The sequence below is a fragment of the Pseudarthrobacter adonitolis genome (assembly GCF_055412845.1).
Map to the genome: position 1 here is coordinate 115344 of NZ_JBVAYW010000004.1, position 110033 is coordinate 225376.

The 110033-nt window shown below is 66.1% G+C and carries 109 protein-coding genes and 11 pseudogenes (2 of these 120 cut by a window edge); 66 read left to right on the forward strand and 54 right to left on the reverse strand.

Annotation, left to right across the window (positions count from 1 at the left end):
- The 4 genes from rpsR to ACZYZ4_RS06605 all read left to right on the forward strand — a co-directional run.
- Nucleotides 1-21 carry the 3' portion of a 30S ribosomal protein S18 gene (gene rpsR, locus ACZYZ4_RS06590; protein ID WP_003800144.1) on the forward strand. Its footprint begins 219 nt before the window's first position, so only the last 21 of its 240 coding nucleotides appear in the window; its start codon lies beyond the left edge, outside the window; the stop codon is at nt 19-21.
- Nucleotides 22-38: 17 nt separating this feature from the next.
- Nucleotides 39-491, forward strand: a complete 453-nt coding sequence (gene rplI / locus ACZYZ4_RS06595) for a 50S ribosomal protein L9 (RefSeq protein WP_111908353.1) — start codon at nt 39-41, stop codon at nt 489-491.
- Between the two features lie 361 nt (nt 492-852).
- Complete coding sequence (locus ACZYZ4_RS06600; RefSeq protein ID WP_463859271.1) at nt 853-1479, forward strand: CE1759 family FMN reductase; 627 nt, start codon at nt 853-855, stop codon at nt 1477-1479.
- Nucleotides 1480-1545: 66 nt separating this feature from the next.
- A complete protein-coding gene (locus tag ACZYZ4_RS06605; RefSeq protein ID WP_463859273.1) occupies nt 1546-1911 on the forward strand; it encodes a TFIIB-type zinc ribbon-containing protein in 366 nt (121 codons plus the stop codon).
- A gap of 160 nt (nt 1912-2071) precedes the next feature.
- Here ACZYZ4_RS06605 and ACZYZ4_RS06610 read toward each other — a convergent pair.
- Nucleotides 2072-2764 (reverse strand): annotated as a pseudogene (locus ACZYZ4_RS06610) (YqjF family protein); the annotation flags it as partial.
- Nucleotides 2765-3084: 320 nt separating this feature from the next.
- Here ACZYZ4_RS06610 and ACZYZ4_RS06615 point away from each other — a divergent pair.
- The 9 genes from ACZYZ4_RS06615 (at nt 3085) to ACZYZ4_RS06655 (ending at nt 11029) form a co-directional block, all read left to right on the forward strand.
- A complete protein-coding gene (locus tag ACZYZ4_RS06615; RefSeq protein ID WP_463859481.1) occupies nt 3085-3945 on the forward strand; it encodes a glycosyltransferase family 2 protein in 861 nt (286 codons plus the stop codon).
- A 1-nt stretch (nt 3946) separates the two neighbouring features.
- Nucleotides 3947-4444 carry a glycosyltransferase family 2 protein gene (locus ACZYZ4_RS06620; RefSeq protein ID WP_463859275.1) on the forward strand — a complete coding sequence of 166 codons (498 nt, stop codon included), beginning with the start codon at nt 3947-3949 and terminating at the stop codon, nt 4442-4444.
- Nucleotides 4445-4467: 23 nt separating this feature from the next.
- The gene (locus tag ACZYZ4_RS06625) at nt 4468-5559 is read left to right on the forward strand and encodes a hypothetical protein (protein WP_463859277.1); all 1092 of its coding nucleotides are present in this window, start codon (nt 4468-4470) and stop codon (nt 5557-5559) included.
- A 12-nt stretch (nt 5560-5571) separates the two neighbouring features.
- Nucleotides 5572-6384, forward strand: coding sequence for a glycosyltransferase family 2 protein (locus ACZYZ4_RS06630; protein ID WP_463859279.1), 813 nt, complete (start codon nt 5572-5574; stop codon nt 6382-6384).
- Nucleotides 6381-7664, forward strand: a complete 1284-nt coding sequence (locus tag ACZYZ4_RS06635; protein ID WP_463859281.1) for a lipopolysaccharide biosynthesis protein — start codon at nt 6381-6383, stop codon at nt 7662-7664. Before ACZYZ4_RS06630 ends, ACZYZ4_RS06635 begins: the two co-directional genes overlap by 4 nt.
- The gene (locus ACZYZ4_RS06640) at nt 7661-9442 is read left to right on the forward strand and encodes a glycosyltransferase (RefSeq protein ID WP_463859283.1); all 1782 of its coding nucleotides are present in this window, start codon (nt 7661-7663) and stop codon (nt 9440-9442) included. Before ACZYZ4_RS06635 ends, ACZYZ4_RS06640 begins: the two co-directional genes overlap by 4 nt.
- Nucleotides 9439-9780, forward strand: coding sequence for a hypothetical protein (locus ACZYZ4_RS06645; protein ID WP_463859285.1), 342 nt, complete (start codon nt 9439-9441; stop codon nt 9778-9780). Before ACZYZ4_RS06640 ends, ACZYZ4_RS06645 begins: the two co-directional genes overlap by 4 nt.
- Complete coding sequence (locus tag ACZYZ4_RS06650) at nt 9744-9980, forward strand: hypothetical protein (RefSeq protein WP_463859287.1); 237 nt, start codon at nt 9744-9746, stop codon at nt 9978-9980. The genes ACZYZ4_RS06645 and ACZYZ4_RS06650 overlap by 37 nt, the downstream gene beginning before the upstream one ends.
- Nucleotides 9981-10243: 263 nt before the next feature.
- Complete coding sequence (locus tag ACZYZ4_RS06655) at nt 10244-11029, forward strand: hypothetical protein (protein ID WP_463859289.1); 786 nt, start codon at nt 10244-10246, stop codon at nt 11027-11029.
- Between the two features lie 65 nt (nt 11030-11094).
- Here ACZYZ4_RS06655 and ACZYZ4_RS06660 read toward each other — a convergent pair whose 3' ends face one another.
- Genes ACZYZ4_RS06660 through ACZYZ4_RS06670 form a run of 3 tightly spaced genes read right to left on the reverse strand, consistent with a single transcriptional unit; the run spans nt 11095 to nt 12237 of the window.
- Nucleotides 11095-11199 (reverse strand): hypothetical protein, encoded by a 105-nt coding sequence (locus ACZYZ4_RS06660; RefSeq protein ID WP_463859291.1) that lies wholly within the window; start codon nt 11197-11199, stop codon nt 11095-11097.
- A gap of 11 nt (nt 11200-11210) precedes the next feature.
- Entirely contained in the window at nt 11211-11780 is a 570-nt protein-coding gene (locus ACZYZ4_RS06665) for a hypothetical protein (protein ID WP_463859292.1), read from the reverse strand.
- Nucleotide 11781: 1 nt separating this feature from the next.
- A complete protein-coding gene (locus ACZYZ4_RS06670; RefSeq protein ID WP_463859294.1) occupies nt 11782-12237 on the reverse strand; it encodes a hypothetical protein in 456 nt (151 codons plus the stop codon).
- Nucleotides 12238-12927: 690 nt separating this feature from the next.
- On the opposite strand from ACZYZ4_RS06670, the gene dnaB reads away from it, so the two are divergent.
- Nucleotides 12928-14310 (forward strand): replicative DNA helicase, encoded by a 1383-nt coding sequence (dnaB, locus tag ACZYZ4_RS06675; RefSeq protein ID WP_463859296.1) that lies wholly within the window; start codon nt 12928-12930, stop codon nt 14308-14310.
- A gap of 26 nt (nt 14311-14336) precedes the next feature.
- On the opposite strand, the gene ACZYZ4_RS06680 is transcribed toward dnaB, so the two are convergent.
- Complete coding sequence (locus tag ACZYZ4_RS06680; RefSeq protein ID WP_463859298.1) at nt 14337-15305, reverse strand: acyl-CoA thioesterase; 969 nt, start codon at nt 15303-15305, stop codon at nt 14337-14339.
- A 72-nt stretch (nt 15306-15377) separates the two neighbouring features.
- On the opposite strand from ACZYZ4_RS06680, the gene aztD reads away from it, so the two are divergent.
- The gene (gene aztD / locus ACZYZ4_RS06685) at nt 15378-16700 is read left to right on the forward strand and encodes a zinc metallochaperone AztD (RefSeq protein ID WP_463859300.1); all 1323 of its coding nucleotides are present in this window, start codon (nt 15378-15380) and stop codon (nt 16698-16700) included.
- A 93-nt stretch (nt 16701-16793) separates the two neighbouring features.
- On the opposite strand, the gene ACZYZ4_RS06690 is transcribed toward aztD, so the two are convergent.
- Nucleotides 16794-17228, reverse strand: a complete 435-nt coding sequence (locus ACZYZ4_RS06690; RefSeq protein WP_426989048.1) for a DoxX family protein — start codon at nt 17226-17228, stop codon at nt 16794-16796.
- 128 nt (nt 17229-17356) lie between these two features.
- Here ACZYZ4_RS06690 and ACZYZ4_RS06695 point away from each other — a divergent pair, with 128 nt between their 5' ends.
- From ACZYZ4_RS06695 to ACZYZ4_RS06705, 3 genes are all read left to right on the forward strand, one after another.
- Nucleotides 17357-18709 carry an MATE family efflux transporter gene (locus tag ACZYZ4_RS06695; protein ID WP_463859302.1) on the forward strand — a complete coding sequence of 451 codons (1353 nt, stop codon included), beginning with the start codon at nt 17357-17359 and terminating at the stop codon, nt 18707-18709.
- A 25-nt stretch (nt 18710-18734) separates the two neighbouring features.
- Nucleotides 18735-19325, forward strand: a complete 591-nt coding sequence (locus tag ACZYZ4_RS06700; protein ID WP_463859304.1) for a hypothetical protein — start codon at nt 18735-18737, stop codon at nt 19323-19325.
- Between the two features lie 106 nt (nt 19326-19431).
- Complete coding sequence (locus ACZYZ4_RS06705) at nt 19432-19803, forward strand: hypothetical protein (RefSeq protein ID WP_463859306.1); 372 nt, start codon at nt 19432-19434, stop codon at nt 19801-19803.
- Between the two features lie 41 nt (nt 19804-19844).
- Here the strand turns inward: ACZYZ4_RS06705 and ACZYZ4_RS06710 are convergent, their stop codons facing one another.
- On the reverse strand, nt 19845-20390 hold the full coding sequence (locus ACZYZ4_RS06710; protein WP_463859308.1) for a CGNR zinc finger domain-containing protein: 546 nt from the start codon (nt 20388-20390) through the stop codon (nt 19845-19847).
- 71 nt (nt 20391-20461) lie between these two features.
- Between ACZYZ4_RS06710 and ACZYZ4_RS06715 the strand changes: the two genes are divergently transcribed.
- A complete protein-coding gene (locus ACZYZ4_RS06715; protein WP_463859310.1) occupies nt 20462-21466 on the forward strand; it encodes an EamA family transporter in 1005 nt (334 codons plus the stop codon).
- Nucleotides 21467-21577: 111 nt separating this feature from the next.
- On the opposite strand, the gene ACZYZ4_RS06720 is transcribed toward ACZYZ4_RS06715, so the two are convergent.
- Nucleotides 21578-21841, reverse strand: coding sequence for a WXG100 family type VII secretion target (locus tag ACZYZ4_RS06720; RefSeq protein WP_111908407.1), 264 nt, complete (start codon nt 21839-21841; stop codon nt 21578-21580).
- A gap of 213 nt (nt 21842-22054) precedes the next feature.
- Between ACZYZ4_RS06720 and ACZYZ4_RS06725 the strand changes: the two genes are divergently transcribed.
- Nucleotides 22055-22327, forward strand: coding sequence for a DUF2277 domain-containing protein (locus ACZYZ4_RS06725; RefSeq protein WP_463859313.1), 273 nt, complete (start codon nt 22055-22057; stop codon nt 22325-22327).
- A gap of 4 nt (nt 22328-22331) precedes the next feature.
- Here the strand turns inward: ACZYZ4_RS06725 and ACZYZ4_RS06730 are convergent, their stop codons facing one another.
- The 6 genes from ACZYZ4_RS06730 to ACZYZ4_RS06755 form a co-directional block, all read right to left on the reverse strand.
- Nucleotides 22332-24767 (reverse strand): heavy metal translocating P-type ATPase, encoded by a 2436-nt coding sequence (locus ACZYZ4_RS06730; protein WP_463859315.1) that lies wholly within the window; start codon nt 24765-24767, stop codon nt 22332-22334.
- A gap of 24 nt (nt 24768-24791) precedes the next feature.
- Nucleotides 24792-25022 carry a heavy-metal-associated domain-containing protein gene (locus ACZYZ4_RS06735; RefSeq protein ID WP_463859317.1) on the reverse strand — a complete coding sequence of 77 codons (231 nt, stop codon included), beginning with the start codon at nt 25020-25022 and terminating at the stop codon, nt 24792-24794.
- A 63-nt stretch (nt 25023-25085) separates the two neighbouring features.
- Complete coding sequence (locus tag ACZYZ4_RS06740) at nt 25086-25433, reverse strand: metal-sensitive transcriptional regulator (protein ID WP_463859319.1); 348 nt, start codon at nt 25431-25433, stop codon at nt 25086-25088.
- Nucleotides 25434-25768: 335 nt separating this feature from the next.
- Nucleotides 25769-26287, reverse strand: a complete 519-nt coding sequence (locus tag ACZYZ4_RS06745; protein WP_463859321.1) for a universal stress protein — start codon at nt 26285-26287, stop codon at nt 25769-25771.
- Nucleotides 26288-26358: 71 nt separating this feature from the next.
- Complete coding sequence (locus ACZYZ4_RS06750; RefSeq protein WP_463859323.1) at nt 26359-27132, reverse strand: class F sortase; 774 nt, start codon at nt 27130-27132, stop codon at nt 26359-26361.
- A 132-nt stretch (nt 27133-27264) separates the two neighbouring features.
- On the reverse strand, nt 27265-27918 hold the full coding sequence (locus ACZYZ4_RS06755) for a hypothetical protein (RefSeq protein ID WP_463859324.1): 654 nt from the start codon (nt 27916-27918) through the stop codon (nt 27265-27267).
- A gap of 283 nt (nt 27919-28201) precedes the next feature.
- On the opposite strand from ACZYZ4_RS06755, the gene ACZYZ4_RS06760 reads away from it, so the two are divergent.
- The 3 genes from ACZYZ4_RS06760 (at nt 28202) to ACZYZ4_RS06770 (ending at nt 29937) form a co-directional block, all read left to right on the forward strand.
- Complete coding sequence (locus ACZYZ4_RS06760; RefSeq protein ID WP_463859326.1) at nt 28202-28402, forward strand: hypothetical protein; 201 nt, start codon at nt 28202-28204, stop codon at nt 28400-28402.
- Nucleotides 28403-28511: 109 nt separating this feature from the next.
- Complete coding sequence (locus ACZYZ4_RS06765) at nt 28512-29657, forward strand: WD40/YVTN/BNR-like repeat-containing protein (RefSeq protein WP_463859327.1); 1146 nt, start codon at nt 28512-28514, stop codon at nt 29655-29657.
- Nucleotides 29650-29937, forward strand: a complete 288-nt coding sequence (locus ACZYZ4_RS06770) for a MoaD/ThiS family protein (protein ID WP_463859329.1) — start codon at nt 29650-29652, stop codon at nt 29935-29937. Before ACZYZ4_RS06765 ends, ACZYZ4_RS06770 begins: the two co-directional genes overlap by 8 nt.
- Before the next feature lie 121 nt (nt 29938-30058).
- On the opposite strand, the gene ACZYZ4_RS06775 is transcribed toward ACZYZ4_RS06770, so the two are convergent.
- Nucleotides 30059-30295, reverse strand: coding sequence for a hypothetical protein (locus ACZYZ4_RS06775; RefSeq protein ID WP_463859331.1), 237 nt, complete (start codon nt 30293-30295; stop codon nt 30059-30061).
- A 238-nt stretch (nt 30296-30533) separates the two neighbouring features.
- Between ACZYZ4_RS06775 and ACZYZ4_RS06780 the strand changes: the two genes are divergently transcribed.
- Complete coding sequence (locus ACZYZ4_RS06780; protein ID WP_463859333.1) at nt 30534-31610, forward strand: ATP-dependent DNA ligase; 1077 nt, start codon at nt 30534-30536, stop codon at nt 31608-31610.
- Nucleotides 31611-31754: 144 nt separating this feature from the next.
- On the opposite strand, the pseudogene ACZYZ4_RS06785 reads toward ACZYZ4_RS06780, so the two are convergent.
- Nucleotides 31755-32017: pseudogene (locus ACZYZ4_RS06785) on the reverse strand (MFS transporter); the annotation flags it as partial.
- On the opposite strand from ACZYZ4_RS06785, the pseudogene ACZYZ4_RS06790 reads away from it, so the two are divergent.
- Together ACZYZ4_RS06790 and ACZYZ4_RS06795 are read left to right on the forward strand one after the other, a co-directional pair.
- Nucleotides 32013-32576: pseudogene (locus ACZYZ4_RS06790) on the forward strand (CoA-transferase); the annotation flags it as partial. The pseudogenes ACZYZ4_RS06785 and ACZYZ4_RS06790 sit on opposite strands and share 5 nt — an antisense overlap.
- 62 nt (nt 32577-32638) lie before the next feature.
- A pseudogene (locus ACZYZ4_RS06795) lies at nt 32639-32932 on the forward strand (IclR family transcriptional regulator domain-containing protein); the annotation flags it as partial.
- A gap of 12 nt (nt 32933-32944) precedes the next feature.
- Here ACZYZ4_RS06795 and ACZYZ4_RS06800 read toward each other — a convergent pair.
- Complete coding sequence (locus ACZYZ4_RS06800) at nt 32945-33514, reverse strand: hypothetical protein (protein ID WP_463859334.1); 570 nt, start codon at nt 33512-33514, stop codon at nt 32945-32947.
- 290 nt (nt 33515-33804) lie between these two features.
- Here ACZYZ4_RS06800 and ACZYZ4_RS06805 point away from each other — a divergent pair, with 290 nt between their 5' ends.
- Genes ACZYZ4_RS06805 through ACZYZ4_RS06820 form a run of 4 tightly spaced genes read left to right on the forward strand, consistent with a single transcriptional unit; the run spans nt 33805 to nt 37685 of the window.
- On the forward strand, nt 33805-35028 hold the full coding sequence (locus tag ACZYZ4_RS06805) for a Re/Si-specific NAD(P)(+) transhydrogenase subunit alpha (RefSeq protein WP_463859335.1): 1224 nt from the start codon (nt 33805-33807) through the stop codon (nt 35026-35028).
- Nucleotides 35028-35348 carry an NAD(P) transhydrogenase subunit alpha part 2 gene (locus tag ACZYZ4_RS06810; RefSeq protein ID WP_463859337.1) on the forward strand — a complete coding sequence of 107 codons (321 nt, stop codon included), beginning with the start codon at nt 35028-35030 and terminating at the stop codon, nt 35346-35348. The genes ACZYZ4_RS06805 and ACZYZ4_RS06810 overlap by 1 nt, the downstream gene beginning before the upstream one ends.
- Complete coding sequence (locus ACZYZ4_RS06815; protein ID WP_463859339.1) at nt 35345-36718, forward strand: NAD(P)(+) transhydrogenase (Re/Si-specific) subunit beta; 1374 nt, start codon at nt 35345-35347, stop codon at nt 36716-36718. The genes ACZYZ4_RS06810 and ACZYZ4_RS06815 overlap by 4 nt, the downstream gene beginning before the upstream one ends.
- A gap of 49 nt (nt 36719-36767) precedes the next feature.
- Nucleotides 36768-37685 carry a diacylglycerol/lipid kinase family protein gene (locus ACZYZ4_RS06820; RefSeq protein WP_463859340.1) on the forward strand — a complete coding sequence of 306 codons (918 nt, stop codon included), beginning with the start codon at nt 36768-36770 and terminating at the stop codon, nt 37683-37685.
- Here ACZYZ4_RS06820 and ACZYZ4_RS06825 read toward each other — a convergent pair.
- From ACZYZ4_RS06825 to purB, 6 genes and pseudogenes are all read right to left on the reverse strand, one after another.
- Nucleotides 37601-37987: pseudogene (locus tag ACZYZ4_RS06825) on the reverse strand (hypothetical protein); the annotation flags it as partial. The gene ACZYZ4_RS06820 and the pseudogene ACZYZ4_RS06825 sit on opposite strands and share 85 nt — an antisense overlap.
- Nucleotides 37988-38116: 129 nt before the next feature.
- A complete protein-coding gene (locus tag ACZYZ4_RS06830) occupies nt 38117-38743 on the reverse strand; it encodes a thymidine kinase (protein WP_463859342.1) in 627 nt (208 codons plus the stop codon).
- A gap of 125 nt (nt 38744-38868) precedes the next feature.
- Nucleotides 38869-39237, reverse strand: a pseudogene (locus ACZYZ4_RS06835) (acyl-CoA thioesterase).
- Between the two features lie 75 nt (nt 39238-39312).
- Nucleotides 39313-39816, reverse strand: a pseudogene (locus ACZYZ4_RS06840) (GNAT family N-acetyltransferase).
- 97 nt (nt 39817-39913) lie between these two features.
- Nucleotides 39914-40585, reverse strand: coding sequence for a histidine phosphatase family protein (locus tag ACZYZ4_RS06845; protein WP_463859344.1), 672 nt, complete (start codon nt 40583-40585; stop codon nt 39914-39916).
- A 267-nt stretch (nt 40586-40852) separates the two neighbouring features.
- Nucleotides 40853-42295 carry an adenylosuccinate lyase gene (gene purB / locus ACZYZ4_RS06850; RefSeq protein ID WP_463859346.1) on the reverse strand — a complete coding sequence of 481 codons (1443 nt, stop codon included), beginning with the start codon at nt 42293-42295 and terminating at the stop codon, nt 40853-40855.
- Between the two features lie 475 nt (nt 42296-42770).
- Here purB and ACZYZ4_RS06855 point away from each other — a divergent pair, with 475 nt between their 5' ends.
- Nucleotides 42771-44120: an alpha/beta hydrolase family protein gene (locus ACZYZ4_RS06855; protein ID WP_463859348.1), complete on the forward strand. Its 1350-nt coding sequence runs from the start codon at nt 42771-42773 to the stop codon at nt 44118-44120.
- A gap of 10 nt (nt 44121-44130) precedes the next feature.
- Here ACZYZ4_RS06855 and ACZYZ4_RS06860 read toward each other — a convergent pair whose 3' ends face one another.
- On the reverse strand, nt 44131-44559 hold the full coding sequence (locus ACZYZ4_RS06860) for a phage holin family protein (RefSeq protein WP_463859350.1): 429 nt from the start codon (nt 44557-44559) through the stop codon (nt 44131-44133).
- Between the two features lie 82 nt (nt 44560-44641).
- On the opposite strand from ACZYZ4_RS06860, the gene ACZYZ4_RS06865 reads away from it, so the two are divergent.
- The 5 genes from ACZYZ4_RS06865 (at nt 44642) to ACZYZ4_RS06885 (ending at nt 50364) form a co-directional block, all read left to right on the forward strand.
- A complete protein-coding gene (locus ACZYZ4_RS06865) occupies nt 44642-45760 on the forward strand; it encodes a histidinol-phosphate transaminase (RefSeq protein ID WP_463859352.1) in 1119 nt (372 codons plus the stop codon).
- Between the two features lie 149 nt (nt 45761-45909).
- Complete coding sequence (locus tag ACZYZ4_RS06870) at nt 45910-47178, forward strand: thiamine pyrophosphate-dependent dehydrogenase E1 component subunit alpha (RefSeq protein ID WP_463859354.1); 1269 nt, start codon at nt 45910-45912, stop codon at nt 47176-47178.
- Nucleotides 47178-48158, forward strand: coding sequence for an alpha-ketoacid dehydrogenase subunit beta (locus tag ACZYZ4_RS06875; protein WP_463859356.1), 981 nt, complete (start codon nt 47178-47180; stop codon nt 48156-48158). Before ACZYZ4_RS06870 ends, ACZYZ4_RS06875 begins: the two co-directional genes overlap by 1 nt.
- 57 nt (nt 48159-48215) lie before the next feature.
- Nucleotides 48216-49727 (forward strand): dihydrolipoamide acetyltransferase family protein, encoded by a 1512-nt coding sequence (locus tag ACZYZ4_RS06880; protein ID WP_463859358.1) that lies wholly within the window; start codon nt 48216-48218, stop codon nt 49725-49727.
- A gap of 28 nt (nt 49728-49755) precedes the next feature.
- The gene (locus tag ACZYZ4_RS06885) at nt 49756-50364 is read left to right on the forward strand and encodes a phosphatase PAP2 family protein (protein ID WP_463859360.1); all 609 of its coding nucleotides are present in this window, start codon (nt 49756-49758) and stop codon (nt 50362-50364) included.
- 317 nt (nt 50365-50681) lie between these two features.
- Here the strand turns inward: ACZYZ4_RS06885 and ACZYZ4_RS06890 are convergent, their stop codons facing one another.
- The 4 genes from ACZYZ4_RS06890 to ACZYZ4_RS06905 form a co-directional block, all read right to left on the reverse strand.
- Nucleotides 50682-51110 (reverse strand): universal stress protein, encoded by a 429-nt coding sequence (locus ACZYZ4_RS06890; protein WP_463859362.1) that lies wholly within the window; start codon nt 51108-51110, stop codon nt 50682-50684.
- A gap of 52 nt (nt 51111-51162) precedes the next feature.
- Complete coding sequence (locus tag ACZYZ4_RS06895; protein ID WP_463859364.1) at nt 51163-52467, reverse strand: aminotransferase-like domain-containing protein; 1305 nt, start codon at nt 52465-52467, stop codon at nt 51163-51165.
- A 57-nt stretch (nt 52468-52524) separates the two neighbouring features.
- A complete protein-coding gene (locus tag ACZYZ4_RS06900; protein WP_463859366.1) occupies nt 52525-53385 on the reverse strand; it encodes a GerMN domain-containing protein in 861 nt (286 codons plus the stop codon).
- A 215-nt stretch (nt 53386-53600) separates the two neighbouring features.
- A complete protein-coding gene (locus ACZYZ4_RS06905; RefSeq protein WP_463859368.1) occupies nt 53601-54158 on the reverse strand; it encodes an NAD(P)H-dependent oxidoreductase in 558 nt (185 codons plus the stop codon).
- A gap of 122 nt (nt 54159-54280) precedes the next feature.
- On the opposite strand from ACZYZ4_RS06905, the gene ACZYZ4_RS06910 reads away from it, so the two are divergent.
- The 6 genes from ACZYZ4_RS06910 (at nt 54281) to ACZYZ4_RS06935 (ending at nt 62425) form a co-directional block, all read left to right on the forward strand.
- On the forward strand, nt 54281-54889 hold the full coding sequence (locus tag ACZYZ4_RS06910; protein WP_463859370.1) for a TetR/AcrR family transcriptional regulator: 609 nt from the start codon (nt 54281-54283) through the stop codon (nt 54887-54889).
- A 360-nt stretch (nt 54890-55249) separates the two neighbouring features.
- Nucleotides 55250-56233, forward strand: coding sequence for an ABC transporter permease (locus ACZYZ4_RS06915; RefSeq protein ID WP_463859371.1), 984 nt, complete (start codon nt 55250-55252; stop codon nt 56231-56233).
- Between the two features lie 2 nt (nt 56234-56235).
- Entirely contained in the window at nt 56236-57210 is a 975-nt protein-coding gene (locus tag ACZYZ4_RS06920) for an ABC transporter permease (RefSeq protein WP_463859373.1), read from the forward strand.
- Nucleotides 57207-59438: an ABC transporter ATP-binding protein gene (locus ACZYZ4_RS06925; protein WP_463859375.1), complete on the forward strand. Its 2232-nt coding sequence runs from the start codon at nt 57207-57209 to the stop codon at nt 59436-59438. Before ACZYZ4_RS06920 ends, ACZYZ4_RS06925 begins: the two co-directional genes overlap by 4 nt.
- A 48-nt stretch (nt 59439-59486) precedes the next feature.
- Entirely contained in the window at nt 59487-61205 is a 1719-nt protein-coding gene (locus ACZYZ4_RS06930) for an ABC transporter family substrate-binding protein (RefSeq protein WP_463859377.1), read from the forward strand.
- 149 nt (nt 61206-61354) lie between these two features.
- Entirely contained in the window at nt 61355-62425 is a 1071-nt protein-coding gene (locus tag ACZYZ4_RS06935) for a Gfo/Idh/MocA family protein (protein WP_463859379.1), read from the forward strand.
- A 103-nt stretch (nt 62426-62528) separates the two neighbouring features.
- Here the strand turns inward: ACZYZ4_RS06935 and ald are convergent, their stop codons facing one another.
- Complete coding sequence (ald, locus tag ACZYZ4_RS06940; RefSeq protein ID WP_463859381.1) at nt 62529-63647, reverse strand: alanine dehydrogenase; 1119 nt, start codon at nt 63645-63647, stop codon at nt 62529-62531.
- A 232-nt stretch (nt 63648-63879) separates the two neighbouring features.
- Here ald and ACZYZ4_RS06945 point away from each other — a divergent pair, with 232 nt between their 5' ends.
- Entirely contained in the window at nt 63880-65097 is a 1218-nt protein-coding gene (locus tag ACZYZ4_RS06945; protein ID WP_463859383.1) for a PucR family transcriptional regulator, read from the forward strand.
- 39 nt (nt 65098-65136) lie between these two features.
- On the opposite strand, the gene ACZYZ4_RS06950 is transcribed toward ACZYZ4_RS06945, so the two are convergent.
- Entirely contained in the window at nt 65137-65532 is a 396-nt protein-coding gene (locus ACZYZ4_RS06950) for a helix-turn-helix domain-containing protein (protein WP_463859385.1), read from the reverse strand.
- Nucleotides 65533-65581: 49 nt separating this feature from the next.
- Here ACZYZ4_RS06950 and ACZYZ4_RS06955 point away from each other — a divergent pair, with 49 nt between their 5' ends.
- On the forward strand, nt 65582-66364 hold the full coding sequence (locus ACZYZ4_RS06955; protein ID WP_463859386.1) for an alpha/beta fold hydrolase: 783 nt from the start codon (nt 65582-65584) through the stop codon (nt 66362-66364).
- A 36-nt stretch (nt 66365-66400) separates the two neighbouring features.
- Here the strand turns inward: ACZYZ4_RS06955 and ACZYZ4_RS06960 are convergent, their stop codons facing one another.
- Complete coding sequence (locus ACZYZ4_RS06960; protein WP_463859388.1) at nt 66401-66679, reverse strand: HPr family phosphocarrier protein; 279 nt, start codon at nt 66677-66679, stop codon at nt 66401-66403.
- A 49-nt stretch (nt 66680-66728) separates the two neighbouring features.
- The gene (ptsP, locus tag ACZYZ4_RS06965) at nt 66729-68414 is read right to left on the reverse strand and encodes a phosphoenolpyruvate--protein phosphotransferase (protein ID WP_463859390.1); all 1686 of its coding nucleotides are present in this window, start codon (nt 68412-68414) and stop codon (nt 66729-66731) included.
- Nucleotides 68415-68574: 160 nt separating this feature from the next.
- Here ptsP and ACZYZ4_RS06970 point away from each other — a divergent pair, with 160 nt between their 5' ends.
- The 3 genes and pseudogenes from ACZYZ4_RS06970 (at nt 68575) to ACZYZ4_RS06980 (ending at nt 71112) form a co-directional block, all read left to right on the forward strand.
- Nucleotides 68575-69303: a TetR/AcrR family transcriptional regulator gene (locus tag ACZYZ4_RS06970; protein WP_463859391.1), complete on the forward strand. Its 729-nt coding sequence runs from the start codon at nt 68575-68577 to the stop codon at nt 69301-69303.
- Between the two features lie 136 nt (nt 69304-69439).
- Nucleotides 69440-69952 (forward strand): annotated as a pseudogene (locus ACZYZ4_RS06975) (PTS mannitol transporter subunit IIA); the annotation flags it as partial.
- Complete coding sequence (locus ACZYZ4_RS06980) at nt 69949-71112, forward strand: mannitol-1-phosphate 5-dehydrogenase (RefSeq protein WP_463859393.1); 1164 nt, start codon at nt 69949-69951, stop codon at nt 71110-71112. The pseudogene ACZYZ4_RS06975 and the gene ACZYZ4_RS06980, both read left to right, overlap by 4 nt.
- Before the next feature lie 7 nt (nt 71113-71119).
- On the opposite strand, the gene ACZYZ4_RS06985 is transcribed toward ACZYZ4_RS06980, so the two are convergent.
- A complete protein-coding gene (locus ACZYZ4_RS06985; RefSeq protein ID WP_463859394.1) occupies nt 71120-71278 on the reverse strand; it encodes a hypothetical protein in 159 nt (52 codons plus the stop codon).
- Here ACZYZ4_RS06985 and ACZYZ4_RS06990 point away from each other — a divergent pair.
- Nucleotides 71271-71792 carry a GNAT family N-acetyltransferase gene (locus ACZYZ4_RS06990; protein ID WP_463859396.1) on the forward strand — a complete coding sequence of 174 codons (522 nt, stop codon included), beginning with the start codon at nt 71271-71273 and terminating at the stop codon, nt 71790-71792. The two genes, ACZYZ4_RS06985 and ACZYZ4_RS06990, sit on opposite strands and share 8 nt — an antisense overlap.
- Before the next feature lie 215 nt (nt 71793-72007).
- Here the strand turns inward: ACZYZ4_RS06990 and ACZYZ4_RS06995 are convergent, their stop codons facing one another.
- Together ACZYZ4_RS06995 and rraA are read right to left on the reverse strand one after the other, a co-directional pair.
- Complete coding sequence (locus ACZYZ4_RS06995; protein ID WP_463859398.1) at nt 72008-73672, reverse strand: MDR family MFS transporter; 1665 nt, start codon at nt 73670-73672, stop codon at nt 72008-72010.
- Between the two features lie 140 nt (nt 73673-73812).
- The gene (rraA, locus tag ACZYZ4_RS07000) at nt 73813-74310 is read right to left on the reverse strand and encodes a ribonuclease E activity regulator RraA (RefSeq protein ID WP_463859400.1); all 498 of its coding nucleotides are present in this window, start codon (nt 74308-74310) and stop codon (nt 73813-73815) included.
- A gap of 129 nt (nt 74311-74439) precedes the next feature.
- Here rraA and ACZYZ4_RS07005 point away from each other — a divergent pair, with 129 nt between their 5' ends.
- From ACZYZ4_RS07005 to ACZYZ4_RS07030, 6 genes are all read left to right on the forward strand, one after another.
- Complete coding sequence (locus ACZYZ4_RS07005) at nt 74440-75762, forward strand: MFS transporter (protein WP_463859402.1); 1323 nt, start codon at nt 74440-74442, stop codon at nt 75760-75762.
- A gap of 102 nt (nt 75763-75864) precedes the next feature.
- Nucleotides 75865-76500, forward strand: a complete 636-nt coding sequence (locus ACZYZ4_RS07010; protein ID WP_463859404.1) for a TetR/AcrR family transcriptional regulator — start codon at nt 75865-75867, stop codon at nt 76498-76500.
- Between the two features lie 262 nt (nt 76501-76762).
- Complete coding sequence (locus tag ACZYZ4_RS07015; RefSeq protein WP_463859405.1) at nt 76763-77959, forward strand: NAD(P)-dependent malic enzyme; 1197 nt, start codon at nt 76763-76765, stop codon at nt 77957-77959.
- Between the two features lie 117 nt (nt 77960-78076).
- Nucleotides 78077-78577, forward strand: a complete 501-nt coding sequence (locus tag ACZYZ4_RS07020) for a DUF456 domain-containing protein (RefSeq protein WP_463859407.1) — start codon at nt 78077-78079, stop codon at nt 78575-78577.
- Nucleotides 78578-78599: 22 nt separating this feature from the next.
- Nucleotides 78600-79565, forward strand: coding sequence for a hypothetical protein (locus ACZYZ4_RS07025; RefSeq protein ID WP_463859409.1), 966 nt, complete (start codon nt 78600-78602; stop codon nt 79563-79565).
- Between the two features lie 66 nt (nt 79566-79631).
- The gene (locus ACZYZ4_RS07030; protein WP_463859410.1) at nt 79632-79991 is read left to right on the forward strand and encodes a nuclear transport factor 2 family protein; all 360 of its coding nucleotides are present in this window, start codon (nt 79632-79634) and stop codon (nt 79989-79991) included.
- Between the two features lie 35 nt (nt 79992-80026).
- On the opposite strand, the gene ACZYZ4_RS07035 is transcribed toward ACZYZ4_RS07030, so the two are convergent.
- Entirely contained in the window at nt 80027-80680 is a 654-nt protein-coding gene (locus ACZYZ4_RS07035; RefSeq protein ID WP_463859412.1) for a LysE family translocator, read from the reverse strand.
- A gap of 104 nt (nt 80681-80784) precedes the next feature.
- Here ACZYZ4_RS07035 and ACZYZ4_RS07040 point away from each other — a divergent pair, with 104 nt between their 5' ends.
- Nucleotides 80785-81240 (forward strand): Lrp/AsnC family transcriptional regulator, encoded by a 456-nt coding sequence (locus ACZYZ4_RS07040; RefSeq protein ID WP_111908273.1) that lies wholly within the window; start codon nt 80785-80787, stop codon nt 81238-81240.
- Nucleotides 81241-81280: 40 nt separating this feature from the next.
- On the opposite strand, the gene ACZYZ4_RS07045 is transcribed toward ACZYZ4_RS07040, so the two are convergent.
- The 3 genes from ACZYZ4_RS07045 to ACZYZ4_RS07055 form a co-directional block, all read right to left on the reverse strand.
- The gene (locus ACZYZ4_RS07045) at nt 81281-81793 is read right to left on the reverse strand and encodes a hypothetical protein (RefSeq protein ID WP_463859414.1); all 513 of its coding nucleotides are present in this window, start codon (nt 81791-81793) and stop codon (nt 81281-81283) included.
- Between the two features lie 137 nt (nt 81794-81930).
- On the reverse strand, nt 81931-83415 hold the full coding sequence (locus ACZYZ4_RS07050) for a WXG100 family type VII secretion target (protein ID WP_463859416.1): 1485 nt from the start codon (nt 83413-83415) through the stop codon (nt 81931-81933).
- A gap of 97 nt (nt 83416-83512) precedes the next feature.
- A complete protein-coding gene (locus ACZYZ4_RS07055; RefSeq protein ID WP_463859418.1) occupies nt 83513-83971 on the reverse strand; it encodes an Lrp/AsnC family transcriptional regulator in 459 nt (152 codons plus the stop codon).
- Between the two features lie 325 nt (nt 83972-84296).
- Between ACZYZ4_RS07055 and gluQRS the strand changes: the two genes are divergently transcribed.
- Together gluQRS and ACZYZ4_RS07065 are read left to right on the forward strand one after the other, a co-directional pair.
- On the forward strand, nt 84297-85178 hold the full coding sequence (gluQRS, locus tag ACZYZ4_RS07060) for a tRNA glutamyl-Q(34) synthetase GluQRS (protein ID WP_463859420.1): 882 nt from the start codon (nt 84297-84299) through the stop codon (nt 85176-85178).
- A gap of 46 nt (nt 85179-85224) precedes the next feature.
- Nucleotides 85225-85869, forward strand: a complete 645-nt coding sequence (locus ACZYZ4_RS07065) for an HD domain-containing protein (RefSeq protein ID WP_463859422.1) — start codon at nt 85225-85227, stop codon at nt 85867-85869.
- 83 nt (nt 85870-85952) lie between these two features.
- Here ACZYZ4_RS07065 and ACZYZ4_RS07070 read toward each other — a convergent pair whose 3' ends face one another.
- The 7 genes and pseudogenes from ACZYZ4_RS07070 to ACZYZ4_RS07100 all read right to left on the reverse strand — a co-directional run bounded on the left by ACZYZ4_RS07070 (nt 85953) and on the right by ACZYZ4_RS07100 (nt 93086).
- Nucleotides 85953-87269, reverse strand: coding sequence for an ATP-binding protein (locus ACZYZ4_RS07070; RefSeq protein ID WP_463859424.1), 1317 nt, complete (start codon nt 87267-87269; stop codon nt 85953-85955).
- Nucleotides 87270-87418: 149 nt separating this feature from the next.
- Nucleotides 87419-87616 (reverse strand): annotated as a pseudogene (locus ACZYZ4_RS07075) (universal stress protein); the annotation flags it as partial.
- A complete protein-coding gene (locus ACZYZ4_RS07080) occupies nt 87577-88008 on the reverse strand; it encodes a nickel-binding protein (RefSeq protein WP_463859483.1) in 432 nt (143 codons plus the stop codon). The gene ACZYZ4_RS07080 and the pseudogene ACZYZ4_RS07075, both read right to left, overlap by 40 nt.
- Before the next feature lie 177 nt (nt 88009-88185).
- Nucleotides 88186-89721: an amino acid permease gene (locus tag ACZYZ4_RS07085; RefSeq protein WP_463859426.1), complete on the reverse strand. Its 1536-nt coding sequence runs from the start codon at nt 89719-89721 to the stop codon at nt 88186-88188.
- A 39-nt stretch (nt 89722-89760) separates the two neighbouring features.
- On the reverse strand, nt 89761-91194 hold the full coding sequence (locus ACZYZ4_RS07090) for an aspartate ammonia-lyase (protein WP_463859428.1): 1434 nt from the start codon (nt 91192-91194) through the stop codon (nt 89761-89763).
- Between the two features lie 8 nt (nt 91195-91202).
- A complete protein-coding gene (locus tag ACZYZ4_RS07095; protein WP_463859430.1) occupies nt 91203-92309 on the reverse strand; it encodes an asparaginase in 1107 nt (368 codons plus the stop codon).
- Nucleotides 92310-92321: 12 nt separating this feature from the next.
- A complete protein-coding gene (locus ACZYZ4_RS07100) occupies nt 92322-93086 on the reverse strand; it encodes a FadR/GntR family transcriptional regulator (protein WP_463859432.1) in 765 nt (254 codons plus the stop codon).
- A gap of 107 nt (nt 93087-93193) precedes the next feature.
- On the opposite strand from ACZYZ4_RS07100, the gene ACZYZ4_RS07105 reads away from it, so the two are divergent.
- From ACZYZ4_RS07105 to ACZYZ4_RS07115, 3 genes are read left to right on the forward strand one after another with little or no spacing between them, the layout of a single operon-like run.
- Nucleotides 93194-94075, forward strand: a complete 882-nt coding sequence (locus ACZYZ4_RS07105) for a protein NO VEIN domain-containing protein (RefSeq protein WP_463859434.1) — start codon at nt 93194-93196, stop codon at nt 94073-94075.
- Nucleotides 94072-94350, forward strand: a complete 279-nt coding sequence (locus tag ACZYZ4_RS07110; RefSeq protein WP_463859436.1) for a helix-turn-helix transcriptional regulator — start codon at nt 94072-94074, stop codon at nt 94348-94350. The genes ACZYZ4_RS07105 and ACZYZ4_RS07110 overlap by 4 nt, the downstream gene beginning before the upstream one ends.
- Nucleotides 94347-95591, forward strand: a complete 1245-nt coding sequence (locus tag ACZYZ4_RS07115) for a type II toxin-antitoxin system HipA family toxin (protein WP_463859438.1) — start codon at nt 94347-94349, stop codon at nt 95589-95591. Before ACZYZ4_RS07110 ends, ACZYZ4_RS07115 begins: the two co-directional genes overlap by 4 nt.
- Nucleotides 95592-95624: 33 nt before the next feature.
- On the opposite strand, the gene ACZYZ4_RS07120 is transcribed toward ACZYZ4_RS07115, so the two are convergent.
- Nucleotides 95625-96242: a uracil-DNA glycosylase family protein gene (locus tag ACZYZ4_RS07120; protein ID WP_463859439.1), complete on the reverse strand. Its 618-nt coding sequence runs from the start codon at nt 96240-96242 to the stop codon at nt 95625-95627.
- A gap of 122 nt (nt 96243-96364) precedes the next feature.
- On the opposite strand from ACZYZ4_RS07120, the gene ACZYZ4_RS07125 reads away from it, so the two are divergent.
- The gene (locus ACZYZ4_RS07125; protein ID WP_463859440.1) at nt 96365-96868 is read left to right on the forward strand and encodes a hypothetical protein; all 504 of its coding nucleotides are present in this window, start codon (nt 96365-96367) and stop codon (nt 96866-96868) included.
- Here the strand turns inward: ACZYZ4_RS07125 and ACZYZ4_RS07130 are convergent.
- Nucleotides 96865-97245, reverse strand: coding sequence for an RNA-binding S4 domain-containing protein (locus ACZYZ4_RS07130; protein WP_058930777.1), 381 nt, complete (start codon nt 97243-97245; stop codon nt 96865-96867). The two genes, ACZYZ4_RS07125 and ACZYZ4_RS07130, sit on opposite strands and share 4 nt — an antisense overlap.
- 108 nt (nt 97246-97353) lie before the next feature.
- Here ACZYZ4_RS07130 and ACZYZ4_RS07135 point away from each other — a divergent pair, with 108 nt between their 5' ends.
- Complete coding sequence (locus ACZYZ4_RS07135) at nt 97354-98133, forward strand: SDR family NAD(P)-dependent oxidoreductase (RefSeq protein ID WP_463859442.1); 780 nt, start codon at nt 97354-97356, stop codon at nt 98131-98133.
- A gap of 43 nt (nt 98134-98176) precedes the next feature.
- On the opposite strand, the pseudogene ACZYZ4_RS07140 reads toward ACZYZ4_RS07135, so the two are convergent.
- Nucleotides 98177-98359: pseudogene (locus tag ACZYZ4_RS07140) on the reverse strand (aldo/keto reductase); the annotation flags it as partial.
- Between the two features lie 316 nt (nt 98360-98675).
- Nucleotides 98676-99443, reverse strand: coding sequence for a hypothetical protein (locus tag ACZYZ4_RS07145; RefSeq protein ID WP_463859444.1), 768 nt, complete (start codon nt 99441-99443; stop codon nt 98676-98678).
- A 231-nt stretch (nt 99444-99674) separates the two neighbouring features.
- Here ACZYZ4_RS07145 and ACZYZ4_RS07150 point away from each other — a divergent pair, with 231 nt between their 5' ends.
- Complete coding sequence (locus ACZYZ4_RS07150; RefSeq protein ID WP_463859446.1) at nt 99675-100076, forward strand: YchJ family protein; 402 nt, start codon at nt 99675-99677, stop codon at nt 100074-100076.
- On the opposite strand, the gene ACZYZ4_RS07155 is transcribed toward ACZYZ4_RS07150, so the two are convergent.
- From ACZYZ4_RS07155 to ACZYZ4_RS07170, 4 genes are all read right to left on the reverse strand, one after another.
- The gene (locus tag ACZYZ4_RS07155) at nt 100073-100909 is read right to left on the reverse strand and encodes a TIGR04086 family membrane protein (RefSeq protein ID WP_463859448.1); all 837 of its coding nucleotides are present in this window, start codon (nt 100907-100909) and stop codon (nt 100073-100075) included. The two genes, ACZYZ4_RS07150 and ACZYZ4_RS07155, sit on opposite strands and share 4 nt — an antisense overlap.
- Nucleotides 100910-100960: 51 nt before the next feature.
- Nucleotides 100961-102976 carry an acyl-CoA dehydrogenase family protein gene (locus tag ACZYZ4_RS07160; RefSeq protein ID WP_463859450.1) on the reverse strand — a complete coding sequence of 672 codons (2016 nt, stop codon included), beginning with the start codon at nt 102974-102976 and terminating at the stop codon, nt 100961-100963.
- A 63-nt stretch (nt 102977-103039) separates the two neighbouring features.
- Nucleotides 103040-103342 carry a hypothetical protein gene (locus ACZYZ4_RS07165; protein ID WP_463859485.1) on the reverse strand — a complete coding sequence of 101 codons (303 nt, stop codon included), beginning with the start codon at nt 103340-103342 and terminating at the stop codon, nt 103040-103042.
- Between the two features lie 172 nt (nt 103343-103514).
- Nucleotides 103515-103919 (reverse strand): PepSY domain-containing protein, encoded by a 405-nt coding sequence (locus ACZYZ4_RS07170; protein ID WP_463859451.1) that lies wholly within the window; start codon nt 103917-103919, stop codon nt 103515-103517.
- A gap of 154 nt (nt 103920-104073) precedes the next feature.
- Here ACZYZ4_RS07170 and ACZYZ4_RS07175 point away from each other — a divergent pair, with 154 nt between their 5' ends.
- The 3 genes and pseudogenes from ACZYZ4_RS07175 to ACZYZ4_RS07185 all read left to right on the forward strand — a co-directional run.
- Complete coding sequence (locus ACZYZ4_RS07175; RefSeq protein WP_463859453.1) at nt 104074-105534, forward strand: DUF3375 family protein; 1461 nt, start codon at nt 104074-104076, stop codon at nt 105532-105534.
- A gap of 2 nt (nt 105535-105536) precedes the next feature.
- A pseudogene (locus tag ACZYZ4_RS07180) lies at nt 105537-106433 on the forward strand (DUF4194 domain-containing protein); the annotation flags it as partial.
- Nucleotides 106434-106627: 194 nt separating this feature from the next.
- Nucleotides 106628-110033: the 5' portion of an ATP-binding protein gene (locus tag ACZYZ4_RS07185; protein WP_463859455.1), read on the forward strand. The gene runs 62 nt beyond the window's last position; only the first 3406 of its 3468 coding nucleotides appear in the window; its start codon is at nt 106628-106630; its stop codon lies off the right edge, out of view.

Consider the following 110033-nt stretch of genomic DNA (forward strand, 5'->3'; position numbering starts at 1 on the left):
TCCGGCGCTGGCCGCGGTTAGGGAAGGGATTAACTAACATGGCAAAGCTCATTCTGACCCACGAAGTAACCGGTCTCGGTGCTGCTGGCGACGTTGTCGAGGTCAAGGACGGTTACGCACGTAACTACCTGCTGCCCCGCAACTTCGCCCTGACCTGGTCCAAGGGTGGCGAGAAGCAGGTTGAGTCCATCAAGGCTGCCCGCGCCGCCCGCGAGCACGCTTCCCTGGAAGATGCTCAGAAGCAGGCCGCTGCACTCTCCGCCAAGCCGGTCAAGCTCGTCGTCAAGGCTGGCGAGACGGGACGCCTGTTCGGCACCGTCAAGCAGGCCGACGTCGCCGACGCTGTTGAGGCCGCTGGCCTTGGCCGCATCGACAAGCGCAAGGTTGAACTGCCGACTCACATCAAGTCAGTTGGTTCCTACCAGGCCAACGTCCGTCTTCACGCTGACGTTGCCGCTGTGATCGAACTCAACGTAGTCGCAGGCAAGTAGCCTTTCCGGCTACGCAGTCCTGAACTGCACGAAAACCCCCGTTGCCGTAACCGGCAGCGGGGGTTTTCTGTGCCTTCGCTGCCCCGAGATGGTTAGGGCCGGTCTAGCTCTGCCATGACGTGGCGGTAGCCCGTGCGTACCATTTCGGCGAGGATCTCGCGGTCTACGTCGTCGAGCTTGTGATGGGTCTTGTTCCGTCATGCCGGTAGTCCCCCACCCTGTGGCAGGCATGTCAGCCCGGCGGTGCCTGCCATGCTGCATCCGGGGAATCGTGAATTTGGACGCCCGGAATAAACGCGGACAGCCACCGGTTACGTGAGTACATGCAAACACATGCAATATAGAGCCTCAGGAGTCCACAGTGGAAACCCGCCGCATCACCGTACTGTCCGCCGGCCTGGGCGTGCCGTCTTCGAGCAGGCTGCTCGCCGACCAGCTCGCAGCAGCAGCAGGGCACCGCCTCGCCGATGTCGGTTTCGAGGTGATGGTTGACGTCGTGGAGCTCCGGGCCCTTGCGGTGGACATCGCCAACAACTTTGTCACCGGCTATGCGGCTCCGCGCCTGGCTGATGTCATTGCCGGCGTGGAGGCCTCCGATGGCATCATCGCCGTCAGCCCGGTGTTCAGCGCCTCCTACAGCGGCCTGTTCAAGTCCTTCATTGACGTCCTGGACCCCAAGTCCTTGGACGGCAAGGCGGTCCTGCTGGGCGCCACCGGCGGCACGGACCGCCACCAGATGGTTCTCGAGTACGCGATGCGCCCACTGTTCAGCTACCTGCGCACCAGGATGGCCGCTACAACGGTTTTCGCCGGCCCCCAGGACTGGGGAAACACGGACGACGGCGGCTCGCCCCTTTCGTCCCGGATCGACCGTGCGGCGGCAGAGTTTGCCGCCCTCCTGGCGGGGGAGCAGCCAGGCCGTAAGCCGGCGGCCTTGGACTCCGTGCCGTTCGAGCAGCTCCTGGCGGGCATTTCCGGCGGACACTAAGGCGGGCCGTCCGCCCCGGGCTCCTCGCTGCCGAACTATTCGGTCTTCCCAGTCGTTGACCGGAACATGAAATGTCCTGTGGATTCAATTGACCTGATCATGAGCGAACGCAGCGGCGTCGAAATCGACTACTGCCCGCAGTGCCGGGGCGTCTGGCTTGACCGCGGTGAGCTGGACAAGATCATCGACCGCGCCAACGACGCCATGGGTGGAAGCGCACCGACGCCTGCGCGCCCGGCGGCCGCGGCGCATGTCCCTGCTCCGGTTCCGCCCCCGCTGTATCCGGACTTTGAACCCCGCCGCGAGCAGCCCCGTTACGACCAGCCGCGCTACGACGACCCGAAATACAGCAAGCCGGGCTATGACCGCGACTACGACCGCCGTCGTCCCAAAAAGAAGGAAGGCTGGCTGGGAGACCTCTTCGACTTCTAGCCGCCGGACGGAGCGCTGTGCCCTGGTGGGCTGCGTGCCCTAGGTCACCGGCGGTTGGCCGAGGCTGCTCAACAGCCTTGGCCGTCCGAAACTTGGTCCGCACTCCGGGGGAGTACAGGACCGATTCAGGCGGTCCGCTCGCGATGATACCGGCAGACGCAATCAGTTCATCCTTCAGATGGTGCAGCGTGGCAGAGCACAGCGGCCACGGTTTATGGGTGTTTGGAATGTAGATGCTCCGTCCCCGGAACGTGCCGCGCACTCCAAACGTCGCCGTGAGAAAGACCGATAACGGGTCGTCGACGGTGGCATCTGATTGGGGTACGACGGCGAAGCTGCTCCGTGCTCCGTGCTCCGTGCTCCGTGCTCCGTGCTCCGTGCTCCTTGCTCCTTGCCTGGACGCTTGACCGAGTAGCCGATGGCTTCAACGTCTGGCGATTCCGGCCGGCGTTGGAAATAGCGGATTCGCGACCACACGTAGGGAATCCGCTGCTCGCGCTGCCAGGACGACGGGCAACCGGTTCGCGTCCAAGCTCAGGAAGACCACGCCTCTGGTTCCATCTGGTTCCGCCGAGTAGAGGCGCACGTTGACCTCATTGAAGCTGCCCAGGTACGGAATCCCGGGGCCGCGTCCGATTCCGGCGTTCTTCACGCGGAAACCGATAAGCCCTACCCACAAACTGCTGTCGAAGAGTTCCGGTTGCACTCCGGGCGGCATGAAACGAGCGGCTACGTTTTCCGGGATGCGCCAATGCAGGAATATGGCGTCGGTCCAGCGCTGGTCCATGATGGCGGGCGGTGGCAGTTCAGGCGCATCGAGCCAGAGGGACTCGGCGTTCGAGCGTTGATCCATAGCCAAGTGCCCTTCACGCGGCCTGGTTTTAACGTCTGTTTGGAAACCCTCACCAGCCCTGCTGCGCCGACTGCTAGAGTCGGAGCACCCTGTGTTCTCACAGCGGGAGGGGTATCCCCTCTACCTAACGCATTTACGGGATAAGTCCCCCAACGTACCTAACAGATCAATTGGCGTTGCCACCTCCACCCCTAGCTCTGGCGGAGCGCGAAATTCCCTACGTGGGACGCGATATAAAAGCGAGTACTCACTACTGGTGTGTACCTAGCCGGGCAGGCCATACGCTTTTGGCCAAAGCTTTCTACACACGCCATGAGGTGGTGAGGCATTTGTCTGTTTCCACCCAGCCCCCAAGTTCGTTCTCCAAGCCGGCGGCAGCGCCGGAGAGAGCGTCCATAAGCGTCGTAATCCCAACTTTGAACGAGGCCAAAAACGTCCCTTGGGTCCTACGGCGTATGCCTTTATACGTGGACGAGGTCGTGATTGTTGACGGTCGTTCCACGGACAATACCGTTGGGGTGGCGCGGGCACTTCGCAGGGATATCGTGGTGGTGGAGGAGCAGCGTAAGGGCAAAGGTGTCGCGCTACGGTCAGGATTTGCTGCAGCAACGGGCGACATCATCGTCATGCTGGACGCTGATGGAAGCATGGATCCCCAGGAAATTGGATGGTTCATTCCTCCACTCCAGCATGACTATGACTTAGTCAAAGGTTCCCGATACGTCACGGGAGGGGGGTCGGAGGACCTGACTTGGCTGCGGCGTACAGGAAACCGAGCACTGACCGGGCTGGCCAACGCAGTTCTGCACAGCAACTACTCGGACCTTTGCTACGGCTACATCGCTTTCCGGCGGGAGTGTCTGGAAGTTCTGCAGCTGGAATCCGACGGATTTGAAATCGAGACGGAGCTGATCGTCAAGGCTGCGAAGGCGGGCCTCCGGATTGCCGAGGTCCCCAGCTTGGAACTGGACCGCATCTCCGGGGCATCAAATCTCCAGACTTTCCGGGACGGCTGGCGGGTGCTGGGGTCAATGGCCCATGAGTGCCTCCTATGGGAGGCCCCCACTGCCGGCGCACGCCCCGAGGCGCTGCGCCGCGTGAAGTACGCCTACGCCAACGTGAGCTTCCCGCGAACGCCCACCGATCCGAAAAGCGTTCTTCCCGTAATAAGCGTGGCCTGACATGACGTACGCTCCTTCCCCAAGTGTCACCGTGATCGTGTCCGCCTACACCGCTGAACGCTGGGGCTGGCTGCTGGACGTAATCGGGTCCCTCCGCGCGCAAACCTGCGCACCTAAGGAAGTCTTGGTGGTCATTGACCACAACGAGGAACTTCACGAGCGGTTGACCGAGACTGTAGATGACGTCACCGTCGTTAAAAACACCGGCCCGCGCGGACTCTCTGGGGCCCGCAACACTGGCGTGGGCCTGGTGGACTCAGACGTCGTCGCCTTTCTCGATGACGACGCCGAGGCCGCGCCGGACGGGCTTGAACGCCTAATGGCGCTCTATGACGATCCTGAGGTGCTCGCAGTGGGCGGTCGCATGGAACCTGTCTGGGAGGCGGGGCGTCCCGGTTACTTCGGTGAAGAGCACGACTGGATCGTTGGCTGCAGCCATCGGGGCTTGCCACGGGTTGCATCCGAAGCACGGTCGACACCAGCAACACCATCCGACTGACACCACCCAGACAGGGGACGACCATGCACACCCGGCAGACCAAGGCACTGCACTTCGACATCCACGGCCGCGTCACGATCCGCGTCGACGCAAAGGCGCCGGCAGCGACCCAGCTCCAGAGCATGTTGGCGTGTTTCGCCACCGACACCGAACGGCCGGCCGACATCGTCGTCGATGACCGGCCGGAGCCGATGCCGGATGCGGGTCTGCTCGAGCACGAGCTCGCGTATACGGGGAACAGCGTGCGTTTCCAAGCCGATCGGGTCCAGGTCGTCAGGGACGCAGAGCAGTGGCGCATTCACGGGGCGGGGGAGCTGTTGACGTCCGTGGTCCCTGTTCTCGATGCCGCCATGGTCGGTCGAGGAGCCGCCATGATCCACGCGGCAACGATGGCGTACCGGGGTCACGCGATCGCGCTTCCCGCCGCCGGAGGGACCGGTAAGACGAGCACCGCCGCCAAGCTGATGCGGCGCGAGGGGTGGTCGTTCATGGGCGACGACTGGGCCTTCCTCGCCGAGGACGCCACGCTGCTCGGCTACGCGAAGCCGATGTTCATCAAGCCGCACCACCGGGCCATCTACCCGCACCTGTTCGAAGGTGTCCGGAAGCCCCTCGTCCCGTCACGGCTCTCGGAGAGCGTCGGCCGTCTCACCACGGTGGCGCACCCGTACGTCATCCGTTATCCGCGCCTCGCGGACTTCTCCCGCCGATGGTCGCCGGAGCACCGCATGGTCGAGGCGGGGACCGCGTTCCCGGGGCGAGAAGTGACGACCTCGGCCCCGCTCGCGGCCGCCGTCTACGTCGAGCGCTTCGAGGGCACCCGGTCTCGGATCGTCGAGCGGACGAGCGAGTGGATGGTCGACCGCATGATCGGCAACTTCCACATCGAGATGGCGGGCTTCTCGCAGCGGGTCGTGACCGGCCTGGCGGCCACGTCCGTCGTCCCGTGGCGCGAGCACTTCGCGGCGAAGGGGGTTGTGCTGAGCAAAGCGCTCGACGGACGTCCCTGCCACCTACTGCAGGTGCCCTCCGTGTACTCGGCGGACGAGGCGTCGGACGACATCGTCCGCTATCTCGAGCAGCTGCTGCCGTCGGTCCTCGACGAGCAGGCCTGAGGGGCGGACACAGTGGGTCACAGCCCTGGCGAGGTCACCGCGGTCGTTCCGGCCCGCAATGCGGAGCACCTGCTCCCGCGCTGCCTGGAGGCCCTGCGTCAGTCCGGTGTCGCCGAGATCATCGTGGTGGACGGATGCTCCACCGACCGCACCGTCGACCTCGCCCTCGCGGCCGGTGCCCGGGTCCTGAGTGACGAGGGGCGCGGCCTGCCATGGGCTCGAACGCACGGTGTGCAGAGCAGCAGCACCCCTTGGGTCCTGCTCGTCGACGCCGACGTCGTGTTCGGGCCCACGGGGGTCGCCGACCTGCTCGCGGAGCTGGTGGAGGGCGGCTACGACGCCCTCCAGGCCGGTCTGGAGAGTGTCGGTGGACCCGGCTACTGGGGGCAGGCGCTGGCACGTCACCATCGCACCGGCCGCAGCCGCTACTGGTTCGGGCTCGTGGCGACGCTCATCGACCGAGACCTGATGCTGCGTGTGGGTTTCGACGATTCGTTCAAGTCGGGGGAGGACATCGAGCTGCGTTGGCGGATGCGGGAGTCAGGGCTGCGAACGGCGGTGTCACGCCGGGTCGTCGTCGAACATCGTTTCGCCGCAGACGACTTCGACTTCGCGCTCGACCAGTTCCTCATGGACGGAACGGGACTGGGACGGATGATCCGCAAGCGCGGCTGGCGCGGTGCGAGGTTGGCGCTGCTGCCCGCCGCCGCGGCAGTCCGGGGAAGCGCCTTGAGCCTCGCCGCGGGCCAGCCTCGGTGGCTGCGCTACTACGCCGCCTTCTGCTGGTACAACTACGTGGGCCTGGCGAGGGGTCTCGCGCCATGAGGGCTGAGCGGGGGACCGCTGGAACGGACGGATCGCGCGTCCGGCACTCCGCCCTGCGCAGCTCGCTAGGCCTCGTCGTGGGCAAGGCCGCCCAGACGGGCTGGGGTTTCGCTTTCTGGGTCGTGGCCGCGCGCGCGACGTCCGACCGTGAGGTCGGGCTCACCATGGCCGCTGTCTCCGCGGTGATGATCTGCACGCAGCTCGCGGTGCTGGGCGCCGGGTCGGCCGTGATCGTCGCGGTTGGGCGAGGGGAGCCGCCCGCGCGGGTGCTGGACGCGGCGTTCGCCATCGTGGGGGTAGCCGGCACCGTGCTGGCCCTCGGCTACCTCATGTTGCAGTCGGCCGTGACGCCGGACACGGCCTCGGTCTCGGTTCTCTTCTGGCTCACGTTCCTCGTGGCTGCCGTCACTGGCACCCTGGTCATTGTGCTGGACCAGGCGCTCGTGGCGTTGGGACGCGGTGCCAGCGCGACCTCGAGGTACGCGTTGGGCGGTGGGGTCTCACTCGGGGCTGCAGCGCTCGTGGCCTGGCGGGCGCACGGCGCCTCTGCCGACGTGCTGATGGCCTGCTGGACCCTCGGGACGACCGTGGCGTGCGTCGTCGGTGCGGTCCAGCTGCGAAGGCTGGTCGGCTACCGGCCGCGACCGTCCTTGCGCCCGGCGCGCGGCGGTCCACTGCTGGCGCTGGGCATTCCGCTCCAGCTCCTCACCCTCACCGAGCGCGCCCCCGGGCTGGTGCTGCCGCTCCTGCTCGCGCACATGGTGTCGCCGGAGGCCGCTGCCTACTGGTATCCCGCATGGATGATGGCCTGGGCCGCCTACACCGCTCCGACGCTGATGGGCATCGTCCAGTTCTCCGAGGGTGTCCGCGACCCGGACCGCCTGGTGTCGACCACCTGGGCGAGTCTCCGTTGGTCGCTCGCAGTAGGAGGTCTGGCTGCCGCCGTCCTCGTCCTCCTCGCTCACCCGCTGCTCAGTCTGCTGGGGGAACGGTACGCCGACTCGTCCGCCGACGCTCTGCGGTGGTTGGCGGCCGGACTGGTGCCGTACGCGGTGCTGCAGGCCTACAACGCCGTGTGCCGGGCTCGCGGTCGCTACGCGGAGGCGATCGTGGTCGGCGTGACGCTCGGAGTCGCCCTATGCACTTCAGCGCTGTCGGCCGCCGACAGGGGCGCCAGCGCCATGGCCCTTGCGTGGCTGGTGGTGCTCTCCATCGGGGCCGCGGCGGCCGGCCTCCGGCTGGTCTTCGTCCTCCGGCGCGTCACGCAGGACGCGCGATGACCAGCACGCTCGGTGCGACCAGCCGCACCGAGGGACGCTGGAAGCCCCGTGACGTGTGGTGCGCACTGGCGGGCGTCGTGTCGCTGGCGCTTGCCGCGGGGGCCGCCTCCACGGTGGCCGTGCCCGTGAACAACGACCTGGGGCTCGTCGCCGTGCTGCCCTACCCGTTCTGGGCGGGGGTCCTGCTTCTGAACGTCGCCTTCGTCGTGGCGCTGCGGGGGGATGCCGCAGGCCCGGCGCGCCGCCCGGTCATGATGTGGCTCGTCGTGGTGCTCGTGCTCGTGCTCTTCGGGACCGCAGCCTTCGTGACGGACGTACCGCGGGGTGAGGTCGCGTTCCGTCATCTCGGCATCGCCGACGCCCTCTCGCGCACCCAGGGGATCGACCCGGACATCGACGCGTACTTCAACTGGCCGGGTTTCTTCGCCCTCCTGGCAACGGTGCTCCGGGCGACCGGTCTCGACCCGGTGGCCGTTGCCCTGTGGGCACCGGTGCTCAACATGAGTCTGTGGCTCGTTGCCCTGGGCGTGCTGACGGGCTACCTGACGCGGGATCCGCGACGGCGCTGGCTCGTGCTCTGGGTCTTCTGCCTCGGCAACTGGCAGGACCAGGACTACCTGTCTCCCCAGGCCTTCGGCTTCTTCCTGTACCTCGTCGTGGTCGCGCTGGTCCTCGGCCCGTTGGCCGCGCGGCCCCCCGAGTTCCGCAGCTTCCGACGCGCCGACCTGGCGGCGTGGTGGCGAGGGCGGTCGCCCGCCGAGCCCCGGCCGAGGCACCGGGTGAGCGCCCTCGCGGTGACCCTCTTGCTCATCACGGTCATCTGCGCGAGCCATCAGCTGACGCCGTTCATTGTGCTGATCGCCATCACCGCTCTCACCCTGAGCGGACGTGTCTGGCCCAGCCGGCTGCCCCTGATCACCGCGGTCGTGCTGGCGCTCTGGCTCGTCTACCCCGCGAGTGCATACCTCGTCGGGCACCCACCCCTGGCGGACGCAGGGCTGCAGGCCGCGACCGAGGCGAACGTCGTAGACCGCTTGAGCGGGACCGCTGGGCACGTGCTCGTGGTGCAGGTCCGGGTCGTTCTCACCCTCGTGCTGTGGGCGCTCGCCGCGGCGGGGGCGGTGCGCGACTGGCGAAGAGGGCGTCTCGACATCCGCGTGGTCCTCCTCGCCGTTACCCCACTGCTGCTCTTCCCCGCGCAGTCGTACGGCGGGGAGATGCTCATCCGCGTCTCGCTGTTCGCGCTGCCCTTCATCGCCGTGCAGGCGTGCTCGGTCCTGCTTCCCACGGACGGCAGCACACGCCCCTCCTTCCGCGCCGCGGGGGCCCTTGCGCTCACCTGCTTCCTGCTGGCCGTGCTGACCGTGACGGGCCGGTTCGGGAACGCCCAGTATGACGTCTTCACCGACGATGAGATCGCCGCCGTCGCCGCCGTGCAGCGTCTCGCGCCCCCCGGTTCGGCGATCATCTCGGCTGCCCACCCGACGCCGTGGCGCAGCGAGGCCTACCTCGAACACCGGTACCGGACGATCGAGGACGACCTGTGCCGGTCCGACTTGTCGACGGCGACGTGCGGCCCACTCGTCTACGGCTACGCCCGGCACAACCCTGCCGGTGCCGTCGTGCTGCTCACACGCTCGTCGGAGGCGAATCTCGTACTCACGGGCGCCAGCAGCGCGCGCGGCTTCGCCGAGCTGGAGGCGTGGCTGAGCGTGCAGGACGGCGTGGAGCTCGCCTTCAGCAACGTCGACGCACGCGCGTACCGGGTGACGCCATGAGCGGCGGCGGCGTCAGCCGGCCCACCGTGGCGCTCGGTCTCGCGACCGTCGCGCTGTCGCTGGTGACGCTCGTCGGGCTGCCGACACCGCTACAGACGGTCGCCGCGACAGCCGTGCTCGTCCTGCTCCCGGGGCAGGCACTGGCCCGACTCACGCCGGTGACCGACCTCGCGCTCGGCGCGCTGCTCGTCCTGGCGCTCGGCCTCGCCGCGCTCACGGCCGTGTCCACGGCGATGTTCTACCTCGCTGTGTGGTCGTGGCAGGCGTGCGTCGTCACGATGGGCGTCATTACCATCCTCGCGTGCATGGCACGCGCACGGCAGGAGGCCGCGTCATGATCGACCTGGCGGGACTGCTCGCGACTGCCATCCTGCTCGTCACTCTCGTCGCGCTCGAGGTCCGACGCGCCGGACCAGACGCCGGGCAGCCCACCCGCCCTAGGCTCCTCGGCCGAACGGTGAGCCGCAGGGTCGTCGCCGTCATGTGGACGATGTACCTGCTCCTCTTCCTTCCACGGGTGCTGGGACTGCTCGCGTGAGCCGCGCGGCGCGGTGGTGGCTCCTCAGCGACCTCCACCTAGGCGTGTCGGACGACGACCCCCGGTGCCCCGGCAGAGTGCTGCCCGAGTTCCTGCGCCGCGAGGTGCTCGCCGCCTCCGCTCCGCAGCAGCACGTCGCCTTCGTCGGTGACACGTTCGAGCTGGTCGGGTTAGCCGAGGACGAGAGCCTGGCCCGGCTCGAGTCCATCCTCGCCCGCCACCTCGACACGTTCTGGGCGCTGGAGGCGTGTGCGGCGCGCGGCGTGCAGCTGCACTTCGTGTGCGGTAACCACGACGTGGAGCTGGCCCGGCCCTCGGTTGCCGCCCGCCTGTCGGCGCTGCTGTCACCCGTCGAGCCCACGCGGGTCCGGGTGCACCCGTGGTTCTTGCACGTGCCCCACGTGCTCGTGGCCGAGCATGGGCACCAGCACCACGCGCTGCACCGGATACCCGAGGTGCTCCGCGCGGCGGTCAACGGCACCGACGAGCTGGACCTACCACCGCTCGCCGCCTGGAACGCCCATCCGTCGAGGTCGCGCCTGAGCCGTGCCGGGGCCGTTGCCCGGGCCTGCCTGGCGTCCGAGCGGGCGGAACGCCGCGTCCGGGAGCTCGCGTACGACGAGCTGTTGCAGACCGAGTCACTGCGGCTCGCGCTCGACGGTGTGGCCGTTCGGGACCTGGCGCGCCTGTCCCGGTTCCGGACGGTGTCGGCGCTCCCGGTCGCCGCGACTCGCATGGTGCTCGCGGCCGCCGGGCGCAGGGTCGCCGGCGAGGAGGCTCCTGCTGCAGCGGGCCGGTTCGCACGTACCCTCGAGGCGTACGGTTCCGGGGTGGCCTGGTACGTCTCGGGCCACACCCACCGGGCCCTCGAGTCGGCGCTCGAGGCGTGCTCCACCCGGTACGTCAACACCGGCACGTGGTGTTCGGACGTCCGCGGTCGCGGACCTGACCAGTCGGACCGTCGGGCGTTCCCGTACGCCGTGGTCGACGTCGCCCGCGACGGCGCCACCAGCGGCGGGCTGCGGTACTGGCGTCCGGACGGTGGCTGAGCCGTACCGGTGTCAGCGCACCGGCCGGGCGGGTTGCACGCTCGCGTGCAAGGAATGGCCGCCGGTCACACGGGGAACCCGACGTGCGCCAGAGCCTGGCGCACGAGCACTCCGTGCGAGCCGGGCATCTCGCCGCGGGCGGCGAGCGAGGCAGCCTCCTCGGGCGTCACCCAGGACAGGTCTAGTCGTCCAGGAGGGCGATGAACTCGCGCGCCTGCTTCAGGGAGATGTCCGAGTGCCTGGTCAGGGCAGTGGCGGCGCCTTCGGTGTCGCCACTGCGCGCCAGCGTGCGGATGCGGCCGTAGATCTCGTCGTTGAGCATGTTGCTGCTGACCTCACGCGTCACGTCGCCCTTGCTGGCAATGGCGCGGTAACGGTAGGGGAACCGCTGGGGCGTGTCGTCGTCGGGCTCTGCCTCCGTCGCTTCAGCGGCAGGGCTGCGGTAGGCCTGCGGATGGGCGGCCAGCGCCCCCACCGCGTCCCGGGATGCCCGCAGGCCGTCGCCTGTGGCCTCGTAGTACAGCTTGATGGCCGCCATCGCCTGTCCTTGGGCAATCAGCGCGTACAACCTGCGGTGCTGGTCCTCAGAGAGCTTGGCGGCGGCCAGACGGGCCACCTCAACCGGATCCGGCGCCGGGGCGGTCCGGGCCTGCTTGACGGCCGCCTGCCGCCTGCTGACCGCCCGGGCTGCCAGTGCGACTCCGGCGGCCACGACCGCAAGGATAATAACGGGGATCACGAGCGATTCCATTCTAAAGCCGATCTACATACTTTTTGGCTGTCGCCAGGTCCGTTTGGGTTGCCTGGCGGAGGAGTTTGATGGCCTGGATTTTGTGGCCGTCGTGCGCCATCGTCTGCAACTGCATGGCCAGCTGAGGGTCCAGATGCCCGCCGGGCAGCGCCGCATAACCGTAGTGGCCGGCACCCGCTCCGGACTGCCCGCGCCGTGCTGTCCGGGCATGGTCTTCCTGCTGCGACTGCTGCTGTTCGTTCTGGCTGGGCCGGGTGTTGGCTTCGAGGCGGGCACGCACGGCTGTTGCCACGCGCACCTGCTCGGCATAGTGCGCCGCAGAGCGCCTGGCCAGGTCCTGCTGGTACTTCTCGGCGTCGGAGGTTCCGGAATCACGCGGCCTGAGGGCTGTGGTGAGTGCCCAGATTATTGCCGCCAACACGCCGGCCGGCAAAAACACCATCAGTACGTCGCCCATAGTCAGAGCTTATGCCAGATGCCCGTTATCCACAGCACATTCCTGCCGTCGCATACAGCCGATTTGCTGTGGCGTCAAAAAATGCCGGGCGGTGTGGGTCGCATCACCTTGGGGGCATGAATCGGGCGGTTGAGACGCTTTGAAGGGCAGATCTTTCAACAGCGCCGCGCCGCAAGCTGTGGATGAAGGTTAGGGAAAAAAGAATCTAGTCCACATCCTCGACGAACGTTTTCGCAGGTCAGATGCTTGTATGCGGCCAAAGTTTTTTTGTTTCCACAGGTTCGCCCACAGGCTGTGCACAAGCTATGCCCGTTAGTGCACAGGTTATCCACAGCCCTCCGGGCTTGTGGGCTTGGCCGCTGCGGCGGTGGCGGCTACCGTTGCGGGATACCTGCTTTAGGGGCGCGATGACGCCGTCGCGGACATGTGCTGTCGCCGCAGTGGAGGCCTTCGGCCCGGCCGCTGCGGCGCATTCTGTGGATAACTTGCGGAATATGGGGATAACTCCCACGCGCGTTGCGCAGACTCCAAGTTGCGCAGACTTCAATCGGGCCCGCCGGGCTTCATTGTCGGTGGCCGCTGATAGACCTGAACGTATGCCGTCCCGTGGAGGTCCCTCGGGATGGCACCCGGCAGGTAAATGACTTACTCGTCGCATCATGACGCGGCACACTACGGAGGACGGCAGCTTTGTCAGTAACGCACCTGGACTCGATCGAGGGTACCCGCGGATCAGAAGGCAGCCGTAAGCCACCACAGGACATTCCCGCCGAGCAGTCCGTCCTCGGCGGCATGATGCTGTCCAAGGACGCCATCGCGGACGTTGTGGAAATTCTCCGCGGCCAGGACTTCTACCGGCCTGCGCACGAGACCATCTACGAGGCGATCATCGACCTCTACGGCCGCGGCGAGCCGGCAGATGCCGTCACCGTCTCGGACGAACTGACCAAGCGCGCAGAGATCAACAGAATCGGCGGCCCCGCCTACCTGCACGAGCTCATCCAGACTGTTCCTACGGCCGCCAACGCCGGCTACTACGCCGAGATCGTGGCAGAGCGCGCCGTTCTGCGCCGGCTCGTCAATGCCGGCACCAAGATCGTCCAGCTGGGATATGGCTCCGACGGCGAGGTGGAGGACCTGGTCAACCAGGCGCAGGCCGAGATTTACGCCGTGGCGGAGCGGCGCACAGCAGAGGACTATGTGGTCCTCAAGGACGTTATGGAAGCCACGGTGGACGAGATCGAGGCTTCCGGACACCGCGGGGAAGGCATGACCGGGGTCCCCACCGGGTTCTATGAACTCGATGAACTCACCCATGGACTGCACCCGGGACAGATGATTGTTATCGCCGCCCGTCCGGCAGTTGGCAAGTCCACGTTCGCCCTGGACTTCGCCCGCTCGGCGGCCATCAAGAACAACCTGGCCACGGTCATGTTCTCGCTCGAAATGGGCCGGAACGAAATCGCCATGCGCCTGTTGTCCGCCGAAGCAACCATCGGCCTGCAGGACCTTCGCAAGGGCACCATCAAGGACGAGCAGTGGTCCAAGATCGCCACCACCATGGGCCGGATGAATGATGCCCCGCTCTTCATCGATGACAGCCCTAACATGTCGTTGATGGAAATCAGGGCCAAGTGCCGCCGCCTCAAGCAGCAGCATGACCTGAAGCTCGTGATCCTGGACTACCTGCAGCTCATGAGCTCCGGCAAGAAAGTGGAGTCACGCCAGCAGGAAGTCTCCGAGTTCTCCCGTGCGCTCAAGCTGCTGGCCAAAGAACTCCAAGTCCCTGTCATCGCCCTGTCGCAGCTCAACCGTGGCTCCGAGCAGCGCCAGGACAAGAGGCCCATGGTCTCTGACCTCCGTGAATCCGGCTCCATCGAGCAGGACGCGGACATGGTCATCCTGCTGCACCGTGAGGACGTCTATGACAAGGAATCCCCGCGTGCAGGCGAGGCGGACATCCTGATCGCCAAGCACCGTAACGGCCCCACCAAGGACATTGTGGTGGCATTCCAGGGCCACTACTCGCGCTTTGCCAACATGGCGGCCGACGCCGGAGGCAGCGGCTTCTAGGCCCGTTCCCGACGCGGCTGGCGGGCTTAGCCCTGCCCCAGCAGGTGGTTGGGCAGCCGGTTCCCCGGAGCGGTCCCGCGGATCTCGAGCAGTTCGCGGGCGTGGGCATGCAGCCGATTGTCCTCCGCCGAGAGCGGCACCCAGCCGGGGACGGGCACCGAGTTGCCGTCGGCGTCGCGCGCCACCATGACGGTGAGGCAATACGTGGTGAGGTTCAGTTCCTTGCCCTTCGGATCACCGGAGCGCACGTGTACGGCGATGTGCATGCCTTTGGTCCCGGTGTAGACCAGCCTCGCCTCGACCTCCACCACATGGCCGATCAGCAGGGGCTGGTAGAAGCGCACGCCCCCGGAGAATACCGCCACGGTGTCCATTCCGCAGTACCGGGACGCGCAGACATAGGCGGCTTCGTCGATCCACTTCATCACGATGCCGCCGTGCACTTTCCCGCCCCAGTTCACATCCGTGGGGGCGGCCATGAAGCGCAGCGTCACGCGTTCGGCTGTCCCGGCGTCGGTATATTCCTGGGCGTTCATGGCTTCGACGATCCGTTCGCGGATCCCGATCCGCGCCAGCGCATGATCGCGCTGTTCGATCTCCGCCGCGGTGACCGGCTCGAACTGCTTCACGGCGGTGGGCTTCCCGTCTTCCCCGACCGCCACAAAGATCACCATGCACTGGCTGCGCATCGTGGCGGGGCCGCCCTTGGGATCGCCTGAGGAGACGACGGTCCGGATGTGCATGGAGGAGCGTCCCGTGTAGACGATGGTGGCCTCCACCTCCACCATGTCGCCGCTGTTCACCGGGTCCGCGAAGTGGATGTTGCCCACGTAGGCGGTGACGCAGTAGGACTTGGCCCAGCCCACGGCGGCAGCGTACGCGGCCTTGTCCACCCACTCCAGGACGGTCCCCGCGTCCACCGAGCCGCTGTGGCCCACATCCGTGGGGGCAGCCAGGAAGCGGAGGGTTACGGAAGTGGCCGCGGTCTCAGTCATGCTGCGATCTTACTGAGACGGAGGGGCGGGGCTGACATACATCTGTAAATAAGAATGAGTATCATTAACAACATGATGACACCTCAACCCAGTTTCCCCTTCCCCCGACGCCGCTCCCGGATGTTCCCGGCGGCGCTCGTGGCCTCCGCACTTCTCCTCTCGGCGTGCGGGGGCGCGCCCGGCACGGCCGCTGGACCCTCACCCACGACAAACACCAATGCGGCTGGCAGTGCCACCGCCGAAGGCGGCGAGGCAAAAGAGTCCCAGGCGCCAGCCCCGCGGCTGATCTTGACCCACGATGCAGGTATTACGGTCCTCGACGCCAAAACACTGCGGATAGTGGGGGAAACGCCCTTGGAGGGATTCAACCGCCTCAGTCCGGCAGGGGACGGCCGGCACGTCCTGGTGTCCACCGGAGATTCCTTCCGCGTCTTTGACGCCGGCGTGTGGACTGAGGCGCACGGCGACCACGGACACTCCTATGTCGCCGCACCGCGGCTGACGGACAGGGCCTTCAGCGCCACCAAGGCCGGCCATGTGGTCAACCACGCCGAGAAGACAGTGCTGTTCAATGACGGGTCGGGCAAGGTGGAAGTTTTTGATCCGGCCACGCTGACTGACGCACTCAAGACCGGCCTGCCCGCGACCAGCACCTACACCACGCCCGAAGCCCATCATGGCGTGGCAGTGCAGCTGGCGGATGGGAAGCTGCTGGTCACCCTTGGCAACGAGGAGGGCCGCAATGGCCTGGCGCTGCTGAGTGCGCCGGCGGGCGACGGCGGGCAGGGACGCAGTGAACTGCTCCGCAACGAGTATTGCCCCGGCGTGCATGGCGAGGCCGTGGCAGGCAGTGAAACCGTCGTGGTGGGCTGTGAGGACGGCATGCTGGTCTACCGGGACGGCGCCTTCACCAAGGTTGCAAGCCCCGACCCGTACGGCCGCATGGGCAACCAGGCCGGAAGCCCCGACTCTCCAGTGATCCTCGGAGATTACAAGGTGGACAGGGACGCCGAGCTTGAGCGGCCCACCCGGATCTCACTGGTCAACACTGACACCGGGGCACTGCAGCTGGTGGACCTGGGCACCAGCTATTCCTTCCGTTCCCTGGGCCGCGGTCCGGCCGGGGAGGCCCTGGTGCTGGGCACGGACGGGGCGCTCCATGTCATTGATCCGACGACGGGCGAGGTCACCGCTGCCATTTCCGTGGTTGGCGCCTGGACGGAGCCGGATGCCTGGCAGGATCCCCGCCCCACCCTGTTTGTCCAGGGCTCAACGGCCTACGTCACGGAACCGGCCGCCTCCACCATCCACGCCGTTGACCTCAATGCGGGAAAGGTGGTCAGGAGTGCCGTCCTGGAACGCGCCGCCAACGAACTGACCGGAGTTGCCGGCTGACCTTCTGACGGCTAAGGACGTTAAGCGCGACGGCGGACCGGCGCCTGGGTACTGTCCGCCGTCGGGCTTTACGTTCCGTTGTGGGAGTCCGCCTTACGCGAGGACTGCCAGTTTGGAGCCCTTGCGGCCGAACAGGACGCGGTCCACTGACACGCGGCCGGCTCCGGTGAGTGCGAGTGCCAGGGCGGCAGCGCCCAGGAGCAGCACCAGTTCGTACCCGCCCTTGTCAGCGAAGACTCCTGCCGAGGCGTGCACCAGGAAGAGGGCGCCGATCATGTTTACGGCCAGCAGGGCGGCCACCACGCGGGTGAGTGCGCCCAGGATGAGGGCAATGCCGCCGGCCAGTTCGAGGCCTGCAATGAGTGGTGCTGACACGTTGGCTGCGGGCACACCCATCTGGGCGAACGCTGCCTGGGTGCCGGCGATGGTCCATTCGTTGAACTTTTGCCAGCCGTGGGCGGCGAAGAGGAAGCCAAGGATGACGCGCAGGACGGTGATGGCGGTGGTGGTGAGGCGTGACTGATTCATAGATCGAGTCTCCTTGATCATTAGTTGAAGTGTCAACTAAGCGTCTTCTGCTGTGTCCTTGGTCATGACTTCCGGCGTCACGGAATCAGGGCCGCCAGGTGGTCGGTGCCGGCCGTTAGGCTGAAACTGTGCCCAACCAATCCGCCCCCGCTGCCGTGCAGCGTTCCGCCGGCCATGCCCGGGAAATCCTGCGGCTCGCCGTGCCGGCGTTCGGCGCCCTGATTGCCGAACCGCTGTTCCTGCTCGCGGATTCGGCCATTGTGGGCCATCTCGGCGTGGCCCAGCTGGCCGGCGTGGGGCTCGCTTCCGCCGTGCTGCACACCGCCGTCGGCCTGATGGTGTTCCTCGCCTACTCCACCACCCCGGCGGTGGCCCGCGCGATGGGACACGGCCAGCTGGGCAAGGCGCTCGCCGCAGGGCGCGACGGCGTCTGGCTGGCACTCCTGTTGGGCATGGTGCTGGCCGTGGCCGGATTCTGGGCCGCTGAACCGCTGGTGTCCCTCATGGGCGCTGAGGGTGACGTGCGTTCATTCGCTGTTGACTATCTGCGCTGGTCCATGCCCGGCCTGGTGGCAATGCTGCTTATCTTTGCGGGCACGGGTGTCCTCCGCGGATTGCAGGACACCAGGACGCCGTTGCTCGTGGCCACCGCAGGCTTTGCCCTGAATATTGTCCTTAACCTGTGGCTGGTCTACGGGCTGGACTGGTCCGTTGCAGGCTCGGCGGCAGGCACCAGCGTGGCCCAATGGGCCATGGCGGCCGTCTATCTGTTGATGGTCCAGCGAAATGCTGCCCGGCACGGCATCAGCCTCTGGCCCGACTGGAGCGGTATCCGCGCGATGACCAGGGTCGGTTCGTGGCTCATGCTGCGCACGCTGAGCCTGCGCGTCGCCATCCTGGCCACGGTATTTGTGGTTACGGGGCAAGGTGCCGTCAACCTGGCGGCGCACCAGCTGGCCATGACCATCTTCTCGTTCCTCGCTTTTGCCCTCGATGCCCTTGCCATCGCCGCCCAGGCCCTGATCGGCAAGGAACTGGGCGCATCCAACCCCGTCAGGGCGCGGCACCTAACCCGGACCATGATCCGCTGGGGTATCGGATTCGGCGTGGTCACGGGAGCCCTGCTGGCCGTCGCTGCGCCCTGGGCGGGGGCGCTGTTCACTTCCGACGCCGGCGTGCAGTCCGTGCTGACATACGCTCTGTGGATCATGGCCGCCGGTCAGCCCCTTGCCGGTTATGTTTTTGTCCTGGATGGAGTGCTGATCGGCGCCGGTGACGCCAAGTACCTGGCGCTGGCAGGCGTAGTCAACCTCGCCGTCTACGCCCCCATGCTCGTGGCCGTTGCCGTCTCCGGCATGTCCGCTGCTGCAGGCCTCGTTTGGCTGTGGGCCGCCTTTGCGCTGGGCTATGTGGCCGCCCGGGCGGTGACGCTGGGCCTGCGCGCCCGGTCGGACCGCTGGATGGTGCTGGGTTCGCCATAGGGCCGGCGGCCACTAAACTGGACCGGTGAACCAACCACTGACACCCACAGATGCTCCCGCAGGCACCGCCCAGCAGGCAGACCTGTGGAAGCCGGTGCTGCTCCGGGCCGTGGCCGCGCTGGTGTTCGGCGCCGTGACCATTTTCTGGGGCGGACCATCGGTCCAGGTCATGGGCTGGGCAGGCGGGCTGTATCTGCTGGTCACGGGCCTGCTGCTGCTCTGGGCCATCCCGAAGACCGGCTACGCGCGTGACGGCATGCCCGGCAAAATCCTCTCCGCCGCAGGGGCCGCCCTGGCAGGCGCAGGTGTTGCCTTGGCGCTGCTTCACGGGGACCGCGTCTTCGGCGTCGTCGCGGCGGTAGGACTTGGCCTGGCCGGAGCGGTGGAGCTGTACTGCGGACTCCGGTATCGCGGCCGGCACGTGCTGGCCCGCGACTGGCTGGCCTCGGGCATCATCGGGCTTGGCACCGCGGCCGTCCTGCCTTTCTTCATCAGCCTCGGAGCCCATGCCATGCTTGGCGTCGCCGGTGGCGGGGCCATCATCTCCGGTGTGCTGTGGGTCCTGTCCGCGCTGACGCTAAGGCACGATTCCCGGCCCGCCGCCGCGAAGCCGTAAACTAGAAGCGAAAGGTTCTACCCGGCGTAGAAAACACGCCCGGAACAACCCCCGCACACATTCGAACCAGCACGCCCTCCGGCATGGCTGTAGGAGAGGAACTACCTTGGCAGACCAGAAACCAGGAAAACCGCGCAATCTGCGGACCTCGGTGAAGGGGCCGCTGATGTTCTCCGCGTTCTGGGCCGTCCTCGCCTTCGTCGCGGTGCTGATCTTCGCCTCCGGCGGCAGCTCGAAGACCCCCCGGTTCGACCTCGCCTTCACTGGCGCCGGCATCGCGTTCATCGTCACCCTGGTGATCGCCGCCATGCTGGCCATGAGCCACAAGGAGAACGCCGAACATCTGGGCAAGGGATCCGGCGTCAACCTGAGTTCAGCGCGGAAGCCGTCGCATGGATTCGGCGGACACGGCCCAAGCCAAGCCGGCGGCGCCCCTGAGTCTCCGGACGCTGACAGCCCCGGCCCCAGCCACTCCTAGCCCACCGGCTCCTCGCGCGCCGGGCCGGACCCGGCCCTGGCTCAGCGAACCGTCGCCTGCCGCGCTCGGTACGCTGCCACGTGCGCGCGGTTGGCGCAGTTCCCGGTGTCGCAATACCGTTTCGACCGGTTGCGGCTGAGGTCCAAGACCACGGCATCGCAGTCGTCGGCCTCGCACACCAGCAGGCGGTCCATCTCCTTGCTCCGGATGACGTCTACCAGGGCCATGGCAGCTTCAGTGCCCATGCGCTCTGCCAGCGGCGCGTCCCTGGCGGTGGCGTGCAGGTGCCAGTCCCACTCGTCGTGTTTCATCAGCTGGGGGAGTGCGTTCGCCTCGCGCAGCAGGCGGTTGACGCCCGCCACGGCAGAGTCTTCGTCTGCCGTCCACAGGGCGGTAAGCCGACTGCGCAGTTCGTGGACACTGGACACTTCCGCCGCATCGCGGGCGCGGGATCCACTGAACCCTTCGGACTGGAGGAAGTGATCCAGGGCCGCCACCGTGGCGAGTGATTCACGGCCGTTGGCGGCGGTGTTGATCAGGTTGACCACGGTGCGCAGGGCTATTTCGGTGTCAGGGGCAAAGACCATCTTGACTCCTTACTGGGGCCCGGCGTAGTGTCAGGACCATTACCCTACTTTACTCCTGACAGGAGGCGTCGGTGTCTGCCGCCCCTAACCCCGCAGCCGCGGGCGGATTCCTTGGCTCCGGTCTTGGAATCGCGTTGTTCTCTTCTGCTGTCTTCGGGCTATCCGGCTCCTTCGCCAAGGCGCTCCTGGAAACCGGCTGGTCCCCGGGCGCCGCCGTGACGGCCCGCCTGACCGGTGCGGCGCTGATTCTCGCCGTTCCTGCCATTCTGGCTTTGCGCGGACGGTGGTACCAGCTGCGCGACAACTGGGTCACCATCGGTCTTTTCGGCCTGATCGGGGTGGCCGCGTGCCAGCTGTTCTACTTCAACGCCGTAGCCCGCCTCTCCGTGGGCGTAGCGCTGTTGCTTGAGTACCTGGCTCCGGTCCTCATCGTGCTTTGGCTATGGGGAGCCAGCAGGAAGCGGCCACGTGCGTTGACCTTCGGCGGAACAGTGCTGTCGCTCGGCGGCCTGATCCTCGTGCTGGACCTCACCGGAACGGTCAAGATCGACATCATCGGGGTCCTGTGGGGGATGGCCGCTGCCGTCTGCCTTGCCATCTACTTCTTCATCACGGCCAAGGAAAATGATTCCCTGCCGCCCATCGTCCTGGCGTCCGTCGGGCTGCTGGTGGGGGCCGCCGTCATGTGGCTGGCGGCCGCCACGGGACTGCTTCCCATGGCCTTCAGCACCGTGGATACCAGGCTGGGCCCCTGGATCACGCCCTGGTGGGTCTCCTTGGGTGGCCTGGTCATCCTGGCAACAGTCCTGGCGTACGTTTCCGGCATTATCGCTGCCCGCGCCCTTGGCTCCAAGGTTGCGTCCTTCGTTTCGCTGACCGAGGTGCTGTTCGCCGTGATCTGGGCCTGGCTGCTTCTGGGTGAGCTGCCCGGCGCCATCCAACTCCTGGGCGGCGCCCTCATTGTGGGCGGGGTCGTTCTGGTCCGGCTGGACGAGCTGCGCTCCCGGCCGGCCGCAGTGACTGGCGGGGCGCCCGCGCCCCTGGACCACGCGAACGACGTCGAACCTGTGCCCTGAGTGCCGGCTGCCTTGCCCTGACAGGCGCCACAGCACGGTGCACAGCCGTTAAATGCCGCGGGGGCCCGGACGCTGTGCTGTGTCCGGGCCCCCGCGTTAGAGCTTCTGCGGTTAGCGTGAAGCCTGGTCCTGCTCGTTGGCGTTCTTGGTGGCCTTCTGGCCGGCATCCTTCAGCGCCTGGATGACCTGGTTCAGAGCCGCGGTGTGCGTGCCGGACCATTCGCCGCGGAAGTGGGTGGCGTCAGGGCCTTCCCAGTTGGTGCTGTCCAGCACGCGGGAGAGGTTGGACCGCTGCTGCTCGATTTCGCCAGCACCGGCCTGCAGCTTGCTGCCAAGAGTCCTGAGCTGTTCCACATCTGCGCCCCAAATAGCCATCAGTTTTCTCCTCGTTGTCTTGGATCCGATCCAGATCGGCATCCCCAGCGGCCCCCGGCTCATCCGGAAGATCCATTACCTAGAACCTATCCCGGCCCCAAAACACTGTCGATGGGCACCGCTGCCCATGCACCACTCCCCATGGGCGCGGGACCCGTATCCAGTACAGGGCTGGGGGTCGATCCGAAGCGTTCCAGAGCCTAGCATGGCTGTATGTGCCGGAATATCCGAACCCTCCACAATTACGAACCGCATGCCACCTCTGAGGAAGTGCATGCCGCCGCGCTGCAGTATGTGCGTAAGGTCAGCGGCAGCACCAAGCCGTCAAAGGCCAACGAAGACGCCTTCGAAGCGGCGGTGCACGAGATCGCCCACATCACCCAACACCTGCTGGATTCGCTGGTCGCCCACGCTCCCGCCAAAGACCGGGAAGAAGAGGCCGCCAAAGCGAAGGCCCGGGCGGCCGTGCGCTTCGGCGCCGCCTGAGGCACTACTTGCCGAAGGTGCGCAGCCGGAGCGAGTTGGCCACCACCAGGACGGAACTCGCCGCCATCGCGGCACCGGCGATCATCGGGTTCAAAAGGCCCAGGGCGGCCACGGGAATGCCGATGGCGTTATAGAAGAACGCCCAGAACAGGTTGGTCTTGATGGTGGCCAGCGTCCGCCGGGACAATTCGATGGCCTGTGCCACTTGTCCCAAATCATTGCCCATAACGGTGAGGTCCGCCGCCTCGATGGCCACATCGGTACCGGATCCCATGGCGATGCCCAGGTCAGCCTGCGCCAGCGCGGCGGCGTCATTCACTCCGTCGCCGGCCATCGCCACAATGGCCCCGCCCGCCTGGAGCCGACGGACGGCGTCGACCTTCCCGGCAGGCAGAACACCTGCATAAACATCGTCAGGGGAAATGCCGACGGCGGCAGCGACCTGCGCGGCCACCGCGGCGTTGTCCCCGGTCAGCAGAATGGGGCGCAGCCCGAGCTTCTTGAGCCTAGCGACCGCTTCTGCGGATCCCGGCTTCACGTTGTCGCGGAGACTGATGATGCCGGCAGGGGTGCCGTCCACCGCCACCCAGATGGCCGTGGCACCGGTGGCTTCCGCGGTGGCCAGCGACTCCAGCTGCGCGCCCGAAGGGCGGACGTCGTTCTCCGTGAGCCAGCCGGTGCGGCCCGCCAAGATCACGCGCCCCTCAATGGTTCCCATCACTCCGCCGCCTGGTGCCGAACGGAAGTGTTCGACGGCGGGGAGCCGCCCGCCGTCGTCGTGCCCGGTTTGCGCCTCAACAGCCGCGGCCGCGATGGCGTGTGCGATCGGGTGCTCCGACGCCGCCTCGACGGCGCCGGCGAGCCGCAGCACGTCCTTGCCTTGGTAACCGTCAAACGCGAGAGTGTTGCCCACAGCGAGTTTTCCGGTGGTGACGGTGCCCGTCTTGTCGAGCAGGATGGTGTCCACGGTGCGGGTGTCTTCGAGGACCTGCGGGCCCTTGATCAGGATGCCCAGCTGGGCTCCCCGGCCGGTTCCGGTGAGCAGTCCCACGGGAGTGGCGAGCCCCAAAGCACACGGGCAAGCGATGACCAGGACGGTGACTGCGGCGGTAAAAGCGGCCCTGAGCTCGGCAGGCTCAATCACCGGTCCGCTGAACGCGAGCCACAGCACAAACGTGAGCACGGCGAGGGCAAGAACTATGGGGACAAAGACGGCGCTGATCCGGTCGGCGAGGCGGGCGATGGGGGCCTTGCCGGTCTGCGCCTGTGAGACCAGCCGAGCCATCTGTGCCAGCGTGGTTTCGGAGCCCACGCGGGTGGCCCGGACCAGCAGCCGGCCGGAAGTGTTGATGGTGGCGCCGGTGACTTTGCTCCCGGGCTCCACCTCCACCGGGACGGATTCGCCGGTCAGCAGGGATGCGTCCACAGCTGAATTGCCATCGATCACCTCTCCGTCCGTGGCGATTTTTTCGCCGGGGCGGACCACCACGACGTCTCCCACGCGGAGCTGATCGGCGGGGACTTTATGTTCGGAGCCGTGGTGAAGGATGGTGGCGTCCTTGGCGCCGAGGTTCAGCAACGCCTTGAGGGCGTCGCCGGCTTTCTGCTTGGCGTTGGCTTCGAGGAACCGGCCTAGGAGCAGGAAGGTGGTGACCACGGCTGCCACTTCGAAGTAGAGGCCGGCGGACTCCATTCCGACCATGGCCGGCTGCTCCGTCATGCTGGGATCCGTGGCGAGTTGCCACACGCTGAACAGGTAGGCGGCAGCGACGCCGATGGACACCAACGTGTCCATGGTCGACGCCAGATGGCGCGCATTGACGGCCGCAGCGCGATGGAAGGGCCAGGCCGCCCAGCTGACCACCGGAAGCGCCAGGGCCCCGGCTACCCAGCCCCAGTTGGGAAACTGCAGTGCCGGAATCATCGAAATCGCGAGGACGGGGACGGTGAGTACCGCCGCGAGGATCAGCCTTGGCCACAGCTTGGCGGCGGCGGGACCGTGGGACATGTGGTCGTGCGTGCCAACGGAGCCGCCGTGTTGCAGGTGGTCACCAGGCGCGGCACCGTCGGAGACATGCTCTGCATGCTCGCTCGTGCCTCGCTTAGACGCATGCTGCCGCATGCCCCCGACGTCGCCGCTGGCGGGCGGCACGCCGAGGGTGTCGGTTCCGTGGCCGGCATTTTGGCTCAGGTAGCGCGCGGGTCGGACCGTTGCCTTGTAACCCGTGGCGTTGACGGTGTCCACAATCTGCTGGTCCGTGATGCCGGCCGGGACGGTGACGTGGGCGGATTCCAGCGGCAGGTTGACGGAGGCTTCGACGCCGTCGAGCTTGCCCAGCTTCTTTTCCACGCGGTTCACGCAGGAGGCGCAGGTCATGCCCTCAATGTCCAGTTCAACCACCCGGCTTTGGGGTTCGTGATGGAGATGTTCTGTACTCATGATGGATCCCCCGATCGGACGGCGTTACGCGTCGTTGGCAACAACCAGGTAGCCGGCCTCGGCTACCGCTTCGCCGATCTCGGACGGCGACAGCTTCTGGCTTGAGGTAATGGTGACGGTGGAAATGCCGCCGGCGTTGAGTTCGACGTCGATCGTTTCAACCCCGGCGAGCGCTTCAAGTTCCTCGCTGACAGACGAAACGCAGTGGCCGCAGGTCATGCCGGACACGTTGACGGTGGTGAAGGTGGTGCTCATGGCTGGCTCCTTGAAAGGGGGCCGGCGGTAGCCGGCCGTGAATGAGTGGTCAGTGGCAGGTGGTCAGCGCAGGAGGCGGCCGATGGCCTCTGTAGCTTCCTTGACTTTGACGTCGATGGCTTCAGCGCGAAGGGCAGGATCGGGTTCCCCGGCGGCGCCCACCACGCAGTGGCCGATGTGCTCTTCGACGAGTCCCAGGCTCACAGCGTGAAGGGCCTTGGTGACCGCGGAGACCTGGGTCAGGATGTCGATGCAGTATTTGTCCTCATCCACCATCCGGGCGATGCCGCGGACCTGGCCCTCGATGCGCTTGAGCCTGCGCAGGTATGCCTCTTTGTTGGCGGTGTAGCCATGCGGAGGCGCCGGGGTGGTGCCAGTGTGTGTGGTCAAGGTTTCCTGCGAAGGTTCCATGCTGCCAACATATACCCAGTGGGGGTATATGGCAAGTACCCCCTGGGGGTATCCAAAACGGGGATGTGCCCGCGGCGAGCCCGGGGCCGTGTGGCGATGGAAGGGCACAAAAAAGCTCCGGAGTGCGTTATTGGGGGATACGCACTCCGGAGCAGCTTTTGGGCAGATTCACCCGGACGCTGCGGCCGGATCCTTCTGCTTGAATTAGCTTACTTGCCGCTACAGCCATCCGCTACCACCTCGAATAACTACTTTCGCTTTATTATTTCGGTAACCCGAAAACCGCCCCGGATGGGGCGAGACGACGCGTTCAGGCCAACGGTGCAGCTCCCGGCTCAGTCATCGTCCTGATGCGCCGGCCTCCGGTAGGGAACCACCAGCACTGGCCGGCTTTGATGATGCGTCAGCCAGAGTCCCACTGATCCGTTGAGCAGTTCGGAGATCCGGTGGGTCAGGCCCCGCTCCGACGTTCCCACGATGATCATGGGGGAGTTACTTTCCGCGGCGAGCCGGGCGAGGGCGCGGCCCGGATCCCCCGCCAGGGTCCGCATAGTCCAATCCACGGGGGCGCCCGACGTCGCGGCGGCGGCCACGGCTTCTGCGATCACCGCCCTGAGTTCCGTGGTGACGGAGCGTATATCGTCGTCGTCCTTGTCCGGGTGCAGCGACAGCCGGTGCGCGGATCTGGTCGGATCCCATTCCACCAGGTAGCTGGCCTCGTCAACATAGGCGAACAGCAACGGCGCTGACAGGCGGGCTGCGAGGGATGTTGCGGTCTTCAGCACCTCGGGATGCTGATCCGGCAGCACACCGACCAGGAGTGGAGGCGGGCCACTGAAACGTTCTGGACTCATAAGGCCATTCTGTGCCGCCGGGTGCCACTTGAACAGGGGGCGCGGCGCGTGCATGTGTCAGCGTGGACGTGTTAAGCGGCAGCGGGTGACGCCGAGACCACCACGTTTTTCCCCCACGGGTCTTCCGTGTAGCAGCTGATCAGGACCACGCGGCTCGGCACCATGTCCCAGATGGGGCTGTCTTTGAGGCTGTCCTTGAGGTAGGTGGTGACGCTGTCCACGCGGTAAGGGATGGTGCCGGTTTCCGTGACGACGTCGAAGGTGTCGCCGACGACGGCAGCGGAGCTGAGGTGGTTGAACGGGGCGTCCCGGCCCTCCCAGCTGTGCCCGATGATGTACGTGGTATTGCCCGACCCGTTGCCGGGAGTCCCGAACGGTGTCAGCCAATACCCGTCCATGGTGGTGGGCGGCTCCACTGTCCGGGTGGCCACAGCCGAGGCGTCCGGTTCAAGGGGATGGACGGCCGTGTCGATTGCCGCAGCGGGGTAGAGGATACGCAGGGGCGCGGAGGCTTCCGGCAAGACCGGTCCGGCGGCGGCAGTGTCTGTGGCGGCGGTGTCTGTGGCGGGGGCTGCCTCGGCAGGTGCCCGTTGCACCCCGCCTGTGGCGGACAGCGGCCAAGGAACGGACGACGGCGTTGCCCGGGATGGTGCCGACAGCTCCGCTGCGGGGACGGCGGCTTCCCCGTGCTTGAGCAGGGGAGCACCGAAGGTGAGGGACAGAAAACCCAGGACTCCGCACAGCAGGATTGCCAGATCTCCATGGTTCCATCCCCGGACGCGCAGGACTTCCAGGACACGCAGAACGCCACCGCGGACGCCGTGTGTGCTGGAGTGCTTGGCCATGGTGTTCCTTTGCGTTCAGAAGCCTTTGCGTTCAGAAGGTGGAGGGTGCGCCAGCTTGAAATTGCGCCGAGGGCGTCCCGCCAGGCTTTGGCGGGACGCCCTCGGCGACAGTCCGTGGCAGCGCTGGCGGCGTCAGCCCGCCGTCGGCGATTCCGTGCGGGACTTGCGGCGGACCGCAACCACGGCGCCTGCACCCAGCAGGACACCCAGGCCGGCCAGCCACGTAGCGCCCTCATCCGTTCCACCCGCGGCGGTTTGTGCGTTGAAGCCCTGGTTGGTGCCCTTGCTGACAGTCGCCGGAGCCTTGGCCGCTGCGCCCTGCGGGGCGGCGGCCTGAGGTGCTGGCGTCTGTGCGGCCGGAGTCAGCGTGACCGGGATTTCAGTCACCGGGGTGGACTGCTCGACCCCGGTGACTGTCTCCTCCTCAACAGGCGGGTCAACAGGCGGGTCTACCGGGGGATCCACAGGTGGATCGACGGGCGGGTCTACCGGGGGATCCACAGGCGGATCGACGGGCGGGTCCACCGGGGGCGGCGTTACGCAGGCCTGGGTAGGGTCACCACCCACGGGCCACCAGTTCAATCCGGCTGGCAGAAGAGGGTTCGGCGGGATGATGTCATCGTCGTGCCCGCCATGTCCCGCCAGGCCGTTCACGCCGTTGAGGTCGATCGTGATGGTCCTTCCGTTATGGCAAAGAGTGTAGTTGTCGGCCGCGGAGGCCGGGGTTGCGGTGACACTGAGCATTGCCAGCCCCGCGACCCCCAAAATTGCGAAGGTTCGTTTCATGGTGTTCTCCCCAGTCTGTTCAGAAACGGACCACGACGGCGAGGGGTAGCGGCGGCCCGGAATTCCCCAACAGCATGGTCAGCTTGCTTTTGTGACTTCAGGCTAGGGGCGGCGGAGGGGTGTCGTCGCGAGTAGCGGGTACTCATCTTTTTGCCCCTTTGACCTGCGGCGATACCTGCCCCTACCCGGGAACGGGAGAGTACTACTGGGATGCAGCGGTCGCCCTTGAACGGTGACTTGCGCGCGCCTAACGTTGAGTCATACGGAAGGTGAGTGACGGGGTATGGAAATCTACATGTGGTGGCTGGACCTGAACCTGGAAAGCAAAGAATGGCTGCGGGAGAACCTACGGGCCGAGGAACTGCCGCTGCCCGTGCTGCAGGGCATCGCCGAGGCCGGCGGACCGCATCCTTCTATTCCCGTTGCGGTCCTCACCGAAGCGGACTGGGATTTCATCGAGACGCAGTCCGAATTCGTTGACTGACAGGGCGCCGCCGGCACGGCCCATGCGTCCAGTCCGCGCGGGACCAATCCACCACGCCCAGTCCACATAGCGAAGAAAAGCGTTGCGGCCCTTCGGCCGTGGTGGTTGCATGGGGTGCATGGCAACCGCAGAGAACTATGTCTTAGCGATCGGGACCAAAAAAGGCCTCTGGCTGGCCACCAGCCAGGACCGGAAGAAATGGTCCTTCTCCGGCCCGCATTTCCTGATGAGCGAAATCCCCAGCATCGGGATCGACACACGGGACGACCGTACCCGGATCATGGTGGGCGTCAGGTCCGAGCACTGGGGCCCTACCGTGGCCCACTCCGATGACCTTGGCGCCACCTGGACCGAACCCGAACAGGGCGCCATTACCTTTCCCGAAGACACCGGCTCGGCAGTGGAGCGCATCTGGCAGATCTACCCGGACGCAGAGTCGCGGCCAGGAGTGGTGTGGGCAGGCGCCGAGCCGATTTCGGTCTGGAAATCCACCGACGGCGGCGAGCATTTCGAACTCAACCGCGGGCTGTGGGACCACCCTCATCGCAGCGACTGGGGTGCGGGCTACGGCGGCGCAGCCGCCCACTCCATCGTGGTGAATCCGGCCGGGGACAACGTCCACGTCGCCATGAGCACCGGCGGTGTGTACCGCTCGCTGGACGGCGGTGCGTCCTGGGAGCCCCGTAACAAGGGTATTTCGGCCTACTTCATGCCGGACCCCAATCCTGAGTTCGGCCAGTGCGTCCACAAGATCGCGGCGGATGCTGCGGTGGAAGGACGGCTGTACGCGCAGAACCATCACGGCGTCTACCGCACGGATGACAACGGCGAAAACTGGAACTCCATCGCCGAAGGCCTTCCGGCCGACTTCGGTTTTGTGATGCTGACGCACGCGCGGCGGCAAGGCACCGCCTGGGTTGTGCCGCTCAAGGCCGACGGCGAGCGGATCCCGCCGGAAGGAAAGCTTGCCGTGCACCGAACGGACGATGCCGGGGCCACCTGGAAGCGCCTGGATACGGGCCTGCCCGAGGGGGAATTCAATAGTGTGCTCCGCGACGCGGCGGGCGTGGATTCATCCGAGCCGGCCGGCGTCTACTTCGGCACGCGCGGCGGCACGGTGTATGCCAGCGCGGATGAAGGGGAGACGTTTGCTGAAGTTGTCAGCCATCTCCCGGATGTCCTGTGTGTCCGCGCTGCCGTGGTCGCCGGGGCGGGACAGAGGGTTCCGGAAACGTCAGCGGCCCGCGGTGCCTGACATCAGCGTGGTACTTCCCAGCATCCTCCAGCCGCTGGCCGGCGGGCAGTCCATCCTGACTGCGCCCGCCGAAGGGACGGTGACGGTGGGAAGCCTGCTGGATTCGGTGACCGGGGGTTACCCGGTGCTGGCCAGGCGGCTGCGGGACGAAACCGGAGCACTTCGCCGGTACGTGAATATTTACGTTTCTGGCGACGAAGTCCGCCGGCTCAAGGGCCTGGAAACCGAGGTGTTGCCCGGGCAGGAGGTGCTGGTCATCCAGTCGGTGGCCGGAGGTTAAGGCCGAACCGTCTCGTCGGCGGTCTGGCGGCAGTCCTGACTGACTGCGCCCGCCGTCGAGGGCAAGGTTCCGCGGTGCAAAGTGCAGCAAGGAGGCTATATGCCAGCCGCCCGAAGCCGGGTCAGGCAATCCGCCAGACGCTGCATTCGTCCGTATTGATCGCTTTCCGCATGCCGGTGTGATGGTCCATGATCCAGACAACGCCGATTCCCGGCGCTGTCTCCTGGACAAGGCCACGGCGGATGACCACGTCGTCGTAGCTGGGGCCTACAGAGAGGCGGGCCTCGATTTCATCGCCGCGGTGGAGCTGGTCCAGGGCGCGGACTCTTGCTACATGGGCTTTGGCTTCCTTCAACATGGGGGCCTCCTGGCTGGAGCTGGTGCCTGCGCTTGCCGGCACTTCCAGTGTGGCGGCGCAATGTTGCGCCCGGGTTTCCTCAACGTTAGGAGCCGGTTAGTTCTCCGCGATCGATGCGTTTCCGGCGGCACCATGGGATTCGGGAATGCCGCCCGCCAAACCCCGCGGGGGCCTTGAGTTGGGCATTGTGCCAGTTCAGGCCTACCGCCGGCGGGTCTCCCGGACAACAATGGGCACTATGCAACTTCCCGTGATGCCTCCCGTCCCACCCATGCTCGCCAAGGCCGTCAGCGGAATGCCCGACGGGGCCCTCAGCTATGAGCCCAAGTGGGACGGGTTCCGGTCCATCATCTTCCGCGACGGCGATGAGCTGGAGATCGGCAGCCGCAACGAAAAGCCCATGACCAGGTATTTTCCTGAGCTTGTGGAAGCCCTGAAGGAGAACCTGCCGCCCCGCTGCGTGCTGGACGGCGAGATTGTCCTGGTGGGGGCATCCGGTGACCGGCTGGACTTCGATGCCCTCCAGCAGCGTATCCATCCCGCCGCCAGCCGGGTAAGGCTTCTTGCCGAACAGACCCCCGCCAAGTTTGTGGCCTTTGACCTGCTGGCCCTGGGCGACGACGACTACACGGGCCGGCCCTTCGCCGAGCGGCGGGCAGCGCTGGAAAAGGCGCTCGCCACCAGCAAGGCGCCCGTCCACCTCACGGCGGCGACCCAGGACAAGGTCACCGCCGAGCAGTGGTTCCAACAGTTCGAAGGTGCAGGCCTGGACGGGATTGTGGCCAAGCCCCTGGATGGCAGCTACCAGCCGGACAAACGCGTGATGTTCAAGATCAAGCACGAACGCACAGCTGATTGTGTGGTTGCCGGCTACCGCGTGCACAAGAGCGGACCGGATGCGATCGGCTCGCTGCTGCTGGGCCTGTACAAGGACGACGGCGGCCTGGCCAGCGTGGGCGTGATCGGCGCCTTCCCCATGAAACGCCGGCAGGAGCTGTTCGAGGAACTCCAAACGCTGGTCACGGACTTCGACGGACACCCCTGGGCCTGGGCCAAGCAGGAGGAAGGCGAACGGACCCCGCGCAACGCGGAGGGCAGCCGGTGGAGCGCCGGCAAGGACCTGTCCTTTGTGCCCCTCCGGCCCGAACTGGTGGTTGAGGTCAGGTACGACCACATGGAAGGTGAGCGCTTCCGGCATACCGCCCAGTTTTCACGCTGGCGGCCGGACCGCGATCCCGGGTCCTGCACCTACGCCCAACTGGAGGAACCGGTCAGCTTCGACCTTGCCTCGGTCCTGGAGACCGGCCGACCTTAGACACCCAGTTCACCGCAGGCACCCAAGCCCGCCGCCCGCCGTCGTACGTTCTTGCCCCTAGTTTCTGGCCGTGCGTTCCCGCCCGCTGGTCCCCGCCGGCGTCGAACGTTCCAGTCTGCCCGCCCGGCGGTGCCCAGCGGGGTGCTACTTCAGGCCGAGTTGCTTGGTGGGGACGTTGAAAGTCTCCTTCGCCGTCCGGGCGGAGATGACCGAGATGCCGCAGATGACGGCGGTGAAGATGCGGATCTGGACCCAGCCGCCGACCTTGGTGCTGAACATCTCGGCGCAGAAGACGGCCAGACCGCGTTGGAGGCCGCATAGCCGAAGGAGAAGAAGCCGATGGCCGCGAGGAACATCAGCGGGATGCTGCCGGACTCCAGGCAGAGCAGGAACGCCGGAGTCATCGCGCCCGGCTCGTTCGTGAACCTCGGCATCGGACCGCCCACCCTGGTCTCCAACGACCTCAAGCCGGACAGAACATCACGCTCCACACCGAGAACGGCATGCTGGGCATCGGCCCCGCTGCTGAGGGCGACGACGTCGACGGTGACCTCATCAATGCCGGTAAGATCCCGGTCACGGAGCTGCCCGGGGCGTCCTACTTCCACCACGCGGGCTCGTTCGCGATCATGCGCGGCGGCCACCTGGACATCCTCGCCAACTGGCACACCGACGCCCCTGACGCCATCCCGCAGTGGGCGGCGCGATGGACCTCGCCACCGGCGCCAAGGACGTGTTTGTGATGATGACGCTCCTGACCCGCGAGGTCGCGTCGAAGATCGTGGAAGCGTGCTCCTTACCCGCTCACCGGCGTCGGATGCGTGACGCGCGTGTACACGGACAAGGCCGCCTTCCTGACCGGCCCCGACGGCGTCACTGTCCGCGAGACGTTTGGCTGCACCCTGGAGGAGCTCCAGGCAGCTGCCACCCGCCCCGCTCAAGTCAGCCGCCGCCGTCGCGCTCTAACCCCACCCGGCGCGAACGGACACTTAAGCCCCGCCACCCCCGGCGCGAACTGGCAGCGGCGGATCAACCCCCCGACACCGCGCGCGCTGGACACTGCCCCGGAGCTGCTGGCGGTGCTGGACACCGTCCGCGCCCAGGGCTGGTGCCTGCTGGGCAGGAGCTTGAACTCGGGCTGATGTCGGTTGCCGCTCCCGTGTACGACGGGCCAACCAAGGTGGTGGCCGCGGTGAACGTGTCCCTCCAGTCCCAGTCGGTGGCGGGCCCAGCCGGAAGCTGACGCGTACCTCGCCTCGGTGGCGCAGGAGATCGTCGCTACGGCCAGGCTCATCTCGGCCGACCTCAGCGCGAGCCAGTAAGCCTGCCGCCGGCTAGCTCTTGCGGGTCTGCGCGAACAGCTGGCGCAATGTAAAGAAGCACCCCAGGGCGCTGAACAGCAACGCAAGCAGGAAGTCGCCGGCGTAGCTGTCCACCAGTTCCCGGTTGGTGGCCAGGTTGAAGCCCAGAAGGTCCCAGGTTTGAGCATCAGCCAGCATGGACAGCGGTGAGCCGCCGCCCAGGAATTTGGCCGCGTCAATGAGCAGGCTCCCCAGGAAGGAGAGCAGCACCGTCACAACGGTGAGGGCTACCACAACCCAAACGCCGCGGCGGCTGATTGTCCCTCCCGTACCCAGAACGTACAGACGAGCGGCACCTGCAGCAGCGATGAAAGCAACAATTGATGCCATCCAGCCCAGGTCCCACAGGACCAGCCATGCGATGACACCCAACGGGACGGCTGCGAGGGCAAAAACGGCACCGCGCAGGACGTCTTCGCGTCCGGCAGGCGGTGCAGGCGGGAGCGAAGTGGACGGGCTTCCCGCCGGAGGAGTAAACGTACCGGGAGCCCGCTGGCCGAACTGTGGGTCCGGAATACCCTTCCCGGTCTCTCCGCCGGGCAAGGATGCTTCATATTCTGCGCGCTCTGACAAGGGTCCCCCAATATGTGTGATGCCGATGCGGTAAATCCCGCTCATTCTGACATGGCACGGGGCCGTCCGGGGAGAGTGTGGCGTTTTTCCCTCAATCGTTATCCACGTCGCCGAAGGGTCCCACTCCCGCGGCGGCCTGCCGGGCCATAGACTCTAGCCAATTACGTGCAGCAGTGCCGCTCCGCGAAGTTCCCGCCGGTCAACCGGATGGACACGGACCCGGAGGCGCTGCCGCACCCGTCCGTAAGGGAGTTGGCGGTTTGAAACTGGGCATACCGCGGGAACGTCATGAGGGCGAGCAGCGTGTGGCCGCCACGCCGGAAACGGTCAAGCAGCTGGCGGGGCTGGGTCTGGAGGTCCTGATCGAGGCAGGAGCCGGGGCCGCCGCCGGCCACTCAGACCACGCCTACGCCGACGCCGGTGCCCACATCGTCCAGGACCTGGACCCCGGCGAACTGAACGTCCTGGTCCACGTCCGCCCACTGGAACCCCCGACGGCGGCAGCCCTGAAGAGGGGCGCCGTCACCGTGGGCCTGGCCTCGCCGTCGTCCGGACTCGCCACCGTGCAGGCGCTCGTGGAGGCAGGCGTCACCGCCTTCGCCCTGGAACTGGTGCCTCGCATTTCGCGCGCCCAGTCCATGGACGCGCTCAGCTCCCAGGCCCTGGTGGCCGGCTACCGCTGCGTGCTGGAAGCGGCCATCCGGCTGCCGCGATTCTTCCCGCTTTACATGACCGCCGCCGGCACCGTCCCGCCCGCCCGGGTGCTGGTGCTCGGCGCCGGGGTTGCCGGGCTGCAGGCCATCGGCACCGCGAAACGGCTCGGCGCCCGCGTCTCCGCCAACGACATCCGGCCCGCCTCCGCCGATGAGGTCGCATCGATGGGCGGCACGTTCATCAAGCTGGATCTGGAAACCGCGGAGGCTTCGGGCGGCTACGCCCGTGAACTCAGCGCCGACCGTGGCGCGCTGCAGCGTGAACTCCTCGCCCCGCACGTCGCCGTGGCCGATGTCCTGATTACGACGGCGGCCGTCCCCGGAAGGCGCGCACCGCTCCTCGTCAGCCGGCAAATGGTGCAGGGCATGCGCCCCGGTTCCGTCGTCGTCGACCTCGCCGCAGAGTCCGGCGGCAACGTGGAGGGCGCCGTTCCCGGCGAGGACATCCTGGTGCCCACGGCCGACGGGCAGGGCCACGTCACCCTGGTGGGGCTCAAGGACGCACCGTCCGCGATGGCGCAGGACGCGTCCCGGCTGTATGCCAAGAACGTGGCCAACCTGCTCGCCCTAATGGTCCGGGACGGCACCGTTGCCCCCGATTTTGACGACGAGGTGATCGCAGGTGCCTGCCTCACGCACGACGGCGCGGTGCGGCACCCGCCCACGGCCGAGGCTTTGGCGGCACTTGTCCCCGCCCGGCCAGACCACGCACCCGGGGTCCAGAACGATCAGGTCCAGCACGGCCTGGTCCAGCACGAGGGGGGAATCTGATGGACGGCATGAGCCTGCTGACAGTCACCGTACTGGCGGTGTTTGTGGGCTTCGAAGTGGTTTCCAAGGTTTCCAGCACCCTGCACACTCCGCTGATGTCCGGAGCCAACGCCATCCACGGCATCATCCTGGTGGGCGCCATCATCGTGGCCGGCCAGGCTGCGGACCCGTGGATCCTGGCCGTGGCGCTGCTGGCCGTGGTGCTGGCCACCGCCAACCTGGTGGGCGGCTTTGTGGTGACGGACCGGATGCTGCACATGTTCCGTGCCCGCAAGGACGTCGTCCGCCAGGAAGCCGCCGGCAAGGGGGAAGTAAAGTGACCCTCCTCGATCCGGTCTGGACCTCGCTCCTATACCTCGCCGCCGCGGTGTTCTTTATCCTTGCCCTCCGCGGCCTCAGCTCGCCCCGAACCGCCCGCCGCGGCAACCTGATCGGTGCCTTCGGTGCGCTGCTCGCCGTCTTCACGGTCTTCCTTTCCGCCCGGCTGGACAACATCCCCTGGATCATCGGTGCCATTGCGGTGGGGACCGCGGTGGCGGCACCGGTGGCCCGGCGGGTGCAGATGACCCAGATGCCCCAGCTCGTGGCGCTGTTCAACGGGGTGGGCGGCGGCGCCGCAGCCCTGGTGGCGCTGCTGGAACTCAGTCACACCGCAGACCCGTGGGTCCGCCTGGCCATCGTGTTTACCCTCCTGGTGGGGGCCGTGTCCTTCGCCGGATCCGGGGTCACCTTCGCCAAACTCCAGGAGCTTATGACCACCCGGCCCGTCGTTTTTCCAGGCCTCCCCGTGGTGATGGCCGCAGTGCTGCTGGCCGCCGTGGGCACCGCCGTCGCCGTCGTCCTGACCGGTTCCCTGGCGCTCGCGGTGCTGCTGATGGTGCTGGGCTTGGCAGCCGGTGCACTGCTGGTGCTGCCGGTGGGCGGTGCTGACGTGCCCATCGTTATCTCGCTGCTGAACGCGTTCACCGGCCTGGCCGTCGCCGCGTCCGGCGTGGTGCTGGGCAACGTACTGCTGGTGGTGGCCGGCACCCTTGTGGGCGCCTCCGGTACCATCCTCACCCGGGCCATGGCCGCCGCGATGGGCCGCAGCGTAGCCGGCATCCTGTTCGGCGCCTTCAAGGGAGGTTCGACGGCGGGATCCACCGCCGTGAGCGAACGTCCCGTCAGGTCCTCCAGTGCGGAGGACGTGGCCGTGCTCCTGGGCTACGCGCAGCGGGTGATCATTGTCCCCGGCTACGGCCTGGCGGTGGCGCAGGGCCAGCACACCGCGGCTGAGCTGGCCCTGGCCCTTGAAGCCCGCGGCATCGAGGTGGACTTCGCCATCCATCCCGTGGCCGGCCGCATGCCCGGGCACATGAACGTGCTCCTGGCCGAGGCCAATGTGCCGTACGAATCGCTGAAGGAGATGGGCGAGATCAACGCCGAGTTCCGCATGGCCGACGTCGCTTTGGTAGTGGGCGCCAACGACGTGGTGAACCCCGCCGCGAAGACGTCCTCCGGCTCGCCGATCTACGGCATGCCCATCCTGGAAGTGGCCGACGCCCGCCAGGTGATCTTCCTGAAACGCTCCATGCGGCCAGGATTTGCCGGAATCGAGAACGAGCTCCTGTACGAGCCGCAGACCTCCCTGCTCTTCGGCGACGCCAAGGATTCCCTGGCCAAGGTGCTGGGCGCCGTAAAGGCGCTGTAGCCAAGTACGCTGTCTCCAAGGACCACTTCCTACGTCACCGAAGGACACCATGACAGCCAACAGCTCCACTTCCCTCAAGCGCCCGGCCATCATCATCAATCCTGCCAAGCCGGTGGACATCGATGTGCGTGCCCTGGCGGCTAAGCACTGCTCGGAGAATGGCTGGGGCGAGCCTATCTGGCTGGAGACAACCAAGGAGGACCCCGGCGTCGGCCAGGCGAAGGAGGCACTCAAGCAAGGGGCCGACGTCGTTATTGCTGCCGGCGGCGACGGTACCGTGCGGTGTGTGGCCGAGGTCCTTTCCGGCGGGGACGTGCCCATGGGGCTGCTTCCGTTCGGCACGGGAAATCTCCTGGCCCGCAACCTTGGCATGGACGTCACGGACTTTGACCGTGCCATGGCCGGGGCGCTGGCGGGCACCGAGCGGAAGATCGACGTGGTCCGGGCCGCCCGCAATGATCCGGACAAGGAGCAGGTCTTCCTGGTCATGGCGGGCATGGGCTATGACGCCACCATCATGGCCGATACCAATGAGGACCTCAAGGGCAAGGTGGGCTGGCTGGCCTACGTGGACGCCGGCATCCGGAATTTGCCGGGCAAACCGGTGAAGGCCACCGTCGTTCTCGACGGCAAAACAGTAGTGCACCGCGGGGTCCGCAGCGTGATGGTGGGGAACTGCGGCAAGGTCCAGGGCGGGCTGGAGATCTTCCCGGACGCCAAGATGGATGACGGCCTGCTGGACGTGGCGGTGCTGGCCCCGAGAGGGAAGCTCGGGTGGTTCTCCGTGATCGCCGGCATGATCGGCAAGGGCCGGGGCAAGGACACGTCCGTGGAGTACTACCAGGGTAAGTCTGTGGAAATCACGCTGGAGCACAACGACGATTACCAGATCGACGGCGACCACGAAGGCGATGGCAAGCATGTCGCCATGACCATTGAGCCCGGCGCGCTGACCATCCGGATGTAACCGGCCGGCGCTACATACATGGGTGGGGCGGGCGCCGGTCTGTGGGAGAGGATCTCAGCGAGCTCAGCGAGCCGGTGCGCGCGGGCTGACTCGGCGGGTGTGAACGCTTCGCCGGGACGGGCGAAGGTGATGGGTCCGTGCCAGGCGGTGGGGATCTTCAGGCGGGTGCCGGCGTCGTCCGTTTCCTGGATGGCCTCCGCAGGACTGAGGATGCGGGCACGAAGCAGCTCGGCGACAGCCAGCGGCAGCTCGTCCGGGGCGTCGGCGATCCGCACCGCCAGGCTCAGCGCCTTCGTCTGCCGGGACCGGATCGTCGAGACGGTGATTGTGCCGCCGTCGGCATTGCCGTGGTGCTGGCACCTGCGCTCTGGCGGCGGGTGCGCCGGGTGTGAGCCGAGCCGGGTGTAATCTACGCCGGGCGGGGACAAGATTCAGGAGCCCAGGCGGCCGCCGGACTCCTCGAGATAGCAGGACCCGCACAGGGATTCGTACCAGACGTCCTGGCCGTCGATGGCGACCTGGTCGCCGTCGAATACCACCTTCTTGCCGACGCGCCGGGTGTTGAAGATGGCCTTGCGCCCGCACCGGCAAATGGTCTTGAGCTCTTCCAGCGTGTGGGCGACCTCCATAAGCCGGCGTGATCCCGGGAAGGCGCGGGTCAGGAAGTCTGTCCTGATGCCGTAGGCCAGCACCGGCACGTTGTCCAGGACGGCGATGCGGAACAGGTCATCCACCTGGTCCGGGGTCAGGAACTGGGCCTCGTCCACTAGAAAGCAGGCCACCGGCTTCTGGTCCATGTGCTCCAGCAGGGCATCCGGGTCATCGCCGGCTGCATGGGCGGCGAAGAGCTCGCGCACGCGGGTGGTGGCGGAGATCAGGAAGTCCACCGACCGGGTCATGCCTAGCCGGGACACGATGTCGGTATCGCCTTTGGTGTCCACATCGGGCTTGGCGAGCAGGACGCGCTGGCCCCGCTCCTCATAGTTGAAGGCGGCCTGCAGCAGTCCGGTGGACTTTCCTGAGTTCATGGCGCCGTAGCGGAAGTAGAGCTTGGCCAAGGGGGTCCTTTCAATGGGTCCGGCTATCGATCCTATGCCGTACGCTCCAGGGACGCGGCTGCCGCCCGTCCCGCAGGCGCTGTCCCGCCGGCCGATGCCTGCCTTAGTTCTGCCCCCGCCCTGCCTCAGTCCTGAATGAGGGTTTCTGTCAGGTGATGAGTGGGAATCCTGTCCCGCTCATACGTGATTTCGGTGTAGCCGTGGGGCTCGGGTTTTCCGGCCGGGCTGAGGTTCACAAAGACGATCTCTTCGATGGTGAGGATGCTCTGGCGCGTGATCATGTTGCGGACTTCGGCGCGCATGGTCAATGACGTCCGGCCGAAGCGCGCCCATTTCCACCAGGTCCCCCTGCACTGCGGAGCTCACGAAGTTGATATCGCAGCTTCCTCATCGATCCATTACAGCAGGCTTCCGCCGAAAAGGGTCCCGTTGGCGTTCGGGTCCTCCGGCCGGATCCATTCGCGGGTGCGGAAGGTGATGTCAGTGGATTCCATAGGGCGAGGTTAGCCTGCCGCGGCGCAGGCTACGTGGTGGCAGCTGCTGTGTAACGGGCCGCGCCCGGATTTGGCTCAGGCCATGGCAGTGTGGGCGGCGCTGTGCGAGTCAATCGACTTGGCGTAGCAGTACGAGTGCTCCACACCCACGTAAGCGCCAAAGTTGGGGACGGATTCGAAGCCGGAGTTCTCGTAGAAGTTCCGGCCGTCAGGCTGCGCCGAGCCTGCTTAGGCCTTGATGCGCGTGATGCCCTGCTTGTGCGCCTCGGCTTCGAGGGCCGCCAGAATGGAGCTGGCCACGCCCGAGCCTCGCGTGTAGGGGAGCACGTAGAGCCGCTTGATTTCGGCCGTGGCGCCGTCCAGGAGCCTGAGTCCGCCGCAGCCCACCGGCTGTCCCGAGCCTTTGTCGTACGCCACCAGGAACACGGCACAGTCAGCGCCCGACGGCGGGGTCCCCGGTTCGTGGTCAGGGGTACCGAAGCGGGCGTCCAGTTCCGCCTGCTGGGCCCTGCGTAGATCGGCGCCCACGGGGTTGGACCAGGTGACGGACCTGATGTTGAGCCGCGGGTTGGTCTGCATGACTGCCTCGTTTCGCCGAAGGGTGATGCAGAACAAGCCTACGAGCCCACCATTAACGCCGTGTTTCCTGCGCGTAAGGGGATGGAGAACTTGCCTGCTACCCCTGGGTGCCGGTGGGGTCCTCGGCGGTCGGATCCGCAAGAGCGAGGCCGCCCACCGGGCTCCCGTCCCAGTGGATCAGCTTCCAGCCGGCGCTTGGGTCCCCTTCCAGGGCCACGATGCCGGTGTTGGACAGGACGTGGCGGGCCGCGAACTCATGGTCGGCGCCCGCGGCGCGGAGCCCTGTCCAGGTGCGGATGGCGGCGCCATGACTCACCACGGCCGCGACGGCGGAGTCCCCGTTGCTGGCCGCGCGCACGGCAACCCGGTTCATGGCGGTGTCGTACCGCTCGAAAAACTCGTGGCCGTCCGGGCCGGCAGGCATCCTGCGGTCCAGGTCACCGGCTGCCCACGCGAACACTGTCCCCATGTATTGCATGTGCGACTCGTGGTCGGTCAACTTCTCCAGTGCCCCTGCTTCGATTTCGTGTAGTCCATCCAGGACTTCAACCTCAAGCCCGTGGAGCCGGGACAGCGGGGCGGCCGTGATCTGGGTCCGCAGAAGCGTGGATGCGTACAGGGCGCCTATCTGCTCGTTGGCCAGGGACCGTGCCATGGCCTCTGCCTGGCGTTCGCCCAGCTCGGTCAGCCCGGGCCCCGGGTGGGCGGTGTCCAGCTGGCCGAGTACGTTGCCGGGGGTCTGTCCGTGGCGGATGAGGAGCAGCTTCATGACTCCAGTTTCGCATCCGGCGGCGAGTATCCGGCGTCAGCCTGCCGGGCCGACGTCGTGCGTTCCTGCCCCAGTTGCTGGTGCCCCGCGGGTGGCAAGACATGGCGTGTCGCCCGCGCTATGCCGGTAGCCGGGCCGGCAACTGGGCGGGAACGAACCGGGCGCGGCCACCGCAACCCAAAAGGAAGGTGCCGGGTCCGCAGGGACCCGGCGCCGCCGTCGTCCGTTTATGGCCGGTGGTTTCGAGAAGCTCAACCACCGAGCTGCTTACTTGAGGTGGTCCACCAGCTGGTCCGCGATGCCGGTGTACTTGCCGGGCGTGAGGGCGAGCAGCCGCGCCTCGGCCTCGGGGGAGAGTCCCAGGCTCTGAACGAACTCCTGCATGCGGGCGGCATCCACACGCTGGCCGCGCGTGAGGTCCTTGAGCCGCTCGTAGGGGTTTTCCATGCCTTCAACGCCGGCGATCGCCTCGGCGCGCATGACCATCTGGATGGCCTCACCCAGGACTTCCCAGTTGGTGTCCAGGTCGCCGGCGAGCACGTCTTCGGCGACGTCGAGGCGGTCCAGGCCTTTGGCCACGTTGGAGATCGCCAGGAGGGAGTGGCCGAATGCCACACCGATGTTGCGCTGGCTGGAGGAGTCGGTGAGGTCGCGCTGCCAGCGGGAGGTCACCAGCGTGGAGCCCAGTACGTCCAGGAGGCCGGAGGAGATCTCCAGGTTGGCCTCGGCGTTCTCGAACCGGATGGGGTTGACCTTGTGCGGCATGGTGGAGGATCCGGTGGCGCCGGCCACGGGGATCTGGGCGAAGTAGCCGATGGAGATGTAGCTCCACATGTCCGTGCAGACGTTGTGCAGGATCCGGTTGAACCGCGCGACGTCGGCGTAAAGCTCGGCCTGCCAGTCGTGGCTTTCGATCTGGGTGGTCAGCGGGTTCCAGGTCAGGCCCAGGCCCTCGACGAAGGACTTGGCCACCTGCTGCCAGTCAGCGCCGGGGACAGAGGCCACGTGGGCTGCGTACGTTCCGGTGGCGCCGTTGATCTTGCCCAGGTATTCGGTCTTAGCGATGCGGTCCAGCTGGCGGGTCAGGCGGTGCGCGATGACCGCCAGTTCCTTGCCCAAGGTGGTGGGCGTGGCGGGCTGGCCGTGCGTGCGGGACAGCATGGGGACTGTGCGGTTGTCCTCGGCCATCTTGCTGATCTGGGCAACGAGGGCGCGTGCGGCGGGCAGCCACACGTCCTCCACCGCACCCTTGACGCCGAGTGCGTAGGAGAGGTTGTTGATGTCCTCGGACGTGCAGCCGAAGTGAACCATGGCGGTCAGGTTCTCGATGCCGACGGCGGGCAGGCGGCGGCCGATGTAGTACTCCACTGCCTTCACGTCATGGACGGTGACGGCTTCGATTTCGGCGAGCTCGGCCACCGAAGCGGAGTTGAATTCGGTGACGATCGCGCGGAGCTCTTCCTGCTGTCCCGCTGTGAGCCGTCCTGCGCCGGGGAGGACGTTGTTGCTGGTCAGGTGGATGAGCCACTCGACTTCCACGGCCACACGGTCACGGTTTAGGGCTGCCTCGGACAGGTAGTCAACGAGGGGTGCGACGGCGGACTGGTAACGGCCGTCCAGCGGACCCAGGGCGATCTGGTCCGGCGACGCGGCAAGGGCCAGGCGTCCGGAGGGCGTGCGGGTATCAGCTGTGGCGGCAATTTCAGGCATGTGCCGATTGTTTCATGAACTCTTCACTGCCGCTTAAGTGGTCCGTCTGATGTGAACAGCGGCGTGACTTGTCCACATAGCCGACGGCGGTGCTTCCGCCGTGTGGGTGGCCTTCCGTAGCGTCGGGGTTCAGGAGTTGGCATCACATGTGGTGGCGAGGGGAGAGGGAAATGAGCAGCGACTTGATGACAAGTGACTTGGCGGCGCTAATAGCGCGTGGCAATGAGGTTCAGCACCTGGCCGGGCGGGTTGCCGTCTGTGCGGGGCGCGTAGAGACGGTTCTTGCCAGTTTCAGGGAGATCCAGCTGCTGGACTGGCAGTCACCGGCCGGGAGGGCGTACCGGAACTGTGTAGCCCTGCAGGAGGTTGCGCTCACACGGGCGCTCGGGCGGCTCGAGGATGCCCGGCTCGCAGTGAACCGCCACGCGCAGGAAGTTGGACAGTCCTCAGGCGGCAGCTCGGCGGGGCAGTACCGATGGCCGAGGTAACGCCACCGGGCATCGCCGGGCCCATCCAGCTGCGCGGACCTGCCGTCGACGGCGGAATGGAAATCAGGGGCGGCATTGGCGGCATCACGTTCCAGCTTGAGGAACTCATGGGCGGAGCGGAGAAGCTCGATGACATTGCGGGCGAGCTGACTACGGTGGAGGCTGAGGTGCGTCGAATCCACGATGGCCTACGCATGTCCCAAATCGATGCCTGGTCCCTGGGGACAGAGGCCGAAATTTCCTTGGGCGAGGCCCAGCGGAGCGTGCAAGCGGTCCGCGCAGAGCTGCAGGGAATCAGCAGCCAGGTGCGGGCCAGCAAACTGGACTACGAGACGGCGGAAGCGCTGACCATCTTCTTCGCAGACATGGGCGTTCCGTCGCTCAAGGACTTTGAACTCGTGCGCATGGAGGTTGCGGGCATGTTCCCGGACCTTCGCGGCACTGATCTTGTGTTGCGCAACGTCGCGAGGGCACGGCACGACATTCTGAGCCTTGCGGAAACCCTGGTCCCCGCGCTCAAACCTGGCAGCGTTGGTGTTGAGTGCTTGGAAACGCTGCCTATTGAGTTCGACGGCTCCCTCGCTTCGCTCTTGGAGCGGGTGCGCATCATCGACGAGAGGGGGCGCGGCTACATTGAGGTCCTCGAAACGGATAACGGGGGACAGAAGGCCTACGTGATAGTTATTCCGGGTACTCAGACCGGAGGCGAAGTGGGCGGAACCAATCCGTTCGATGAAGCAGGCATCGTTGAAGGGGTTGGCCACGGCTCCGCGGATGTCAACGCGGCCGTGCTGGAGGCTCTGCGGGCCGCCGGCGCCGAAAAGGGGGCGCCCGTCGTGGCCGTGGGTTATAGCCAAGGGGGAATCCATGCAATGAATCTTGCCGCCGACGAACTGTTCCTCAACGAGTACGACTTGAAATATGTGCTCACGGCAGGCTCCCCGGTGGGTGGCATTGTTCCAACCGCTGACGTCGATGCCCTCCATCTGGAACACCGGCAGGATTGGGTGCCCGGAACTGACGGGACAGCGAACCCGGACACCAGGAATCGCGTTACAGTGACGCTCATCGACCAGGTGGACACGCCGGAGGGCGAGGGCTTCGGTCTGGGGCCGGGGCATCAGATCACTCATTACCAGGAAGCTGCCCGCCAAGTCGCTGCCAGTGATGATCCCTCTCTCGTGGCGTCAACCGCGGTTCTTGGCGGCGTCCTGGGAGCCGGTGGCACGGCGACGGCCACGCGTTTTGCGTTGTCCCGTTCGAAGCGTCCCGAGCCGCAGCCTGCTCCGCCATCCGGGCGGGCCTCGCGGCCTTCACCGCGGCTGGGTTACCGCTGACCGATTCGGGCTAGCGCCGGCGGCCGCCTGGCACCCTGCCCGCCACCAGAGAAATGAGCGTGATGATGATTGCTGCGAGGACCGCCGTCCAGAAGAACGAGTCGATGGTGAAATGCACCGGCGTGTAACTGCTGAGCCAGGACGTCAGATACAGCATGGCGGCGTTGATGACGATGGTGAACAGCCCCAGCGTGAGGATGGTGATGGGCAAGGACAGGAAGCTGACCAGGGGGCGGACAAACGCGTTCACCACGCCGAAGATCAGCCCGATGAACAGGTACGCGAGAATGATGCCGACGGTCTCCGTACCCTGAGTTACGCCCGTATTGGCCACCGCCTCGGTTGTGGCCGAAGTAGAGATATCCAGGCCCGGCAGTATCCAGCTGGCAATCCAGAGGGCCAGCCCGTTGATGAGGACTCGAACAATAAGAGAGCGCATACGCCCATGCTGTCACACTGCCCTTGAGCCCGGCTGGGCGCCCGCCCGGCCCGTGCCGTTCAGGCGAAGTAGGCTAGTTTGCATGACTTCATCACACATCCTGCCTGGCGAAATCCGGCCGCGCCCCGTGGTTGGCCGGCTTCCCCGCTACGCCGCAGGAAAGCCTCCCGTCGCCGTGGATGGGCTGGCCAGCTACAAACTCTCCTCCAACGAGAACCCCCTCCCCCCTCTTCCGGCGGTGCTGGAGGCGATTTCCAACCAGGCGGACTTCAACCGCTACCCCGACCCTCTCAGCAGCAAGCTTCGTGCTGCGCTCGCCGAGTTCCTGGCGGTGCCGGCCGAGGATATTGTCACGGGAGCCGGAAGCCTTGGCGCCCTGAACCAGTTGCTGTCCACGTTCGCGGGCCAGAACGACGACGGCAAAGCGGACGAAGTGATCTATGCGTGGCGCTCCTTCGAGGCCTATCCCATCAGCGTGGGCCTGGTGGGCGCGGAAAGCGTCCGCATCCCGCTGACGGCAGAGGGACGCCACGATCTGGATGCCATGGCTGCAGCCGTCACGGTCCGCACAAGGGTCATCCTGCTCTGCACCCCGAACAACCCGACCGGTCCCATCCTGACCACTGCCGAAACGGAGCGGTTCATCCAGTCTGTCCCGGCCGACGTTGTGGTGGTTATTGATGAGGCATACCAGGAGTTCGTCCGCGCCAACGATGCCGTGGACGGCATCGCGATGTACCGCAAATACCCGAATGTTGTGGTGCTCCGGACGTTCTCCAAGGCGCACGGGCTGGCGGGCCTGCGCGTGGGCTACAGCGTCTCGAACCCCGGGCTGACCCAGTACCTGCGCGTCGCGGCCACGCCATTCGCCGTGTCACAGATCGCCGAACAGGCCGCCATTGTTTCGCTGCAGAATTACCCGCTGGTTGTAGAAAGGGTACAAAGCATCGTGGACGAACGCACCCGGGTAACCTCCGGGCTCCGTGAGCTCGGCTGGTTTGTGCCCGAAGCGCAGGGCAACTTCGTCTGGTTGAACCTGGGCGAAAACAGCTCGGAATTTGCCGAACTGGCGGGCGCACAGGCGCTTTCGGTGCGCGCCTTCGGTGGTGAAGGCGTGCGGGTCAGCATCGGCGAGGCAGAGGCCAACAGCCGGTTCCTCGAGGTCTGTGCAAACTATACAAAGCCGCCACGACGTTCCTAGCGCTTAACATGCATCAGGAGCGGCACCTACTGAAGATAAAGTAAGGATCAGTAAGCCAATATATATGCCCACAGGGGAATGCATTCCTCCAGCGGCATATATCCCAGCGACATTGCAATGCATCCGCATGCGGCAAGCAAGGAGACGGTATGGGCGCCACACATCTGCCCTCCACCGAGTTCGATGAAACAGCGGCAGACGACCAACTCGAGGCTGAGGCCGAAGCCCAACTGGGCAGCCCGGCCGAGCCTATGGTGCAGTTGTTGGCGCCTGACGGGACCCTGGGGACAGACCCGGTCTTCTCTGCGTATGCGGATCGGCTGGACGGTGAAAAGCTACGGGGCTTCTACGCTGACATGGCCAAGATCCGCCGCTTTGATGTAGAGGCAACCGCACTCCAGCGCCAAGGCCAGCTAGCGCTGTGGGTTCCGCTGACCGGCCAGGAGGCTGCGCAGATCGGCTCCGGGCGGGCCAGCCAGCCGCAGGACTACATCTTCCCCACCTACCGCGAGCACGGCGTGGCGCTGACCCGCAATGTGGACCTCGCTGAGCTCCTGCGCCAGTTCCGCGGCGTCTCGAACGGTGGCTGGAACCCGAAGGACACCAACTTCCATCTCTACACCCTGGTCCTCGCCGCGCAGACACCGCACGCCGTCGGGTACGCAATGGGGATCCAGCGGGACCAGAAGCTCGCGGCCGCTGCAGTCGCCGCGGATGGGGCGGAACACCGGCCGGCCGAGCCCAAGGCCGCGGTGATGGTCTACTTCGGTGACGGCGCCAGTTCCGAGGGTGACGTCCACGAATCCATGGTGTTCGCCTCCTCCTACAACGCGCCGGTGGTGTTCTTCTGCCAGAACAACCACTGGGCCATCTCCGTTCCCAGCTCGGTGCAGACCCGCATTCCGCTGTCCAACCGTGCCAAGGGTTACGGATTCCCGGGAATCCGGGTGGACGGCAACGATGCGATCGCCGTCCACGCCGTGACCGAGTGGGCGCTCGAACATGCCCGCGAGGGCAAGGGCCCGGTGCTGATCGAGGCGTTCACATACCGCGTCGGTGCGCACACCACGGCTGATGACCCCACGAAGTACCGGGAATCCGCCGAAGAAACCCTGTGGCGGGCCAAGGATCCGCTTGACCGCCTGGAAAAGTACTTGCGGGCCGAGGGACTGGCCGATGACGCGTTCTTTGAACAGGTCAAGGCCGACGGCGACGAACTCGCCGCCTACGTCCGCAAGACCACCTACGACCTCGAGACCCCGGACATCAGGACGGCCTTCGCCAACACCTACGTCGAGGCCCACCCCCTGGTAACCGAGGAACTGGCCTGGTTTGAGGACTACAGCGCAGGGTTCGCCGAAACGCCGGAGCGCGACAGCACGGACCCCGATGAAGCATCGACAGGAGTGGCCCGCTGATGACCACCATGACCATAGCCAAGGCCATTAACGAGGGCCTGCGCGCCACCCTGGACAACAACCCGCGGACCCTGCTCATGGGCGAGGATATCGGTGCCTTGGGCGGCGTCTACCGCGTCACCGACGGCCTCCTTGCGGAGTTCGGCGCGGACCGTGTGGTGGACACGCCCCTCGCGGAGTCCGGCATCATCGGCACGGCCATCGGCCTTGCCCTGCGCGGCTACCTGCCCGTCTGCGAGATCCAGTTCGACGGGTTCGTGTTCCCCGGCTTCAACCAGATCACCACCCAGCTGGCCAAGATGCACGCCCGCAGCAACGGCAACCTCACCGTTCCCGTGGTCGTCCGGATCCCATACGGCGGCGGTATCGGCTCCATTGAGCACCATTCGGAATCACCGGAGGCGCTGTTCGCCCACACTGCCGGCCTGCGGATCATCACGCCGTCCAACGCCCACGACGCCTACTGGATGATCCGGCAGGCGGTGGAGTGCCAGGACCCCGTGATCGTCTTCGAACCAAAGCGCCGCTACTGGCTCAAGGGCGAGGTCGACACGGATTCACCAGGCGCTTCGGCCGATCCCTTCAAAGCGCATGTGCTCCGCGAGGGCACGGACGCCACAGTGGTAGCCTACGGACCGCTCGTGCCGGTGGCCCTTGCCGCTGCCGACGCCGCTGCCGAGGACGGCCACAGCATTGAGGTCATAGACCTGCGCTCCATTTCGCCGATCGACTTCGACACCGTCACGGCGTCCGCCAAGAAGACCGGCCGGCTAGTTGTGGCGCATGAGGCACCGACCTTCGGCGGCATCGGCGGAGAGATCGCAGCCCGGATCAGCGAACGGGCGTTCCTCTCACTGGAGGCTCCCGTGATCCGTGTGGGCGGCTTCCATATGCCGTACCCGGTGGCCAAGGTCGAGGAAGACTACCTCCCCGACATCGACCGCATCCTCGAGGCGCTGGACCGCGCCCTGGCCTACTAGGCGCGGCACTTTTCCCGCTCACGCTTCCCGCTCACGCTTGCCGCGAAAGAGGACACCATGACTCTGAACAAGTTCAACCTGCCCGACGTGGGCGAAGGCCTCACCGAGGCGGAAATCGTCTCCTGGAAGGTCAAGCCGGGGGACACCGTTGCCATCAATGACGTCCTGTGCGAGATCGAGACCGCCAAGTCGCTCGTTGAGCTGCCGTCCCCCTTCGCCGGCACCGTCACCGAGCTGCTGGTTCCCGAGGGCGTGACCATCGACGTCGGAACCGCCATCATCAGCGTCTCTGACGCCGTCTCCGGCGACCCGACGCCGGCCGATGTCCCGGCTCCTGCCACTCCGGTCCAGCCGTTGTACGGCAAGCTTCCCGCGGACGACGCCGGCACCTCAGGCAGTGCCCTGGCCGGCGGCCCGCTGGTGGGATCGGGCCCTAAGGCCGACGCCGTCAAGCGCCGTCCCCGGAAGGCGGCACCCGCCGCCCCGGTTCCGGTGGTCGAACATGCGGGGATTTCGCTCCCCAACCGCTCCCTAACCTCGCAAGCTCGGCCAGTGAACCCGGCGGTCGTGGGCCCAGGCTCAATCACCGGCACCCCGGTGGTTGAGCGGGTCGAGACCGAAGCCGTCGATACCCGTCCCACCCTCGGCGGAACGATCACAGGCCTTGTGAACCGCGTCCTGGCCAAGCCTCCCGTCCGCAAGATCGCCCGGGATCTGGGGATCGATCTCGCCGATGTAGTGGCCACCGGCTCGCGCGGCGAAGTCACGCGCGAGGACCTGGTCAGCTACCAGGCCCAGCGCGATGCAGAGCTGGATCAGGCTGAGGGGTTCTGGGGCAAAGCAGGCAAGCCCCAGGATCAGCGGATTGAACGAATTCCGGTCAAGGGCGTCCGCAAGGCGACGGCCAAGGCGATGGTGGAGTCGGCTTTCTCGGCGCCGCACGTGAGCATCTTTGTTGATGTTGATGCCAGCCGCACCATGGAATTCGTCAAGCGACTGAAGGCTTCACGCGACTTTGAGGGAATCAGGGTTTCGCCGCTGCTGATCCTTGCCAAGGCCGTCATTTGGGCCGCCGCACGGAACCCCAGCGTCAACGCCACCTGGGTGGACAACGTGGACGGGACCGACGCCGCAGAGATCCAGGTCAAGCACTACCTGAACCTGGGCATCGCCGCAGCCACCCCTCGCGGGCTGATGGTTCCCAACATCAAGGACGCGCAGGACCTGTCGCTCAAGGAATTGGCGCTGGCACTGAACAACCTGGCCACCACGGCCCGGGCGGGCAAGACACAGCCCGCCGAAATGCAGGGTGGAACGCTCACCATCACCAACATCGGGGCGTTGGGGATCGACACGGGAACGCCGATCATCAACCCGGGCGAAGTGGCAATCGTTGCTTTCGGAACCATCAAGCAGAAACCCTGGGTCCTGGACGGCGAAGTCATTCCGCGCTGGATCACCACGCTCGGCGGCTCATTTGACCACCGCGTGGTGGACGGTGACCTGTCCGCCCGCTTTATGGCCGACGTCGCCGCGATCCTTGAGGAGCCGGCGCTCCTGCTGGATTAGGGACCCCGGGACCACGAGAATCGATACCTTGAACCAAGCTGCCATTCAGTCCAGGAACCGGACAGCCAGATGGCTGACAGAGGTGTTCCAACCGCCGGTGGTGGTGACGCTTCAGCTACTTATCAGCCCTGTGGTCGAGGCCGGATTCCCAGGCACCATCGGATACGGAGCCTTGGCTGCGCTGTTTGTGTGCGTGCTGCCGCTGTTCGTGCTCCTCGGGCTCGTGAGGCTGGGCAAGGTTACGGACCACCACGTCAGCAACCGCAAACAGCGCGCGCCCGTGCTGCTGATGGCGCTAGGGTCTGTGCTCGCAGGCCTGGTGGTGCTGCAAGCCACCGGTGCGCCGCGAAGCGTGATGGTCATGGTGCTGGCCATCGTCGCCGGCATCATTGTGCTGGCCGCCGTGAGCCCCTTCTGGAAGATCAGCGGCCACGCGGCCGCGGTGTCGTCGGCGGCAGCTATTTCCGTCCTGATGCTGGGGCCGGCGTGGCTGCCGCTGGTGCTGCTGATTCCGGCCGTCGGCTGGTCGCGGGTGGTGCTCCGCGCACACACCCTCGCGCAGGTGGTGGCCGGATCGCTGTTTGGCGGGCTGGTGATGGCCGGCCTGTGGTGGCTCCTGCGCGCCTGGTTCCTCTAGCTGTAGGCCTGAGTATCAGTAACCGTAGGCGGAGTAGGCGGTCAGCATCTCGGCCATCTCGGGATTCCCGCCCATGGCGCCGGCTAAGGCAGCGGATGTTGCGAACGCCGGGCCAGAAGGATGTCGTGGCCTACGAGTTGGCGGCGCTGAAGAGTAATCAAGGGGTCCCTTTGGCTGGAGTGGAGAGTCGTTGTCCGCTCCGTGGAGGGCACCCCCATTTTATCGCCTGGCGGGTGCTGAAACCGGCCTTAATAGGGGTGAGAACGAGACACCATGCACCGCCGCGGTGCGGCTGGTGCATGGTGTCCCGTTGTCAATTAGTCGGCGTCGTAAGTGTTGGCGATGTAGACGTCGCAGGGGGCGTTGTGGGCCACGCTGTTGGCGACGCTGCCCAGCACCCGGCCAATGCCGCGCATCCGCCGGTTACCTACCACGATCATCGTGGCGCCCAGGCGCTCGGCTTCCTTGATGAGCGCGTCGGCAGGCTTGCCGCGGGCCGCCGAGTAGGTCACCTTGATGGAACCGGCCAGGGCCTCGGCCACTGTCTTGGCAACGTGCTCCGCGCCGTCGGCGTCGGAAACGATCCACTGGTCGCTGCCCGAGCCGAAGACCTCGGTGCGGTGGCTGTCGAAGGCTGAGACGACGTGCAGCGAGGCGCCCACAGCGGCGGCGAGATCCCGCGCAGCTTCGGCTGCCTTCTTGGCAGTTCCGCTGCCGTCAACCCCCACGACAATAATTCCGCTCATGCTGTACTCCTTGTTCGGTATGAATTCTTGACCACACTCAGTCTGGCCAACGTTACAGCGCTGTAAGGGCCTCGCGCAGTACCGGGGCCAAGCGGCGGACACCTTCCTTGATGGCGTCGGGCGGCACCGCGCTGAACGCGAGCCGCAGCTTATTGGACGGCGCATCGGACGAGGTGAAGGCAGCCCCCGGGATAAAGACGACGCCGGCATCGATCGCCTTCTGCAGCAGGGGATAGGTATCCACGCCTTCCGGCAGCGTGACCCAGACGAAGAAGCCGCCCTCCGGGCTGGTCCAGCTGGTGCCCGCAGGCATGTGTTCGTCCAGGGCTGCGAGCATGGCCGTGCACCGTTCGGCGTAAAGCCCGCGGTAGGTCTCGATCTGGCCCCTCCAGTCATAGTCCCGGAGGTAGGCGGACACGAGCATCTGGTTCAGGGTCGGAGGGCACAGCGTGACAGATTCGGACGCCAGATAGTAGCGCCGCTGGAGGTGCTCCGGGACCAGAGCCCAGCCGATGCGCAGACCGGGGGCAAAGATCTTGGAGAAGGACCCCATGTAGATGACATCAGCCGGGTTTGCCGCGCGGAGCGGTGCCAGCGGCTCCCCGTCGAACCGGAGGAGCCCATAGGGGTTATCTTCGAGCACCAGAATATTCGCGTTTCGGCATATATCAACAACCCGCTGGCGGCGTTCCTGTGCCAGCGTGATCCCTGAGGGGTTGTTGAAGTTGGGGATGGTGTAGAGGAACTTGATGTTCTTCCCAGCCGTCTGGAGCGCGGCGATCCGGGCCTCCAACAGCTCAGGCACCAGGCCGTCGTCGTCCATCTCCACGGTGGCCACCTCCACCTGGTAGGCCTCAAAGGTATTGAGGGCGCCCACATAGGTGGGGCTTTCCACCAGCACCACGTCCCCTGGGTTGCAGAAGACCTTGGTGGCCACATCCTGGGCCGACTGGGAGCCTGCGGTGATCACCACGTTCTGCGGGAGCGCGTCCAGAATTCCTTCTGCCGCCATCACCTCGCAGATCTGGGTGCGCAGTTCTTCCGTGCCCTGCCCGCCGCCGTATTGCAGGGCGGTGAGCCCTTCGTCGGCGATGATGCTTGCAGCCGTGGCGGCCAGCCGCTGAAGCGGAAGGGATTGCAGGTATGGGCTGCCCCCGGCAAGGGACACCAGCCCCGGGCGCATCGAGATGTCAAAAACGTCCCGCACTGCTGATTGCTTAATGTTGGCTGCGCGCTCCGAAAACAGCGCCTCGTGGGGATGGGCGGCGCGGTGGGCGGACGTGGCCGCGCGCTCGATGGCATCAATGGCTTCGGCCGGTAGCTGCACTGCGCCGGCATCAAGTGTTTCGTGGGTCACACCCTCAGGATACAGCCGACAGTTGCCAATCGTGCAACATCTGTTGATCAAATCGCGCTAGTTGAGGCGTAGTGCTTCGACGAGCCTCACGCCGTTGACGTAGACCTCGGCGCGGATGGCGCCTACCGAGGCGACGGCAGTCTGCGTGAGCTGGGCCTCGATGCGGGGGATGTCGCACGCCCCCGCGGGACGGGCCGAGCCGGATAGGTAGACCGTCACGGCCGTGCCGTCGAAGGTGCCGGACAGGAACGTCAGGGTTGAGCCGGACAGGGAGTTGTACAGCCCGGGCGTCGGTTCTGCGGCGCCGTCCAGCAGGGCGCGCATGGCGTTGGCCAACGGTTCCGCGGGTCCGGCCACGGTGCGGCGGACGCCGGCCAGGCTGTCGTTGCAGCCAAAGCGCACACCTCCGGCCCCGCCGTCGTCGAGCAGTACGTAGTAGGCGGTCACCGTCTGTGATCCGGCGGACTGGCCAGTAGCCGGCACGGCCGGGGGCGGCGCCGAGGGCTCCGGGGCCGGCGATGGGCTTGCCGCGGCGGCCGTAGTTGTACTGGGTGCGGCTCCGCCGCCGGGCGCGGCAGTCCCGGTCGAAGCCGGCCCGGACGCTGGAGCGGTGCCCGGGCTCCGCTCCGGTGTTCCGGGAGCCCCGCCGGACGCGTGGCTTGAAGGCTCGGGCGGCGAAGCGGCGGACGGGCCGGTGGCTTCCGCGGGCGAAGCGGTGGCCGGTGGGGGTGCTTGCGGCTGGGGAATCGGAACCAGGGGCGGCTGGGCGCGGTCAGAGCGTTCAATGGTGGTTGCGCCGGCCGCGACGCTGCTGCCGGCAGACGGGTTGGCGGTTGGGGCGCAGGATCCCAGCCACAGCGGAAGCGTGAGTGCTGCCGCCGTCGCCATCAGCTTTCCGGCGCTCCGCCTGCCTGCCATGTCCGCACCGCGTTCCCGTGCCCAATGCTTTCCGTGCATTTAACGTTACGGCGCTCCCTCAACCCTGAACATGCCCGCGCGGTACCGGTTGGAATAAGACTTGGTCACGTGCGCGGGCTCTAGTCCCTTCCTGCTCACGGCGAGATAACAAATGCCCCGGACACCTTTCGGTGCTCGGGGCATTTGGTTGCTTGGCGCTGCTGCGTGCGGCTGCCTTACGCTGCCGGCTGGGCGGCGGCGAGTGCGTCGAAGACGCCCTTGATCTGCTCCACTACCTCGGCGTCGTCCTTCGGGTGCAGCTCGGCAAAGCGGACCATGGAGCCCGGAACGGCAAGCTTGACGTCCTCAAGCACCAGCGCGCCGGCAATGCCCACTGCCTTGCGGGCTTCGTCCTGTGCCCACACGCCACCGAACTGGCCAAATGCGGTACCGACGACGGCGGTGGGCTTGCCGGAGAGGGCGCCCGCGCCGAAGGGGCGGGACAGCCAGTCGATGGCGTTCTTCAGCGAAGCGGGCACCGTGCCGTTGTGCTCCGGGGTCACCAGGATAAGGGTGTCGGCTTCATTGGCGGCGGCGCGGAGGGCGGCAGCAGCGGCGGGAACCTTGCCCTCGACGTCGATGTCCTCGTTGTAGAACGGGATGTTGCCCAGGCTTTCGTGGATGACCACGTCAACCTGCTCGGGAGCGTTCAGCTGGATGGCTTCGGCCAGCTTCTGGTTGGTGGATTCGGCGCGGAGGCTGCCAACAAGGGTAAGGACGGTGCTCTTCGACATACGGACTCCTGGGGTCGGGCTGCGGATGGGGCCGCTGGCCGGTGGAAGGGTGGAGGCTTGGTGCCTTCATGGACTAAACGGACCGTAGTCCGATTATTATTCCCGGGACTAGGATATGGACTGTGAGCTTTATCCCGCTGCTGCCCGGTTCGCTCTACGGCCCGCCCGCTGAGCGCAGAGACGCTGCGCGGAACCGTGAGCGGCTGTTGGGCGCGGCGCGGGAGCTGATTGCTGAGTGTGGCGCGGATGCCCTGACCATGGACAGGCTGGCCGAGCGGGCCGGCGTAGGCAAGGGCACCGTCTTCCGCCGGTTCGGCAGCCGCGCCGGGCTGATGATGACTCTTTTGAGCGATTCCGAGGCCGCCTTCCAGGCCCGCTTTATGTTCGGCCCGCCGCCCTTGGGGCCGGGCGCTCCGGGGCTGGAGCGGCTGATCGCCTTCGGTACGGAGCGGATCGCGTATGTGATGGAGCATGGGGACCTGGCGAGGGCCGCCGAGTCTTCGGCCCACAGCCGCTATGAGGTCCCGGCAGTCATGCTGTGGCAACGCCATATCGAGCACCTCCTCCGGGAAGAAGGTATGGACGCGGACCCGTTGCTGATGGCCATGTCCCTGACCGCAACGCTGGATCCGGACCGGCTCCTGCACGCCGTCCGCGTCAAGGGCTTGGCGCCCGAGCGGCTGACTGACTCCTGGCGGGAACTTGTCACGCGGGTGGTCCGCGGGCCGTAGAGTACCCCTAAATCCCGCAAATCGTCCAGTCAAATCAATTCCACTGAATTATTCATAACAATCTGATACGGAGCGCACGGATTCCGCTCAGGTGCCCGCATTTCGGACACTACTCTGTGGTAGTTTCCTCTGGAATGTGACCCGCAACATAGTCCACCCGGACTTGTTCTGCGCAGGTCGCGGGAGACCGGCGACACGCTGGTGGAGACCCGCTGGCGGCGAGACCCGTTGCTGGCCGGGAAATCGGAAGGATCTGGAACGTGGATGTAGTGAAGGCAGGAAATCCGTTGCCAGCCCAGGGTGATCCCTTGGAGTGTTCGCCCGTAGTCCTGGTGGCAAAGATCCCGAAGTAGCTGCCACATGATCAGGTACCTCGCCAAGCGCGGCATCACCTACGTTTTTATGATTTTCCTGACCACGTCTGCCGGCTATTTCCTGGCGGTTAGTTCGCTCAAGCCAGCGCTCCTCGAACAGGAGCGGATTCCCCGGCCCACACCCGAGCAGGTCGCCAACTCCATGCGCCTGAAAGGCCTGGACCCGGACCTTAGCCCATGGGAGCGCTACGTTGAGTGGCTCACCGGGATCGTGACCCGCTGGGACTGGGGACGCAGCCCCAACGGCGCCTTCATCAACGCTGAATTCGGGGACCGAGTCTGGATCTCCACCCGGCTCTTCCTTGCATCCATCGTCCTGACCCTCGTCATCGGCGTCGCCCTCGGGGTGTACTCGGCGGCCCGGCAGTACAAGTTCCAGGACCGGGCGATCACCTCCTACAGCTACCTCGCGTACATCGTGCCCGCCCCCATTGCCTACTTCCTGGTCCAGCTCGGTGCCATCAACATCAACGAAACCGTCGGGGAGCGCATCTTCTTCGTGACTGGCATCTCCACGCCTGGCATGCAACCCGGGTGGGCGCAGTTTGTGGATATGGTGGCCCACTATGCAGTTCCAACGATCGCCATCACCCTCGTCGGCTGGGGTTCGTACCAGATCGCGCAGCGCCAGTACTTGCTGGATAACGTCAATGCGGACTTCGTCCGGACGGCGCGTGCCAAGGGGCTGACACGGAACCAGGCCATCACCCGGCACGCCCTCAGGGTTTCCTTCATCCCGGTCGCCCAAAGCATCGCGTTCACCATCCCGGCCATTTTCGCAGGCGGCTTCTTCGCGGAGAAGATCTTCGCCTGGCCCGGAGTGGGCTCCTGGAGCATTGACGCCATCTCGCTGCAGGACGTCAATGCGGCCACAGCCACCCTCGCCTACGGCTCGGTCATCTTCGCCCTGGGCGCCATTCTCGCCGACTTCGCCACCACGCTTGTGGACCCGAGAGTGAGGGTGCAGTAGCCATGACCAACCTCAACGCCATTGATCCGGCAGCGGTCGCGCAGGACGCGCACCTCGAAAGCGCCGATGTGGTGATCGCCAAGTCCACCATCATTTTCCGCCGTTTTATGCGGAACAAGACGGCCGTCGCAGGGCTGGCGATCTTCCTGGGCCTGACCATTTTCTCCTTCGTCGGCGGGTTCTTCACCCCTTGGGACAAGGAGACCATCGACCCCTTCAACATCGGCATGCCGCCTTCCGGTGACCACTTCCTGGGCACGTCCCAGGCGGGCATCGACCTCTACGCCATGACCGTCGAAGGCACCAGGATCTCCATCCTGATCGGCCTGATTGTGGGCCTCGTGTCCGTCCTGGTCGCCGCGGTGTACGGCTGCACCATGGCCTACTTCGGCGGAAAAGTGGACAAGGTGATGCTCTTCGTCCTTGAAGCGCTCATCATGATGCCTGCCCTCCTGGTGGTGGCGGTGGCCACCAGCGGCGGAGGGGACGGCTTGAAGAAGAACCTCCCCAGCTGGCTCCTGCTGATCATCGTGCTCCTGGTGTTCAGCTGGATGGGGACCGCGCGGCTTATCCGCTCGATGTCCATGTCGCTGATGCAGCGGGACTTCGTCAAGGCGGCCCAGTACATGGGCGTCCCGCCGCGGCGCATCGTGTGGCGGCACCTGGTCCCCAACATCGGGTCGCTGCTGGTCCTGGACATCACCCGCGGCGTCACCGGGGCCATCCTGGCCGAAGTGGCCTTCTCCTTCATCGGCATCGGCATCAAGGTGCCGGAAGTGAGCCTCGGCGTGCTGATCGGCGGTGCCACGTCCCAGGTCCAGACCTTTCCTTGGATGTTCTGGGTCCCGCTCACCGTGATGTTCCTGCTCACGGGATCCTTGGCCATGATGAACGATGGCCTTCGCGACGCCTTTGACCCGAGCTCCAGTTCGGTTGGCCGAACCAAGAAGAACAGCGCAGAGAAGAAGAGCAAATGAGCACCTTCGTCGAGCCGGCTGACCCGGCCCCCGCAACGGCCGAGCGGCTCCGCATCGCCGGTCTCCACTCGCCGTCGGACGCCGTGCTGTCCGTCCGGGACCTGAACGTCAGCTTCAACTCCGAAAACGGGGCTGTGCATGCGGTTCGGGGCGTCAACTTCGACCTCATGCCCGGCAAGACACTGGGCATCGTGGGGGAGTCCGGGTCCGGCAAGTCGGTAACGTCGCTGGCCATCATGGGCCTGCTGCCCGCCACTGCCGAGATCTCCGGCTCGGTCAGGCTCAAGGGCAAGGAACTGTTGGGCCTTAGCGACAAAGCCATGTGTGCCTACCGCGGCAATGATCTCGCTATGGTGTTCCAGGACCCGCTGTCATCCCTCACCCCGGTGTACACGGTGGGAACCCAGATCACCGAGGCCCTCACCATCCACAACCCGGGCATGAGCAAAACGGCGAAGGAAACCCGCGCCGTCGAGCTCCTGGCGATGGTGGGCATTCCCAGCCCCAGGAACAGGCTCAGGGCCTTTCCGCACGAGTTCTCCGGCGGCATGCGCCAGCGCGTGATGATCGCCATCGCCATCGCCAACAACCCGCGCGTACTGATCGCGGATGAGCCGACCACGGCCCTGGACGTCACCATCCAGGCCCAGGTGCTTGAGGTGCTGCATACGGCGCAGGAGGAAACGGGTGCCGCCGTCGTGATGATCACGCACGATCTGGGCGTGGTGGCGGGCATCGCCGACGACATCATGGTGATGTACGCCGGTAAGCCGGTGGAAACCGGCAGCGTGGATGACATCTACTACGATCCCCGGATGCCCTACACGATGGGCCTGCTCGGGGCGGTGCCCCGTGTGGACGTCGCGGAGAAATCCTCGCTGGTCCCCATTGACGGTATTCCGCCGAACCTCCTCCACACCCCCACCGGCTGCTCCTTCGCGCCGCGATGCCCGCTGGTGACCGATGCCTGCCTGGACGGGGAGCCCTCCTTGAGCCCGGTTCCGGGCAGCGGCTACCACCAGGCGGCGTGCATCAAATCCGGTTCCCTCGGCGCGGACGTGGATGTCCACGAGATCTTTTCCGCCCCGCCGGTCCCGGTCTCCAGCTTTGACCTCATCCCCCGAGGGGAACGCTCAACCGTGCTGGAACTCAAGGATGTCCGTAAGCACTTTCCGCTGACCAAGGGCGCGCTGCTCAAGCGGCGCATCGGCACCGTGAAGGCCGTGGACGGCCTGAGCTTCGACATCCGCGAAGGCGAATGCTTCTCCATCGTGGGGGAGTCCGGTTCGGGCAAAACCACCACCCTGCTGGAAATCATGGAGTTCCATAAGGACCAGGACGGCGAGGTGATCATCGGCGGCATCAGCAACAAACAAGCCGCCGACGCCAAGACCAAAGGCGCCATGCGCAGGGAGATGCAGATGGTTTTCCAGGATCCCACCGGCGCCCTTGATCCCCGTTTCACCGTCTACGAGGTCCTGGCCGAACCGCTCCAGAACGCCGGACTCAGCAAGCCGGACATCAAAAAACGCATCATGGAACTAATGAAACTGGTGGGCCTGCAGCCGGACCACGTCAACCGGTTCCCCAACCAGTTCTCCGGCGGCCAGCGGCAGCGCGTCGGCATCGCCCGGGCCCTGGCCGTGAACCCCAAGCTGGTGGTCCTGGACGAGCCGGTATCCGCGCTGGACGTCTCGGTCCAGGCCGGCGTGATCAACCTCTTGGACAAGCTCCGTGCCGAGCTGGGTCTCAGCTACCTGATGGTGGCCCACGATCTCTCCGTGGTCCGCCACATTTCCAACCGGGTGGCGGTGATGTACCTGGGCAAGATCGTGGAGATCGGTGAGGTTGACCGGGTTTTCGACAACCCCCGCCACCCGTATACGCGGGCCCTGCTGTCCGCGATCCCTGTCCCGGACCCGCAGTTCGAGCGCACACGGGAGCGGATCATCCTCCAAGGGGACCTCCCGTCCCCATTGGATGCCCCGAAGGGCTGCAACTTCGCCACGCGCTGCCCCGTTTTCGCGGCGCTTCCCGCTGCGAAGCAGGAGCAGTGCCTGACCTTGGAGCCCCCGCTGGAAGCCGTGCAGCCTGCGCCGGCAGTTCAGGTTTTGGAGGCTGGCCCGGTGCCCGCACCGGACCAGCAGTTCGCCTGCTTCTTCCCGGACGGTGAACTGGACGAGCACATGCTGGTAATCCACGAGACGGCGGAACCCCACGCACCCTAGATTTTTCGACCCATCACAAGCATCACTCGCACCTATGAAGGGAAAACCATGAGGAATCTGACCAAGATCGGCGGCGCAGCGGCCATTGCCGCAGCCCTGACGCTGACGGCCTGCGGCGGTGGAGGAACACCCACCGGACCGGAAACCGCTCAGGGGCACGGGGCAGGCAGCGACCTGGCCAAGCTCATCAGCATCAATGAGAAGCCCGCCGCCGATCTTGAGCCCGGCGGCAAGGTCACCCTGCCGCTTGGCGACATCGGGCCGGACTTCAACGGGTTCTCCAACAACGGCAACAGCGCGGACAACTCCGCCTTGCAGATCCCGATGAACCCGGTGGCAATCAACAGCGGCGGAATCGGCGGCTGCTGGAAGCTCGACTTCGTCGGCAAGGCAACACCGAACAAGGACTTCTGCGAGTCCGTGGAGAGCAAGGTGGTGGACGGCAAGCAGACCGTCACCATCAAGGTCAACGAAAAGGCCACGTACAACGACGGCACGCCGATCGACGTCAAGGCCTTCCAGAACACCTGGGACATCCTCAAGAGCCCGGATGCCGGTTACGACATCGTGAGCTCCGGGGCCTACGAGTTCGTTGAGTCGGTTGAGGCCGGCAGCAGCGACAAGGAAGTCATCGTCAAGACCTCCCGGCCTGTCTACCCGCTGGATGCGCTCTTCTTCGGCCTGATCCACCCGGCCGTGAACACGCCCGAGATCTTTAACGAGGGCTTCAACGGCAACCTCCACCCCGAGTGGATGGCCGGCCCCTTCAAGCTGGACCAGTACGACACCGCAGCCAAGACCGTGACGCTGGTTCCCAACGACAAGTGGTGGGGCACCAAGCCGGTTCTGGAGAGCGTCACCTTCCGCCAGCTTGAATTGAGCGCGCAGGTCGCCGCCTTCAAAAACGGCGAGATCGATGGCGTGGAAGCAAACACCATCGCGCTGTACAAGCAGCTTGAGGGCACCAAGGACTCCGAGGTCCGCCGTGGCCAGCGCCTCTTCGCCGGTGGTATGAACATTAACGCCCAGAAGATCACCGACGTCGCCGTCCGCGAGGCCATCTTCGCCGCAGTTGACCGCGAAGCCCTCCGCAAGGTCCGTTTCAATGGCCTGAACTGGGAAGAGCCCAGCTCCGGCTCCATGATGGTCCTGCCGTTCTCGGATTACTACCAGGACAACTACCCGGTGAAGGAAACCGGTGCGGACGTTGCCAAGAAGGTCCTGACCGACGCCGGCTACGCGCCCAACGCCGCCGGAATCATGGAGAAGGACGGCAAGCCCGCCGCCTTCAAGATCAGCAACTTCGGTGACGACCCCACCACCCTTGCCTTCACCCAGACCCTGCAGAAGCAGCTCCAGGCCGGCGGCATGGATGTTGGCATTGACCAGCGCGCCTCGGCCGACTTCGGCAAGGTTATCGGCGGCCGCGACTTCGACATGAGCGTCTCCGGCTACACCGTCGGCCCGGATGCCACCGACGCCGTCAAGCAGTACTACGACTCCAAGGTCAACGAAAACGGCCTGGGCGATGCCGAGCTGGACAAGAAGATCGCCGATCTCGCCTCCATCGAGGACAACGCTGAGCGGAACAAGGCAGCCATGGAGGTTGAAAAGGAACACATGGCGAAGTACTTCTCCATGGGTGTTGTGATGAACGGCCCGGAGATCTCCTTCGTCCGCACCGGCCTGGCCAACTACGGCCCGGCCCTCTTCCAGAGCCTCTCCCAGGTTCCGGACTGGTCCACCCTGGGCTGGATCAAGAAGTAGTCCTTCCCGTCTTGACGGCACCATCTGAATCGGCTTCACCTGAATAAATGCGAAGGCCGGCACAACCCGCACACCGGGAAGTGCCGGCCTTCGTCGTCGGGCCCGGTTTCCAGCAGGATGTGAGAGCGCGTGCGGGTACCGTTTTCCCTATGACCTGGACTGAACCCGAACACCGCATCCGGACCGCCGTCGTCGGCTACGGCCTGTCCGGCAGCGTTTTCCACGCGCCGCTGATCGCGGCGGACCACCGCTACTCGCTGGATGTCATCGCAACGTCCGACGCCGGCCGGCAGGCTGCTGCGACGCAGCGGTACCCGGGCACCAAAACAGTGCCCGACGGCGATGCTGTCCTTGCGCTCGCCGGTGACCTTGATCTTGCGGTGCTGGGGACCCCGCCGGCCACTCACTTTCCGCTGGCGAAGGCCGCCCTGGAGGCTGGCCTTGACGTCGTCGTGGATAAGCCGTTCGCCGTCAGCAGTGCCGAGGGGCGGGAGCTGATCGCACTGGCGGAACGGCTGGGCCGCGTGCTCACCGTATTCCACAACCGGCGCTGGGACGGCGATTTCCTGACCGTCCGGAAGCTCCTGGCCGGGGAGGCCTTGCGTGCCGTGACCCGCTTTGAGTCAAGCTTCGAGCGCTGGTCGCCGGGTATTTCCAAGGCCTGGAAAGCCAGCGCCACGGCGGCTGACGGCGGCGGTGCGCTCTTCGACCTCGGCACGCACCTCATCGATCAGGCCCTGCAGCTGTTCGGGCCAGCCACGGTGGCCCACGCGGAACTGCAGGCGCGGCGTCCGCACGAGAAGGTGGACGATGACGTTTTCCTGGTGCTCAACCACGAGTCCGGGGTGACCAGCCACCTAAGCATGAACATGCTCTGCGCCCAGCAAGGTCCGCGCTTCCGCATTCTCGGATCCACTGGCGCGTTCACCAAGCACGGGATCGACCCGCAGGAGCCATACATTGTTGCAGGCGGCAGCCCACTGGACGCGGAATACGGAGTTGAGGCGCCGGAATGGGCAGGATCCCTGGGCCGCGACGGCCACCTCGACGCAGTGCCCACCGAACGCGGAGCCTACCCCGAGTTCTACCGACTGCTGGCAGCCAAGATCCTCGACGGCGGCGCCGCCTCAGGGCTGCCGCTCCCGGTAGACCCGGCAGACGCCGTCGAGGTCCTCAAAGTAATAGAAAAGGCAAGGAACCTGGCCGCTGCAACGGATTAACCACAAACGCTGGACGACAGACATCCGGCAGCGTGCGTCAGAGCGATGGAGGAGCAGCACGCAGAGGATGTGTGTCGTCCAGCGCAGCGGGACGAACTAAGGCCTATGCGGAGACCAGTTGGTGCCAGTCCGCCACGAGGGGCAGGTTGTGCGCCTCGGAGACCGAGCGGTGCGCAACCTTGCCACCGGCGATGTTGAGGCCGGCGGCGAGGGACGGGTCGCGGTCGAATGCGGCCTTGACGCCCAGGTTGGCCAGCGCGACGGCGTAGCGGAGGGTGACGTTGGTCAGCGCGTAGGTGGAGGTGTTCGGGACGGCGCCCGGCATGTTGGCAACGCAGTAGAAGATCGTGTTGTGGACCTTGTACGTCGGTTCCTGGTGCGTGGTGGGGTGCGTGTCCTCGAAGCAGCCGCCCTGGTCCACCGCGATGTCCACGAGCACGGAGCCGGGCTTCATCCGGGAGACGAGCTCGTTGGTGACCAGCTTGGGTGCCTTGGCGCCCGGGATCAGCACGGACCCGATGACGAGGTCGGCGTCGACGACGGACTTCTCGATTTCGTAGGAGTTGGAGGCAACCGTCTTGAGCCGGCCCTGGTACTGGGCATCCAGTTCGCGCAGGCGGTTGATGTTGATGTCCAGGATGGTGACGTCGGCGCCAAGGCCCAGCGCCATCGCGGCGGCGTTGGTGCCCGCGACGCCGGCGCCGAGGACAACCACCTTCGCCGGGCGGACGCCCGGGACGCCGCCTAGGAGAACGCCCTTGCCTCCGGCGGGTGCCATCAGGGAGGTGGCGCCGACCTGCACGGAGAGCCGGCCGGCGACCTCGGACATCGGGGCCAGCAGCGGCAGGGTGCGGCCTTCCTGCACGGTCTCGTAGGCGATGGCGGTGACGCCGGAGTTGATGAGTTCCTGGGTGAGTTCCGGTTCGGCGGCGAGGTGGAGGTAGGTGAAGAGGATCAGGCCCTTGTGGAAGCGGTGGTACTCGGCCGTGATGGGTTCCTTGACCTTCATGACCATGTCGGCCCGGGCCCAGACGTCATCGGCCTCGGCGACGATTTCGGCGCCGGCGATCGCGTATTCCTCGTCCGTGATCCCTGAGCCCAGGCCTGCGCCGCGTTCTACCAGGACTGCGTGGCCGTGGGTGCGGAACTCGTGAACGCCGGCGGCGGTGATGGCAACACGGAATTCATTGTTCTTGATCTCTTTGGGGACACCGATGATCATCTTGGGCTCCATATTCTCAGGCCGGGTAGGCCGGAAATTGCGGGGATGTTGTGATTCCAGAATAAATCCGGTTGTGACCCAGCTGACAGGATAGCGGTGTCCGGGCCATGCAAATTCGGCGTCATTCCGGGCATTTTCGACTTCATGGATCGACAAATGTTCAGCGTGAGAGCGTCAGGTGTCGCCTGCTGTTCGTTCGCCCGGATGCCTGCCGGAGCAGTAGTGTTACCCCATGCAGCAGGACGTGGAACAACTGGTGGAGCAGGTCGCGCAGAAGCTTGGGCGGGGACTGTCGCTGGAGGACCTGGACGGCCTGCTGCTCGCTTACAGCTCCAACCAGTCCCATGCGGACCGGGTCCGGGTGAACTTCCTGTTGAGCAAGCGGGTCCCGGCCGATGTCAGCGCCTGGCAGCTTTCCCACGGCATCGCCACGGCGGTCCGCCCGGTAGCGATTCCCGCCAACCAGGAGCTGGGGATGCTCGGCCGGGTGTGTGTTCCCTTGATGGTGCGCGGTTTCCGCGTCGGCTACCTCTGGGTGCAGCAGGACTCGGCAGAGGAAAACCCGACGGCGATCCTCTCCCAGTTGCCGGACGTGGCCCCGGAGATCGAGCTGCTTTCCGGCCTGCTGCTGGACTCCAACACCGCCGAGTCCGAGTTCAGGAGGGGCCGCGAACGCGAGTTCCTGGCCGCCTGTTCCGGCGAGGCCAACGCGGTGGCCGCCGTCGCAGGCTGGAAGGAAATCCAAGGCAAGGGCCCGTGGCAGATGGTCACAGTGCTCGACGCCGATGGCTGGGCCGGCGGCCCGGACCCTATCGCCTCCACGCTGATCCACCGGTCAGCCGCCCTTCAGGCCACGGTGGGAGTGGATGTGGCGCTGTTCAGTGCAGGCACGGAAACCCACTCGGTGGTGCTGTTCCGTGAGTCAGTGGGCCGGGCCAACCATGCCCAGGTACTGGTCCACTACCAGCTGGAGCTGGCCAAACGTTCGGGCCGGCCGGTGCACAGGATCATCCTGGGCATCAGTGAGGGTTTTACGAAGCCACGCGAGCTTGCCGAGGCATACAGGCAGTCCAAGCAGGCGGCTCAGGCGGCGGCGGTGGACCCACAGCTGGGAGAACTGGTGGACTGCCGTGCTACCGGGGTCTACCAGCTGCTGGCATCGGCGGGCGGGGGAGCCGGCGCCTGGGCTGACTCCGGGTCCGTATATGTGCGGATGCTGGAGGACCACGACCGCAACGATGAGCTGCTCCCCGTACTTGAGCTCATCTATGACAACGACGGCTCAGTCCAGGACGTGGCCACCAAACTCCACCTGCACCGCAGCAGCATCTACAACCGGCTGGGCCGCATCCGACAGCTCCTGGGCGTGGATCCGCTCAAGGGGATGCCCCGGCTGGAACTCCATGCGGCGCTGAAAATGCGGCGCTGGGCGGGGCGCCCGCGGATCTAGCGTCGGGACCCACGCATCCCGGAGCCAGCCCACCCGGAGCTAGGCCGGCGCTGGCTTCTCTTGCTGATCAAGCTTCTTCTGCCGGTCCAGCCAGGCCATGATGGCCGCCAGCCTGATCCGGCGGTGCGTGCCGCGGTATTCCACGGGGATCTCGCCGCGATCGGTCATGTTGCGCAGGTAGGTGTGGGAAATCCCGGCCAGTTCGGCGGCCTGGGAGGTGGTGAGCATTTCCACCACGCTGCTGACCGTCACCGCTTCGCCGCGGCTGAACCGGCTGAGGAGGTCCACGACGGCGTCCCTCGCCTGGGGCGTCAGCCGGTGGACGGTGCCGTCCACAAAAACCGTAATGTCATTGCCGCCCGCCAGGGCCCGTTGAAGTTTCCCTGCATCTTCGGGTGGAAGCGCAGCCGTCATTCTCGGAGCTATCAATGCCATGGGCACAGCCTAACCCGGTACGTGCAGGAGACGGCGGTATGCTCGCGGGGTGAAGCTCAGTGATGGCGAGGACATTGAATCCGGCGGGCTGGCGGGCCGGCTGTACCGCTCCGTGGCGCCAGGAGGCGAGGTTCAGCGGCAGACGTATGTCCTGCTGCACGGGATCGGCGTCTCCCACCGCTACTTTGCGCGGCTGCACCGGGAGCTGGCCCTGGCAGCAGACGTCTACTCCTTTGACCTCCCAGGTTTTGGTGACGCGCCCAGGCCCCGGCGCCAGGTACCGGTGGGTGAATACGCGGCCTTTGTGCGGGCGGCGCTCGCCGAAGCCGGCGTGACGTCCTGCGTGGTGATCGGGCATTCCATGGGAACCCAGCATGCCGTTGAAGTCGCCCTGCAGGAGCCGGAACTCGTGGCCGGCGTGGTGCTGATGGGCCCGGTGGTGGACCCCCGCCGGAAGTCGGTGGCGCGGCAGGCGCTGGCATTGACCCGCGACGCCATGTTCAGCGAGAGCCCGTCCGCGAATGCCATTGTCTTCTCGGACTATTTCCGGGCCGGCCCACGCTGGTACCTCACCGAGCTGCCCGTGATGATGCAGTATCCCCTTGAGGCCAGGGTCCGGGGAGTCAGCCAGCCGCTGCTTGTGCTGCGCGGCAGCCAAGACCGGGTGGCCGGCCGCGCCTGGTGCCAGCGGCTGGCTGCCCAGGCTCCGCAGGGCAGCTTGGCCGAGATCCCCGGACGCGGCCACGTTTTCCAGCACACCGCCCCGGGACCGGCGGCCGCTGCGATCACCGACTGGCCCCGGCCCGTGGACGGCTTCGGCGTCACCGCCTGAGCGCCACCACGTGAGGTGCGCTCCCGGCGTCGTGCCCTATTCGGCGTCGAGGTCCGTTTCCAGGAGCTTGACCAGCGAGTCCAGTGCCGCGTCGGCGCTGTCACCTTCGGCGCGGAGCACCACAACATCGCCCTTGGCAGCGCCCAGGGTCATCAGCGACAGGATGCTGGCTGCATCCAGTGCGTCGTCCTCCGGATCGCCCTGCATGGCAATGGTGACATCCACTCCCACATCTCCGGCGGCTTCCGCAAATAGCGCAGCAGGGCGCGCGTGCAGGCCGGAGCGGCTGGCGATGGTGGCGATGCGTTCGGGCATGGTTCCTCCTGGTGAGATTGCTTCGTGGCGGTTGGTTAAGGGCGGGTGCTCAGAGGCCTAGTTCTTCGAGTACGGGCAGTTTTTCCCGTACCCAGGCCCGGGCTTCGGTGGCGCTGGGCGCGGACAGGGCCAGCTTGGCCAGCTGCTGCGCCTCGGCCAGCGTGACGGTCTTCAGCACCGCGGCCACGGCGGCCAGGGACCGCGCCGTCATGGACAGTGTGTTGACGCCCAGCCCGGTCAGGACGACGGCGAGGGCCGGGTCAGCGGCGGCCTCACCGCAGACGCCCACGGGTTTGTTGTGGCCTTCGGCGCGGGAGCCTTCCACTGTCAATCCCACCAGGCGCAGCACGGCAGGCTGCCACGGGGTGTTGAGGTTGGCCAGGGGGCCCAGCTGGCGGTCGGCCGCCATGGCGTACTGGGTGAGGTCGTTGGTGCCCAGGCTCGCGAAGCCCACCTCGCGCAGGATGGACTCGGCCGTCAGCGCCGCGGACGGCACCTCAACCATCACGCCCGGATTGGTGATCCCGGCAGCGGTGCACATTGAGGCAAAATGGGCTGCTTCCTCCGCGGTGGAAATCATCGGTGCCATGACCCAGACGTCCGCCTCCGAGTCCCTCTCGGCGAGGGCGATCGCCTGCAGCTGGCGCTCCAGAACGCCCGGGGTGGTGAAGTCGGTGCGGTAGCCGCGGACGCCGAGGGCCGGGTTGGGCTCGGTGGCGTCGGTCAGGAACGGCAGCGGTTTGTCGGCACCAGCATCGAGCGTGCGCAGGACCACTTTCTTGCCGGGGAAGGCGTCAAACACGCTCTTGTACGCGGCTGCCTGCTCTTCCACGGAGGGCTCGGTGTCGCGTTCCAGGAAGCAGAATTCCGTGCGGAACAGCCCCACGCCCTCCGCGTTGAGGCCGGCAGCGGCCACGGCATCCTTGCCGCCGCCCACGTTGGCGAGGAGCGGCACCAGGTGCCCATCCGCCGTCGTGCCGTTGCCGTCAAACACGGCCAGCAAGGACGCGTTGGTGGCCCATGCTTCGGCGGCAGCGCGCTGCGCGTCATCCGGATCCACCGAGATGGAGCCGGCGGCGCCGTCGACGAACACCTCGGTGCCGTCGGCCAGTTCGTCCACGCCTGCGGCGGCGACGACGGCGGGCAGGCCGAGGGAGCGGGCAATGATGGCAGTGTGGGACTGCGGTCCGCCGCCGGCTGTGACCAGGGCGAGCACCTTTTCGGGGTCCAGGGTGGCCGTGTCCGCCGGTGCCAGGTCTTCGGCCACGAGGATGAACGGAGCGCTGGAGGTAGGGATGCCCGGGGCGGGCACGCCCCGGAGTTCGGCCACGATGCGGGCACGGACATCAAGGACGTCCGTGGCGCGTTCGGCCATGTAGCCACCCAGGTTGTGCAGCATTTCGGAGACCGAGGCGCCGGCTTCCCAGATGGCGCGCTGCGCCGAGGTGCCGCGGGCGATCAGCTTGGCGGCGTTCTTCAGGAGCATGGTGTCCTTGGCCATCAGCGCCGTGGCCTCCAGTACCGCCTTGCCGTCTCCGCTGGCGGTTTCCGCGCGGGCTTTGAGCTCGTCATGGACGGCGGCCGCTGCCGCCTTGAGCCCCACGATGGCTTCCTCAGCGGACGTATCGCCGGCCAGCTGCTCGCCTGCGGGGGGTTCGCTGATCGGTTTGGGCATCTGCCGGACGGTTCCGATGACGCGGCCGGGGCTGACGCCAACTCCTGGGAAGGTCTGCACTGAAGGTCCTCATTCTCTGCCGGTAGCCAGGCCCGCCTAGGTTATCCCGGCGCCATGCCGGGGCCGCCGCGACCACTATGTGCGAGGGCGGAAACGTGCCTGAAAAAAGTGTATGTGATTCAGTTCATATAGCAATGCTATAGGTGATAGGGTAGCGGCTATGAGTTTGGATGGCCAGCTTCCCCCCAAAATGCGTCTGTTGCGTGCAGCGGCCGAGTTGCTGGCAAAGTCCGCGGGAGCATCCGTCTCCACCCGCCAGATCACGCAGCTGGCAGGGGTTACGGCGCCCACGCTGTACCACCACTTCGGTGACAAGGAAGGTCTTTTCGACGCCGTCGTCGCCGCAGGTTTTGAAGAGTATGTTTCGGGCGAGAGGGACTTCGCCCCGTCCGGAAATCCGCTGGAAGACATCCGGCGGATGTGGGATAACCACGTCCAGTTCGGGCTCAAGCAGCCGGAACTGTACTTGGTGATGTTCGGCAATATCCGCCCGGAAAGCCGCCCCGCCATCGTTGCCGATGCCGAGGCGCTGATGGAGGAGATGCTGAACAAGGCAGCGGCAGCGGGCCAGCTCAACGTCCAGCCGCGCGAAGCAGCCAGATCCATCCTGGCCGCCAACGTGGGTGTGACCCTGATGCTGATTGCGGAACCCGCCGCCGAACGGAACCTTGAACTGTCCATCATGACCCGGGATGCCATGATCTTTGCGGTGTCCGGCGACCAGGCAGCCGGTGCCGGCCCGGATGACTCCGGGAGGTCCTCGGTGGTGGTGGCAGCGATCGCCCTGAATGCCGCACTTCAGGCATCGCACTCAGATCAGCTCTCCAGCTCGGAACTCAAACTCTTCCTCGAATGGCTTCACCGGATCTCGAGCAGCTCCAACAGCTAGTCAGCGACTGAAGCCAGCGCCAGCTAACTGAATCACTGCACCACGTTTGTGAACGGCAGTACCGTCGTCGAAAATATCGGACCATCCTGCGGAGCAGCAGGAATCACGGTTAGGAAATCACATGGCAACAGAGACAGCTCATCCCCAGGGAACCCCGGAGGAAACGTCCGACGCCGGCGCTAGAGGCGCTGCTGAAACCGCCGCCGTCGGGCCTTCTGACATCCTGGTGGCTGACAGCGTTGTCCTGAACGGCACCGCCACAAGCCGGGACGCCGCGATCGACGAAGCTGGACGGCTGCTGCTTGATCGCGGCGCTGTGGACGAGGGCTACATCGCGGCCATGCACGCGCGCGAGGAGTCCGTCTCCACTTACATGGGCAGCTTCCTTGCCATCCCGCACGGGATCAACGCCGCCAAGGTCCACATCAAGAGGTCCGCGGTTTCCGTGATCCGCTACCCGGACGGGATCGACTGGAACGGCAGGCAGGTCAAGTTCGTGGTGGGCGTCGCCGGTATCAACAACGAGCACCTCCACATACTGTCCTCCATCGCCAAGGTCTTCACCAGCGAGGCCCAGGTGGGGCAGCTGGAAGCGGCGACGTCCGTGGACGAAGTGCTGGAGCTGTTCGGAAAGGTGAACGCACAGTGAAGGCGGTACATTTCGGAGCAGGCAACATCGGCCGCGGGTTCGTGGGGCTGCTGCTGCACCAGGCCGGATATGAGGTGGTTTTCGCCGACGTCGCGGAGGCAGTCATCGCCCAGCTGTCGGCCGCGGACAGCTACGCCGTCCACGAGGTGGGGGAGAACCCCACCGTCCGGACGGTGGACAACTTCCGGGCGCTGAATTCCGGCACCCATGAAGCGGAGCTGGTCAGGGAAATCGCGGCGGCGGACATCGTCACCACCGCGGTGGGTCCCCACATCCTGAAGTTCATAGCCCCCGCCATCACCAAGGGCATCGCCGCGCGGGACGCCCGCCTGGCGCCGCTGCAGGTCATGGCCTGCGAGGACGCCATCAACGCCACGGACATCCTGCGCGCGGAAGTTGCCGCGCTCTGGGATGACGCAGCGGGTTCCCTGGGCTCCCTGGCCGCGTTTGGCAACACCGCCGTGGACCGCATCGTGCTCAACAAGGAGCCCGGGCAGGGGCTGGACGTGACGGTGGAGACGTTCTACGAGTGGGTCATCGACCGGACACCCTTCGCCGGGGGCGCGCCGGTGATTCCGGGGGCAACCTTCGTGGACGAGCTCTCGCCATACATCGAACGGAAGCTCTACACCGTCAACACGGGGCACGCCTCCGCCGCGTACCTCGGCTATGAGGCGGGCCTGGAGAAGATCTCCGACGCCATGGCCGATCAGGACGTTGCCGAGGACGTGCGGGCCGTCCTGGAGGAGACCAAGCAGCTCCTGGTGGCCAAGCACGGCTTCAACAACGACCAGCAGGAAGCCTACGTCCAGAAGATCCTGGTCCGGTTCTCCAACCCGCACCTGCCGGACACCGTAAACCGGGTGGGCCGCGCCCCGATGCGCAAGCTCAGCCGGCACGAACGGTTCATCGGCCCCGCCGCTGAACTGGCCGAACGCGGGATCGTGCCCGAGGCGCTCCTGGGTGCCATCGCCGCGGCCCTGCGCTTCACCGACCCCGCCGACGCCGAGGCCACCGAGCTCGCGCAGATTCTGGCATCTTCATCGCCCGCCGACGCCACGGCCAGGATCACCGGGCTGGCCCCGGAGCACCCGCTGTTCGCGGCCGTGTCCACGCTGGTGGAAGAACGCCAGGCAGAAGGGGCGAAGGCACCCGCCTGACGCTCTCTCACTTCCTGCGGGCTTTCCTGAACGCTCCCGCAATCACGACGCCGGCACTCACCTGGGTGCCGGCGTTGTGCGTTGTGATCTCCTGCACTGGGGCGGGGGTATCGGCGTCGAACGGTGGGTGCCGGGAGCCGCTGTGGAATGCTGGGGAGATGACCACGAACCCCGCCGCCTTGACCCCCTTGCTGACTGCCGACGTCGACGGCGGGACCTTCCGACTCAGGCACGCCGTGTCCGCGGACCTGCCCGCCATCGTGGCACTGCTGGCCGACGATTCCCTGGGCGCCACCCGCGAACTGGGCCTCGACATGGCGCCCTACGGGCGGGCTTTCGAAGCGATCGACGCCGACCCGTCCCATTTACTCGTAGTGGGGGAGTACGTGCCGGTTGGGGCAGCTGACGGCCCCGTGGTGGCCACCTTCCAGCTGAGCTTCCTGCCCGGCATCTCGCGGCAGGGGTCCTGGCGCTCGCAGATTGAGGCGGTCCGCGTGGCGGACAGTCATCGTGGCCAGGGCATGGGAAACCTGATGGTGGGGTGGGCCATCGACGAATCCAGGCGCCGCGGCTGCACGCTGATGCAGCTGACGACGCACAAGACGCGGACGGCCGCCCACCGGTTCTACGAGCGGCTTGGCTTTGACGCCAGCCATGAGGGCATGAAGCTCACGCTCTGACCCGGGCGTTATGCCTTCTTGGAACCCTTGGGCACAAACAGCGTCTCGGCCTGTTCCAGAGACATGCCGTTGGTGTCACGTGAAGCACGCTTTTGGGCCAGCCGGCACGGGAAAAGCCCGGGGTTTCCGCGGAATGACAACGGCAGGCAGCCCAAAAGACTGCCTGCCGTGACAGGTTGCCGCGCGAATGCATGGGTCCGGCGAACCCAGAAGCGCTAGTGGGCCGCCACCGGCGCAACGCCGGCCTCCTGCGGAGCGACTTTCGGGTCCGTCAGCTTCTTGTTCGGCAGTGCGAAGCTGATCAGGAACGCGATCCCGGTGAGGACAGCCGCCGTGATCATCACGGTGTCGATCGCGTACGCGAAGCCCTCCGTAATGGGCCGGGTGAGCACGCTGTTGGCGGAGTGGAGCCAGCTGGTGTCATTGAGCGATTCATTCGATGCCCCGTTCTGGAAGAACTCGTAGAGCTTGGCGTTTGCGGGGTCCGCCGCCACGGCCGGGTCGCGCAGCACGGCCTGGTAGTCGGCACTGGACATGGCTGACTTCATGGTGTCGGCGATCCGGCTTGCGGCCAGGCTGAACAGCATGGAGATGAAGACTGCCGTGCCCACTGCGCCGCCCATGGAGCGGAAGAACGCGGCGGACGACGTGCCCACGCCCATGTCCTTTGGGGGCACGGAGACCTGCATGGCCAGGGTGAGCGGCTGCATGCAGAAACCCAGTCCCATGCCGAAGAATACGGCGATCACGCCGGGAACCCAGAGGCCCGTATCCACGCCCAGGGACAGGCCCATCGTCACGGCGGCGGCGGTGAGGATGCCCGTACCCACGATGGGGAAGATCCTGTACGTGCCCGACGCCGAAATGGTGCGGCCCGCGGTGATGGAACCGGTCAGGATGCCCACCGTGAAGGTGATCATCATCAGGCCGGCTTCGGTAGGTGTGAGCCCCTTGACCAGCTGCAGGTACATGGGCAGCATGGCGATGGCGCCGAACATGCCGATGCCGATGATGAAGTTCAGCAGCGAGGACAGGCCAAAAGTAGCGTTCCTGAAGAGCCGGAGCGGGATCAGGGCGTAGTCCCCGGCGCGCTTTTCAGCTAGCAGGAACCAGATGATGCCCACCGCGCCCAGGCCGTAGCAAAGGAAGGAGTTCAGCGACATAAAGCCCCAGCTGCGGCCCTGTTCCGCCACCAGCAGCAGCGGGACAATGGCGAGCGTGATGGCGGCCGCGCCGAAGTAGTCGATCTTCTGCTTCACGTGCTTGGCCGGCAAGTGCAGGAACATGAACACCACGGCCAAGGCAGCAAGGCCGATCGGCAGGTTGATGAAGAACACCCAGCGCCAGCCGTCAAAGCCAAGGATGTTGGCCGAACCTGCGAACGCGCCGCCCACTACCGGGCCGAGCACGGAAGAGATGCCGAACACCGACATAAAGTAGCCCTGGTACTTGGCCCGGTCCTTGAGGGACGCGATGTCGCCGATGATGGTCAGCGCGAGGGCCAGCAGCCCGCCGGCGCCCAGGCCCTGGACGCCGCGGGCGATGGCCAGTTCCGTCATGGAGTGCACTGAGCCGGCGTATAGCGAGCCGACCAGGAAGATGACGATGGCGGTCAGGTACAGCGGGCGGCGGCCGAAAATGTCGCTCAGCTTGCCGTACAACGGCGTGCTGACGGTGGACGTGATGAGGTATGCGGTGGTGGCCCACGCCTGGAGGGACAGCCCGTCGAGGTCGTTGGCGATGGTGTAGATGGAGGTGGACACGATGGTCTGGTCCAGGGATGCCAGGAACATGCCCAGCATGAGGCCCACCATCACGGTGACGATCTGACGCTGTGTCAGGGTTTCGCCGGCGGCGCGCCCAGCGGTTGTTTTGGACATGGCTTCTCCAAGGAAGAATAAGGGATCACGTTCGATAGTTGCTTTCAGTAACTATGTTAGTTGGCGTTTCATTCCCGCTGCCAGATATTTCTTCCGGAGCCGCAGCCCCGGCCAGTCCCGCCGTAGCTGGAGGACCCCGATCAGCGCTCCACGAGGATGCCGTCCGGATCGCACCAGACGGTGACGCCGGGACGGAAGGTCACGCCGTCGAGCACTACATCTACATCAACCTCACCGGCGCCGGTTTTGGCGCTCTTGCGCGGGTTGCTGCCCAGCGCCTTGACGCCAAGATCCAGTTGGGCGATCGCCTCGCGGTCGCGGATGGCGCCGTTAATTACGACGCCGGCCCAGCCATTCGCCACGGCGCTCTCCGCGATCATGTCCCCCATCAGGGCGGTGCCCAGCGAGCCGCTGCCGTCCACCACCAGCACGGCGCCGTTGCCGGGGGTGGCCAGTGTGGACTTGACCAGGGCGTTGTCCTGGAAGCAGCGGATGGTCCGCACCGGGCCGTTGAAGTGTGAACGGCCGCCGAGGGACTGGAACTGGAGGGATACGGACGCCAGTTCCTCGCCGTGCTCGTCGTACAGATCGGCGGTGTTGACGGGGCTGTTGGTGTTGCCGGCAGCAGATGCGGTCATTGGATCTCCAGGTGTTCAGTGTCGTCGTGGGCTGCGCGGCCGCGGCCGCGCTCCGTAAGGCAAGCGGGGCGATGCAGCCCACGATAGTCTGATTTTCAGAATCACCAACCGTTCCAGGGGGAACCAGCCATGAGCCTTTCCGACACACCCGCAGCACCGGATCCCAGCGCTGTACCGGATCCCGGCGCCGGGTCGGATCCCCGAGCAGGAGCGGAAAGCTCGACGGCGGCGCTCGCCGAACCCACGCGGAAGGTCACCGCGCGCTGGGTGACCGGGTTGGTGCTGGTCAACGTCGGCATCAACGCCGCCTTCTTCGGCCCCATCAATGTGTTCATCGGCCAGCAGGCCATCAGCATTGACGCCGTCAACAAGGAGGCCATCCTCTCCCTGGTGACGGGCTGCGGCGCCGCCGTTTCGCTGGTGGCCAACCCGCTCTTTGGGGCCCTGTCCGACCGGACGGTCTCCGGGTTCGGCCGCCGTGCCCCGTGGGTCCTGGCCGGCGCCGTCCTGGCCACGGCTGCCTTGCTGGCGATGTCCGGAGCCACCGCCGTGGCCCTCATGGTCCTCTTCTGGTGCCTGGTCCAGCTCGGCGCCAACGCAGCCTACGCCGCCATCACCGCTGCCGTCCCGGACCGTGTGCCGGTCCTGCAGCGCGGCGGGGTAGGCGGGCTGGCAGCCATGGGCCAGACCCTGGGAATCCTGCTCGGCGCAGTTTTTGGCGCGGTGGTCTCCGGAAACTTTATGGTGGGGTACACCATGTGTGCGGCCGCCCTGCTGCTCTCCGTGCTGCCGTATCTCTTCCACCGGAACGATCCGCCGCTCCCGCGGGAGGCCCGGCCGCCGTTCGCCTGGGCCGGATTCCTGCGCGGTTTCTGGGTCAGCCCTGCCCGCCACCCGGACTTCGCCTGGGCCTGGCTCACCCGCTTCCTGGTCAACGTGGGCAACCAGCTCACCATCGTCTACCTGCTCTTTTTCCTCCGGGACGTCATCAAGCATGAGGACCCGGCCCTGGGCGTCCTGATGCTCACGGGAATCTACGCTGTGATGGTCATGATCACCGCAGTGCTGGCCGGACCATGGAGTGACCGGGTGGGTAAACGCAAGCCGTTTGTGATCGGCTCGTCCGCCACGATCGCCACGGCGGGACTGATCATGGCCTTTTTCCCGGTGTGGCCGGGAGCCCTGGTGGGGGCCGCCGTGCTGGGCATCGGCTTCGGCGCCTACCTTGCAGTGGACTTCGCGTTGCTGACCCAGGTGCTCCCGCAGGCCGCTGACCGGGGGAAAGACATGGGGGTCATCAATGTGGCCAACTCCCTGCCGCAGGTGTTCGCCCCGTTGATCGCCTTCCTCTCCCTGCAGTTCCTCGGCGGGTACGTCACGTTGTTCACCACGGCCGCCGTCATCGGCCTGCTGGGAGCCGTGTTCGTGGTCAAAATCAAGGGGGTCGACTGACTCCGGCTTTTGCCTGTGCCGTATAGTTGAGGCGGACTGCAGGCCCACGGGATGAGGACTCTCCCTGCCGCCGCACCATAAGAACACAACCCCGGAATCCTGATGCCCGAGACACTTTCAGCCCATCCGTCCATGGCCGCCCGGCCCTCCACCCCGCGCCAGCGGCTGCGCTACACGCGCGTCCTTGAATCTGCCGCAGGGTTTGCCCGCAAGGGGCTGGAGTCAGTGGACCTCGCGGAAATTTCGGAAAAGTCCGGAGTGCCGCTGGGCACCATCTACCGCTATTTCCCCACCGCCAACCACCTGATGCTGTCCCTCTACCGCCAGCAGCTGGACGAGCTTCAGGGCCGGGCCCGCACGTCAGCGGCCAGCTTCGGCGGCCGGGCCCTCACCGGTGTGGTCATGGAGATCTTCCATATGCGGGTGATGCAGCCGGCAGTCGAGCAGTGCCTGAGCCGCTGCGTCTACCTCAAGGACAAGGACACCACCGCACTCCTGCATGAAATCGATGCCCTCAGCGAGACGGCGGTGGCCACCGCCTCCGACGACGCCGTAGCAGCCCGGGTGCTCCTGCTGACCGTCACTGGTCTGGTCCAGTCGGTCCGCAACCGCCGGCTCTCGCTTTTTGAGGCCGAAGAGGACCTCAAAAAGGCCTGCACCTTGCTTGCTCCGGTGGCTGCCCGGGGCCCGGGCTTGCCCATCGATCGGCGTAACTGGTCTAGACCAGGTGGGCAATAAATACGTCTTTATGCGGTGACGTGGGTCACAAAAGCGCCTGATTAAACGATTTGGCACGCGTCGGGACCCTCGAATGCACTTTCTGGGCGTGAGCGCTGTTTATTATTGCAGGACCGGAGTGGCTGGCAACCCGCATCTGCAAGGGCTTCACACCGGGCCCGCCACCTCTGGGCCCAAGAAGCAAACGAATTCCACCTTGAGCCTCCCTGTGCTTGAGCCTTTCTGCGCCGTGCGCCCACGGCTAGCCCCAGGAGACAACGACGTGTCCATAGACGTAATCGCACCTACCGACAATTCAGCAGCCACTGCGCTGACCGAGGCCGAGATCTTCGATGCCCACCAGGGCGGGAAGCTCTCGGTCACCAGCACGGTCCCGCTGTCCAACAAGCGCGACCTGTCCATCGCCTACACCCCCGGTGTGGCCGAGGTCAGCCGCGCCATCCACAACAACCCGGAGCTCGCCAAGACCCTCACGTGGGCGCAGCGCCTGGTGGTTGTGGTCAGCGACGGCACCGCGGTGCTGGGCCTGGGCAACATCGGCGCCGCCGCCTCACTGCCCGTGATGGAGGGCAAGTCCGCCCTGTTCAAGACTTTCGGCGAGCTGGATTCCATTCCCCTGGTCCTGAACACCACGGACGTTGATGAGATTGTGGAAACCCTGGTCCGTCTTCGCCCCAGCTTCGGCGCGGTCAACCTTGAGGACATCTCGGCCCCGCGTTGCTTCGAGCTCGAAGAGAAGCTCATCGAAGCCCTGGACTGCCCGGTCATGCACGATGACCAGCACGGCACCGCCGTGGTGGCCCTCGCCGCCCTGACGAACGCCGCCAAGGTCACCGGCCGCGAACTCGCAGGCCTCCGCGTGGTGGTTTCCGGCGCTGGAGCCGCAGGCATCGCCGTCGCCGAAATCCTGCTCGCCGCCGGCATCACGGATGTTGTCCTGCTCGACTCCAAGGGCGTCATCAATCGGGAGCGGGCCGACATTGCCGCCGACGCGCAGAGCAAGAAGTCCCAGATGGCACAGCGCAGCAACCCCCGCAGTGTCACGGGCGGCCCCGGCGAAGCGCTGCTGGGCGCTGACGTGTTCATCGGGGTTTCCTCCTCAAAGCTGGACGAGGCGCACCTGAAACTGATGAACGCCGACTCCATCGTGTTCGCCCTCTCCAACCCGGATCCCGAAGTCCTGCCCGAGGTGGCCGCCAAGTACGCCGCCGTGGTGGCCACCGGCCGCAGCGACTTCCCCAACCAGATCAACAACGTCCTGGCCTTCCCCGGAATCTTCCGCGGCGCGCTGGACGCCGGTGCCCGCCGGATCACGCCCGCCATGAAGCTTGCCGCGGCACGAGCCATTGCCGAACTCGCGGAAGCTGACCTTTCGGTGGACTACATCGTGCCCAGCCCGCTGGATCCGCGCGTTGCCCCGGCAGTGACGGCCGCCGTCGCCGCCGCCGTGGAAGCCTAGTAACCTCCGCAGCCACACACTGCCTTAGCGCCCGACGGCGGTGCCTCCCGCGCAGGGGACGCACCGCCGTCGGGCGTTAAACGGAGCTGACCGCTGCGCCACCCTAAACTGGGGCCCATGAACTCCGAAACCGTGGTGAGTATCCTGTGCGGCCTAGCGATCCTGGTGGGGGTGGCGGGCACCATCATCCCCGTCCTGCCCGGCAGCTTCCTGATCGGGCTCAGCTTGCTGGCGTGGGCCATCTGGGGCGGCGCCGGGACCGCAGGCTGGGTGGTCTTTGCAGTGGGAATGGTGTTTGTGCTGGCCGGCATGGCAGCCAGCGCTGTGCTGACCAGAAGGAAGCTCAGACAGCACAGCATCCCCAACCGCAGCGTGGTGATCGGTCTGGCGGCGGGCGTGGCGGGAATGTTCATCATCCCGGTGGTGGGGCTTTTTGTTGGCTTCGCCGTGGGCCTGCTGCTCAGCGAGTTCCTCCGCACCCGGAACCTCGGCACGGCAACGTCCACGAGTTGGGCAGCCCTGAAGGCCACCGGGCTTGGCATGCTGGTGGAGTTCGGGCTGGCGTGCCTGGCGGCCAGCACCTGGGTGATTGGGCTCTGGGTCGCCGCGGCCACGTAGGTCGGCCACGTAGCATGGAGAGATGACCGCGGGGGATGCCAGAGGACCGATCTACCGGGACACGCGTGACCTGACACCGTTCGGGAACGTCCACATGCAGACCCCCGTCCGTGAGCTCGCCGGCAGCGTGGGCGGGCTGATCCACGGTGTTCTGGGCGGCCGGGATGCCGCGCTTATCTCCGTGGACGGCGGCGTTCCCAGGCTCAAGCGGATGCCCGGAAAAGCGGCTAAAGCCGTGCACGATGCCATCTTCACCAGCAAAGAACCGGAACGGCTCATCGCCCTGGGCCGAACCTATCCGGGCTGGGCGGGGCTCTGCTCCGTCATGGCCGGCCTCCTGGCGTACCAGCACGGCGGCTACCTGCGCGCGTCCGAACTCCTCCAGCGCGGCTTGTCCATCAGGAACGACGACGACGCCAACCAGTATGCGGCCACGTACCTGACACGTGTGGTCACCCGGGTGGAGGTAGCCGAGCGCATCGAAGTCCCCGTGCTGTTCAGCCAGGAGTCGGTCTTCCTGGCCCTGTCCCACTCCTTGCGGGAGGCGGGACAGTCGGAAGCCGCGCTGCAGACGGTGGCCGGGTTGCCGCCGTCGTTGCCTTCAGCACTGGCGCGCTGTGCGCTGGCGTTCGCGCTGGGACGCGACAAGGAAGTGGTGATCTGGACGGAGGAGCTACTGAACTCGGACGACCTCTCGGCGGCCCTGCTGCTGCTCCGCGGACGCGCGTTGCGGCGGCTCGGCGCCCACACGCAAGCGCACGAGGCCCTGAAGGAGGTCCTCCGCCGTCGGAAAACGGACGTAGTGCTCCGCAACGACGCCCTCACGGACCGCGCCCTGCTGGTGCTGGACAACGGCCGCAAGTCGCTCAACCCGCGGGACTGGCTCCGCGGCCGGCAGGCGGAGCTTGAGACGTTCGAAGTCATCCGCAAGGACGTTGACGAGCGCCGGCTATGGGAGCAGGAGTGGGAAAACCTGGACGGGAAATAGGCTTCGGTGCGGGCGGCCTTATGGACGTGCCTTGTGGACCGGGCCGCCCCGGAGTACAACGGAGGCATGGGCGACGCAGTCCGGTCCTGGATGGAGAAGTACATCGCGGCGTGGACCACCAACAAACCGGAGGACATCCGGGCGCTGTTCACGGAGGAAGCCGTCTACGCCACCCGGCCGCATGATGCCGATGCATGGCGGGGGCGCGATCAGATCGTGGAACGCTGGCTGGAGGCTCGGGACGAACCCGGGAATTGGACCTTTGACTGGTCCGTGCTGGGCACCGACGGCGGGCTGGCCTTTGTGCAGGGTTTCACGCGCTACCTCGGTGACCGTCCCAGCTACGACAATCTGTGGGTCATCCGCATTGAACCGGACGGGCGGGCATCAGAGTTCACGGAATGGTTTATGGAGCGCAAAGCCTGAAGCGCTGTGCCTGACTTCTGCGCTTGAGCGCGGCGTCAGGCCTGCCCGGTGAGCCCGGCAACCAGCGGAACCAGCTGCTCTGAGAGGAGCGCCACGCCGAGGGCAACCATGATGATGCCGCTGGCCAGGGTGACTGTCCGCGCCGCGCCGGGCCGGGACTGCAGGAGTTTGCGGGCCAGCAGCGCCACACACGTGTAGACGGTGCCGGCCAGCAGGACAAATGTCAGGCCCAGCAGGCCGGACTGGACGGGGACCGGGAGGGCGGCTTCCGGGCTGACGAACTGCGGCACCAGCGCCACATAGAACAGCAGCCCCTTGGGGTTGATGCCGCTGGTGCCCATGCCCTGAAGGAAGGTGCGGAGCTGGTTGGCGGGCTTCCCGACGGCGTCTGCCGCACTGAAGGACGCGCCGCGCCAGGAGCGGAGCGTGCTGATGCCCAGCCACAGCAGGTAGCCCGCGCCGGCCACAGTGAGCCAGCCCAGGACGCCCGGCAGGCCGGACAGCAGGGCCGCGAGACCTGCCACCATCAGCAGCGTATGCAGGATGTAGCCACCACAAAGTCCGGCCACGGCCGGGACGAAGCTGCGCTGCCGCAGCCCGGCGGTGATGGAGTAGGCCCAGTCCACGCCGGGGGTGCAGGCGAGGGCGACGGCCACCAGCACAAAGGCGAAAAACAACTGGGGATTCATGGCGGGCTCCTGTCCGATGGGTACAGGACAAACCTTATGAAGTTTCGGGACATAAGTGCTTACTCTTTTCGCCCGCCAGAAGTGTGAATTGGTAAGATATTTGCGTGATTGACCATATCGACAGAAGTATTTTGCGCCACCTCAAGGAAGATGGCCGGATGACCGCCACGGCGCTGGCCGCGAAGGTCGGGCTCACGGTGGCACCGTGCCACCGGAGGCTCCGGGACCTGGAGACGTCAGGGGTGATCCGCGGCTACAAGGCGGACATCGATCCGGCCGCCGTCGGGCTGGGTTTCGAAGCCATTGTGTTTGTCACTTTGCGCCAGGTGGACCGCTCCACCATGGAGATCTTCGAGAACCGGGTGGCGGATAATCCCAACATTGTGGAGGCCCAGCGGCTCTTCGGCTCCCCGGACTACCTGCTGAAGGTCATCGCCGAGGACCTGCCTGGCTACCAGCGCTTCTACGACGCCGAACTCACGTCACTGCCCGGGGTTGAGCGGCTGACGTCCACGCTGGTCATGAAAAACCTGAAGTCCAATGCCGGGCCGCCGGTGTAGCCGCGTGCTTGTTGGTTCTGCGTTGCGTCCCTGCGTTGTGTCAGTCCGTGGGCCGGACGTGGACGATGATCACATGGGTGTCCTTGCCGCCGTCGTACCGGAGATCGTAGTTCACGTCCAAGCCCGTAGACGTACCGGACGTGATGGAGAAGTCGCTCTTTCGTTCCGGGTCTCGCTGGGCGCCGGCGATCCAACGTTCTGCGGAGTCGCCGTCGATCCCGTACCGCGCCACACCGTCCCGGATGAGCTCAAAATACTCGTCAGGAGAGCCAGCGGTGAGGAAGTAGGTGACCTCGCTGAAATCCGGCCGCTTGTTCGTGGTGTTCAAGCGGATGCGGTCCGTTTCCCCACTGATCTCGCCGCTCGGAGCAACGATGGTGAGCTTGATCTTTCCCGAGTCCCTGGTGTTGATCTCGGGCCCATAGCTGTCGTCAGTGACCCGTACAGCAGCCTTTTCCAGCTGTCCCGAGCTCATGTCCAGCCGTGCGGTCTTGGATTCGCGGATCTGGTCCACGCCGGCAGCGTCGAGGGTGGAAAATTCCGAGGTGCTCATGGTGCTCCCTTGAGAGGTCGGTTCGGTGGTGGTGCCACTGATTTGGCAGCCCGTCAGGGCAAGGCTTGCGGTCAGGGCAAGGAGTACGACGGCGGGCCGCCGCCTCTGGCGCCGAGGTGCGGTTGGGCATGTGGTCTTCACTGGTGGACCTCCGCGCGGAAGCCATCCACAAAGCGGTCCATGATGCCGGGGATGTTGTTGGTGGGGCGGTGGTGCTCCACGCGGTCGTTGAAGTCCGAACCGATGATCTGTGCTGCGCGTTCGGGATCCGTCGCCAGGAGTTTCTGATACGCCGGCAGGGTGTCCTGCCGGATGAGCTCCCACCGCTGATCCGCGTTGGAGATGTTCCCGTCGGGAAGCCCGGTGGTAAAGTCCGTGCGGAACTGGGTGGGGTTGTCCCAGTTGGTGAAGGGCACGTTTTCCGGGCCGGGACTCTCCGCGCTGAAGGTGTAGGGAAAGACTTCCGGATAGCTCTTTGCGCCCGGGATGGACGGCTCGCCGGCCAACGTGACCATGTACGTTACGGCCTCTCCGCCAGGGTGGTTGCGCATGTCGTCGTAATCGTCCGCGATGATCTCGTTCTGCTCGCGGTACAGGAGAGCGGTGTTGCCTTCCTGGATCAGGTCCGGGTCGCCGGAATCGATCTTGGCCCATTCCTCGGCGGTACCAGTATCGATGGCACCCGAGTCCCGCAATCTGTTGATTTCCTCGATTCCACCGTTCATGTAGGCCTCATGTTGGCGGGCTTGGTCCAGGAAGATCTCCTTGTTCATATCCAGCATGCTGGTCTCGTAATAACGGATCTCCTGGTCGGTCATGCCTGCGAGCTGCTCGATCTGATCAAGGTGGGGGAGCGGGATGTCCGAAGCCGGATTGTCCGCGATCTGCTGGGCGAGGTCCCGCAGCATGGCCATGTCCTTGAAGCCGCCCGCGAAGGACGGGCCGATCATGTTGGCCATGCCCGCCCACTGCAGGTCCGGGTTGGAGAGGTACGCCTGGCCGTAGAAGTCGTAGACCTTCTTGATGGTCTCCCAGTTGTGTTCAGTGCCTTTGGAGGTGTCCCAGGTGGCGGGGTCGATGCCCATGTCCAGCATGGCCTGGTTGTTCCAAAAGCCGCTGAGGAAATCCGCGTATTCCTTGGAGCTTTTGTCGATCAGCCCCGAATCGGCGGCCGCATCCATGGCGGCCTTTGCAGCCTCGGGGTTTTCAAGCGCCCACTGCCTGAATTCCTCGCCGCCGAGGTAGTCCTGGCGTTCTACGGGGGTCATGCCGTGCAGCCGGTCCGTCAGGTCCTGGGCAGCGCCGTCCCCGGAACCGCTGCCACCACTCCCGGAGCCACCACCGGAACCGGCCCCGTTGCTGGCCTTGTCCTGCTCGTTGGCGTTGGCCAGCAGCGTCTTGGATGCCGACTCCAGCCCGGCCGTTGCGGACTTCAGCAGCTTCAAGTGCGATGACGTCCAGTCGCTGCGGAAGCGCTCGCCGTCGTGCCCTTTCCAGGCGCCGGTGCTGAGGGCACTGCTGAGCTGCTGACCGAGCAGGCTCAACCTGTGGGCACCGCCTGCAAGGTCTTTGGCGAGCTGCCGCAATTGGGCCACGTCGCCGCCGTAAAAGTTCCCCGTCATGTTTCCCCCTGAATGGATTCCCGTGTCAGCCTAGCCGCGATGCGTCCGCGCGGGCGATGGGGAGAGCTCCCCTACAACCCGAAGGCCGGGTATGAATTCAGTCCTGCAGCAGCCCGGTGGTGCGGTAGGGGATGACTTCGCGCAGGAACATGCTGGTGGAGGTGCGGACGATTCCCGGGCAGAGCCGGATCTCCTCGGACACGCGGTAGAGGTCGTCCGGGCTGGTGGCCACCACGCGGATCAGCAGGTCGGTGTCGCCGGCAGGGGCATGGCATTCCAGGACCTCGGGGATTTTACGGAGCGCCGCGATAGCGTCGTTGAGGTGGCTCTGGTCCAGTTCGGCGCTGACGGCTGCCGCCACACCCCGGCCCAAGGCGGAGGGGAGCACCCGGCTGCTGTTGGGACGGAGAGCGCCCGACGCCGTCATCCGCTCCAGGCGCGACTGGACGGTCCCGCGCGCCAGGCCCAGTCGTTGGGCCAGCACCATGATGGGGACACGTGGGTCCTCGTCCAGGGCATTGAGGATGCGCTTGTCCGTGGCGTCCAATTGCTGCAATCTGATCAGTTCCTGTCGGAGTGTGTGGCCTCTATTAGTCAGACTGACCAACGAACGGCCTGCCAGTTGTGCCAACTGTATGGTGTCTGCTCAAATTGTGGCAACAAGGGCCGAGGCTACCGCCGAATCCCGCAGGCTACAGGAACCCCGGCACACCACCCGGAAACTGGACACCGCCTCCCGCAAGGAGGGCGCCGCTGATTGACACTTGTTCACACCACGGTCATTCTGCACACACGGCAAGAGCCCCTGAGCCACCGACGTCGGATCCCCGAAGTCATCGGTAGCTGAGGGGCTCTTGTGCTGTCCGGACTAGGGTTGATCCATGACCCCAGCCGGCCGCTTTGCCCCCAGCCCCTCCGGTGAACTGCATGTAGGAAACCTCCGCACCGCGATGCTCGCCTGGTTGTTTGCCCGGTCCACCGGCCGCGACTTCCTGCTGCGCGTCGAGGACCTTGACCGGGCGCGGGCCGGCGCAGAGGCGGAGCAACTCCGCGACCTGGCGGCCGTTGGCATGACGTGGGACGGCGCCGTCGTACGCCAGACGGACCGGGCTGCCGTCTACGCCGACGCGATCGAGCGGCTGACTGCTGCAGGCCTCACCTACGAATGCTTCTGCACCCGCCGCGAAATCCAGGAGGCGCCGTCGGCGCCGCACGCGCCGCAGGGCGCCTACCCGGGAACCTGCCGTGACCTCGATCCTGCTGAGCTGGAGTTCAAACGCTCCACCCGGCCTGCGGCCATCCGGCTCCGTGCCGGAACGACGGAGTGCACTGTAAGGGACCTGCTGCACGGCGATTTCACCGGTGTGGTGGACGATTTTGTCCTCCGCCGCAACGACGGTGTCACCGCTTACAACCTGGCCGTCGTGGTGGACGACGCCGCCCAGGGCATCGACCAGGTGGTGCGGGGCGATGACCTGCTGCCGTCCACGCCCAGGCAGGCGTATCTTGCGTCGTTGTTGAATATTCCCATTCCGGAGTATGCGCACGTGCCGTTGGTGGTGAATTCCGACGGCGCAAGGCTGGCCAAGCGCGACGGTGCCGTGACGCTGGCCGACCTCTCCCGCGCGGGCGTTTCCGCAGCTGATGTCCGGGATCTCATCCTGCAGTCCCTGGGGCTGCCCGCCGGGACTCTGGAAGATGCACTCACGGCGTTCCGGCCGGCGGACCTCCCGCGGGAACCATGGGTGTGGAGCGGCCCCTAGTAGGCCCGCGAACGGACACTTGCGGCCCTGCGCGTAGGCTTAAGCCATGTCGGAACCCGAATTCACTGAAGCCAAAATCCCTCAACCGGGATTCACTGTCGAGACCGCGAAAGTCCTGGCCGAGGTGGCCCACAACCGGCAGAAGGACAAGCTCAAGCGCCCTTACCGTGACCATGTGATTGCGGTAGGTGATGCCTTGGCAGATTTCGACGACGATATCCGGATTGCCGGTTACCTTCATGACATTGCCGAGGACACTCCCATCACCCGGCAAGCGCTGCTGGACATGGGCGTTTCCGAGCGGGCAGCGGACATCATCGAGCGGGTCACCAACCGGCTGCACGATAATCCTGATGATTATCAGGCCGGAATGGATTTCATCGCCGAGGACCACGACGCGGCACTCGTGAAGATCGCGGACAACGCCCACAATTCGCTGCCGGAACGGGTGAGGGCTCTGGCCGCGAAGTGGCCGGACAAGCCGCCCGTCACCAAGTACCGGGATGCCCGTCCGGTGCTGTACGCCGCCGTCGACGTCGAGGAAGTCCGCAAGATCCTTGCGCGGGTTAATCCTTGGCTGCTGGACGAGTTGAACGACAGGCTCGACGACGAAGACGACACGGATTACGAGAACCTGACGTACGACGACGCTCCAATCGTCGAGCCGGCCCCGGTGGTTGAGGAGAAGTAGCCGCTGCCGGCGCGGAGGGCCTCAAGTGTCCCTTCGCGCTGGAACGGGGCATAATTGTCCGTTCGAGCCGCAGCGCCGGGGGTTTAGACCCGCCCCAGCGCGTCGATGTCCTCAAGGAACAGCTCGTGGACTTCCTGGCTCACGGTGGTCCGGGTATCACCGATCGCGTCGAGGTAGTCCTCCGTGCAGGGCCCCTTCCGGACCGCCTCGCGGACTGAAACGTTGCCGCCGGAAGCCGCGCCGCCGTCGTCGTACACTGCCTTTTCCAGCGCACGCTGGGAGGCGCTGCGGGCGGCGTACTCAATGTCCGCGGGGGAGAAGCCCTCGGTCCGTTCCACCAGGAGCTCCACGTCCACGTCGTCCACCACGGTGGCCGGGATGAAGCGCTGCCACATGGCTTCGCGGGCCTGGCGGTCCGGGAGGCCGATGGGGATGACGTAGTCGAACCGGCCGTGCCGCAGGAAGGCGGTGTCCAGCGCGCGGATGAAGTTGGTGGCGCACACCAGCAGGCGGCCGGGCTGTTCGCGGAACGCCGGGATGATCTTTAGGAGCTCGTTCGTGACGCCCTGCAGGGGCGACGGCGGCTCACCCGAACGCTGGGACGCGATCTCCTCCACTTCGTCGATGAACACCACACAGTGTTCCAGCTCCGCGATCTCCAGGAACGTTTCGCGCAGCGCCCCGGCGAGGCCCTTGGGATCGGAGGCCAGCCGGGACGGGAAAACCTCCACGAATGGCCACTCGAGCCGGGACGCGATGGCCTTCGCAAACGTGGTTTTGCCAGTGCCGGGAGGACCAAACAGCACCACGGCGCGCGGCGGCACCACACCGTATTCATCCGCGAGGTCGGCCTCCGCGAGGGGCAGGACCAGCCGGCGCTCCAGGAGTTCCTTTTCCTTGCGCATGCCGGCGACGTTTTCCCACAGGTCGCGGGCGAGGATCCGGCCGCCCAGCTGGCCCAGCGCGCCCAGCTCCTGCCGCTGGACGGGGATGGTCCGCTCGAAATAGCGCAGGTTCTTCTTGAGCGCGAAACCGCGGCTGAGGAAAGCCTCCACCCGGGTCTCCGCTTCCGGCATCAGCGCGGAGAGTTTGTTGAGGCCGTGCGGGGCCATGCGGTTTTCGACGGCGGCGAGAAGCGACGTGCCGATCCCGCGCCCGCGGTATTCAGGCAGCGTGGCCAGGAAGACGATCCAGCCCTGGTCATGCGCGGCGCGTCCGACGGCGGCGCCCACCACCTGATCGCCCTGCACCGCCACCACCGCGTGGTCCTTCTCGCAGGATGCCAGTACCTCGGAGAGGGCATAGACGGGCTCCACATCAGAGGCCTTGAGCGACTCCCAGAGGTGCAGGATCCCGTCCAGGTCCGCTGCATGAAAATCCCTGATGCGCCAGTTGGTCATGCCGTGTCTCCCGGGTGGTTCGTCATTGAACGGGTCAGTTGGACAGCACCCTTGAGGGCGCCGGCGCCGAGGGCGCTCTGCTGAGCATAGGCGATCCGCCCGCGGCGAAGGGTTGCGGGAGCGTTGCATTACGACCGGAAGGTAACGGGCTACAGCTTGGCAGCCTCGCCCTTGGAGCCCTTCCAGAGAGGGTGCGGGCGGCGGCTGCCGTCGGTATGCACCACCAGAACCGGGCAGGCAGCGTGTGAGACGCAGGCTGAACTCACGGACCCAAGATGCACCCTGAAGCCGCCGTGCCCACGGCGGCCTACCACCAGCATCGCGGCGTCCGCGCCGGCTTCCACCAGTTTGGCCGGCGCCGGGCCGCGAAACGCAGCGCCTGCACCGATGAATCCGAGCCATCCACGCCTACAACAATCTTTGCTTCGGATTGTCCATCACGGTTCTCCTTCAAGGAAAAACGGGTGACGCCGTCGTATGCGCCTTGCCTTTCAGACCTTGATCGGAACGGGGTGGACCTCGTCCGCGGGGTGACCTGCACGCTCATGGATACGTCGTACAGCGTCCGCGGACGGGGCCTCGGACAGGCGGTAACCAAGCCTGACTCGGGATCGGCCCAGGCAGATTTAAAGTCAACGCTTTCGTCGCTTTGACTGGCGAGATCGGCGTCGTGGGCCGCTTGAAGGGCTTCCTGGGTGATTCCGGTCATGTTGCGATGAACATCCATGAATTCCGGCATGAAAATGATGCTCCTGAACTGGGTTCGCCGTTGATACAGCAGGATGTTGCCGACGCCAGACCTGACCTGCGCGCTCGTCAAGAGAACAAGGGAAGTGACAACGGCGGCACCTGGGTTCCGTGTCTGGAGAACCCGGGTGCCGCCGTCGGACGTCACTGCCGGCTGGCCGGCGGGGCGCTATTTCTTGAACGTCTCCGCCGGCGGGTTGGCGACCACGGGAGCTGTGCCCGTGAAGCCTTCGCGGGTTTCGGCGATCTCACGGATGCGGGTGCGGCAGGCGTACCAGCCCACCACCATCAGGGCGGAAGCGATTGCTGTGACCAGCATGGTGAGGGGTGAGTCGATGAAGACCATCACCAGCACGCCCACGAGGAAGAGCAGTGAGAGGTAGCCGGTGTAGGGGGCGCCGAACATCCGGAAGGACGGGCGCTTGAGCCAGCCTTTGTCCGCCCAGCGCTTGAGCTGGATTTGGCAGAGCACGATGGTTGCCCAGGTCATGATGATGCCCACGGAGGCGACGTTCAGCACGATCTCGAAGGCCTGCGCGGGCATCAGGTAGTTCAGCGGGACGCCCAGCAGGGACACTCCGGCGGTGATGGCGATGCCGCCGTAGGGGACGCCGGCCTTGTTCATCCGGCCCGCGAACTTCGGGGCGGAGCCGTTCACGGACATGGAGCGCAGGATACGGCCGGTGGAGTACAGGCCGGCGTTGAGGGAGGAGAGCGCGGCGGTGAGGACCACGAGATTCATGATGACGTCCACGCCCTGGATGCCGATGGAGCCGAAGAACGTCACGAAGGGGCTGACGCCCTTTTCGTAGGACGTGTAGGGCAGCAGCAGGGCGAGCAGGATGACGGAGCCGACGTAGAAGACGGCGATCCGGAAGACCACGGAGTTGATGGCCTTGGGCATGATCTTTTCCGGGTTCTCGGTCTCGCCGGCGGCGGTGCCCACGAGCTCGATCGAGGCGTAGGCGAACAGGACACCCTGCATGAGGATGATCATGGGGAGGAGGCCGTTGGGGAAGACGCCGCCGTTGTCGGAGAGGAGGCTGAGGCCCACCTGCTGGCCGTCCACGGGGGTGCCGAAGATGACGAAGTAGGTGCCCACCACGAGGAAGATGACCAGGGCGGCGACCTTGATCAGGGCGAACCAGAATTCCATCTCGCCGAAGACCTTCACGGAGACGAGGTTCAGGCAGAGCACCACTACCAGGGCGATGAGGGCCCAGGCCCACTGCGGTACTTCGGCCATCCAGGGGATGTAGTTGCCGAAGAAGTTCATGTAGAGCGCGGCGGCGGTGATGTCCACGATGGTGGTGGTGGCCCAGTTGATCCAGTAGAACCAGCCGGAGACGAACGCCGCTTTCTCGCCGAAGAATTCGCGGGCGTAGGAAACAAAGGATCCCGACGTCGGGCGGTGCAGCACCAGTTCGCCCAGCGCGCGCAGGATGAGGAACGCGAAGAAGCCGCAGACGGCGTAGGCGATGACGAGTGACGGGCCGGCGGCGTTGAGGCGGCCACCGGCACCGAGGAACAGGCCCGTGCCGATCGCACCGCCGATCGCGATCATCTGGATCTGCCGCGGCTTGAGGTTCTTGTGGTAACCCTTATCCTCCGCGTGCAGGGCCGATTCGGTGGCGTGCGCCTGGGGCGGCACCGTGTGGTCCGTTACGACCTGCTTTTGGGCAGTGTCCTGTTGGGGAGTTGTCATGCGGTGTCCTTTGGGGGTGGTTGGGTGGGCGGGTGGGGATTATTTGCTGAGGTTCGCCAGGCGCTCAGGACTGAGGAGTTCCTGGAGCTGGGCGGCGGTGAGCATGCCGTGCTCGAGCACGAGTTCGGCCACGCCCTTGCCGGTGGCCAGAGCCTCCTGGGCGATGGCGGTGGCGGTGGCGTAGCCAAGGTGGGGGTTAAGGGCGGTGACCAGGCCGATTGACTGTTCCACGGTGAGCCGGAGGTGCTCGGTGTTGGCGGTGATGCCCCGGACACAGCGTGCCGTGAGGGTGCGGCAGGCTGCTTCCAGGTGGGAGATGCTCTTGTGGAGGCTGTGGACAATGATGGGTTCGAAGGCGTTGAGCTGGAGCTGCCCGGCTTCGGCGGCCATGGTGATGGTGACGTCGTTGCCGATGACCTCATAGGACACCTGGCTGACCACCTCCGGGATGACCGGGTTGATCTTGCCGGGCATGATGGAGGAGCCGGACTGGACGGCCGGCAGGTTGATCTCGCCGAAGCCCGCGCGGGGGCCGGAGGAGAGCAGGCGGAGGTCGTTGCAGATCTTGGAGAGCTTCACGGCAACGCGCTTGAGCACGCCGGACAGGTGCACAAAGGCGCCCACATCCTGGGTGGCTTCGATGAGGTCGACGGCGGTGACCAGGGGGAGCCCGGTGATCTCGGCCAGGTGCCGGCAGGCTGCCTCGGCGTAGCCGGCGGGGGCGTTCAGGCCGGTGCCGATGGCTGTGGCGCCAAGGTTGATTTCGTGGATGAGCAGCTCAGCCTCGGCCAGGCGCAGCCGGTCCTCGCCGATGGTGATGGCGTAGGTGCCGAACTCCTGGCCCAGCGTCATGGGGACGGCGTCCTGCAGCTGCGTGCGGCCCATCTTCACCACGGTGCGGAATTCCAGTGCTTTGGCGGCGAAGGCCTCTTCGAGTTCGGCCAGTGCGTCCAGCAGTTCCCGGCCGGCGAAGATGGTGCCCAGTTTTACGGCGGTGGGGTAGACGTCGTTGGTGGACTGGCTGAGGTTGACGTGGTCGTTGGGGTGCAGGCGGGCGTAGTCGCCCTTGGGGTGGCCCAGGATTTCGAGGGCGCGGTTGGCGATGACCTCGTTCGCGTTCATGTTCGACGACGTCCCGGCACCGCCCTGGATCACGTCCACCACAAACTGGTCGCTGAGCTGGCCGTTCATCACGTCGGTGCACGCCTGCTCGATCGCCTGGCCGCGTTCGGCGTCCAGCAGGCCCAGTTCGCGGTTGGTGCGGGCGGCGGCAAGCTTCACGGCGGCCAGTCCCCGGACCAGGTGCATGTTGGAGGACAGCGGCTGCCCGGTGATGGGGAAGTTTTCCACGGCGCGGAGCGTGTGGACGCCCCAGTAGGCGTTGGCGGGGACGTCGCGGTCACCCAGGAGGTCGTGCTCGGACCGGGTTTCGGGGACGGCATCCACGGTGGTCAGGTTGGTGGGGTTGGACATGGAGGTCCTCACAGGGCTTCGTTGACGGGCGTGGATAGGAAATCTGTGGGCTGCAGCAGGCCCACTTTGTGGCCGCCGCCCAGGACAGGGGCGGCGGCGATGCCGGCGAGCGGCGCGGTGTCCACGCCGAGGGATTCAAGCACGTGGACGGTGGCGGGCATCCGGGCGCGGTCGCCGCCGTCGGAAATCTTTACGGCAACTGCGCGGCCATCCGACAGGCCGACGAGCTGCACACCTTCAAAACCGTCCTTCGCCACCGAGCCGGGGAGCAGCCGCATCAGCTCGGTGACGTCCCGGCGCTCGCCGGCCACCATGTCAGGGTGATGCCGCATGGCGAGTCCGACGGCGGCTTCCGCAAGCAGCGGGGCGGTCCCGCCGTCGTCGGAGGTGCGGACCGAGGCTGCGGCGGCCGCGATGGCGCCGAACGCCCGGGCCATGCCGCGGAGGGTGAGGGCGAAGAGGGGTGTCCCGCAGCCGTCCGTGCTGCGGGCGAAGGGCTCCTCGCCGGTCAGCTCGGTGACGGTGGTCGCGATCAGCTGCTGCAGCGGGTGCGACGGGTCGAGGTAACCCTTGACCGGCCAGCCGTTGATGACGCACGTGGCGGCCATGGCGGCGTGCTTGCCGGAGCAGTTTTGGGTCAGCTGCGTGGCGTGGAAGCCGGAGCGCAGCCAGTCCTCGCGCTCGCTGGTACCGTACGGCATGTCGGTGCTGTTCTCGAGGTCGGCCACGGTGAGCCCGTGCATAGCGAGGATGCGCTGGGTGCCGCCGCGGTGTTTGGCTCCGCCGGAGTGGCTGGCAGCGGTCAGGGCGAGCAGTTCCGCAGGGAGGTTCAGGCCGGCTCGGACCATGCCTACGGCCTGCAGCGGCTTGAGGGAGGAGCGCGGGTAGAACGGGGCCAGGGGGTCGCCTGCCTCTGCCAGGATTGAGCCGTCGGGTGCGGTGGCGATGGCCGAGCCATAGTGGACGCTTTCCACCATTCCGTCGCGGGTGGCGATCACCAGGGATGCGTGCTGCGGGAGCTTTCCGGATTCGGTGGCGGCGGTGCTGGTGGCGAGGCCGGGTGCGGGGGTGCCGGTGGCAGCAGTCTGGGCAGCGGAAAGGGCAGGGGCTGGCATGGAGTCCTTGGGCTACTTGTTAAGGATGGAATCGAGGGCCACGCCCACGGCGCGGAGGTGTTCGGCCATGGCCAGGCTTGCGGCCTCGGCGGAGCCGGCCTCGATGGCCGCGAGGATCTGCTGGTGCTCGGTGTCCGACGCGTGCTGGCGGTCGGCCACCATGTTCAGGGTTTCCGACTGGAAGGCCAGGGCTCCCCGGATGTCGGCCACCACACTGGCGAACACTTTGTTGCCGCTGGCGCGGGCGATCGCGGCGTGGAAGCTGGAGTCCAGGGCAACCCAGGATTGGGGGTCCGTTTCCGTCGTCATGGCGGCCACGATGTGCCGCAGGGTCTCGAGTTCCTCGTCCGTCCGGCGCTGGGCGGCAAGTCCTGCTGCCGGAACCTCGATGTGCGGGCGGGCCTCGGTGAGGTCCCGCGCGGAGTAATGCCCCAGGGTCAGGTCACTGGCTATCTTGTTGGCGACCGCAAACGTGCCCTTGCCGGTCTTGGTGACGGTCAGGCCCAGGGCGGTGCAGGAGCGGAGCGCCTCGCGGATGACCGAGCGGCTGACCCCGTACTGCTGCGCGAGCATCGCCTCGGAGCCGAGTTTGCCGCCCACGGCCACGGTGCCGGATTCGATGTCCGCGCGGATGGCGTTGAATACTGCTTCCGCCGCGCTGAGCCGGGCCAGTGGCTGGGCGTCGAATGGCCGGGCTCCGGGCATCTCCGCTTCGGGTGGCTGGTGGCCGGAGGACATCGCAGGCTGTCCTGCTGTCCGGCTGTCTGACAGGTTCACGCATCAAATATGGCACGGGTCACACGGGGTGTCAATGTCGGGGTCAGGAAAAGCGTGGATCGCGGGATGGTCCCGCTGCGGACGTCCTGCCAGCCGATGGCCTGGGCGTGAGTATCGACCATAAGGAGAACGCGGTGGCATCCCGTGACTGGACCGAGCCGGAAATCGCTGCGATTGTGGCGAGCTATCTCGCGATGCTAAGGCTGGAAGTGCTCGGGCAGCCCTACAACAAGACGAATTTCAGGGATCGGTTGTTGCCGTTGCTGAGCAACCGGAGCGCTTCCTCGGTCGAATTCAAACACCAGAAAATCTCCGCAGTGATGTTGCGGCTGGGCCTGCGCCCGATAAAGGGATACCAGCCTGCTAAGAACTTTCAGCATGCCCTGATTGCTGAGGTTGAGGCACAACTGGCCACGGCGCCATCCATCGTCGAGCAGATCCTGACCGAGGCGCTTCATACGCCTGACCCATCAGCCGTTGGCCCTCTTGACCTCGCGGGGTCGCCGATTCCCGAGATTGTCCTACCCGAAAGGGCGGCTGGCCCGCCTTCCGCCCGCCACTACGACTACGCAGCCGTTGAAGCAAGCAACCGGAGGTTAGGCGAAAGCGGCGAGTTGGCGGTCGTCGAACTTGAGCGGCGCCGCCTGCATGGCGCTGCGAAGACCGAGTTGGCTGACGCCGTCGAGCATGTGTCCAAAACCCGCGGGGACGGACTCGGCTATGACGTCCGCTCGTTCGAAACCAGTGGCAAGCAACGTCTCATCGAGGTCAAGACGACCAAGTCGCGGGCGGAGACCCCTTTCTTTATTACTCGAAATGAACTACCTGGCCGTCCCCAAAATCGGCTGAACCCGCGTGAACCCGGACGCAACCAAAAAAATCTCACCGGTACGTTCGTGCCGATCCAGGTCTGTTCAGGAATCCGTAATCGGCGTATGCTTCCTGCGGGAACGCAAAACGGCACGATCGTACCGATGGGAGCGCTATGACGAAAACACTCGCTGATTTGGTGGCCGCTGAGGTCCGCTCGCGGCGCGGCCAGTTGGGCCTCACCCAGCAGGACCTTGCCGACATGGCAGGCGTGTCCGAGCGCTTTGTCCGCTTTGTTGAGCAAGGCAAGCTGAGCGTTCAGCTGGATTCCCTAACGGCGGTGCTGGAAACCTTGGGCCTAGAGCTGCGGCTTGTCACAGGAACCAGCCAGGCCGCCCGCGGGCTCACAGGCCCGGCCGGTGAGCCCGCCAGCGTCCGGGAACCACAGCCATGAGGCACCGCATTGCCGACATCTACAAGGCCGGAGTTCTCGCCGCGATGCTTGAACGGCACGACGGCGGCACCCGGTTCAGCTACGCGCCAGCGTACCTCGCGTCCGGGGGACCCGCCGTCGCCAGTTCCCTGCCGCTCACCAGCGCGCCCGTCGATTCAGCGGCGGGGGCGGCGCCGCCCTATTTCACCGGCCTCCTGCCGGAAGGCCGCCGGCTTAACGCGCTGCGGCGGTCCATCAAGACCAGCGCCGATGACGACCTGTCCCTGCTGATCGCCGCCGGCGGGAACCCGGTGGGCGACGTCCAGATCGTAGGCCACGGCGAAGCTTTGGACCCGGACGAGCACGCTGTCCAGCTGGATCCCAAACTGCCGGTTGACTTCGACAAGTTGCTCGGCGATCCGGACCTGATCGACCCCGTGGCGCTGGCCGGCGTGCAGGACAAGCTGTCTGCCGGCATGATCTCGCTCCCTGTGGCCAGCGCCGGTAAGCGGTTCATCCTCAAACTCAACGCCCCCGAATTCCCGCATGTGGTGGAGAACGAGCTGGTGATGTTCCGGTATGCGGCCAGGCTGCGGATTCCGTTGAGCCGGGTCCGGCTGATCCGGGATGTCGCGGGCCGGCCCGGGCTTCTGGTGGAGCGCTTCGATCGCGTCCCGGTCCCCGGTGGCGGGCCCGACGACGTTCGGCGGCTGGCGGTGGAGGACGGGGCCCAGGTCCTGAAGCTCTACCCGGCGGACAAGTACAACGTGGCTTATGGGCAGGTCTGCCAGGCTTTGGCCGACTACTGCTCGGCGCCTCTCCCGGCACTCCGGAACCTGGCCATCCAGGGGGCTTTTGCGTGGCTGAGCGGCAACGGGGACCTGCACGCCAAGAACGTTTCCATGGTCCAGCAGCCGCATGGGGAGTGGACCATCGCCCCTGTCTACGACATTCCCTCCACAGTGGTCTATGGGGACAAAACCCTTGCGCTGACCCTGAGCGGGAAGCGGAGCGGGATCTCGCGCCGCCACTTTGTGGGCTGGGCCGCGGACTTGGGACTGAGTGACCGCACGGCCGCCCAGGTGGTGGAGCTCGCCCTGAAAGCGTCAGGTCCGCTGATCACCGACCTGGAGGCAGGCGCCGCGTTTGCCGGGCGCGGGCGTCCGCAGAAGAACGACGGCGGCGGCTCGCCGTTTCCTGACATGGTCACCAGGGCGTGGGTGAAGGAACTCAAGCACCGCAGGCGCTTGCTGGAAGGCTGAGGCACCCGCGGTGACTACCGTCGTCGTGCGTGGCTAGAGGTGCTGGATGCCTGCCCGCTGCATGGCGTCCTTGTAGACGTCCACACTCTTGGTCAGGAGGTCCTCCTGTTTGGCTTCAGAAACAGCGAAGGCCCGCCCGCCGAGCGCGCTGGCCTTGTAGATCTTGATGCCGCTGTTCTTCAGGGAAGAGTGGTAGGTCTTTTCGAAGAGGGTGAGGAACGTGGAAGCGTCCGTGCCGTGGGCGATGACTGCGGAGACGCGCCGGTTGATCTTGAGGAACTGCCGGAAGGGCCGCAGGCCGTCAGTCTTCTCCTGGACGTTCAGCGCCGACGGAAGCTCCGGATCACGCACCCACGGGTAAGCATTCCACGGCATCACATAGCGCGGATCAAGCTCTGCTAGTTCGTAAATCTGGGTGGCGCGGCGGGCGGCTTCGTCGTCGTTGAAATGGGAGACGAAGCCGGATTCGGTGCCCTTGCCCGGACTGACGTGGAGGCTGACGATCCGGCATTCGTCCTCGTCGTGCACGGGGTCGATGTAGGGGACGACGGACCCTGGCTTCTTTTCCATCAGTTCATCGCAGAGCTGCGTTACCGCCGCGATGTTTGGTTCCTGTAGCAGGGCCTTTTTTTCGTCCCAGTCAATCGTCACGATCTCTCCCTCAGCAGCACGGCGTCCAGAAACAGGCGTCTAAGCCCACTCTACGCTTTTGGACGTTTAGGTGCGCAGTGCAAAGTTAGCTCCGGACCGGCGCCCGGCCGGGTAACGTCATCATGATGAACAGGAAAACGCTCAAGTCCGACGGCTTCGCCGGCTTCCGGAGCTTCGACAGCCTTGAGATCATGAGGGTTCCGCAGGGCACTGGCGTGTTCGCCGTTCTTCGGCCGAACGAGTTCGAGCCCCACTTCCTGAAGATCAGCACCGCCGGGACCTTCAAGAAAAAGAATCCCACCCTGCCTGCGGAAGCCATACTGGCGGAATGGGTGGACGGTGCGGACATTCTCTATGTTGGCAAAGCGGGGCTGGGAAGCAAGGGCAACCGCGGACTCCGGAATCAGATCAAGGAGTTCCTGGATTTTGGGCGAGGCAGGCCGCCGGGCCACTGGGACGGCAGGCTCATCTGGCAGTTGACCCACACGGATGAACTCATCATCGCGTGGAAAGAGGTGCCCGCCGAAGACGTAAACCAAGCGGAGGCCGGGTATCACGCAGCCTTTGTTGCGGACCATGGCCGGCTGCCGTTCGCGAATCTCGTGCAGGCGCGCGTCAGGACCTAAGAGCCCTTAAGTCGTTCCATCTCACGGCGGTCTTTCTTGGTGGGCCGTCCCGCGCCACGGTCCCGCTGGGGGAGCCCCAGTGCCGGCGCCACAGGTCGGGGCGGTGTGTGGTCGGTGAAGCAGTGCGAGGCGGCCTCTGCGCCCACGCGTTTGGCGATCAGGCGGCGGACTTCGAGGGTGCGTTCGAAGCCGGACATCCGCACCGTGACGGTGTCGCCCGTGACCAGAGTGGCCGAGGCCTTCGCCGGGCTGCCGTTCAGCCGCACATGCCCGGCCCGGCACGAAGCGGTGGCGGCCGAGCGTGTTTTGTAGGCGCGGATCGCCCATAGCCACGCATCAATGCGGACGCTGGCGGGGGAGGATGGAAGGCTGGTCATGGCTGGCACCGAGTATACGGCGTCGCCTTCACGGAACGATGACCTTGCCACCTTCCACGAGCAGGAACACTATAAAGGGACTTACTACTACCGGAAGGTAGCAAGGCCATGGCACACCAAAACGGCAGCGCCACCGGGCTTCTCCGCGGCAAGACTGCCCTGATTTACGGGGCCGGCGGGTCGATCGGCGGCGCAGTAGCCAAGGCGTTCGCCGCTGAAGGGGCCACCGTCCACCTAGCCGGCCGCACCCAGGAGAAGCTGGACATAGTGGCCCGGGACATTGGTGAAGCAGGCGGCATCGCCCAAACCGCCGTCGTCGACGCCCTGGACGAAAGCCAGGTGAACGCGTTCGTTGACGGGGTGGCGAAGAAGGCCAAGCGGATCGACATCACCTTCAACCTGATCGCCTACCGCGACGTGCAGCAGCCACTGATGGAGATCTCTGCGGAGGACTTCGCCCAGCCCATCACCACCGCAGTCCGCACCCACTTCCTCACTACCCGCGCTGCCGCCCGGCACATGCTCAAGCAGCGCTCAGGCGTGGTGCTGATGTTCGGCGGTTCCGGCCAGCAGACCTTCCAAGGGCTGGGCGGTTTCAAGATCGCGCTGGACGCGATGGAGGGGCTCCGGCGTCAATGGGCGGTGGAGCTGGGGAAATCCGGCATCCGCGTGGTCACGATCGTCACCGGCAGCATCATTGAAACCATTCCCTGGCAAATGGAGGGGCGCGACGACGTCATTGCGAGCATCAGCGCCGCCGCACACCTCAACCGCACCGCCACACTGGAGGACGTGGGCAACGTCGCGGCCTGGATCGCCTCGGACAGGGCTGGAGCCATCACCGACGCCACCGTCAACATCTCCAGCGGCACGGTCGTGGACTACTGAAAAGTGGCCCTTAGTCCCAGCTCACCCACTCCAGCAGGAGCTCCTACGCTTCGCGGCTTGCGGGGGATTTGGTTTGCGCCGGATCGCGTTCGGCAAGTGAGCCGATGGCGTCGTCGATCTTCTTCATGGTCTCCGGCTCCAGCGTCACACCCGCGGCAGCCACCGTGTCCGCGAGCTGCTCAGGGCGGGAGGCTCCCACAATGGCCGAGGCAACGTTCGGGTTCTGCGGCGGCCGCGGAGCGCGCGGCCCGCCACCTGTCAAGGCGCCGCCGGATGCGCCGCCCGGCGCTTCACCGAAGTTCATGGTGCCCAGTGTGAGCGGGCTGATGGGCGTGCCCGACCGGCCGAACACACGAAGTTCGCCGAGGCTCATCCACGGCTCCTCACAATCGATGGTCCACGCGGATTGCTGTGGATCGTCACGACGCTACACAAATTCGGCGCTGGGCCGCAGGAGAGCCCCACAGTGCTTCGCTTTTCGTAGCACGGGTAACGCGGGCCGGAGCAGTGACGGTTTGTGACGCCCAGGCACAGCGCCGTCCTCAGCGCCGGTCGGCGGGCAGCTTGGCCTTGAGTGCGTTCGCGTGGCCGGACAGCGACACCAGCGAGCCGGTGTCCAGCAGGGATAACGGTGCCGGGGCGGGCGGCTTCGTGAACGAGCGGGCAGCCCCAATGGCGGTGTTCTCACGGTTGGCGTTGTCGCGCCCAGGGTTGTCCTGATGCAGCGCCGACTCCACGAGCGGGGCCACCGCTTCGACCTTCGCTGCGGGAACGGAGGGGCCGGGAAGATCGCGCACCGAGACCTTGATTTCCGGGGCGGCGGCTCGGGCGCGCGCCATGGCCCGGGCATCCGCATCGGCCACAGCGACGGCCCAGTCCTCGGCGAGCACCGGTGCTTCCTTGCGGGCCGCGGTGAGCAGGGGGTGATGTTCCACCGCATCGTGGAAGCGAGGCCGGAGTTCGGATGGTTTCAGGAAGTTGCGGCCGTCTCGAAGGGCCTTGCGCCAGTCGCGCGGCGTGCTCACTACGGCCACGGCAGCCGTACTGTGGGCGCGAGCGCCGTCGTCGTGCGTTGCGACGGGGGTATCCGACGGCGGCCCGGGCTCCCCGGTCAGCCGGACCAGTGGGAGGGTTTCGTTTTTCGGGAGCCGCCGGAAGAGGACCATCACGGTCAGCACAAACAGCCGCCCGACGCCGGCAAGCAGCAGGGTGATGACAACCAACAGGACCAGGCCCAGGAACATCAGGAACGCCAGGCCGAGCGTGCCGAAAAAAGTCAGATTGAGGGCAATCGTCGTCGAATCTCCCACGTCACCTCTCCTCTCTGCCGGCGGCGGAGTCCGGCCCGGCACCCATCACCACGGGCAACAGCCCTCCACCACCTTACGGACTATTTTTCGGTCCTGCGGGCTTCAGGCGGGGTTCGTCCGAGGTTGTTTCGAAGCTGTTACCGGATATGTCAACGGCTCCTGCGCCTATAGTCGGAAAGGGAAGCCACGAGGCCGCCGGACAGCGGCCCAGACAACCGCGACAGGAGCACCATGACCGAGAATCCGATCAACGCCGGCCCCTGCGTTTGCCTGTCCGGCGAGCCGTACACGGACTGCTGCGGGCGGTTCCACAGCGGCGGGGCCGAAGCCGCCACGGCGGAGCAGCTGATGCGCTCCCGCTACAGTGCGTTTGCCCTGCTGAACGCCGAATACCTCCGGAAAACTTGGCATCCGGATACTGCGCCTTCGGACCTGGAACTGGATCCGGCCATGGAGTGGCGCCGCCTGGACATCCTGTCCACGAGCCGCGGCGGCCCGTTGGATACTGAGGGGAGCGTGGAGTTCAAGGCTCATTTCCGGCACAACGGCGAACGCGGAGTCCATTACGAAACCAGCCGCTTTGTCCGGGAGAACCGGCGCTGGTACTACGTCGACGCCGTTATGCTCGCCTAGCTCCCGTTGTACGTCTCGTCCGGGGTGAAGCCGGCCCGATCCACCTTGCGGTGGAAATGCATGCCCGCGAGACCGCCGAGCACGGCACCCCCCAGTGAGACCACGGCCACCACAACGGCGGCAATGATGCTGGTGAGGGTCAGTTCGCCTTCATTGATGGGGATCCGTGGGAAGCTGTTCAGATTGGCCAGGACGTTAAACTGCTGGCCGGCGATGACGCCCAGCAGAGCAATCACAACCGCAGCAATCAGCGCCCAGATCCAGACCATAAAACCCTGCCGGGCGCCGTTAAACCGTGCCATCCGGCCGGCAACGTAGCCGCCCGAGTAGTAGGAGATGAACAGGACCACCAGCAGGACGATAATGCCTACGAGCCCGACGGCGCCGTTCGTCTGCACCTGGTTAACGGCGTCGTTCACGTCCGTGTTGTTCGCCAACCCCACCGCGGTTCCCGCCGCGGCCACAAAGGCTGTGAGCAGGACAGCCATGCCGGTGGCGGCGAGCCAGCCGAAAAAGGCCGAGCCCACCTTGATGCCGCCGAACTGTTCCTTCTCCCGGGCTACGGCCGTCTGCTGGTCGGTCAGGCGCGGATCTGTCAGGCGTGGATCCAGCGCCGGATCGTCGGTCAGCGGCACCTGGGCTGCCGGGGCGTAGTCCGGCTCGGCATAGTCCGGCTCGGCATAGCCCTGCTCGGCATAGGGCGCCGGCGTCTGATCGAAGGCGCGCGTGGGCTCGCCGTTGGCGAAGGTTTGGTCGCGAGCAGTTTCATTCCGTAAATTCTCGTTCCGCGTCGTCGGCGGAATTCTGTCCTCTGGATCCGTTTGGCTGCTCATGGGTCAACTCAACCACTGGTGACCAGCGATAACAAGGATGCTTATGACTTGCTAGCGGTACTTCCGGTGCAGGTTCTCCTTGGTGGACGCCCCCGGCGTGGCATCGGCGATCCACGGGCCGGTGCCCTCCGACGGATCCAGTACACCCGCCTCAAGCCAGGTGTAATCCCCGGCCAGGACCTTGCGCGAAAGGATGTGGTCGCCGTCGTCCGTGTTGCGCCAGAGCTGGTCAAAATACTCGTCAATGCGGACGCGGGCGTGCTCGCAGTACGCCTCAGCCAGTTCGTAGGCAGCGGCGGCACGTTCCGGCGTGGTGCGAAGGATCATTTCGGCCCGTGAACAGCATGCGGCCATGGCGAACAGTTCGGCGCCGATGTCCACCACCCGGCCCAGGAACGCCTGCTTGTACTCCAGCTTCGCCTGCCAGCGCCCCATGCCGTAGAACGTCTGGCGGGCCAGCCGGCGCGAGGACCGTTCCACAAAGCGAAGCTGCTTGGCCAGCCGACCGAAGTCGCTGTAGGACCGGGGATCCATTCCGGCGCCTGCCACGAGTTTGGGCAGCCACCGGGCATAAAAACCTGAAGCCCCGACGGCGGCCCTTGCCTTGTCCTGGAGGCTCGCGTCCACGGAGGCAAGGTCGCCGGCGGCGGCCAGGTGGGCGTCCACCGCTTCCCGGGCGATAAGGAGTTTCATGATCTCCGAGGAGCCCTCGAAGATCCGGTTGATCCGGAGGTCACGCAGCTGCTGCTCGGCCGGAACCGCGCGTTCGCCCCGGGCTTCCAGGGACTCCGCCGTCTCGAAGCCACGGCCGCCGCGGATCTGGACCAGCTCGTCGGCGATCCGGTAGCTGATCTCGGAGCACCACAGCTTGGCCAGGGCAGCCTCGATCCGCACGTCCTTCTGTCCGGCGTCGGCGAGTTCCGCGGACAGTTCGAAGACGGCGTCCAGGGCGAAGGCGGACGCGGCGATGAAGGCGATCTTCTTGCCCACAGCCTCGTGTTTGCCCACCGGCTGGCCCCACTGGGTGCGGGCGTTGGACCATTCCCGGGCGATCTTCAGGCTCCAGCGGCCGGACGCGACGCACAGCGCTGGCAGGGAAAGTCGGCCCGTGTTCAGCGTGGTGAGCGCGATCTTCAGGCCCTGGCCCTCGCGGCCCAGCCTGTTTGCGGCGGGCACCCGCACCTGGTGGAACCGGGTGACGCCGTTTTCGATGCCACGCAGTCCCATAAAGGTGTTGCGGTTCTCCACCGTGATGCCGGGGGAGTCCATTTCGACCACAAAGGCGCTGATGCCGCCCCTATGCTCGGTGCCGTCCGCATCGGTGTGGGCCGGCACCACGGCCATCACCACCACCAGCTCGGCAATCACACCGTTGGTGGTCCAAAGCTTCACGCCGTCCAGGACATAAGTCCCGCCGTCGGTCGTGGGCACAGCCGTGCTGCCCATCCGCGCGGGATCGCTGCCCACGTCCGGTTCCGTGAGGAGGAAAGCTGTAATGGCCCCGGCGGCGCAGCGCGGCAGGTACTCGCCTTTCTGCTCCGCTGTGCCAAAGACCTTCACCGGCTCCGGAACGCCGATTGACTGGTGCGCGGAGATCAGGGCGCCGATGCTCGGGTGGACACTGCCGAGCAACGCCAGGGCCCTGCCGTAGTAGACCAGGGACAAACCGAGTCCGCCGTACTCCTGCGGGATCTTCATGCCAAAGACGCCAAGGCCCGCCAGGCCCTGGAGGTACTCGTCCGGGATCCGGGCCTCGCGTTCGATCACGCGGCCGGACATGGTGCGGGCGTACTCGGTGAGGCGTTCCATGAAGGCCTCACCGCGTTCCACGTCATCGGCCTTTGCCTTCGGCCAGGGATGGATGAGGCTCAGGTCGAAGTTCCCCAGGTACAGTCCCTTGGCGAAGCTGGGCCGGTCCCAGTCAATCTCGCGGGAGGCTTCAGCAAGTGCCCGGGCGTCCGCTGCAGTGGCTTCGGGCCCGATATTGGCCGCGGCGACGGGGACTTCCGCGGCCGGGGCGTCGGTGGCTGGTGGCTTCGTGGCGGGACTGTCAGTGGCGGAGCTCATGGCGTATCTCCTCTAACCGGGATGGCCGGTTCAAGCCATGGATCCGCCGGGTTGGAGAACCCTTCAGCTGTCTCTCAACATTACCCGCGGGTAGCTTCCAGTGCTAGGGGATGGTTGGCCCTGGAAGTCCCCGGGGATCTCCACCGTGGAGGCGTGGTGGACCAGCCGGTCCCAGCCGTGGTTGATCCCGTGGACCACAATCAGCAGCGTGGTGGAGGCGAGGAACCAGGCGAACTTGCCCACCCCCACCAGGACCAGGGCCAGGAAGCCCGCTGTCAGGACGAAGCCCACCAGGACCAAGGCAAACACCAGGGTACCGACGAACACCATGGTGGCTGTCTCCACTGCACTTAAGTCGAACTGCATTGTTCCCCCTGCTGCGCCGTTGCTTCGGTTGAGATCAGTAGCATGAGCGTAGGGGGTGCCGGTGGGGCCCAGCCAGACCTGCCCCGCCGTCACGGCGGGTTGATACGGGATCGCAATGCTACCGGGACGTAGGTCACGGAGCGGTCGCGGAAGTCACTGTCCGCGCTTGCCTTTAATCGTCGTCGAACTCCGGGGCGTCCTGGTTCAGGACCGCGAAGTCGGCGCCGAGCCCCACTTCAACCTCGGAACCGTTGTCCAGCCTGACTTCAACCTCGTAGGCCACGTTCCCGTCATTTTCCCGTTCTACCTCGATGACACTGCCCTGGCCCACCTTGGCCAGCGCGGCGTTCGCGGCCTGGTCACGGTCCGCGGTGCTCAGAGGTGCGAGATTGGCATCGTCGTCCTGGCTGGACCCCGCAGCGGTGGACACGTGCGAAGATCGGTCGACGTTGACCCCGATCCTGCTCAAGGGCTGATCTCCGCTGGTCCGGGTGCTCGCGGCGACCGCCACTGTCGCGCCACCCAGAATGACAGCCGCAGCCGCCAGGCCGGTGATCAGTGCAGCTTTTTCACGCATGACAAACTCCTCTCAGGTGATCTAAATAGTGTGCTCCCGCGGCCAGCAAGGTACAACGATTATTCGGTCGCGGGGCCTGCGTTAACCTTGTAGTTGGCAGTTTTGCGAATCCACTGCCCAACCCCAGTATCCCGAGGCAGCTGAAGGAGAGTGCGTGCCCCGCTCCGCCAGGTCATCCGCTGACGCGATCAGTGCCCGGCTCCGGGACCTCGAACTCCTCACAAAGGGACCCGCCTGGGCCCTGACGCGCTCGGCGCCCTGGGTGATCGCGGTGCTGCAGGCATCCTTTACCCGCACCCGTCCGCAGCTTCCGCTCGAGGAGTTCCACGCCGACGTCGACTCCTTCCTTGAGCAGCTCCGGCGCCAGGAACCCGGGCTGGGTGGTGCCGCCATCGGCACGTCGTCCGGCAGGAACTATGCGGACGAGTGGACGCGCAAGCATTTCCTGACCCGCCGCAACCAGTCGGGGCAGATCGTTTACGAGGTCACCGAGCCGGCCGCCCGCGTGCTCGCCTTCCTGGACAGCCTCTCCAGCGAGCGGTCCACGCTGAACGGTTCCCGGCTGGGCACGCTCCTGGGCGACGTGGAGAAGCTGGCCAATGAGACCAATCCGGACCAGAGTGCCCGGTTGGAATCCCTTGAGGACGAGATCGGGGAACGGCAGCAGCTGATCCAGGACATTAGCTCCGGCGACTTTGACGGCCTGCTGGACGACGACGAAGCGGTGGAAGCCGCCGGGAACATCCTGGACCTCGCCGCAAGCCTGCCCGCCGACTACAAAAAGATGCGCGACCGCATCGAGGAACTGGTGGGCGAGCTGCGCAACCAGATCATCGAGGAGTCGCTGAGCAAAGGCGCCACCATGGCGCAGGTGCTCGACGCGGACAAGCGGCTGCGGCAGAGCCCCGAGGGCAGGACCTTCCGCTCCTTCACCGCATTCCTGGAAGACCCGCAGCAGCAGCTCCGGTTCCGGTCGGCCATCGGTGAGGTCCTGAGCCGGCAGTTCGCCGACGACCTTTCGCCGGAGGACCGCGAGACGCTCAAGAACCTGGTGGCCGAGCTTCGCCACCAGCACAGCCAGATCCAGCGGATTTACGGCAAGCTCAGCGAAAGCCTGAACACCTACGTCCAGAGCGACGACTTCCGCCAGTCCGTCCGCCTCCGGAAGGTCCTGCGCGAGGCCGAGCAGGCCATCAGGTCCCTGCCGTATGAACGCGAACGGCCGGGACTGGTCCGCGGTCCGGTGCTGTTCAACGCCGGGTTCGAATCGCTGGCCATGGTCAAGCTCTACGACCCGGACGAGTTCGCCGTGCCGCCCAAGCTCGCGGATCCCATTGCCTTCAGCGACTCCGACCGCGTGCGCTCGCCGAGAACGGGCAAAGCCCGGCCCGACGCCATCCGGGCCGCCGTCGCCGGTGCGTCCACGCTGGCCGAGGCCTGGGTCCAGCTGCCGCCGGAGGAACAGCACATCAACTCCATCCGCGCACTCCTCTCGCACGCCCTCCAGGATGGCGCGGCCTTTGACCGCGACGCCTGGGATGGCCTGGACTACGAACAGATCGACGGCACCACCCGCACGGCGTACCTGCCGGTGGTCACCCTCAAGAAGGATTGACGATGACTGAAGAAATTACGACGGCGGTACCCCCGGCGGTCGACCCCGAAACTGCGGTGGGCGAGCCTGAAATTCCGGTGCTCGAGTTTGGGGCCACGCCTGCCGGGTTCCCTGGCCGAGCCAGCGAGGTTAGGGGGCAGGTGGGGAGCGAGACGCCCGGGATTTCGACAGGCTCAATCACCAAGGGCGCCGGGCTTTCGCCCCGCGACACGTTTGTGGACGGCGCGGCGCTGTTTCCCGGCGACACCGGCGTTCTCTCGATGAAGGTGCGCCAGGCGCTGGTCAAGCTGCTCAAGGGTCCGTACGTTGACGGCGGCCGCGACGAAAAGCTGTGGACCACGCTGCTAGACAACCAGATCATCCTGCGCAGCCGCCTGTCCGAGCTGTTCCTGACCCTGCAGCTGGACCACGAGCGCAAGATCGCCGTCCTGCGCCCGGTGGATCCGGAGGCCATCGGCGGCAGTAGCCGGTCGAGCATCCTACGCCAGCAGCGTGCGCTGAGCCGCGTGGAGACCATCGTGCTGCTCCGCCTGCGGATGCTGTTGGACCGCCACGTCACGGCCCAGACCGATGCCACCATCACCCGCGAGGAAGTCGCTGACCTCGTGGCCCACTACCAGCCCGCCGGACAGCAGGACGCGCTGCGGGATTCGGACGTAGTCGCCCGTGCCATCACCAAGCTCCTGGCCCGCCAACTGCTCCTAACCACCGGCCTGGACGACGTCTACACCATCTCCAACGCCCTCCCGCTGGCCCTCCCGTTCGAAAACATCGGCGACATCCCAGCCCAAATCGAAGCGCTGGTAGCAGCCACCACAGACCCCACAGGCACAGAAGCACTGATAGAGCTCGACAACGACACAGGCGGTGAGGACGACGACGCCGACGCCGCCCCCGCCCCTCCGCCGGGCGGCATCCGTCCTGCGGACGATGCGCCCGGCGCTGATAGCGGGTCAGGACTCCCCAATACTCGCAAGCTCGCAGCGGGACCCTCGTCCGTCCCCTTAGATGCCACTCCCTGGGCGGCATCGGCGTCGTCTCCCTTGAGCGGTGGCGGCGCCGTAGCCTCGACCACCGATATGGAGGAAGCCAAGTGAGCATCGCATCCATGCTGCCGATGGGCGACCTCACGAACCCCGGCCAGATGCGCCTTGCTTTGGTGCAGGTGGTCAACTGGGGCACGTTCCATGGGGCGCACACCATGCACGTGGACCGGAACGGAACTCTGCTGACAGGCAACTCGGGCGTGGGCAAGTCCACGCTGTTTGATGCCATGCTGCGGGTGTTTGATGCCCGGCCGCGTTCCAACGAGGCCGCGGCCCAGCGTGCCGGCGGTGCTGTGGAGGACAAGAGGACCACGTTCACCTACATGCGCGGCAAGGTGGGCGACAAGGCGGTGGGCGAAGGCTCGGCCAGTGCGTTCCAGCGCCCCGGTGCCACGTGGTCCGCCGTCGCCCTGACGTTCGATAATGCCGCCGGCACCCGCATCACGGTGTCGGCACTGTTTGACCTGCCCAAAAACGGCACGGAGTCCAGCGTCGGGCGTTTCTACCTGATCGACAGCAAGCCGCTGGACCTGCCGGCCATCGAGGACATCGCGGAAAAGCGCTTCACCAAAGCTGCGCTGGAGACGATCTTCCCGGACGCCCAGATCTTCGATGTCCACAAGGCCTTTGCGGAGCGTTTCCGCCGCCTCCTGGGCATCAGTTCGGACCAGGCCCTGCCCCTGCTGCGGGTGATCCAGGCCGGCAAAGGCCTAGGCGGCAGCGTCAACACCTTCTTCCGCGACCAGGTCCTGGATGCCCCGGCCACGCTCGCCGCGGCGGATGACCTCGTCGAGGAATTCAGCAACCTGATGTCCATCCGGCAGCGGCTGGAGGACGTGCGGCAGCAGCGGGACCAGTTGGCCCCCGTGCCTGGCCTGAACAAGGAGTACGCGCAGTCGCTGCTGGATGCGAACCGGCTCCGTGAGCTGGCGGGCGAGGAGTTCGAGGCCTACAAGCAGCAGCTCGCGGTCACGGTGCACCAGAAGACCCTGGCCCGGTTCAAGGAGCTGGCCCAGGCGAAGGCCAAAGAGCTGGGCGCGGAACGCTCGGTCCGCGACGGGCTGGCCAAGGAACTGCGCCAGCTGGAGACGGATTACAACAACCAGGGCGGCAACGCGATCTCCGCGATCGAGCAGTCGCTGGACAACGCCAAGGTGGGTCTGCGGCTCCGTGAGCAGGTGGAGGAAGCGGCCCGCAAGGCGCTGTCCGACGCCGGCCTGCAGCTGGAGTGGACCGCTGAGGGTTGGGAACAGGCCCACGAGCAGGCTGCCGCCAGGTCGGCCGAACTCAAGGATGACTCGCAGGCCCTGCAGGAGCTCCGTTTCGAAGCTTTCGACGGCCACGCCACCAAAAAGCGTGAGCTGGCGGCAGCCCAGCAGGAGCTGCTGTCGTTGAAGACGCGCAAGTCGCTGCTGCCGCCGTCGAGCATTGAAAACCGGGCGGCAATCGCCGCGGCCACCGGCGTTCCCGAAGACCGGATGCCATTCGGCGGCGAGTTGATGGACCTCGCCGAGGGGGAGGAACAGTGGCGGCCGGCCGCGGAGCGCGCCCTCCGGAACCTCGCCACCACGTTGCTGGTCCCCGGCGAACATTTCGCCGCGGTGACGCACTACCTGAACGACAACAAGGTCCGTGGCGCCTTGCGCGCCGTGGACGTCTCCAAGCCGCTCGCGGGCGGCGCCCTCGCCGCGGAGGACGCGCACGACGGCGACCTGCTCACCAAGCTGGACATCCTCGCCAGCGGCGCGGTGGCGGACGCCGGGGAATGGATCCGGGAGCGGATCGCCCTCGATTTCGCCTACCCGTGCGTCGAGGACCCCAACGAGCTGGCCACTCTGGACAAGGGCCTGAGCCTGGGCGGTGTGGTCAAACGCAACCGGCACACGGTAGAGAAGGATGACCGGTTCACCAGCCGCCAGGACTACGTGCTCGGGTTCGACAACGCCGCCAAGCTGGAGCTCGTGGCCGCCCAGGTGGCGGACCTGCAGCAGGAGCTGGCAAAGGCCGCGGAACTGGCGCAGAGCCGTGAAGAGTCACACCAGGGCATGAGCCGGCAGCTCGATGCCCTCCGCCGAATCGCGGAGGACCACCGGCCGTGGGAACAGGTCTCGGCTGGCGTCGCCGCCGATGAACTCACCCGGATTGAACAGCGGCTCAAGGATGCCCTCGCGGCCCAGGCGGACCTGGAACCGTTGCGGGCAAACATTGAAACGGCGCGGCAGAAACACCAGGCCAGCACCGAAGCCGCGGCCGTCCTGCAAAGCGAATACAAGGCACTGGACCGGCAGCTGAGCACCGCCGATTCGCTGCTGGAAGCCGCGCGGGCCCGCCTGGAGCAGGCGCCGCCGTCGGACGTCACCGTCACCGCGCTGGAACCGTACTTCACCGACTTCGGTGAAGTCAGCGAGATGCATGAGCTGGACAACCTGGCCAACCGCGTCCGGACGGCGTTGCTCGGGGAGCTGCACGCCGCCGAGACGCGCGGGCAGGCAACCTCAGAGCGGCTGACCCGGATCTTCGAGGGTTTTGTGCGCGAGTGGGGCTCCGCGATCTCCGCAGACCACGGCACCTCCATCGGGGCAGCGGGGGAGTTCGAAGGCCGCTACCACGCCATCATCAGCGACGGCCTGCCCGCCCAGGAGTCCGAGTTCCGGCAGTTCTTTAACCAGCGCACACATGAATCGTTCAGCACGCTGTTGCACCTGCTGGACGAGGAGCGGCGGTCCATCACCAGCCGCATCCTGCCGCTCAACGGTATCCTGTCCGAGGTCAATTTCCATGAGGGCAGCTTCCTGGAACTGGACATCAAGCAGACCCTGCCGGCCACGGCCAAGCAATTCAAGGACGCTATCCAGAACGCGCTGAAGGCCCGGCACACGCGGCCCGCCCGCGCGGGTTCCGGCCCGGAATCAGGGGGAGGCGACGACGCCGAGCTCACCGCCCGGTACAAGACTCTCGAAACGCTCGTAAAGCGGCTCGGATCGCCGACCCCGGAGGACCGGCGCTGGCGCGCCGAAGTGCTGGATGTCCGCGGGCACCTGTTCATCCAGTGCAAGGAGCACCGGGAGGTGACCGGGCCGGCGGCGGGCAAGAAGGGCGGCGGCAAGCGGGCCGACGTTTACATGCACGCAGACACCGGATCCATGTCCGGTGGCGAGCGGCAGCGCTTCACGGCGTTCATCATGGCCGCGGCGCTGAGCTACCAGCTGGGCATCGCCGAGCAGGGATTCACCACTTACGGCACCGTGATGATGGATGAGGCGTTTGTTTTGGCCTCGGAGGAGTTCGCGGGCGCCGGGATCAAGGCGCTGCACGAGTTCGGATTCCAGCTGCTGCTGGCCGCTCCGGAGAACGTGATCGACCTGTCCCGGCACCTGGGTTCCGTGACGGAGATCCTGCGGGACAAGCGCACCAACCGCTCCGGCGTGCTCACCGCCCCGGTGATCCGGCCCA

Bases quoted from the DNA above. Each gene is read 5' to 3' on its own strand.
- rplI (WP_111908353.1), top strand. From the start codon at position 39: ATGGCAAAGCTCATTCTGACCCACGAAGTAACCGGTCTCGGTGCTGCT.
- ACZYZ4_RS06605 (WP_463859273.1), top strand. From the start codon at position 1,546: ATGAAATGTCCTGTGGATTCAATTGACCTGATCATGAGCGAACGCAGC.
- ACZYZ4_RS06620 (WP_463859275.1), top strand. From the start codon at position 3,947: ATGACGTACGCTCCTTCCCCAAGTGTCACCGTGATCGTGTCCGCCTAC.
- ACZYZ4_RS06625 (WP_463859277.1), top strand. From the start codon at position 4,468: ATGCACACCCGGCAGACCAAGGCACTGCACTTCGACATCCACGGCCGC.
- ACZYZ4_RS06635 (WP_463859281.1), top strand. From the start codon at position 6,381: ATGAGGGCTGAGCGGGGGACCGCTGGAACGGACGGATCGCGCGTCCGG.
- ACZYZ4_RS06640 (WP_463859283.1), top strand. From the start codon at position 7,661: ATGACCAGCACGCTCGGTGCGACCAGCCGCACCGAGGGACGCTGGAAG.
- ACZYZ4_RS06645 (WP_463859285.1), top strand. From the start codon at position 9,439: ATGAGCGGCGGCGGCGTCAGCCGGCCCACCGTGGCGCTCGGTCTCGCG.
- ACZYZ4_RS06665 (WP_463859292.1), bottom strand. From the start codon at position 11,780: ATGGAATCGCTCGTGATCCCCGTTATTATCCTTGCGGTCGTGGCCGCC.
- ACZYZ4_RS06670 (WP_463859294.1), bottom strand. From the start codon at position 12,237: ATGGGCGACGTACTGATGGTGTTTTTGCCGGCCGGCGTGTTGGCGGCA.
- ACZYZ4_RS06680 (WP_463859298.1), bottom strand. From the start codon at position 15,305: ATGACTGAGACCGCGGCCACTTCCGTAACCCTCCGCTTCCTGGCTGCC.
- aztD (WP_463859300.1), top strand. From the start codon at position 15,378: ATGATGACACCTCAACCCAGTTTCCCCTTCCCCCGACGCCGCTCCCGG.
- ACZYZ4_RS06690 (WP_426989048.1), bottom strand. From the start codon at position 17,228: ATGAATCAGTCACGCCTCACCACCACCGCCATCACCGTCCTGCGCGTC.
- ACZYZ4_RS06710 (WP_463859308.1), bottom strand. From the start codon at position 20,390: ATGGTCTTTGCCCCTGACACCGAAATAGCCCTGCGCACCGTGGTCAAC.
- ACZYZ4_RS06720 (WP_111908407.1), bottom strand. From the start codon at position 21,841: ATGGCTATTTGGGGCGCAGATGTGGAACAGCTCAGGACTCTTGGCAGC.
- ACZYZ4_RS06725 (WP_463859313.1), top strand. From the start codon at position 22,055: ATGTGCCGGAATATCCGAACCCTCCACAATTACGAACCGCATGCCACC.
- ACZYZ4_RS06730 (WP_463859315.1), bottom strand. From the start codon at position 24,767: ATGAGTACAGAACATCTCCATCACGAACCCCAAAGCCGGGTGGTTGAA.
- ACZYZ4_RS06735 (WP_463859317.1), bottom strand. From the start codon at position 25,022: ATGAGCACCACCTTCACCACCGTCAACGTGTCCGGCATGACCTGCGGC.
- ACZYZ4_RS06740 (WP_463859319.1), bottom strand. From the start codon at position 25,433: ATGGAACCTTCGCAGGAAACCTTGACCACACACACTGGCACCACCCCG.
- ACZYZ4_RS06745 (WP_463859321.1), bottom strand. From the start codon at position 26,287: ATGAGTCCAGAACGTTTCAGTGGCCCGCCTCCACTCCTGGTCGGTGTG.
- ACZYZ4_RS06750 (WP_463859323.1), bottom strand. From the start codon at position 27,132: ATGGCCAAGCACTCCAGCACACACGGCGTCCGCGGTGGCGTTCTGCGT.
- ACZYZ4_RS06755 (WP_463859324.1), bottom strand. From the start codon at position 27,918: ATGAAACGAACCTTCGCAATTTTGGGGGTCGCGGGGCTGGCAATGCTC.
- ACZYZ4_RS06760 (WP_463859326.1), top strand. From the start codon at position 28,202: ATGGAAATCTACATGTGGTGGCTGGACCTGAACCTGGAAAGCAAAGAA.
- ACZYZ4_RS06765 (WP_463859327.1), top strand. From the start codon at position 28,512: ATGGGGTGCATGGCAACCGCAGAGAACTATGTCTTAGCGATCGGGACC.
- ACZYZ4_RS06775 (WP_463859331.1), bottom strand. From the start codon at position 30,295: ATGTTGAAGGAAGCCAAAGCCCATGTAGCAAGAGTCCGCGCCCTGGAC.
- ACZYZ4_RS06780 (WP_463859333.1), top strand. From the start codon at position 30,534: ATGCAACTTCCCGTGATGCCTCCCGTCCCACCCATGCTCGCCAAGGCC.
- ACZYZ4_RS06810 (WP_463859337.1), top strand. From the start codon at position 35,028: ATGGACGGCATGAGCCTGCTGACAGTCACCGTACTGGCGGTGTTTGTG.
- ACZYZ4_RS06820 (WP_463859340.1), top strand. From the start codon at position 36,768: ATGACAGCCAACAGCTCCACTTCCCTCAAGCGCCCGGCCATCATCATC.
- ACZYZ4_RS06845 (WP_463859344.1), bottom strand. From the start codon at position 40,585: ATGAAGCTGCTCCTCATCCGCCACGGACAGACCCCCGGCAACGTACTC.
- purB (WP_463859346.1), bottom strand. From the start codon at position 42,295: ATGCCTGAAATTGCCGCCACAGCTGATACCCGCACGCCCTCCGGACGC.
- ACZYZ4_RS06855 (WP_463859348.1), top strand. From the start codon at position 42,771: ATGGCCGAGGTAACGCCACCGGGCATCGCCGGGCCCATCCAGCTGCGC.
- ACZYZ4_RS06860 (WP_463859350.1), bottom strand. From the start codon at position 44,559: ATGCGCTCTCTTATTGTTCGAGTCCTCATCAACGGGCTGGCCCTCTGG.
- ACZYZ4_RS06865 (WP_463859352.1), top strand. From the start codon at position 44,642: ATGACTTCATCACACATCCTGCCTGGCGAAATCCGGCCGCGCCCCGTG.
- ACZYZ4_RS06870 (WP_463859354.1), top strand. From the start codon at position 45,910: ATGGGCGCCACACATCTGCCCTCCACCGAGTTCGATGAAACAGCGGCA.
- ACZYZ4_RS06875 (WP_463859356.1), top strand. From the start codon at position 47,178: ATGACCACCATGACCATAGCCAAGGCCATTAACGAGGGCCTGCGCGCC.
- ACZYZ4_RS06880 (WP_463859358.1), top strand. From the start codon at position 48,216: ATGACTCTGAACAAGTTCAACCTGCCCGACGTGGGCGAAGGCCTCACC.
- ACZYZ4_RS06890 (WP_463859362.1), bottom strand. From the start codon at position 51,110: ATGAGCGGAATTATTGTCGTGGGGGTTGACGGCAGCGGAACTGCCAAG.
- ACZYZ4_RS06900 (WP_463859366.1), bottom strand. From the start codon at position 53,385: ATGGCAGGCAGGCGGAGCGCCGGAAAGCTGATGGCGACGGCGGCAGCA.
- ACZYZ4_RS06905 (WP_463859368.1), bottom strand. From the start codon at position 54,158: ATGTCGAAGAGCACCGTCCTTACCCTTGTTGGCAGCCTCCGCGCCGAA.
- ACZYZ4_RS06915 (WP_463859371.1), top strand. From the start codon at position 55,250: ATGATCAGGTACCTCGCCAAGCGCGGCATCACCTACGTTTTTATGATT.
- ACZYZ4_RS06920 (WP_463859373.1), top strand. From the start codon at position 56,236: ATGACCAACCTCAACGCCATTGATCCGGCAGCGGTCGCGCAGGACGCG.
- ACZYZ4_RS06925 (WP_463859375.1), top strand. From the start codon at position 57,207: ATGAGCACCTTCGTCGAGCCGGCTGACCCGGCCCCCGCAACGGCCGAG.
- ACZYZ4_RS06930 (WP_463859377.1), top strand. From the start codon at position 59,487: ATGAGGAATCTGACCAAGATCGGCGGCGCAGCGGCCATTGCCGCAGCC.
- ACZYZ4_RS06935 (WP_463859379.1), top strand. From the start codon at position 61,355: ATGACCTGGACTGAACCCGAACACCGCATCCGGACCGCCGTCGTCGGC.
- ald (WP_463859381.1), bottom strand. From the start codon at position 63,647: ATGATCATCGGTGTCCCCAAAGAGATCAAGAACAATGAATTCCGTGTT.
- ACZYZ4_RS06945 (WP_463859383.1), top strand. From the start codon at position 63,880: ATGCAGCAGGACGTGGAACAACTGGTGGAGCAGGTCGCGCAGAAGCTT.
- ACZYZ4_RS06950 (WP_463859385.1), bottom strand. From the start codon at position 65,532: ATGGCATTGATAGCTCCGAGAATGACGGCTGCGCTTCCACCCGAAGAT.
- ACZYZ4_RS06960 (WP_463859388.1), bottom strand. From the start codon at position 66,679: ATGCCCGAACGCATCGCCACCATCGCCAGCCGCTCCGGCCTGCACGCG.
- ACZYZ4_RS06970 (WP_463859391.1), top strand. From the start codon at position 68,575: ATGAGTTTGGATGGCCAGCTTCCCCCCAAAATGCGTCTGTTGCGTGCA.
- ACZYZ4_RS06990 (WP_463859396.1), top strand. From the start codon at position 71,271: ATGACCACGAACCCCGCCGCCTTGACCCCCTTGCTGACTGCCGACGTC.
- ACZYZ4_RS06995 (WP_463859398.1), bottom strand. From the start codon at position 73,672: ATGTCCAAAACAACCGCTGGGCGCGCCGCCGGCGAAACCCTGACACAG.
- rraA (WP_463859400.1), bottom strand. From the start codon at position 74,310: ATGACCGCATCTGCTGCCGGCAACACCAACAGCCCCGTCAACACCGCC.
- ACZYZ4_RS07005 (WP_463859402.1), top strand. From the start codon at position 74,440: ATGAGCCTTTCCGACACACCCGCAGCACCGGATCCCAGCGCTGTACCG.
- ACZYZ4_RS07010 (WP_463859404.1), top strand. From the start codon at position 75,865: ATGCCCGAGACACTTTCAGCCCATCCGTCCATGGCCGCCCGGCCCTCC.
- ACZYZ4_RS07020 (WP_463859407.1), top strand. From the start codon at position 78,077: ATGAACTCCGAAACCGTGGTGAGTATCCTGTGCGGCCTAGCGATCCTG.
- ACZYZ4_RS07025 (WP_463859409.1), top strand. From the start codon at position 78,600: ATGACCGCGGGGGATGCCAGAGGACCGATCTACCGGGACACGCGTGAC.
- ACZYZ4_RS07030 (WP_463859410.1), top strand. From the start codon at position 79,632: ATGGGCGACGCAGTCCGGTCCTGGATGGAGAAGTACATCGCGGCGTGG.
- ACZYZ4_RS07035 (WP_463859412.1), bottom strand. From the start codon at position 80,680: ATGAATCCCCAGTTGTTTTTCGCCTTTGTGCTGGTGGCCGTCGCCCTC.
- ACZYZ4_RS07045 (WP_463859414.1), bottom strand. From the start codon at position 81,793: ATGAGCACCTCGGAATTTTCCACCCTCGACGCTGCCGGCGTGGACCAG.
- ACZYZ4_RS07050 (WP_463859416.1), bottom strand. From the start codon at position 83,415: ATGACGGGGAACTTTTACGGCGGCGACGTGGCCCAATTGCGGCAGCTC.
- gluQRS (WP_463859420.1), top strand. From the start codon at position 84,297: ATGACCCCAGCCGGCCGCTTTGCCCCCAGCCCCTCCGGTGAACTGCAT.
- ACZYZ4_RS07065 (WP_463859422.1), top strand. From the start codon at position 85,225: ATGTCGGAACCCGAATTCACTGAAGCCAAAATCCCTCAACCGGGATTC.
- ACZYZ4_RS07070 (WP_463859424.1), bottom strand. From the start codon at position 87,269: ATGACCAACTGGCGCATCAGGGATTTTCATGCAGCGGACCTGGACGGG.
- ACZYZ4_RS07080 (WP_463859483.1), bottom strand. From the start codon at position 88,008: ATGCCGGAATTCATGGATGTTCATCGCAACATGACCGGAATCACCCAG.
- ACZYZ4_RS07085 (WP_463859426.1), bottom strand. From the start codon at position 89,721: ATGACAACTCCCCAACAGGACACTGCCCAAAAGCAGGTCGTAACGGAC.
- ACZYZ4_RS07090 (WP_463859428.1), bottom strand. From the start codon at position 91,194: ATGTCCAACCCCACCAACCTGACCACCGTGGATGCCGTCCCCGAAACC.
- ACZYZ4_RS07095 (WP_463859430.1), bottom strand. From the start codon at position 92,309: ATGCCAGCCCCTGCCCTTTCCGCTGCCCAGACTGCTGCCACCGGCACC.
- ACZYZ4_RS07110 (WP_463859436.1), top strand. From the start codon at position 94,072: ATGACGAAAACACTCGCTGATTTGGTGGCCGCTGAGGTCCGCTCGCGG.
- ACZYZ4_RS07115 (WP_463859438.1), top strand. From the start codon at position 94,347: ATGAGGCACCGCATTGCCGACATCTACAAGGCCGGAGTTCTCGCCGCG.
- ACZYZ4_RS07125 (WP_463859440.1), top strand. From the start codon at position 96,365: ATGATGAACAGGAAAACGCTCAAGTCCGACGGCTTCGCCGGCTTCCGG.
- ACZYZ4_RS07130 (WP_058930777.1), bottom strand. From the start codon at position 97,245: ATGACCAGCCTTCCATCCTCCCCCGCCAGCGTCCGCATTGATGCGTGG.
- ACZYZ4_RS07135 (WP_463859442.1), top strand. From the start codon at position 97,354: ATGGCACACCAAAACGGCAGCGCCACCGGGCTTCTCCGCGGCAAGACT.
- ACZYZ4_RS07150 (WP_463859446.1), top strand. From the start codon at position 99,675: ATGACCGAGAATCCGATCAACGCCGGCCCCTGCGTTTGCCTGTCCGGC.
- ACZYZ4_RS07155 (WP_463859448.1), bottom strand. From the start codon at position 100,909: ATGAGCAGCCAAACGGATCCAGAGGACAGAATTCCGCCGACGACGCGG.
- ACZYZ4_RS07160 (WP_463859450.1), bottom strand. From the start codon at position 102,976: ATGAGCTCCGCCACTGACAGTCCCGCCACGAAGCCACCAGCCACCGAC.
- ACZYZ4_RS07165 (WP_463859485.1), bottom strand. From the start codon at position 103,342: ATGCAGTTCGACTTAAGTGCAGTGGAGACAGCCACCATGGTGTTCGTC.
- ACZYZ4_RS07170 (WP_463859451.1), bottom strand. From the start codon at position 103,919: ATGCGTGAAAAAGCTGCACTGATCACCGGCCTGGCGGCTGCGGCTGTC.